At 70.6% G+C, this 114,005-nt stretch carries 100 protein-coding genes and 1 tRNA gene; 54 read left to right on the top strand and 47 right to left on the bottom strand.

The genetic code is table 11. The features are described from left to right. Positions 1–179: 179 nt before the first annotated feature. From CXQ97_RS09500 to CXQ97_RS09510, 3 genes are all read right to left on the bottom strand, one after another. Positions 180–1,664, bottom strand: coding sequence for an FGGY family carbohydrate kinase (locus CXQ97_RS09500; RefSeq protein WP_104180636.1), 1,485 nt, complete (start codon positions 1,662–1,664; stop codon positions 180–182). Between the two features lie 3 nt (positions 1,665–1,667). Further along, positions 1,668–2,858, bottom strand: coding sequence for a xylose isomerase (gene xylA / locus CXQ97_RS09505; RefSeq protein WP_104180637.1), 1,191 nt, complete (start codon positions 2,856–2,858; stop codon positions 1,668–1,670). Positions 2,859–2,976: 118 nt separating this feature from the next. Continuing rightward, on the bottom strand, positions 2,977–4,014 hold the full coding sequence (locus CXQ97_RS09510) for a LacI family DNA-binding transcriptional regulator (protein ID WP_258062455.1): 1,038 nt from the start codon (positions 4,012–4,014) through the stop codon (positions 2,977–2,979). Between the two features lie 178 nt (positions 4,015–4,192). Here CXQ97_RS09510 and CXQ97_RS09515 point away from each other — a divergent pair, with 178 nt between their 5' ends. Continuing rightward, positions 4,193–5,338, top strand: a complete 1,146-nt coding sequence (locus CXQ97_RS09515; protein ID WP_104180639.1) for an endo-1,4-beta-xylanase — start codon at positions 4,193–4,195, stop codon at positions 5,336–5,338. A gap of 138 nt (positions 5,339–5,476) precedes the next feature. Then, on the top strand, positions 5,477–8,515 hold the full coding sequence (locus CXQ97_RS20075; RefSeq protein ID WP_104180640.1) for an endo-1,4-beta-xylanase: 3,039 nt from the start codon (positions 5,477–5,479) through the stop codon (positions 8,513–8,515). A 163-nt stretch (positions 8,516–8,678) separates the two neighbouring features. Here the strand turns inward: CXQ97_RS20075 and purM are convergent, their stop codons facing one another. From purM to CXQ97_RS09565, 9 genes are all read right to left on the bottom strand, one after another. Then, a complete protein-coding gene (purM, locus tag CXQ97_RS09525) occupies positions 8,679–9,803 on the bottom strand; it encodes a phosphoribosylformylglycinamidine cyclo-ligase (protein WP_104180641.1) in 1,125 nt (374 codons plus the stop codon). Then, complete coding sequence (gene purF, locus CXQ97_RS09530; protein WP_104180642.1) at positions 9,800–11,359, bottom strand: amidophosphoribosyltransferase; 1,560 nt, start codon at positions 11,357–11,359, stop codon at positions 9,800–9,802. Before purF ends, purM begins: the two co-directional genes overlap by 4 nt. 69 nt (positions 11,360–11,428) lie before the next feature. Then, positions 11,429–12,565, bottom strand: coding sequence for an EAL domain-containing protein (locus CXQ97_RS09535; protein ID WP_104180643.1), 1,137 nt, complete (start codon positions 12,563–12,565; stop codon positions 11,429–11,431). A 10-nt stretch (positions 12,566–12,575) separates the two neighbouring features. After that, the gene (locus CXQ97_RS09540; protein WP_104180644.1) at positions 12,576–12,749 is read right to left on the bottom strand and encodes a DUF1059 domain-containing protein; all 174 of its coding nucleotides are present in this window, start codon (positions 12,747–12,749) and stop codon (positions 12,576–12,578) included. A gap of 107 nt (positions 12,750–12,856) precedes the next feature. Beyond that, positions 12,857–13,285 carry a hypothetical protein gene (locus tag CXQ97_RS20310; RefSeq protein WP_258062456.1) on the bottom strand — a complete coding sequence of 143 codons (429 nt, stop codon included), beginning with the start codon at positions 13,283–13,285 and terminating at the stop codon, positions 12,857–12,859. A gap of 19 nt (positions 13,286–13,304) precedes the next feature. Beyond that, positions 13,305–14,867: a DUF2079 domain-containing protein gene (locus tag CXQ97_RS09550; RefSeq protein WP_181035032.1), complete on the bottom strand. Its 1,563-nt coding sequence runs from the start codon at positions 14,865–14,867 to the stop codon at positions 13,305–13,307. After that, positions 14,864–15,229: a sterol carrier family protein gene (locus tag CXQ97_RS09555; protein WP_104180646.1), complete on the bottom strand. Its 366-nt coding sequence runs from the start codon at positions 15,227–15,229 to the stop codon at positions 14,864–14,866. Before CXQ97_RS09555 ends, CXQ97_RS09550 begins: the two co-directional genes overlap by 4 nt. A gap of 9 nt (positions 15,230–15,238) precedes the next feature. After that, positions 15,239–16,243, bottom strand: a complete 1,005-nt coding sequence (locus CXQ97_RS09560) for an asparaginase (RefSeq protein WP_104180647.1) — start codon at positions 16,241–16,243, stop codon at positions 15,239–15,241. Positions 16,244–16,387: 144 nt separating this feature from the next. Continuing rightward, positions 16,388–18,064: a molybdopterin-dependent oxidoreductase gene (locus tag CXQ97_RS09565; RefSeq protein ID WP_104180648.1), complete on the bottom strand. Its 1,677-nt coding sequence runs from the start codon at positions 18,062–18,064 to the stop codon at positions 16,388–16,390. Positions 18,065–18,179: 115 nt separating this feature from the next. Between CXQ97_RS09565 and purD the strand changes: the two genes are divergently transcribed. From purD to CXQ97_RS09580, 3 genes are all read left to right on the top strand, one after another. Continuing rightward, positions 18,180–19,472 carry a phosphoribosylamine--glycine ligase gene (purD, locus tag CXQ97_RS09570; protein WP_104180649.1) on the top strand — a complete coding sequence of 431 codons (1,293 nt, stop codon included), beginning with the start codon at positions 18,180–18,182 and terminating at the stop codon, positions 19,470–19,472. Beyond that, positions 19,469–20,368: a phosphoribosylaminoimidazolesuccinocarboxamide synthase gene (locus tag CXQ97_RS09575; protein ID WP_104180650.1), complete on the top strand. Its 900-nt coding sequence runs from the start codon at positions 19,469–19,471 to the stop codon at positions 20,366–20,368. Before purD ends, CXQ97_RS09575 begins: the two co-directional genes overlap by 4 nt. A 430-nt stretch (positions 20,369–20,798) precedes the next feature. Next, positions 20,799–21,794: a hypothetical protein gene (locus tag CXQ97_RS09580; protein WP_258062457.1), complete on the top strand. Its 996-nt coding sequence runs from the start codon at positions 20,799–20,801 to the stop codon at positions 21,792–21,794. Between the two features lie 54 nt (positions 21,795–21,848). Here CXQ97_RS09580 and CXQ97_RS09585 read toward each other — a convergent pair. From CXQ97_RS09585 to CXQ97_RS09605, 5 genes are all read right to left on the bottom strand, one after another. After that, positions 21,849–21,925, bottom strand: a tRNA-Pro gene (locus tag CXQ97_RS09585). A gap of 98 nt (positions 21,926–22,023) precedes the next feature. Beyond that, positions 22,024–23,886, bottom strand: coding sequence for an ABC transporter ATP-binding protein (locus CXQ97_RS09590; protein ID WP_104180651.1), 1,863 nt, complete (start codon positions 23,884–23,886; stop codon positions 22,024–22,026). Next, positions 23,883–25,715: an ABC transporter ATP-binding protein gene (locus tag CXQ97_RS09595; protein WP_104180652.1), complete on the bottom strand. Its 1,833-nt coding sequence runs from the start codon at positions 25,713–25,715 to the stop codon at positions 23,883–23,885. Before CXQ97_RS09595 ends, CXQ97_RS09590 begins: the two co-directional genes overlap by 4 nt. A 107-nt stretch (positions 25,716–25,822) precedes the next feature. Next, positions 25,823–26,710: a metallophosphoesterase gene (locus CXQ97_RS09600; RefSeq protein WP_258062483.1), complete on the bottom strand. Its 888-nt coding sequence runs from the start codon at positions 26,708–26,710 to the stop codon at positions 25,823–25,825. Positions 26,711–26,771: 61 nt separating this feature from the next. Further along, the gene (locus tag CXQ97_RS09605; protein ID WP_104180654.1) at positions 26,772–29,123 is read right to left on the bottom strand and encodes a transglycosylase domain-containing protein; all 2,352 of its coding nucleotides are present in this window, start codon (positions 29,121–29,123) and stop codon (positions 26,772–26,774) included. 35 nt (positions 29,124–29,158) lie between these two features. Between CXQ97_RS09605 and CXQ97_RS19490 the strand changes: the two genes are divergently transcribed. Genes CXQ97_RS19490 through CXQ97_RS09615 form a run of 3 tightly spaced genes read left to right on the top strand, consistent with a single transcriptional unit; the run spans position 29,159 to position 30,723 of the window. Beyond that, on the top strand, positions 29,159–29,314 hold the full coding sequence (locus tag CXQ97_RS19490) for a DUF4177 domain-containing protein (RefSeq protein WP_108724255.1): 156 nt from the start codon (positions 29,159–29,161) through the stop codon (positions 29,312–29,314). A gap of 2 nt (positions 29,315–29,316) precedes the next feature. Beyond that, positions 29,317–29,805, top strand: coding sequence for a RidA family protein (locus tag CXQ97_RS09610; protein WP_104180655.1), 489 nt, complete (start codon positions 29,317–29,319; stop codon positions 29,803–29,805). A 3-nt stretch (positions 29,806–29,808) separates the two neighbouring features. Then, positions 29,809–30,723: an NUDIX hydrolase gene (locus CXQ97_RS09615; protein WP_104180656.1), complete on the top strand. Its 915-nt coding sequence runs from the start codon at positions 29,809–29,811 to the stop codon at positions 30,721–30,723. A gap of 167 nt (positions 30,724–30,890) precedes the next feature. Here CXQ97_RS09615 and CXQ97_RS09620 read toward each other — a convergent pair whose 3' ends face one another. Continuing rightward, positions 30,891–31,568 carry a Crp/Fnr family transcriptional regulator gene (locus CXQ97_RS09620; protein ID WP_104050098.1) on the bottom strand — a complete coding sequence of 226 codons (678 nt, stop codon included), beginning with the start codon at positions 31,566–31,568 and terminating at the stop codon, positions 30,891–30,893. 234 nt (positions 31,569–31,802) lie between these two features. Here CXQ97_RS09620 and CXQ97_RS09625 point away from each other — a divergent pair, with 234 nt between their 5' ends. Continuing rightward, complete coding sequence (locus CXQ97_RS09625; RefSeq protein ID WP_104180657.1) at positions 31,803–33,002, top strand: MarP family serine protease; 1,200 nt, start codon at positions 31,803–31,805, stop codon at positions 33,000–33,002. Positions 33,003–33,009: 7 nt separating this feature from the next. On the opposite strand, the gene CXQ97_RS09630 is transcribed toward CXQ97_RS09625, so the two are convergent. Continuing rightward, positions 33,010–34,014 carry a DUF2332 domain-containing protein gene (locus tag CXQ97_RS09630; RefSeq protein ID WP_104180658.1) on the bottom strand — a complete coding sequence of 335 codons (1,005 nt, stop codon included), beginning with the start codon at positions 34,012–34,014 and terminating at the stop codon, positions 33,010–33,012. Positions 34,015–34,224: 210 nt separating this feature from the next. Here CXQ97_RS09630 and CXQ97_RS09635 point away from each other — a divergent pair, with 210 nt between their 5' ends. From CXQ97_RS09635 to CXQ97_RS09645, 3 genes are all read left to right on the top strand, one after another. Next, a complete protein-coding gene (locus CXQ97_RS09635; protein ID WP_104180659.1) occupies positions 34,225–35,919 on the top strand; it encodes an ABC transporter substrate-binding protein in 1,695 nt (564 codons plus the stop codon). A 96-nt stretch (positions 35,920–36,015) separates the two neighbouring features. Then, on the top strand, positions 36,016–37,020 hold the full coding sequence (locus CXQ97_RS09640) for an ABC transporter permease (RefSeq protein WP_104180660.1): 1,005 nt from the start codon (positions 36,016–36,018) through the stop codon (positions 37,018–37,020). After that, positions 37,017–37,958 carry an ABC transporter permease gene (locus CXQ97_RS09645; RefSeq protein ID WP_104180661.1) on the top strand — a complete coding sequence of 314 codons (942 nt, stop codon included), beginning with the start codon at positions 37,017–37,019 and terminating at the stop codon, positions 37,956–37,958. The genes CXQ97_RS09640 and CXQ97_RS09645 overlap by 4 nt, the downstream gene beginning before the upstream one ends. A gap of 62 nt (positions 37,959–38,020) precedes the next feature. Here CXQ97_RS09645 and CXQ97_RS09650 read toward each other — a convergent pair whose 3' ends face one another. The 5 genes from CXQ97_RS09650 to CXQ97_RS09670 all read right to left on the bottom strand — a co-directional run bounded on the left by CXQ97_RS09650 (position 38,021) and on the right by CXQ97_RS09670 (position 43,567). After that, positions 38,021–38,998, bottom strand: a complete 978-nt coding sequence (locus CXQ97_RS09650) for a DUF5996 family protein (protein ID WP_258062458.1) — start codon at positions 38,996–38,998, stop codon at positions 38,021–38,023. Positions 38,999–39,073: 75 nt separating this feature from the next. Next, positions 39,074–40,987, bottom strand: coding sequence for an ABC transporter ATP-binding protein (locus CXQ97_RS09655; protein WP_104180662.1), 1,914 nt, complete (start codon positions 40,985–40,987; stop codon positions 39,074–39,076). Between the two features lie 55 nt (positions 40,988–41,042). Then, entirely contained in the window at positions 41,043–41,546 is a 504-nt protein-coding gene (gene aroQ, locus CXQ97_RS09660; RefSeq protein ID WP_104180663.1) for a type II 3-dehydroquinate dehydratase, read from the bottom strand. A gap of 7 nt (positions 41,547–41,553) precedes the next feature. Next, the gene (locus CXQ97_RS09665; RefSeq protein ID WP_258062459.1) at positions 41,554–42,885 is read right to left on the bottom strand and encodes an MFS transporter; all 1,332 of its coding nucleotides are present in this window, start codon (positions 42,883–42,885) and stop codon (positions 41,554–41,556) included. Positions 42,886–42,985: 100 nt separating this feature from the next. Then, on the bottom strand, positions 42,986–43,567 hold the full coding sequence (locus CXQ97_RS09670; protein ID WP_104180665.1) for a TetR/AcrR family transcriptional regulator: 582 nt from the start codon (positions 43,565–43,567) through the stop codon (positions 42,986–42,988). 109 nt (positions 43,568–43,676) lie between these two features. Between CXQ97_RS09670 and CXQ97_RS09675 the strand changes: the two genes are divergently transcribed. Next, a complete protein-coding gene (locus CXQ97_RS09675; protein WP_104180666.1) occupies positions 43,677–44,099 on the top strand; it encodes an organic hydroperoxide resistance protein in 423 nt (140 codons plus the stop codon). A gap of 47 nt (positions 44,100–44,146) precedes the next feature. On the opposite strand, the gene acs is transcribed toward CXQ97_RS09675, so the two are convergent. Then, the gene (gene acs / locus CXQ97_RS09680; RefSeq protein WP_104180667.1) at positions 44,147–46,105 is read right to left on the bottom strand and encodes an acetate--CoA ligase; all 1,959 of its coding nucleotides are present in this window, start codon (positions 46,103–46,105) and stop codon (positions 44,147–44,149) included. Between the two features lie 308 nt (positions 46,106–46,413). Between acs and CXQ97_RS09685 the strand changes: the two genes are divergently transcribed. Genes CXQ97_RS09685 through CXQ97_RS09695 form a run of 3 tightly spaced genes read left to right on the top strand, consistent with a single transcriptional unit; the run spans position 46,414 to position 49,374 of the window. Next, entirely contained in the window at positions 46,414–47,835 is a 1,422-nt protein-coding gene (locus CXQ97_RS09685) for a PrgI family protein (protein WP_146069619.1), read from the top strand. A gap of 44 nt (positions 47,836–47,879) precedes the next feature. Continuing rightward, positions 47,880–48,683: an endonuclease III gene (gene nth, locus CXQ97_RS09690; RefSeq protein WP_104180669.1), complete on the top strand. Its 804-nt coding sequence runs from the start codon at positions 47,880–47,882 to the stop codon at positions 48,681–48,683. Continuing rightward, the gene (locus tag CXQ97_RS09695) at positions 48,643–49,374 is read left to right on the top strand and encodes a CoA pyrophosphatase (RefSeq protein WP_258062460.1); all 732 of its coding nucleotides are present in this window, start codon (positions 48,643–48,645) and stop codon (positions 49,372–49,374) included. The genes nth and CXQ97_RS09695 overlap by 41 nt, the downstream gene beginning before the upstream one ends. An 8-nt stretch (positions 49,375–49,382) precedes the next feature. Here the strand turns inward: CXQ97_RS09695 and CXQ97_RS09700 are convergent, their stop codons facing one another. Then, positions 49,383–51,071 (bottom strand): bifunctional 3'-5' exonuclease/DNA polymerase, encoded by a 1,689-nt coding sequence (locus CXQ97_RS09700; protein ID WP_104180857.1) that lies wholly within the window; start codon positions 51,069–51,071, stop codon positions 49,383–49,385. A gap of 104 nt (positions 51,072–51,175) precedes the next feature. Between CXQ97_RS09700 and ssd the strand changes: the two genes are divergently transcribed. The 7 genes from ssd (at position 51,176) to CXQ97_RS09735 (ending at position 56,857) form a co-directional block, all read left to right on the top strand. Further along, positions 51,176–52,234, top strand: a complete 1,059-nt coding sequence (ssd, locus tag CXQ97_RS09705; RefSeq protein ID WP_104180670.1) for a septum site-determining protein Ssd — start codon at positions 51,176–51,178, stop codon at positions 52,232–52,234. 131 nt (positions 52,235–52,365) lie between these two features. After that, a complete protein-coding gene (locus CXQ97_RS09710; RefSeq protein WP_104180858.1) occupies positions 52,366–53,562 on the top strand; it encodes a TadA family conjugal transfer-associated ATPase in 1,197 nt (398 codons plus the stop codon). Next, positions 53,559–54,341 carry a type II secretion system F family protein gene (locus tag CXQ97_RS19835; RefSeq protein WP_181035033.1) on the top strand — a complete coding sequence of 261 codons (783 nt, stop codon included), beginning with the start codon at positions 53,559–53,561 and terminating at the stop codon, positions 54,339–54,341. Before CXQ97_RS09710 ends, CXQ97_RS19835 begins: the two co-directional genes overlap by 4 nt. 8 nt (positions 54,342–54,349) lie before the next feature. Further along, positions 54,350–54,982: a type II secretion system F family protein gene (locus CXQ97_RS19840; protein ID WP_181035034.1), complete on the top strand. Its 633-nt coding sequence runs from the start codon at positions 54,350–54,352 to the stop codon at positions 54,980–54,982. A gap of 379 nt (positions 54,983–55,361) precedes the next feature. Beyond that, entirely contained in the window at positions 55,362–55,928 is a 567-nt protein-coding gene (locus tag CXQ97_RS20315; protein ID WP_258062484.1) for a DUF4244 domain-containing protein, read from the top strand. A gap of 166 nt (positions 55,929–56,094) precedes the next feature. Further along, positions 56,095–56,445 (top strand): TadE family type IV pilus minor pilin, encoded by a 351-nt coding sequence (locus tag CXQ97_RS09730; protein ID WP_258062461.1) that lies wholly within the window; start codon positions 56,095–56,097, stop codon positions 56,443–56,445. After that, the gene (locus CXQ97_RS09735) at positions 56,438–56,857 is read left to right on the top strand and encodes an Rv3654c family TadE-like protein (protein ID WP_258062462.1); all 420 of its coding nucleotides are present in this window, start codon (positions 56,438–56,440) and stop codon (positions 56,855–56,857) included. The genes CXQ97_RS09730 and CXQ97_RS09735 overlap by 8 nt, the downstream gene beginning before the upstream one ends. 6 nt (positions 56,858–56,863) lie before the next feature. Here CXQ97_RS09735 and CXQ97_RS09740 read toward each other — a convergent pair whose 3' ends face one another. Next, on the bottom strand, positions 56,864–59,311 hold the full coding sequence (locus tag CXQ97_RS09740; protein WP_104180674.1) for a DEAD/DEAH box helicase: 2,448 nt from the start codon (positions 59,309–59,311) through the stop codon (positions 56,864–56,866). 48 nt (positions 59,312–59,359) lie between these two features. Further along, a complete protein-coding gene (locus CXQ97_RS09745) occupies positions 59,360–60,010 on the bottom strand; it encodes a GNAT family N-acetyltransferase (protein ID WP_146069620.1) in 651 nt (216 codons plus the stop codon). Between the two features lie 86 nt (positions 60,011–60,096). Between CXQ97_RS09745 and CXQ97_RS09750 the strand changes: the two genes are divergently transcribed. From CXQ97_RS09750 to proC, 6 genes are all read left to right on the top strand, one after another. Continuing rightward, entirely contained in the window at positions 60,097–61,023 is a 927-nt protein-coding gene (locus tag CXQ97_RS09750; RefSeq protein WP_104180676.1) for a rhodanese-related sulfurtransferase, read from the top strand. Positions 61,024–61,130: 107 nt separating this feature from the next. Then, positions 61,131–62,762: a class I SAM-dependent methyltransferase gene (locus CXQ97_RS09755; protein WP_258062485.1), complete on the top strand. Its 1,632-nt coding sequence runs from the start codon at positions 61,131–61,133 to the stop codon at positions 62,760–62,762. A 122-nt stretch (positions 62,763–62,884) separates the two neighbouring features. Continuing rightward, positions 62,885–65,632 carry a type I DNA topoisomerase gene (topA, locus tag CXQ97_RS09760; RefSeq protein WP_104180678.1) on the top strand — a complete coding sequence of 916 codons (2,748 nt, stop codon included), beginning with the start codon at positions 62,885–62,887 and terminating at the stop codon, positions 65,630–65,632. A 61-nt stretch (positions 65,633–65,693) separates the two neighbouring features. Next, positions 65,694–66,707 carry a Ppx/GppA phosphatase family protein gene (locus CXQ97_RS09765; RefSeq protein WP_104180679.1) on the top strand — a complete coding sequence of 338 codons (1,014 nt, stop codon included), beginning with the start codon at positions 65,694–65,696 and terminating at the stop codon, positions 66,705–66,707. Between the two features lies 1 nt (position 66,708). Continuing rightward, positions 66,709–67,509 (top strand): sugar phosphate isomerase/epimerase, encoded by an 801-nt coding sequence (locus CXQ97_RS09770; protein WP_104180680.1) that lies wholly within the window; start codon positions 66,709–66,711, stop codon positions 67,507–67,509. 297 nt (positions 67,510–67,806) lie between these two features. Beyond that, positions 67,807–68,664, top strand: coding sequence for a pyrroline-5-carboxylate reductase (proC, locus tag CXQ97_RS09775; RefSeq protein ID WP_104180681.1), 858 nt, complete (start codon positions 67,807–67,809; stop codon positions 68,662–68,664). Here the strand turns inward: proC and CXQ97_RS09780 are convergent. From CXQ97_RS09780 to CXQ97_RS09790, 3 genes are read right to left on the bottom strand one after another with little or no spacing between them, the layout of a single operon-like run. Continuing rightward, positions 68,630–69,943, bottom strand: coding sequence for a glycosyltransferase 87 family protein (locus tag CXQ97_RS09780; protein WP_104180682.1), 1,314 nt, complete (start codon positions 69,941–69,943; stop codon positions 68,630–68,632). The two genes, proC and CXQ97_RS09780, sit on opposite strands and share 35 nt — an antisense overlap. Before the next feature lies 1 nt (position 69,944). Beyond that, positions 69,945–70,613 carry a TrkA family potassium uptake protein gene (locus tag CXQ97_RS09785; RefSeq protein ID WP_104050125.1) on the bottom strand — a complete coding sequence of 223 codons (669 nt, stop codon included), beginning with the start codon at positions 70,611–70,613 and terminating at the stop codon, positions 69,945–69,947. Further along, complete coding sequence (locus CXQ97_RS09790; RefSeq protein WP_104180683.1) at positions 70,606–72,018, bottom strand: TrkH family potassium uptake protein; 1,413 nt, start codon at positions 72,016–72,018, stop codon at positions 70,606–70,608. Before CXQ97_RS09790 ends, CXQ97_RS09785 begins: the two co-directional genes overlap by 8 nt. A gap of 163 nt (positions 72,019–72,181) precedes the next feature. Between CXQ97_RS09790 and CXQ97_RS09795 the strand changes: the two genes are divergently transcribed. The 4 genes from CXQ97_RS09795 (at position 72,182) to CXQ97_RS09810 (ending at position 74,598) form a co-directional block, all read left to right on the top strand. After that, positions 72,182–73,384 carry an acetoin utilization protein AcuC gene (locus tag CXQ97_RS09795; RefSeq protein ID WP_258062463.1) on the top strand — a complete coding sequence of 401 codons (1,203 nt, stop codon included), beginning with the start codon at positions 72,182–72,184 and terminating at the stop codon, positions 73,382–73,384. Between the two features lie 42 nt (positions 73,385–73,426). Further along, positions 73,427–73,945: a helix-turn-helix transcriptional regulator gene (locus CXQ97_RS09800; protein WP_104180684.1), complete on the top strand. Its 519-nt coding sequence runs from the start codon at positions 73,427–73,429 to the stop codon at positions 73,943–73,945. Between the two features lie 156 nt (positions 73,946–74,101). Further along, positions 74,102–74,314: a helix-turn-helix domain-containing protein gene (locus CXQ97_RS09805; protein WP_104180685.1), complete on the top strand. Its 213-nt coding sequence runs from the start codon at positions 74,102–74,104 to the stop codon at positions 74,312–74,314. Between the two features lie 185 nt (positions 74,315–74,499). Further along, the gene (locus CXQ97_RS09810) at positions 74,500–74,598 is read left to right on the top strand and encodes an AURKAIP1/COX24 domain-containing protein (RefSeq protein ID WP_003792170.1); all 99 of its coding nucleotides are present in this window, start codon (positions 74,500–74,502) and stop codon (positions 74,596–74,598) included. 116 nt (positions 74,599–74,714) lie between these two features. Here the strand turns inward: CXQ97_RS09810 and CXQ97_RS09815 are convergent, their stop codons facing one another. Next, a complete protein-coding gene (locus CXQ97_RS09815; protein ID WP_104180686.1) occupies positions 74,715–75,527 on the bottom strand; it encodes an HAD family phosphatase in 813 nt (270 codons plus the stop codon). 75 nt (positions 75,528–75,602) lie between these two features. On the opposite strand from CXQ97_RS09815, the gene CXQ97_RS09820 reads away from it, so the two are divergent. Then, a complete protein-coding gene (locus CXQ97_RS09820; protein WP_104180862.1) occupies positions 75,603–75,857 on the top strand; it encodes a glutaredoxin family protein in 255 nt (84 codons plus the stop codon). A 156-nt stretch (positions 75,858–76,013) separates the two neighbouring features. Next, on the top strand, positions 76,014–76,700 hold the full coding sequence (locus tag CXQ97_RS09825; RefSeq protein ID WP_258062464.1) for a redox-sensing transcriptional repressor Rex: 687 nt from the start codon (positions 76,014–76,016) through the stop codon (positions 76,698–76,700). Between the two features lie 40 nt (positions 76,701–76,740). Here the strand turns inward: CXQ97_RS09825 and CXQ97_RS09830 are convergent, their stop codons facing one another. Continuing rightward, positions 76,741–77,400 carry a hypothetical protein gene (locus tag CXQ97_RS09830; RefSeq protein WP_104180688.1) on the bottom strand — a complete coding sequence of 220 codons (660 nt, stop codon included), beginning with the start codon at positions 77,398–77,400 and terminating at the stop codon, positions 76,741–76,743. A gap of 193 nt (positions 77,401–77,593) precedes the next feature. Then, entirely contained in the window at positions 77,594–78,151 is a 558-nt protein-coding gene (locus CXQ97_RS09835) for a YceI family protein (RefSeq protein ID WP_104180689.1), read from the bottom strand. A gap of 168 nt (positions 78,152–78,319) precedes the next feature. On the opposite strand from CXQ97_RS09835, the gene CXQ97_RS09840 reads away from it, so the two are divergent. The 5 genes from CXQ97_RS09840 to ccsB all read left to right on the top strand — a co-directional run bounded on the left by CXQ97_RS09840 (position 78,320) and on the right by ccsB (position 83,342). After that, positions 78,320–78,994, top strand: a complete 675-nt coding sequence (locus CXQ97_RS09840) for a histidine phosphatase family protein (RefSeq protein ID WP_104180690.1) — start codon at positions 78,320–78,322, stop codon at positions 78,992–78,994. Positions 78,995–79,084: 90 nt separating this feature from the next. After that, positions 79,085–79,654, top strand: a complete 570-nt coding sequence (locus CXQ97_RS09845) for a TlpA disulfide reductase family protein (protein WP_104180691.1) — start codon at positions 79,085–79,087, stop codon at positions 79,652–79,654. A 36-nt stretch (positions 79,655–79,690) separates the two neighbouring features. Continuing rightward, positions 79,691–80,482 carry a cytochrome c biogenesis CcdA family protein gene (locus CXQ97_RS09850; RefSeq protein ID WP_258062486.1) on the top strand — a complete coding sequence of 264 codons (792 nt, stop codon included), beginning with the start codon at positions 79,691–79,693 and terminating at the stop codon, positions 80,480–80,482. Between the two features lie 101 nt (positions 80,483–80,583). Continuing rightward, a complete protein-coding gene (locus CXQ97_RS09855; protein ID WP_258062465.1) occupies positions 80,584–82,308 on the top strand; it encodes a cytochrome c biogenesis protein ResB in 1,725 nt (574 codons plus the stop codon). Then, positions 82,308–83,342 carry a c-type cytochrome biogenesis protein CcsB gene (ccsB, locus tag CXQ97_RS09860; RefSeq protein WP_104180693.1) on the top strand — a complete coding sequence of 345 codons (1,035 nt, stop codon included), beginning with the start codon at positions 82,308–82,310 and terminating at the stop codon, positions 83,340–83,342. Before CXQ97_RS09855 ends, ccsB begins: the two co-directional genes overlap by 1 nt. A gap of 294 nt (positions 83,343–83,636) precedes the next feature. Here the strand turns inward: ccsB and CXQ97_RS09865 are convergent, their stop codons facing one another. Next, positions 83,637–84,083, bottom strand: coding sequence for a PLD nuclease N-terminal domain-containing protein (locus CXQ97_RS09865; RefSeq protein ID WP_104180694.1), 447 nt, complete (start codon positions 84,081–84,083; stop codon positions 83,637–83,639). A 30-nt stretch (positions 84,084–84,113) separates the two neighbouring features. Here CXQ97_RS09865 and CXQ97_RS09870 point away from each other — a divergent pair, with 30 nt between their 5' ends. Beyond that, the gene (locus tag CXQ97_RS09870; RefSeq protein WP_104180695.1) at positions 84,114–84,419 is read left to right on the top strand and encodes a DUF4229 domain-containing protein; all 306 of its coding nucleotides are present in this window, start codon (positions 84,114–84,116) and stop codon (positions 84,417–84,419) included. Positions 84,420–84,446: 27 nt separating this feature from the next. Here CXQ97_RS09870 and CXQ97_RS09875 read toward each other — a convergent pair whose 3' ends face one another. The 5 genes from CXQ97_RS09875 to CXQ97_RS09895 all read right to left on the bottom strand — a co-directional run bounded on the left by CXQ97_RS09875 (position 84,447) and on the right by CXQ97_RS09895 (position 88,889). Continuing rightward, positions 84,447–85,328, bottom strand: a complete 882-nt coding sequence (locus CXQ97_RS09875; protein WP_104180696.1) for a 1,4-dihydroxy-2-naphthoate polyprenyltransferase — start codon at positions 85,326–85,328, stop codon at positions 84,447–84,449. A 48-nt stretch (positions 85,329–85,376) separates the two neighbouring features. Then, on the bottom strand, positions 85,377–86,507 hold the full coding sequence (locus CXQ97_RS09880) for an AMP-binding protein (RefSeq protein ID WP_104180697.1): 1,131 nt from the start codon (positions 86,505–86,507) through the stop codon (positions 85,377–85,379). Between the two features lie 7 nt (positions 86,508–86,514). Continuing rightward, complete coding sequence (locus CXQ97_RS09885; RefSeq protein ID WP_104180698.1) at positions 86,515–87,468, bottom strand: 1,4-dihydroxy-2-naphthoyl-CoA synthase; 954 nt, start codon at positions 87,466–87,468, stop codon at positions 86,515–86,517. Between the two features lie 110 nt (positions 87,469–87,578). Then, the gene (locus CXQ97_RS09890; protein ID WP_104180699.1) at positions 87,579–88,016 is read right to left on the bottom strand and encodes a VOC family protein; all 438 of its coding nucleotides are present in this window, start codon (positions 88,014–88,016) and stop codon (positions 87,579–87,581) included. Positions 88,017–88,457: 441 nt separating this feature from the next. After that, the gene (locus tag CXQ97_RS09895) at positions 88,458–88,889 is read right to left on the bottom strand and encodes a hotdog fold thioesterase (protein WP_104180700.1); all 432 of its coding nucleotides are present in this window, start codon (positions 88,887–88,889) and stop codon (positions 88,458–88,460) included. Between the two features lie 454 nt (positions 88,890–89,343). On the opposite strand from CXQ97_RS09895, the gene CXQ97_RS09900 reads away from it, so the two are divergent. From CXQ97_RS09900 to CXQ97_RS09920, 5 genes are read left to right on the top strand one after another with little or no spacing between them, the layout of a single operon-like run. After that, positions 89,344–90,636 carry an ABC transporter substrate-binding protein gene (locus CXQ97_RS09900; protein WP_104180701.1) on the top strand — a complete coding sequence of 431 codons (1,293 nt, stop codon included), beginning with the start codon at positions 89,344–89,346 and terminating at the stop codon, positions 90,634–90,636. Between the two features lie 3 nt (positions 90,637–90,639). Continuing rightward, a complete protein-coding gene (locus CXQ97_RS09905; RefSeq protein ID WP_104180702.1) occupies positions 90,640–91,629 on the top strand; it encodes a carbohydrate ABC transporter permease in 990 nt (329 codons plus the stop codon). Then, positions 91,626–92,540, top strand: a complete 915-nt coding sequence (locus CXQ97_RS09910; RefSeq protein ID WP_104180703.1) for a carbohydrate ABC transporter permease — start codon at positions 91,626–91,628, stop codon at positions 92,538–92,540. Before CXQ97_RS09905 ends, CXQ97_RS09910 begins: the two co-directional genes overlap by 4 nt. Further along, entirely contained in the window at positions 92,537–94,003 is a 1,467-nt protein-coding gene (locus CXQ97_RS09915) for a GH1 family beta-glucosidase (RefSeq protein WP_104180704.1), read from the top strand. Before CXQ97_RS09910 ends, CXQ97_RS09915 begins: the two co-directional genes overlap by 4 nt. Continuing rightward, positions 94,003–95,082: a LacI family DNA-binding transcriptional regulator gene (locus CXQ97_RS09920; protein WP_104180705.1), complete on the top strand. Its 1,080-nt coding sequence runs from the start codon at positions 94,003–94,005 to the stop codon at positions 95,080–95,082. Before CXQ97_RS09915 ends, CXQ97_RS09920 begins: the two co-directional genes overlap by 1 nt. Here the strand turns inward: CXQ97_RS09920 and CXQ97_RS09925 are convergent. Beyond that, on the bottom strand, positions 95,013–97,208 hold the full coding sequence (locus tag CXQ97_RS09925) for a S9 family peptidase (RefSeq protein WP_258062466.1): 2,196 nt from the start codon (positions 97,206–97,208) through the stop codon (positions 95,013–95,015). The two genes, CXQ97_RS09920 and CXQ97_RS09925, sit on opposite strands and share 70 nt — an antisense overlap. Positions 97,209–97,480: 272 nt before the next feature. Continuing rightward, the gene (locus tag CXQ97_RS09930) at positions 97,481–97,924 is read right to left on the bottom strand and encodes an Lrp/AsnC family transcriptional regulator (RefSeq protein ID WP_104180707.1); all 444 of its coding nucleotides are present in this window, start codon (positions 97,922–97,924) and stop codon (positions 97,481–97,483) included. 206 nt (positions 97,925–98,130) lie between these two features. On the opposite strand from CXQ97_RS09930, the gene pdhA reads away from it, so the two are divergent. From pdhA to CXQ97_RS09945, 3 genes are read left to right on the top strand one after another with little or no spacing between them, the layout of a single operon-like run. Continuing rightward, positions 98,131–99,333, top strand: a complete 1,203-nt coding sequence (pdhA, locus tag CXQ97_RS09935; protein WP_104180708.1) for a pyruvate dehydrogenase (acetyl-transferring) E1 component subunit alpha — start codon at positions 98,131–98,133, stop codon at positions 99,331–99,333. Beyond that, on the top strand, positions 99,330–100,406 hold the full coding sequence (locus CXQ97_RS09940) for an alpha-ketoacid dehydrogenase subunit beta (RefSeq protein WP_104180709.1): 1,077 nt from the start codon (positions 99,330–99,332) through the stop codon (positions 100,404–100,406). The genes pdhA and CXQ97_RS09940 overlap by 4 nt, the downstream gene beginning before the upstream one ends. Beyond that, positions 100,403–102,040 (top strand): dihydrolipoamide acetyltransferase family protein, encoded by a 1,638-nt coding sequence (locus CXQ97_RS09945; RefSeq protein ID WP_104180710.1) that lies wholly within the window; start codon positions 100,403–100,405, stop codon positions 102,038–102,040. Before CXQ97_RS09940 ends, CXQ97_RS09945 begins: the two co-directional genes overlap by 4 nt. Positions 102,041–102,266: 226 nt before the next feature. On the opposite strand, the gene CXQ97_RS09950 is transcribed toward CXQ97_RS09945, so the two are convergent. From CXQ97_RS09950 to CXQ97_RS09960, 3 genes are read right to left on the bottom strand one after another with little or no spacing between them, the layout of a single operon-like run. Then, a complete protein-coding gene (locus CXQ97_RS09950) occupies positions 102,267–103,151 on the bottom strand; it encodes a DMT family transporter (RefSeq protein WP_258062467.1) in 885 nt (294 codons plus the stop codon). Further along, positions 103,151–103,903, bottom strand: coding sequence for a B3/4 domain-containing protein (locus CXQ97_RS09955; protein ID WP_104180711.1), 753 nt, complete (start codon positions 103,901–103,903; stop codon positions 103,151–103,153). The genes CXQ97_RS09950 and CXQ97_RS09955 overlap by 1 nt, the downstream gene beginning before the upstream one ends. Next, positions 103,896–104,501 carry a helix-turn-helix domain-containing protein gene (locus CXQ97_RS09960; protein WP_104180712.1) on the bottom strand — a complete coding sequence of 202 codons (606 nt, stop codon included), beginning with the start codon at positions 104,499–104,501 and terminating at the stop codon, positions 103,896–103,898. The genes CXQ97_RS09955 and CXQ97_RS09960 overlap by 8 nt, the downstream gene beginning before the upstream one ends. A gap of 219 nt (positions 104,502–104,720) precedes the next feature. Between CXQ97_RS09960 and CXQ97_RS09965 the strand changes: the two genes are divergently transcribed. The 3 genes from CXQ97_RS09965 (at position 104,721) to CXQ97_RS09975 (ending at position 108,971) form a co-directional block, all read left to right on the top strand. Beyond that, positions 104,721–105,155: a hypothetical protein gene (locus CXQ97_RS09965; RefSeq protein WP_104180713.1), complete on the top strand. Its 435-nt coding sequence runs from the start codon at positions 104,721–104,723 to the stop codon at positions 105,153–105,155. A gap of 294 nt (positions 105,156–105,449) precedes the next feature. After that, a complete protein-coding gene (locus tag CXQ97_RS09970) occupies positions 105,450–106,220 on the top strand; it encodes a CHRD domain-containing protein (protein ID WP_104180714.1) in 771 nt (256 codons plus the stop codon). 225 nt (positions 106,221–106,445) lie between these two features. Then, the gene (locus CXQ97_RS09975) at positions 106,446–108,971 is read left to right on the top strand and encodes an excinuclease ABC subunit UvrA (RefSeq protein ID WP_104180715.1); all 2,526 of its coding nucleotides are present in this window, start codon (positions 106,446–106,448) and stop codon (positions 108,969–108,971) included. 201 nt (positions 108,972–109,172) lie between these two features. Here CXQ97_RS09975 and CXQ97_RS09980 read toward each other — a convergent pair whose 3' ends face one another. Beyond that, a complete protein-coding gene (locus CXQ97_RS09980) occupies positions 109,173–110,582 on the bottom strand; it encodes a PLP-dependent aminotransferase family protein (RefSeq protein ID WP_104180716.1) in 1,410 nt (469 codons plus the stop codon). A gap of 61 nt (positions 110,583–110,643) precedes the next feature. Between CXQ97_RS09980 and CXQ97_RS09985 the strand changes: the two genes are divergently transcribed. Together CXQ97_RS09985 and CXQ97_RS09990 are read left to right on the top strand one after the other, a co-directional pair. Then, the gene (locus CXQ97_RS09985) at positions 110,644–111,261 is read left to right on the top strand and encodes a YitT family protein (RefSeq protein WP_104180717.1); all 618 of its coding nucleotides are present in this window, start codon (positions 110,644–110,646) and stop codon (positions 111,259–111,261) included. Between the two features lie 167 nt (positions 111,262–111,428). Continuing rightward, positions 111,429–112,289: an MBL fold metallo-hydrolase gene (locus tag CXQ97_RS09990; RefSeq protein ID WP_104180718.1), complete on the top strand. Its 861-nt coding sequence runs from the start codon at positions 111,429–111,431 to the stop codon at positions 112,287–112,289. A 399-nt stretch (positions 112,290–112,688) separates the two neighbouring features. Here the strand turns inward: CXQ97_RS09990 and CXQ97_RS09995 are convergent, their stop codons facing one another. After that, positions 112,689–113,972: an FAD-binding protein gene (locus CXQ97_RS09995; RefSeq protein WP_104180719.1), complete on the bottom strand. Its 1,284-nt coding sequence runs from the start codon at positions 113,970–113,972 to the stop codon at positions 112,689–112,691. Positions 113,973–114,005 lie beyond the last annotated feature (33 nt).

Consider the following 114,005-nt stretch of genomic DNA (forward strand, 5'->3'; position numbering starts at 1 on the left):
CCATCCTCGGCGGCAAGGCCGGCATGCGCTTCCACCGCAAGGTCGACCAGGTCGGCATCGACCACCAGGCCGGCATCTGACCGACGCGTCCTCCGCGCAGGAGAGGCACCACCCCGGCGGGGTGGTGCCTCTCCTGCGTACGGGGTGCCGGTCGTCCGCGGGCCGTTCGTCGGGCTGCCCTAGAAGCGCAGCGACCCGATCGTCGACCTGTACTGCTCCCGGATGACGGGACGATGGTCGGCGGCCCGATCCTCACGAGCGTCCACGACCCAGCGCGGCCTCGACCCCGTCAGGGCCCAGGTGGCCTGCACGGCCGCGCCCCGCGCCACGTACTCGCCGGGCACGGGGATGCGCACGGGCAGGTCGAACACCTGCGCGGCGACCTCCTGCACTGCGGCATTCTGTGCCGCGCCGCCGATCAGCAGCAGGTGCCGGGGTGCGACTCCCGCGGCGCGCACGGCGTCCAGGGCATCGGCCAGCCCGCAGAGCATGCCCTCGATCGCCGCACGCGCGAGGTTCTCCCGCGTGCCCGAGGCGATGCTGAGGTTGTGGAAGCTCGCCCTCGCGGTCGGCAGGTTGGGCGTGCGCTCGCCCTCGAAGTACGGGACGACGACGACGCCGCCGGAACCCGGCTCCGAGCCGCGGGCCAGCCCCGCGAAGCCCCCGTGATCGACTCCCAGCATGCCTGCCACGGACGAGAGGACGCGGGCGGCGTTCAGGGTCGCCACGAGGGGGAGGAACAGTCCGCTCGCGTCGGCGAAGCCCGCCACCGTCCCCGAGGTGTCGGCCACGGCGTCGGCGGCGACGGCGAAGACCGTGCCGCTGGTACCCAGCGACACGACGACGTCACCCTCCTCCGCCCCGAGCCCCAGCGCCGCCCCGGCGTTGTCCCCGGCGCCCGCGCCGAGGACGATCCGGCGGTCCCCGGAGGGAAGGAAGGAGGCGTGCACGGTCCCGGCGACGGCGTCCGCGGAGAGTACGCGCGGGAGGACCACTGCCTCCGTGTCCGCTCCGGTCCCGCCGCCGCCCCGTGCCTCACGGGCCGGGCGGCCGAGCATCAGCTCGAACAGGTCGAGGTCGTACCCGTCCGCCGCCGGGTTCCAGTACCCGGTGCCGCTCGCATCCGAGCGGTCGGTGACCAGTTCCTCGAGCACCGGGCCGAGCGGTGACCCGCCCTCGGGGCCGAAGCCGCGCAGGCGCCACATCAGCCAGTCGTGCGGGAGTGCCACGGCGGCGATGACCGGGACGACGTCGGGTTCGGCGTCCCGCACCCAGCGCACCTTCGAGCCCGTGAAGGACGCCACGGGGGCGGACCCGGTCCGGGCCACCAGGGCGTCCACGCCGAGCTCGGCGATCAGGTCCTGTGCTGCGCCGGCAGAGCGGGTGTCGTTCCACAGCAGCGCGTCCCGGAGGACCCGGCCGTCCCGGCCCAGGAGCACCATGCCGTGCTGCTGGCCCGCGATCGCGAGGGCGTCGACGTCGTCCCCGAGTCCGTTCCCGGATTCCAGGGCCGCGAGCAGTGCCAGCCACCACGCCTCGGGGTCCACCTCCGTGCCCTCCGGGTGGAGGGCACGGCCGGTGCGCACCTCGGCGCCGTTCCGGGTCTCGACCACGACGACCTTGCAGCTCTGCGTCGACGAGTCGACGCCCGTGACCAGGGCCATGGGTCAGCGGGCCCCGAGCAGGTGCTCGATGAAGAGCTGCTGCAGCTTCACGAAGCCGAATCCCTTGCCGTTGAAGTATGCGTCGGCGTCGAAGTCCTCGTAGGAGGAGCGGTCTGCACGCAGGGCATCGTAGCCCTCGCCCTCGTCGAGCGTGGGCTCGTTGATCTCGGAGACGCGCGACGCGGCCAGGGCCGCCTGCACCTCGGGGTCGGCGCGGAAGGCCGCGGCACGCTCCTTGAGGAGGAGGTAGGTCTGCATGTTGGCGGATGCGGAATCCCAGACGCCGTCCATGTCCTCCGTGCGGCTCGGCTTGTAGTCGAAGTGGCGGGGGCCGTCGTAGGCCGGTCCACCTGTGGGACCGCCGTTCTCCAGGAGGTCGACGAGGGAGAAGGCGTTCTGCAGGTCGCCGTGTCCGAAGACGAGGTCCTGGTCGAACTTGATGCTGCGCTGGCCGTTGAGGTCGATGTGGAACAGCTTGCCCTGGTAGAGGGCCTGCGCGATGCCGTGGGTGAAGTTCAGCCCGGCCATCTGCTCGTGTCCGGTCTCCGGGTTGATGCCGACCAGTTCCGGGCGCTCGAGGGTCTCGATGAAGGCCATCGCGTGGCCCAGCGTGGGCAGCAGGATATCGCCGCGCGGTTCGTTCGGCTTCGGCTCGATCGCGAAGCGGATGTCGTAGCCCTTGTCGGTGACGTAGTCGCCGAGCAGGTTGACGGCTTCGCGATACCGCTCGAGCGCGCCGCGGATGTCCTTGGCGGCGTCGTACTCGCTGCCTTCACGCCCGCCCCACATCACGAACGTCTGCGCGCCGAGCTCGGCGGCGAGGTCGATGTTGTCCAGCACCTTGCGGAGCGCGAAGCGGCGGACGCCGCGGTCGTTGCTCGTGAAGCCGCCGTCCTTGAACACCGGGTGGCTGAACAGGTTGGTGGTGACCATGGGCACCACCAGGCCGGTGGAGTCGAGGGCCCCCTTGAGCCTGTCGATCTGCGCCTGGCGCTCGCCTGCACTGCAGCCGAAGGGGAAGAGATCGTTGTCGTGGAAGGTCAGGCCGTAGGCACCGAGATCGCTGAGGCGGTTGACGGCTTCGACCACGTCGAGGGGCGCGCGGGTCGCGGATCCGAACTGGTCCTGGGCTTCCCAGCCCACCGTCCAGAGTCCGAAGGAGAATTTGTCGTCGCGGGTGGGCTCGATCGTCATTGAGTGCTCCAGGGGTGTGTGTGACTGATATGTTGCCGTTACAAACATATTAGGTTTGCGCGCAGAGTCAAGGGGGCGACAACTGGTTGCGCTCCCGCCGTGAGGCGTGGCAGTCCGCTCAGGCGCCGAGGGCGCGCACACTCGCGCGGGGGATGAGCTTCGTCGAGAGCTCGATGCGCGGACTCTCGACCGGCTCGCCGCGCATCAGCCGCACGAGTGTGCGCGCCGCGAGCATCCCCATCTCGGACAGGGGCTGGCGCACCGTGGTCAGGGGCGGGGAGGCCCAGGACGCCTCGGGCAGGTCGTCGAAGCCGATCACGCTGAGGTCGTCGGGGATGCGGAGGCCCTGCTGGCGTGCCGCCTCGTACACGCCGAGGGCCATCTGGTCGCTCGCCGCGAAGATCGCGCTCGGGCGGTCCTTCCGGGCGAGCAGCTCCACGCCGGCGGCGAAGCCCGAGGCGTAGTCGAAATCGCCGGTGATCACGAGTGCGGGGTCGAACGCGAGACCGGCGGCGTCGAGTCCTGCCCGGTACCCGTCGAGGCGGGCGCGGCTGCACCAGAGGCCCGGTCGTCCGGCGACGAAGCCGATGCGCCGGTGGTTCTGCTGGACGAGATGCTCGGTGGCCGTCACGGCGCCCGTCCAGTTCGTGGCCCCGATGGTGGGCACCTCGAGGTCCGGGACGCCGGCAGGATCGATGACGATCACGGGCAGGTTGAGGCGCTGCAGTTCCGCGTGCAGGAAGGAGTCGAGATCGGTGGTGACGAGGATGGCGCCGTCGCTCGCCCTGTCGGCCAGCGTGTCCAGCCACTTGCGTGTCGAATCGGTGCCGCCGCGGCGGTGGATGGCGGACACGACCACCGACAGGCCCTCGCCGTTGAGCGCCTCCTCGACCCCGCGGATGATCTCGACCGCCCAGGGGCTGTCGAGGTCGTTGAACACGAGGTCCACCAGTCCCGACGGTGCGGGGGCCGCGGCGCCGCGGCGCCGATAGCCGTACTCGCGCAGCAGCGCCTCGACCCGCTCGCGCGTCGCCGGTGCGACGTCCGACCTGCCGTTGAGGACGCGGGACACCGTAGGGACGGACACGCCTGCCGCGGAGGCGATGGCGGAGATCGTCACCGCCGGCCGGGCGTTGTCCTGCGCATTGTCCTGCACGTCGTCCTCCTCGGCGCACCGACGCTGCAGACCTGCACCCCCGGAGCGAAATCGAACACACCCTTGACCTCTCGAGTGCGATGTTCCTAACCTACAGCAACGGTATTTCCGGAAACTTCCGGAAAAACGCCGATCAGAGTATCGGTCACCGCACCTCAGGTACCTCAAAGGAGAGCTCATGCAGGTCCGTTCATCTCTCGCCGCCGCAGTCCTCGCGTCGGCCGTCCTCCTTCCCGCGGCGGTCCCCGTCCACGCGGCCCAGCCCACCCGGGCCCCGGGTATCGAGAAGGCGAGCGACCGGAAGGACACCCTCCGCTGGGTGGCACCGCAAGACCTGGAGATCGGCACCGCCGTCGCCGGCGGCGGCCACCACGAGACACAGCCCTACCCCGACCCGTTCACCTACGACCAGGAGTACCGGGAGCGCCTCGCGGCCGAGTTCAGCTCCGTCTCGCCCGAGAACCAGCTGAAATGGGAGTTCGTCCATCCGGAGCAGGGCACCTACCGGTTCGCGGAGATGGACGCGATCGTGGACTTCGCCCAGGAGAACAAGCAGGTGGTCCGCGGACACACCCTGTTCTGGCACAGCCAGAACCCGGCCTGGCTCGAGGAGGGCGACTTCACGAAGGACGAGCTGCGCGCCATCCTCAAGGACCACATCCAGACCGTCGTGGGCCGCTACGCAGGGAAGATCCAGCAGTGGGACGTCGCCAACGAGATCTTCAACGAGGACGGTACGCTCCGCACCACCGACAACATCTGGATCCGTGAGCTCGGCCCGGACATCATCGCCGACGCGTTCCGCTGGGCCCACGAGGCGGACCCGAAGGCCACGCTGTTCTTCAACGACTACGGGGTCGAGGGCGTCAACGCCAAGAGCAACGCCTACCTCGAACTGATCCCGCGGCTGCAGGCCCAGGGTGTGCCGGTGGACGGCTTCGCCATCCAGGGCCACCTCAGCACCCGCTACGGGTTCCCGGGCGATCTGCAGGCCAACCTGCAGCGCTTCGACGCGCTCGGCCTCGAAACGGCGATCACCGAGATCGACGTCCGCATGGACGTCGCCGTGGGCACGTCACCGACCGACGCCCAGCTGGCCACCCAGGCGAGCTACTACCAGCGGGCCCTCGAAGCCTGCGTCCTCGTGGAGGACTGCAACTCCTTCACCATCTGGGGCTTCACCGACAAGTACTCGTGGGTGCCGGTGTTCTTCACGGGCGAGGGGGAGGCGACGGTCATGTGGGACGACTTCACCCGCAAGCCCGCCTACTACGCGCTGCAGGACACCCTCGAGCAGGCGTCACCGGGGCGCGGCCACCGCTAGTCGGCGGGTACCACGCAGCCATCGGGCCCTGGCAGCACCCACAGCAGCACCCACAGCAGCACCCACCGGCGGCCGCGGAATGTCCGCGGCCGCTGCCCGTCCCCTTCCCGGGACCAGGGCGAGACACCAAGGAGAACCATGAGACGACGTTGTCTGATCGCAGGAGCCACGGCCTTCGGCCTGGTCGCCGGGGCGGGCGCGCTGGCGCTGCCCGCGGCGAACGCCGAGGAGCCCGCAGTGCTCCTCAGCGAGGATTTCGAGGACGGCGCTTTCGGGCCGCTGGTCCAGAACGGCGGAGCCGCGCTGTCGGTCGTCGACGCCGACGGCGACAAGGCCCTGCTGGTCAAGGGCAGGACCAACGACTACGACGGCGTGAAGACGCCGGCCGACCTCCTGCAAGCCGGTGGTACCTACTCCTTCTCCGCGCAGGTAAAGCTCTCAGCCCCCGCCGGCACGACGACGTCCGCACGCTTCGTCGTCGAACCCGCCTACAGCTGGGTCGGCAACACCACGGTGACGGCCGATGCGTGGACCACCGTGAGCGGGACGTTCAACGCTCCTGCCGGCGCCGACCCGGCCACGCTGCGCGCCTACCTCGGGACAGGAGACCTCGGTGCACCCTACGACTACCTCGTGGACGACGTCGTGATCACCGGCACCGCCGGACCGGGTGACGGCGGGACCTGGCAGCCCACGCCGGACCCGGCCTTCATCCCCGGCGGGGCCACGAACCCCACCAGCACGCCCCTCGCCACCGCCCGCGGCACCGGGAACGTCGTCGCCCTCACCTTCGACGACGGTCCCAATCCGGGCGAGACCGCCGCGGTCCTCGACCTCCTGCGGGACAAGGGCATCACGGCGACGTTCTGCGTCATCGGGCAGAACGTCCGGGCGGAGGGAGGTGCGGACCTGCTGCGACGCATCGTCGCCGAAGGGCACACGCTCTGCAACCACGGCACGACCTTCGCGGACATGGGCTCGTGGACGCAGGCGCAGGTCGAGGCCGACCTGAAGGAGAACCTCCGCATCATCCGCGCAGCCGCGGGCGATCCCGCCCTACAGGTGCCCTACTTCCGGGCACCGAACGGCAGCTGGGGCGCCACCGGCGAGGTCGCGGCGGCACTCGGCATGCAGCCGCTCGGCCTCGGGAACGTCATCTCCGACTGGGACGGCAACGATCTCAGCGAGGCCACCCTCACGGACAACCTGCGCAGGGCGTTCACCCCCGGCGCGGTGGTGCTCGCGCACGACGGCGGCGGCGACCGGTCCACCACGGTCAGGGCCGTGACGACGGTCGTGACCGAGAAGCTGGCCGAGGGCTGGGCCTTCACGCTCCCGAGCGGCGGAGCCACCGGCGCGACACCGGGCATCTCGAGCGGCTTCGAATCCGGCACGGACGGCTGGACCGCCCGGGGCGACGGCGTGCAGGTCGGCGCCGGCAGCGACGCCCGGACCGGGACCGGCAGCCTGCTCGTCACGGACCGCACCCAGCCGTGGCACGGGGCGGCCCTCGACGTCACCGCCGGACTGCCCGTCGGTGCGGCGATGGAGGTATCGGTCTGGGCGAAGCTCGCTCCGGGCCAGTCACCCGCCTCCCTCAAGGTCTCCGTGCAGCGCGACAACGGCGGCGCGAGCGCCTACGAGGGCGTGGCCGGTGCAGCGGCGTCCGTCACCGCCGATGGCTGGACACAGCTGAAGGGCACTTACACCCTCGGGGCGGCGGCCGACAAGGTCCAGATCTATGTCGAGGGCCCCGTCGGCGTCGACTTCCTCCTCGACGACTTCACCCTCGCCCCGTTCGGCGAGAAGCCCATCCAGGCCGACGTGCCGGGACTCAAGGACGTCCTCGGGGCGGACGGGATCGAGCACGTCGGTGTCGCAATCGACGCCCGCGAGACCGTCGGCACGGCGGCGGACCTCGTCCGCAAGCACTACAACGCCTTCACCCCCGAGAACGCGGGCAAGCCCGAGAGCGTGCAGCCGGTCGAGGGCCAGTTCTCCTTCGCCCAGCTGGACCAGCTGCTCGACTTCGCCGACGCCAACGGCATCGAGGTGTACGGGCACGTCCTCGCGTGGCACTCGCAGACCCCGGCGTGGTTCTTCAAGGACGGTGCGCGTGACCTGACGAACAGCCCGGCGGACCAGGCGCTGCTGAAGGCCCGTATGGAAGCCCACATCAAGGGCATCGCCGACCATATCGACGCCCGCTACCCCGACGGGAACAGCCCCGTCTGGGCGTGGGACGTCGTCAACGAGGTCATCGCCGACGGCGACACGCCCAATCCGCACGACATGCGGGACAGCCGGTGGTTCCAGGTGCTCGGCGAGGGCTTCGTGGACGAGGCCTTCCGCCTGGCGGACCGCTACTTCCCGGACGCGGTGCTGTTCATCAACGACTACAACACGGAGATGCCGGAGAAGCGGGCCGACTACCTCTCGCTGATCAGCGCGCTCGAGGCACGGAACGTGCCGATCGACGGCGTGGGACACCAGGCCCACGTCGACGTCGCCCGGCCGGTGGAGTGGCTCGAGGACTCCATCATCGCGGTCGAGCGCCTGAACCCCGAACTGCTGCAGGCCATCACGGAACTCGACGTGAACGCCTCCACGGAGAACCGGGGAGCCGATGTCAGCGGCGCCCCGGCCGACCCCTACAGCCCGGCCTTCGAGAACGACGAGGACGCGGCAGCCGAGGTGGGCTACTACTACCGGGACCTGTTCGCGATGCTGCGGGAGCACAACGAGTCCGTCGATTCGGTGACGTTCTGGGGCATCAGCAACGCCCGCACCTGGCTGCGGACGTGGCCCATGGCCCGGCCGTGGGAGCAGCCGTTGCCCTTCGACGACGAACTGCAGGTCACCCCGGCGTACTGGGGGATCGTCGACCCGGCCAGATTGCCCGCCCGGCCGGCCGACGTGCTGGCGCCGAGGATCGCCGACCAGTCGGACGTCCAGGCGGTCTCCAACGGTGCGAGCGGCGCGAAGGTGAAGTACGCCCTGCCGTCGGCCATCGACACCCTCGACGGCGTGGTGCCGCTGACCTGCGACCCGGTACCGGGCTCGCGCTTCGTCATCGGTGCGACGACGGTCACCTGCACCGCCACGGACGAGGCGGGCAACACCCGCACCAGCTCGTTCGACGTCGTCGTCACCCGCAAGCAGCCCGGGAAGCCCTGACCCGTCCCGGCACGACGAAGCCCCTGTCCTCCTCGGAGGGCAGGGGCTTCGTCGTGCGGAGTCGGAGTGCGTGCGTCCCGCCCGGTCGGCCGGGTACCCGGTGGGCATCGCGAACGCCCAGGGGCCGGCGATCCGGGGGACCGGGTGACCGGGTGACACGGGGTCAGGAGGCGTATGCGCCGACCAGCCGCACCGATCCGCCGTCGACGCCCTTGGCGCCCTGCACGTAGTCCGGACCGTCGGTGCTGCCGCCGCTCGCGGACCGCACGCCGCCCATGACCCAGGACGGCACGCCCGCGGCATTCAGCTGTGCGAGGGCGGCATCCGCGCCGGACGCGCCGACGATCGCCACCATGCCCACACCGAGGTTGAGCGTGCGCTCGAGGTCGGGCAGGGGTACGTTGCCGAGCTGCGAGACGAGCGTGAAGATCGGCGGGAGCCCCCAGGTGGAACGGTCCACCGTCGCCTCGAGTCCGCGGGGCAGCACGCGGGCGAGGTTGGCGGCCAGGCCGCCGCCGGTGACATGGCTGAAGCCGTGCACCTGCGCGGCGTCGGTGCGGGCGAGTGCCAGGCAGTCGGCGGCATAGACGCGCGTGGGCTCGAGGAGTTCCTCGCCGAGGGTCCGCCCGAGCTCCGACACCTGCCGGTCGAGCGCCCAGCCCGCCTGGTTGATGACACGGCGCACCAGCGAGTACCCGTTGGAGTGGAGGCCGGAGGACGCCATGGCGATCACGACGTCGCCCTCACGGACGCGTTCCGGGCCGAGCACGCGGTCCGCCTCGACCACGCCCGTCGCGGCTCCCGCGACGTCGTACTCGTGCTCGCCGAGCAGGCCCGGGTGCTCCGCGGTCTCCCCGCCCACCAGGGCCGTGCCCGCCGCCGAGCAGCCGGCCGCGATGCCGCGGACGATGTCCGCGATGCGTTCGGGGACCACCTTCCCGCACGCGATGTAGTCGGTCATGAACAGCGGCTCGGCGCCGACCACCACGATGTCGTCGACCACCATCCCCACGAGGTCGAAGCCGATGGTGTCGTGGATGTCCATGGCCTGCGCGATCGCGACCTTGGTGCCGACACCGTCGGTCGACGTCGCGAGGAGCGGCCTCGTGTAGGTGAGGAGGCGGGACACGTCGAAGAGTCCGGCGAAACCGCCCACCCCGCCGATGACCTGCTCGCCGTGCGTGGCCCGCACGGCGTCCTTCATGAGCTCGACGGCGCGGTCACCCGCCTCGACGTCCACTCCTGCGCTGGCGTACGTGATGGGATTGCGCAGCTGATCCAGGCTCATACCCGCTCTTTCTTGTCCTCGTCGGTCAATACGGCCTCGAACTCGGCGTCGGGCCCGGGATCGCATCCCGTGGCGCCGACCTTGTCGGCGGGGTCCAGCCGCTCGAGCAGGTTCTTGCCCAGACGGTCGTCGTCGGGCAGGGCGATGGGGTAGGTGCCGGTGAAGCAGGCCGTGCACAGGCGTTCGCGCGGCTGCTGCGTGGCGTCGATCATGCCGTCCTCGGAGATGTACGCGAGGCTGTCGGCACCGATCGACGTGCTGATCTCGTCGATCGCCGCGCCGTTGGCGATCAGCTCGGCGCGGGACGCGAAGTCGATGCCGTAGAAGCAGGGCCAGCGCACGGGCGGCGAGGAGATCTTCACGTGGACCTCGGCGGCCCCCGCCTCGCGCAGCATGCGGACGACGGCCCGCTGCGTGTTGCCGCGCACGATCGAGTCGTCGACCACGATGATGCGCTTGCCGCGGATGACGGACTCGAGGGCGTTGAGCTTGAGCCGGATGCCGAGCTGGCGCAGTGTCTGGCTGGGCTGGATGAAGGTGCGGCCCACGTACGCGTTCTTCACGAAGCCGTGGGCGAAGGGGATGCCGGACTCCTCCGCGAAGCCGACGGCGGCGGGGGTGCCCGATTCGGGGACAGGGATCACGATGTCCGCTGCCGCCGAGTTCTCGCGGGCCAACTGCCGGCCCATCTCCACGCGGGCCTCGTACACCGAGCGACCCGCGATCGCGGCGTCGGGCCGGGCCAGGTAGACGTATTCGAAGACGCACCCGGCAGGGGTCGGTGAGGCGAAGCGGCTGCTGCGCACGCCGTCCTCGTCGATGGCGATGAACTCGCCGGGCTCGATCTCGCGGATGTAGCTCGCACCCACGGTGGCGAGGGCCGCCTGCTCTGAGGCGACGACCCAGCCGCGCTCGAGACGGCCGAGGACCAGCGGGCGGACACCGTAGGCATCCCGCGCCGCGTACAGCGTGCCTTCGTCCATGAAGACGAAGCAGAAGGCACCGCGGATGCTCGGTAGCAGCTCAAGGGCCGTCTGCTCGAGCGAGCGGTCGTCGTCGCCGCCGAGGAGCGCGGTGACGAGGGCCGTATCCGTCGTGTTGCCCTGCGCCATCTCGCCGGCGCGGGGCTTGCCGCCGCGGGTGAGGACCATCTGGTAGAGCTCGGCCGAGTTGGTGAGGTTGCCGTTGTGGGCCAGGGCCACGGTGCCGGCGGCGGTGGCGCCGAGGGTGGGCTGCGCGTTGGCCCAGTGCGAGGAGCCGGTGGTGGAGTACCGGCAGTGGCCGACGGCGATGTGGCCGGTCAGCGTGTTGAGCGTGGACTCGTCGAAGACCTGGGACACGAGCCCCATGTCCTTGTAGACGTTGATCCGGTGGCCGTCGCTCGTCGCGATGCCCGCCGATTCCTGGCCCCGGTGCTGCAGCGCGTAGAGGCCGTAGTAGGCGAGTTTTGCCACCTCCTCGCCGGGAGCCCAGACACCGAAGACGCCGCAGGCGTCCTGTGGTCCTTTTTCGCCGGGGAGAAGATCGTGGGAGAGTTGTCCGTCGCCGCGCACCATGCGGCCATTCTCTCATGCTGGGCGGCAGCCACCGGCGCGGATGTGCGGCGCCGGTCCGGCCGCCACCCGTCAGCCCGAAGGTGTAGGAAGCCCGCCGGCCATCCGTCCGATGAGCCGCTCCATGCGGGCGATGCCCACGAAGCGGCCCGCGTTGTCGGTCACGAGCAGCGGCGCGAAGCGGGTGCCCCGCTCCCGGGTGATGGATCGCATGAGGGCCTCGTCGACGGGCGTGTCCACGTTCACGACCATCCCGGGGGTGACGATGCCCAGGCCGGCCCCCTCCTCGGTCAGGATCGCGACGGGTCTCCGTCCGTCGAGCAGCACGACGTCGGTGAGGAACGGGTTCGCCGCGAAGAGGGCGGCGGCGGAGCCGGGGGACACCGCGGTCGCGACGGGTTCGATGACGCCGCGCACCGTGGACGCGGGAGCGGTGCGGGACCGGGACGAGAGGCGCAGTGCGAGGTCGACGTCCAGTGCCTGCCAGGGCGGGGCCGGACGACCGAGGAGGTATCCCTGGACGAGCGGGACGCCCAGCGCCGCCAGGGCGTCGAGCTCCTCCACTCGCTCGACGCCCTCCGCGAGGACCCAGGCATCGACCCGGCCCGCGAACAGCCCGAGCATCTCGATCAGTGCCCGCTTCGCCTCGTCGACGTCGATGTCGCGCACGAGTTCGCGGTCCAGCTTGATCATGGAGGGACGCAGTGCGAGCAGGTGCTGCAGCCCCGCGTACCCGGACCCGGCGTCGTCGACGGCGATGAGCGCCCCGGCGGCGCGCAGGGACTCGACGTGCGGTTCCAGCTCGAGGTACGAGTCGATGGGGGTCTGCTCCGTGAGCTCGACGACGACGCCGCCCAGGTGTCCCTGCTCGGCCCACACGCTGCGCACGGCGGGAGACGGCAGCAGCCGGGGCGATACGTTGACGGTGAGGAAGCAGTTGGCGGGCAGGCTGCCGCGGTGGGCGAACGCGCTCCGCAGCGCGGCCGCCTCGAATGCTGCAGCACTCCCGGACCGGTGCGCCCGGGCGAACCACACCTCGGGGTCCTTCTCCGGATAGCCGGGGAATCGCGTGAGCGCCTCGTAGCCCACCACCGTGCCGCGCACGGTGTCGATGATCGGCTGGTAGGCGGAGGCCAGTCCCTCGCCCGAGCAGGCACGGGCGAGTTCAGCGGCCTCGTGCGCACCCTGGTCCTGGCGCAGCGCCGGCACGGAGGCAGGGTCAGACAGGGACGATGCTGCCGCGGATCGCGCGGACGAGGTCGGGCGGGAGCTCCGTCAGCCCGTGCACGGACAGGGCGTGCGCGCCGACGCCCGCGAGGATCTCGTCGTCCGTGCCGCACACCCAGCGGGCGTCGCACCCCGGGACCACGTCTCCGCATGCAAAAGCCTTCATGAACTCTTCCTCTTCCCGGTACGACGGTGGACCCCCCACCCCTACTGTCGTCGGCGGGGGAGCGGCCGTTAGCAGATCCGCCGGGACGATCCTGCGGCGGGGAGGCGTCAGGCCGCGTCGTCGTCGTACGTGCGCTCCGCGCGGGCGCGTTCGGCTCGCCGGACGCTGCGCCGGTCGACGAGGAGGACCAGCAGGGCCGCGAGGAGCAGCCCGGGCAGGGCGAAGGCCACCGTGAAGAAGCCGAGGATCGATTCGCGGGTGAGCGTGGGGTCGTCCGGTCCGGTGTAGGCGACGACGAGCGCCGCTGTGAACCCGACGAACGCGCCGAGCAGCATGAAGGGGACGAACTTCGGCGCCCTCCGGATGGTCACCTCGCGGTAGGCGGGTCCGGCGGGGGCCTCGCCGCGGACGGTCGCGCCCCGATCCGTGTCCCGGTCCGTGTCCCGGTCCGCGGGCCCAACGACCGGCGCCGGACCGTCGCCGCGCGGATCGGGCTGCTCGGGAGTGCTGTGCGGCAGGGGCTGGTCGGAGGTCATGGTTTAAGGCTACCGGGCGTCAGCCTTCGCGTTCGACGAGCTGGTAGCCGTCCTCGCCGAAGACGAGCGTGTAGTCGGTGCCGGGGTAGCGCTGTTCGGCGTGGGCCTCGGCATCACCCGGTCGGACGCCGCCCCAGCTCCAGTCGTCGGCGTCGACGATCAGGTAGTCCGGGGCCGGATTGGTGTTGCCGAGCCAGTACACGCGCGCCTCGGGGGTGAGGTAGGCCATCAGCACCACCCCGCTCTCCACCGTCGATCCGGCGGGGATGAGGTCCATCATGCGGTGGGCGGCGTCCCAGCGCTCCGACGGCCGGTAGGTCTCCGGTTCGGCGAGGACGGCGAACTTCTGGGCGGGCAGCAGGACGAGGCAGGCCGCGACGGCTGCGGGGACGCCCGCGAGGGCCGCGGTGCGGACCCAGGCGCGGGGGTCCGTCCGGAGGAGATGGACGCCGTCCACGAGCGCGAGGAACAGCACGGGCATGAGGACCGCGCTGTAGTGCCACTCGTGCCCCCAGTACCATTCCTCGCTCGAGGCGAACCGCCACAGGAGGGTGGGCACCAGCACGAGGCCCAGCGGTGACCGGAGGAACAGGAATCCGCCGGCGACCAGGAGGAGCAGCAGCGTCTCGTACTTGGCGGTGCCGGAGACGAGGCCGACGACGGCGTCGGCAGGATCCGCGGCCATCCCGCCGACGTCGATCCGGTCCGAGTAGTCGTACTGGCCGGCAGCGTTGAGGGCGGGCAGGATCACGCGGACGGAGACGACCAGCCACAGCGCACCCCAGGCGGCCAGCCACAGCCCGGCGGGGGTGCGGAGCCGCCACGCGAGGACCAGCCCCAGCGCGACGACCGTCAGCCCCAGGTCCTCCTTCACGAAGACCAGCAGCCCGCCGGACACGACGGCGGGCACCACGCGCCGCAGCAGGACGGCCTCGAGGCTCAGCGCGAGCAGGGGTACCGCGAAGGCGATCTCGTGGAACTGCGCGGCGACCGCCGACTGGAGGCCCCAGGACAGGGCGTAGGCGATCCCGACCGCGATGCCCGCGACCGGCCCGAGGAACCGCGTCCCCGCCCTGGCGACCACGGCCACCGAGAGTCCGAAGAGGAGGTCCTGCACGATCAGGAGGGTGAGCCCCGACGGCGCGAGCGCGTAGGCGGGCGCGAGGAGGACGAGCAGCGGGTGGAAGTGGTCGCCGAGGAGGTTGAAGCCCTCGCCCTTGATGGGCACAATCGGCGCACCGAATCCGGCATAGGCCTTCGCGAGCTGCGTGAAGATCCCGAGGTCCCAGGACGGCGACGCCAGCTGGTTCCACTGGGTGACGGAGAAGAGGATGTAGAGGGCGGCCGCCGCGAGGCCCGTCAGCCAGGCCCCGGGTGGCTGGCGGCGTACCGCCGCCGCGGTGCGGGTGCGGAGCGATTGCGGGCCGCCCTGGGGTCCCGTGTCCCTCGCACCGCGGACCCGTGCCGTCGAACCGTGCTGCCGGCCGTGCAGCAGGTCGTGTCGCTGGTCGCCGCGCGCCTGTCCTGCCGGGGCGGCCGATCCCGTCGCGGGGGCCGGATCCACGGACCTGTCGGTGCTCACGCGGGGCGCCGGAAGAGGGGAAGCCACGCGCTGAGGTCGGCGCGCTGGCCGGACGCCGCGACCTTCCCTGCTGCGAGCGCCCGAGGCCAGTCCGTGCCACCCGTGACGAGATCGAGCCAGGTGGCGGCGTCCGTCTCGACGACGTTCGGGGGGGTGCCGCGGGTGTGGCGCGGGCCCTCGACGCACTGGGTCACCCCGAAGGGCGGCACGCGGACCTCCACGCTGTTGCCGGGCGCGAGCTCGGCGAGCTCCTCGAGGGTGAACCGCACGGCGGTCGCGAGTTCCGTGCGGCGGGCCGAGCCGGCGGCCACCTGCGCCAGTGCCCGGTGGCCGTCCTCGGGGGTGATGCGTCGCCTCGCCACGGTGCTGCCCTAGTCGAGCAGTGCCATGACGGGGGCGGCGAGCCGCATGCTGCCGACCGGGCGTCCGCCGCCGAGGATCGGCCGCACGACCTTCCCGAGGACCTCTCCCACCTTCTCGGCGTCGATCGCGCCGGAGGCCGCGAGGAGGGTCAGCCCCACGAGCGTCGCCGCCCGCGCATTGCCGTCCAGCACCTTCAGGGCCAAGGCAGCCCCGGTGGGCGCGGCCAGGACGAGGACGCCTTCCGCCCCGCTCTTGGCGAGGACCCCGAGGTCCTCCATGACCACGGAGTTCTCCATGCCGTTGCCGTGCACGGCCCAGGGGTAGTCGAGCATCGCGGTGGCGATCGTCGCAGCACGCGCGTCGGCGTGCTTGTCGGAGGGCGCCTTCGCGATCCTGCCGATGCCGCGCGCGAGACCCGTCAGCGAGACGGCGGCCACGGGCGCGCCGCACCCGTCCACGCCCCACGCGGCCACGGTCTCCTCCGTGTACTCCTCGATGACCGAGGCCACCGACTGCTGGAGCGGGTGGGTGGGCTCGAGGTAGGTCGCTGTGTCCCAGCCGTTCTCGGTGCACGCCCACAGGAAGGCGGCGTGCTTGCCCGAGCAGTTGAACGCGATGCGCTGCCTGCCCTTCCCGCTCCGGACGAGGTGGTTGCGCGCCTCCTCGTCCTGCGGCCAGTCCTCGGGGCACTGGAGGTGTTCCTCGGTGACGCCGGCGGCATCGAGCATGGTGCGCACCACGTCCATGTGTTCGGTGCTGCCCACGTGGCTCGCCGTCGCCAGGGCCACCTGGGGGCCGCGCAGCGGCACGCCGGCCTTCATGCTCGCGAGGGCCTGGAACGGTTTGAGCGTGGAACGGGGGAAGATCGGGCTCGTGATGTCCCCGAGCCCGGTCACGACGGAGCCGTCGGCCGCGAGGACGACGGCGGCACCCACGTGGCGGGACTCGATGAAACCGTTGCGTTCGAGGACCGCGAGGTCCACGGCGTCGGCCGTGGTGAAGGTGGAGGGCATGGGTCCAGTATTCCCTACTCGATTCCCTCCCCGTCGTGCCGCCCGGGGTGCACCGGGCGGCAACTGCGCCCACCGGAGGGAACGGGTCATCCGGGGGGCGCAGACCTGGTGGGCGTCACCGCTCCTGGTTCTTGGGGGCCGGTGTCACTTCACGGTGAACTGGACCGTCTGCCAGCCCGAGGCGCCGTCCGGGACGGTCTCGGCGCGCTCCTCGGTCTGGAGGCCGTCGACGCGGTCCGTCGCCCGCGCACGGACGGAATGGAGCCCGGATCCGAGGGTCAGTTCGTGGGACCACTGGCGCCACGTGTCCACGGACGCCTCGGCCGCGAGTGTCACGTCCTCCCAGTCCCCGCCGTCGACGGAGACCTCGACCTTCCCGATGCCCCGCTGCTGCGACCACGCGACGCCACCGATCATGACCTGGCCGGCGTCGACCGACGCGAAGGACTCCGGGACCTCGACGCGTGCCATGGTCTTGATGGGGCCCTTCTCGGACCAGCCGCGGTCCGTCCAGTACGCGGTCCGGTCGGCGAAGCGCGTCACCTCGAGGTCGACCACCCACTTGGTCGCGGAGACGTACCCGAACAGGCCGGGCACCACCATGCGGACCGGGAACCCGTGCTCGACCGGCAGCGGCTCGCCGTTCATGGCGATGGCGAGGATGGCGTCGCGGTCGTCCTGGAGGACGGGCAGCGGCGTGGAGGCGCTGAAGCCGTCGGAGCTCGTGGACAGGACCATGTCCGCGCCGTCGAGGGGCTTCGCCCGGGCGAGGACCTCCCGCAGCGGGTAGCCGAGCCACTTCGCATTGCCGGCGAGGTAGCCACCCACGGGGTTGGACACGCAGGTGAGGGTGATGTGCCGTTCGATCAGGTCGGCGTCGAGGAGGTCCTGGAACGAGAGCTCGAACTCCTCCTCGACCATGCCGTGCACGCGCAGCACCCAGTCCTCGGTGGTGAGCTGCGGGACGCTCAGCGCGGTGTCGATCCGGTAGAAGTCGCCGTTCGGCGTGACGAAGGGCGTCACGCCCGCGACGGGGGACTGCACGCCGGCAGGGAGGGCGGGTGCCGGGCTGGCCGGCGCGGGGAACTGCAGGCTGTCCCGGACCGCGGCGATGTTGGTGCGTGCACCCGCGAGCAGGCGTCCGCCGCCTGCGGCCGCCGCGGCGACGACGGCCGTGACGCCGGCGGCGGCGAAGAATCCGCGGCGCGAGGTGGAGCCCCGTACGGCGGCGGATCCCGCGGCGGAGGAGGTAGCGTGCCCGCGGGGCTCGGTGATCGCGACGGTGGTGCGCTCGCCCGCGGAAGCATCGAGCCGTCCGCCTCGGGCGGCGTCGGGTGGGCTGACGGCAGGGGTGGCCGCGGGTGCGGCGGCGCGGCGCAGCCGCGCGGTGAGCCACCGGAGGGCGAGCAGGCCCGCCGCGGTGCCGACGACGGTCGGGACGGCGTCGGGCAGGGAGGACCCGGCGCGCGTCAGGACACAGGCCAGGATGATGGCGCCCATGAGGAGGACCCCGGCCACACCCAGCACCCACCTGCGGAAAGCCACGATGCCGAGGACTGCCGCCAGGAGCGTGATCGTCACGCCCATCCCGACCAGCAGGGCCAGCTTGTCGTTGGTGCCGAACGTCGCGATCGCGAAGTCCTTCATCCACGGCGGGGTGAAGTCGATGAAGGTGGAGCCCATCGCGACGATCGGCGTGGCGCTCGCGCGGAAGAAGGCGCCGGCGAGTTCGGCGGTCCCGAGCACCACCCCTGCGGCGAGGATTCCGGCCAGGGCGGCCAGGAGGGAGGTGCCGCGGCGGCGCTCGGGGAGGTTGCTCATGGAAAGTATTCGGAGAGGGGTCGAGGGGGTATGGGTACGGGAGGCTCCGTAACAGGCGATCATCGGGGCGCCGGACGCTGGGTGGGCCGTGCCCCCTCCAGTACGCTGTCCTACTGTGAAGGTTCTTGTGCTGGGCCCCGGAGGCCGCGAACATGCCCTCGTCCGGGCCCTGCTGGCCGACCCGTTCGTGCGGGAGGTGCATGCGGCTCCCGGCAATGCCGGGATCGCCGAGGACGTCCCCACCCATGACGTCGACGCCGACGATCCCGCCGTCGTCACCGACCTCGCACGCAGGCTGGGCTCCGACCTCGTGGTCATCGGTCCCGAGGCTCCCCTCGCCGCAGGGGTCGCCGACGCGCTGCTCGACGCCGGCATCCCCGTCTTCGGCCCGACGAGGGCCGCGGCGCAGCTCGAGGCGTCGAAGGCCTTCGCGAAGCAGGTCATGGCCGCCGCCGGTGTCCCGACCGCGATGGCCCGCGTCGCCGCGACGGACGAGGAGGCGAACGAGGCGCTGTGCACCTTCGGCGCTCCCTACGTCGTGAAGGACGACGGGCTCGCCGCAGGAAAAGGCGTGGTGGTGACCGACGACCTCGACGCCGCCCGCGCCCATGCCTCCGCATGCTTCCGGGCCGGCAGCACCGTGATCATCGAGGAGTACCTCGACGGCCCCGAGGTCTCGCTGTTCGTCCTGTCCGACGGACGCACGGTGGTGCCGCTCGCACCCGCACAGGATTTCAAGCGCATCTCCGACGGCGACCAGGGGCCGAACACCGGCGGCATGGGCGCCTACTCGCCGCTCGAGTGGGTACCGGCGACACTCGTCGAGGAGGTCCTCACGCGCGTGGCGCAGCCCGTCATCGACGAGATGGCGCACCGCGGCACCCCCTTCGCGGGGGTCCTCTACGTAGGACTCGCCCTCACCTCGCGCGGCGTGCGCGTCATCGAGTTCAACGCCCGCTTCGGTGATCCCGAGACGCAGGCCGTCCTGGCCCGCCTCACGACGCCGCTCGGCGGGGTGCTGCTGGCGGCCGCGAAGGGCTCCCTCGACCAGATCGATCCGCTCGTGTGGTCGCCGCAGGCGGCGGTCGCCGTCGTGCTCGCGTCCGAGAACTACCCCGACACCCCCGTGACCGGCCGGCGCGTCCGCGGCCTGAAGAAGGCCGCGAGGGTCGACGGCGCCCGGGTGCTGCATGCGGGCACGGCGCTGCGGGACGGCAAGGTGGTCAGCGCGGGCGGGCGGGTCCTCGCCGTCGTCGGGCTCGGGGACTCCCTCGAGGACGCACGGGCCACCGCCTACGAGGGCCTCTCCCTGATCGAACTCGAGGGCGGGCAGTCCCGCACGGACATCGCGCTCCGGGCCTCACGCGCCGAGGTCGCGGTCAGCGGTCCCGCGGGTGCTCCGGCATGAGCGGGTTCGCGCCCACGCACCCCGAGCTGCCGGGCTGGCGGCACGTCTACTCCGGCAAGGTCCGCGACCTGTACGAGCCCGAGGACGGGCGCGAGGACGTCGTGCTCGTCGTCGCGAGTGACCGCATCAGCGCCTACGACCACGTGCTCACCACCGGGATCCCCGACAAGGGGCGCGTGCTGACCCAGCTCAGCCTCTGGTGGTTCGAGCGCCTCTCCGGCATCCCGAACCACGTGCTCGCCTCCGACGCGGCCGGCGGGGTGCCCGCCGCCGTCGAGGGCCGGGCCATGATCTGCCGGAAGCTCATCATGTACCCGATCGAGTGCATCGCCCGCGGCTACCTGACCGGCAGCGGACTGCTCGAATACCGGGCGTCGCGGACGGTCTGCTCGCTGCCGCTCCCCGAGGGGCTCGTGGACGGATCCCGCCTGGAGCCCGCGCTCTTCACGCCGTCGGCCAAGGCCGAGGTGGGCGAGCACGACGAGAACATCACCTACGACGCCGTCGTCGTGACCGTGGGCGACGACGCCGCTGCCCAGCTCCGCGGGCTCACGCTCGACATCTACACGCGCGCCGAGGCCATCGCCCGGGAGCGAGGGATCCTCCTCGCGGACACGAAGGTGGAGTTCGGCCTCGACCCCGCCACGGGGCGGATCACGCTCGGCGACGAGGTCCTCACGCCCGACTCCTCGCGCTTCTGGGACGCCGCGCTCTACGCGCCCGGCCAGGCGCAGCCGTCCTTCGACAAGCAGTTCGTGCGCGACTGGCTGACCTCCGACGCCTCCGGCTGGGACCGCAGCTCCGAACCGCCCGCGCTGCCCGACGACGTCGTCGAGCGGACCCGCGCCCGCTACATCGAGGCGTACGAGCGCCTGACGGGCCGCGCCTTCGCCTGAGTCCCGACGGGTGCCTGGTCACCCGGCCTCGGGGGGCGCACCCGCCGTCGTTCCCGGCTTTCGTGGCCGTACCGCTGCATCTGCGGCGTGTCGCGGCGGGACACGCTCGTCCCGGCACAGGAACCGGGAACGACGACGACGGCGGGCGACCGCCTACAGCGGGCCATGACGACGGGCCATGACGACGGGCCGAGGCACGCCGGGAGACGGGGACGATGCCCGGCTGCGGATCGTTGTGCTTCCGGTCCGGCTCGCAGCCCGGTCGGCGCCCCGGCCTCCAGGGCCGTCACGAGAACCGCCGATCCGGCGCAGCCCGAATCGGCACAGGACTGCAGCGTCATGCGACACAGCTTGCGACACAGCTTTATTCGACACAGCGCCGTGCGGCTCCTCAGGGCCACGACCGGCGCCGAACCCCTCGAGGAGCACAGTGAATAGCACAGTGAACAGCACCCAGCACACCCCGCGCCGCCCGGCGGCCACCCGGCGCACGGCCCGGGCGGCCGCCGCCGTCGCCGCGACCGCCCTCCTCCTGCCGCCGTCAGCCGCCGTGGCCGCACCGCCGACGTCGTCCGTCCAGGCGTCGGTGCCCTCCCACCGGCAGGACACCAGCATCCCGCTCCCCGGGGCGTCCTCCGCCGAGGGCATCGCCAAGGGCAGGGGTTCCACGTTCTACGCGGGCGACCTCGGCCGCGGGGACATCTTCCGCGGCGACCTCCGCGACGGGACGGCCGAACTGTTCATCGACGCGCCCGAGGGCAGGGCCGCCGTGGGCCTCAAGGCCGATGTGCGGGACGACCTGCTGTTCGTCGCGGGCGGAGCCACGGGCCAGGCCTACGTCTACGACACCCGCACGGGCGACGAGGTGACGGAGTTCCAGCTCGCCACGGGCGACGCGTTCATCAACGACGTCACACTCACGCGGGACGGCGCCTACTTCACCGACTCGCGGCGCGCGGAGCTGTACTTCGTCCCGGTGGACGACCGGGAGTTCGGTGAACCGCAGGCGATCGCCCTCTCAGGACCGGCAGCAGAGGTGACTCCCGGCTTCAACCTGAACGGCATCACGTCGGTCGACCGCGGCAGGACCCTGATCGTCGCGCACTCGGCCAACCAGTCCCTTTACACCGTGGATCCGGAGACGGGCGGGAGTGCGGTCATCGAGACGGGTGCGCTGCCGAACGTCGACGGCATCCTGGCCAAGGGGGACACCGTCTACGCGGTCCAGAACCGCAGCAACCAGGTGAGCCGGATCGACCTGTCGAGGGACCTGTCCCGCGGGGAGGTGGAGGACGTCATCACGAGCCCGCTATTCGACGTGCCCACCACGGTGGCACTGTTCGGCAACACCCTGGCGCTCGCCAATGCGAAGTTCGGCGCGGTGGATCCGGGCGGCTACGAGGTGGTGACGGTCTCCGCGCGCTGAGCGGAGCCGGACGAACCAGAGGCCCGCCGGCTGGTGCCGGCGGGCCTCTGGTGCTGGTCGGGGTGACAGGATTTGAACCTGCGACCTCGTCGTCCCGAACGACGCGCGCTACCAAGCTGCGCCACACCCCGATGTCGCTCCCGGGAGGCCGAACCACCCGAACCGCAACTGTCCAAGGATAGCGGAGGATCAGCGGCGAGGAAAACCGGGCCCGACGGCGGCGGACGGCTCAGACCAGCGAGTCCTTCCAGGCCGCGTGGAGCGTCGCGAACCGGCCCGTCCCGCCGATCAGCTCGGCGGGCGTCCCGTCCTCCACGACCCGGCCGTCGTGCACCACGAGGACACGGTCGGCGATCGCCACCGTGGACAACCGGTGCGCGATGATGAGCGCCGTCCGGTTGCCGAGGAGCTTCTGCAGGCCCTCCTGCACGAGCCGTTCGCTCGGGATGTCCAGCGACGACGTCGCCTCGTCCAGGATCAGGACCGCAGGGTCGGCGAGGAACGCCCGGGCGAAGCTGATCAGCTGTCGCTGCCCCGCGGACACACGGCCACCCCGCTTGTTGACGTCCGTGTCGAAGCCCTCCGGGAGCTCGAGGATGAACCGTTCCGCGCCGACGGCCCGCGCCGCCGCGACGATCTCGTCGCGGCCGGCCTCGGGCTTGCCGAGGGCGATGTTGTCCGCCACGGAGCCGCTGAACAGGAACGCCTCCTGCGTCACCATGACGACGGCGCGCCGCAGGTCCTTCGGCGCGAGGTCCCGGAGGTCCACGCCGTCGAGCGTCAGCCGGCCCTCGGACACGTCGTAGAAGCGGGCGATCAGCTTGGCCAGGGTCGACTTGCCGGCGCCCGTCTGCCCGACGAGCGCGACGGTCTGCCCGGCACGGATGGACAGGTCCATGGTGGGCAGCACCACGGGGCCGTCCCCGTAGCGGAAGCTGACGTCGGAGAACTCGATGTCGCCGCGCGGATGCGGCAACGACACCGGGTGCTTCGGCGGCCGGACGGTCGGTACCTCCTCCAGCAGTCCGGAGACCTTCTCGAGCGCCGCCGCGGCGGACTGGAACGAGTTGTAGAACATGGCCATCTGGTCCACCGGCTGGAAGAAGCGCTTGCTGTAGAGGAGCAGTGCGAGGAGCGCGCCGACCTCGAGCGTGCCGCCCAGGACCCTGAACCCGCCGGACATCAGCACGACGGCGACCGTCACGTTGCCGATCAGGACGAGTCCGGGCTGGAAGACGCCGTTGAGGTTGATGGACCGGACGGTGACCGTGCGGTAGTCCTCGGCCAGCTCGTCGTACCGCGCCGCATTGACCTGCTCCCGGCGAAAGGCCTTCACGGCGCGGATGCCGGTCATCGTCTCGATGAAGTGCACGATCAGCTTCGCGGACACCACCCGGGACTCGCGGTACGCGATCTGCGAGTGCTTCTGGTACCAGCGGGCGAGGAGGAACATGGGCACCGCGGCGGCGAGGATGAGGAGGCCGGTCCGCCAGTCCAGGGCGAAGATGGTGACCGCCGTGAAGAACATGAAGATCGCTCCCGAGGCGAGGGAGCTGACCCCCGAGTCGAGCAGTTCGCGGAGCGCCTCGAGGTCCGAGGTCTGCCGGGAGATGATGCGACCCGAGGTGTACTTCTCGTGGAACTCCAGGCTCAGTCGCTGCGTGTGGCGGAAGACCCGCACCCGGAGATCGAGCAGCATGGCCTGGCTGAGCTGGGCCGTCGCGCGGACGTAGCCCGCGGTCAGCACCGAGGCGAGCACCGCCGCCAGGAGGTAGGTGCCACCCGCGGCCCACAGCAGGAGCGGATCACCCGCCCTCAGGGCGGGCAGGGCACGGTCGATGCCGAACGCGATGATGGCGGGGCCGGCGACCCGCGCTGCCTGCGAGATGACGACCAGCAGGACGGTCCAGACGAACTGCCGGCGGTTGGGCCGGATCAGGGAGCCGAGGAGCTTGAAGGACCGCGACCGGACGGACTTGCTCTGGGCCCGGTCGAGGAGGACGTCGTCCTCGTTGAGGACGCCGGCGGACGTGGCGCCCTGCAGGCCCTTCTCCTCGGGTGCCTCCCCGGGCGTGCGAGGGGTGCGGCTCATGCCAGCGCCTCCTCGTCGTCGTGTGCGGGTTGCAGGGGCTGGACCGTGCGCCCCAGCTGCGCGATCTCCTCGTCGTCGAGGCTGGCGATGACGTACCGGTAGTGGTCGTTGCGGGCGAGCAGCTCGGAGTGCGTGCCGACGTCGGTGATGCGCCCGTCCTGCAGGAGCGCCACGCGGTCCGCCAGCGCCACTGTGGAGGGCCGGTGCGCGACGATGAGCGTCGTCGTGGCGCCGAGCACGGCCCGGAGCCCCTGCTCGACGCGTTCCTCGGTGGCGACGTCGAGCGCCGACAGCGGGTCGTCGAGGACCAGGACCGTCGGTTGCGCGGCGATCGCCCGCGCCAGGGCGATGCGCTGGCGCTGGCCGCCGGACAAACTGAGCCCCTCCTCGCCGATGAGCGTGTCCAGTCCCTGGGGCAGACCGTAGGCGAACCGGGCCTGCGCCACCTCGAGGGCCTCGGCGAGGATGCGCTCGGCCTCCGTGCCCGTGGCATCGGAACCCATGAGCACGTTGTCGCGGACGGAGCTGGAGAACAGCGTGGTGTCCTCGAAGGCGACCGCGACGAGCGTGCGCAGTTCACCGAGGGTGAGCTCGCGCAGGTCCACGCCGTCGATGCTGATGCTGCCGCCCGTGACGTCGTAGAGGCGCGGGACCAGCTGGAGGAGGGTGCTCTTGCCGCACCCCGTCACACCGACCAGCGCCATGGTCTCGCCGGCGCGCAGGGTCAGGTCGATCCCGTCGAGGACGTCGCCGGTGTCCCCGTGCGCGTCGGGATAGCGGAAGTGCACCGCGTCGAACACCACGGTACCGATCGGCGCCTCGAGGTGGACCGGCGCAGGGGGGTCGGTGATGGTGTTCTCGGAATCCATGACCTCGTAGTGCCGGTCGATGGCCGTCTTCGCCGTGAACGTCATGGCGAGGAGCGGGCCGATGAACTCCACGGGCCCTGCGACGGCGGCGGCCGTGGCGAAGAAGGCCACGAGCGCGCCGATGGTGACGTCCCCACCCGCCGCCAGCGTCACACCGACCACGAGGGAGGCGCCGAGGGCGAGTTCGGGCAGCAGGGTCACGATCATCGAGAAGTGCGCGAGGGACCTCGCCTTGAAGATCTCCGTCCGGCGGAGTTCCTCGGCCTGCTCCTCGAAGTCCTCCAGGGCCTCCCGGCTCCGCCCGAACGCCTTGAGCACGCGGATCCCGTGGACCGACTCCTCGACCGTGGTCGCGAGGTCCCCGGCCTGGTCCTGGCTCTTCCGTGACACGCGGCTGTAGGAGGTGCGGAAGCGGTAGCCGTAGATCATCAGGGGCACGGCGGCGGCGACGAAGATCAGGGCCAGGATCCAGCTCATCAGGAACATGACGATCACGCCCATCACCACGGTCAGTGACGTCACGACCAGCATGATGAGGCCGAAGGCCATCCAGCGGCGCATCAGGTTGAGATCGCTCATGGCACGCGACAGGAGCTGGCCGCTGCCCCATCGGTCATGGAACTCGACCGTCAGATTCTGCAGGTGGCGGTAGAAGGAGGTGCGCATGTTCGTCTCCACCGCCGTCGCCGGTGTGATGACGAACTGGCGGCGCAGCGCCACGAAGGTGGCCTCGAGGACGCCGAGGAGCAGGACGACGCCCGACGCGATCCAGACCGTGCGGGCCGACCCGCCTTCGGCGAGTGCGTCGTTGATGAGCACCCGCAGCACCTGGGGGATGGCGAGGGCCATGACGCTGGCGCCCAGCGCGCACAGCAGGCCCAGGACGAGTCGCGGGAGGATGGGCCGGACATGCGGGTAGAGCCGTCCGAGCGATTCCCACAGGGTGTTCTGGTTCTTCATGCCATCTCTTCGGTGATCGATGGTTATTGGTGTCCCCCAGCAACCATCCTAGGTCAGGAGGGCTGTAACGCCGGTCACGTTACGGGGACCCGAAGAAGCAGGCGGCGCTAGCGGGGGCTCCGGGGAGTGAGTGTCAGGAGGACGGCCTCCGGCCGGCAGGCGAAACGGACCGGGGCGAACCGCGAGGTCCCGATGCCGGCCGAGACATTGAGCGGTACGGAGCGGCCATCCGAGTCCCACTGCGTCAGTCCACGGGCACGCCACGTGGGCAGGTCGCAGTTGCTGACCAGGGCGCCGTAGCCCGGGATGCACACCTGCCCGCCGTGGGTGTGGCCGGCGAGGATGAGGTCCGCCCCGCCGTCCGTGAAGTAGTCCAGCACGCGCTGGTAGGGGGCGTGCGCGACGGCGATCCGGATGTGCGGGGCGTCCGCGGAGGTGCTGCTGCCAGGGGGGTAGGGCACGTACCGGTCGCGGCCCAGATGCGGGTCGTCGACACCCGTGAAGTCGATGCGCAATCCGCGGAATCCGACGGACTGCGACCTGTTGGTCAGGTCGACCCACCCGGCAGCGCCGAAGGCGCTGAACATGTCGGCCCACGGCAGGTCCTGGGGAGCGGACTCCTTCGGCGCGATCGACGGGCCGGCGAAGTACCGCAGCGGGTTCTTGAACACCGGGGCGTAGTAGTCGTTGGACCCGGGGACGAAGACGCCGGGGACCTTGAGGAGCGGTTCCAGCGCCTCGAGCAGTGGCCCGACGGCCTTCCGGTGGCTCAGGTTGTCGCCCGTGTTGACCACGAGGTCCGGAGCCAGGTCGGCGAGGCGATGGAGCCAGTCCGCCTTCGACTTCTGCCCGGGCACCATGTGGATGTCGGAGAGGTGCAGCACCCGCAGGGGGAAGGATCCCGGCGGGAGGATGGGGAGGGTCTCCTCCCGCACCTCGTACAGCGTGCGCTCGACGGCCGAAGCATAGGCGAGGGTTCCGGCCGCGGCCGTCAGGGTGAGCCCTGCCGCCCAGCCGAGCGGTGTCCCGCTCCGGGGTGTGGAAGTCGATTTCACGCTAGCCGTTGCCTCCGTCGTCGCCACCAGTGCCGTCGTCGCCGGCATCTCCTCCAGTGGTACCACCCGTGGAGGGGCCCGTGCCAGTTTCGCCCGTGCCGGTCGCGCCGGAGTTGACCCCGGTACCGCCGGTGTTGGTGCCGGTGCCGTTGCCCGGGTTGGCCGGGCGCGAGGGGCTGACCGGTGCGGTGCGCTGGCCCCCGTTGATCATGTTCGCCGGCGGCGCCGTGAACGGCGTACCGACGTAGAGGCCCGGGATCTGCTGCATGAAGCGAGCCCAGGAGGGGCCCGCGATGAGCGAGCCGTCGATCTCGGGGTAGACCTGGCCGCCGATCTGCAGTCCGCCGAGCGAGCTGCCCTCGCCCTCGCCCTGCCAGTTGCCGACCCAGCTGGCGGTGACCATGCCGGAGTTGTAGCCCATGAACCAGGTCTGCGAGCGGGCGTCGTTCGTGCCGGTCTTCCCGGCCATGGGGATGTCGCCGTACTCGAGCAGCTGACCGGACCCGGCCTTCATGACCTCCTGCGTGGCCGCGTTGACGCCGCGCGCGACTTCCTTCGAGATCGTCTGCTTGCAGGAGGTGGCGGGGACGGGGTAGCTCGTGCCGTCGACCGCGGTGACCTCGGTCAGGGCGCGGGGCTCGCAGACGGTCCCGTCGTTGGCGAAGCCGCCGAAGGCCTTCGCCATGGACATGGGGGCCGCGGCGACGCCGCCGCCGATGAGGGCGGGCGGGTTGACCGACGGCGGGTTGAGGGCGCCCTCGCGGCTGCCGGCGTCGTGCACGCCCATGTCGAAGGCGATGTCGCGGATGCGGCAGAGGTCGAGCTGCTTCGCGGTCGCCATCGTGATGGTGTTCAGGGACTGTGCCAGCCCGTCGAGGACGGTCGTGTACCGGTAGTTCTGGTCGCCGTAGTTCTGGGGTGTGTAGCCCTCGAGTTCAGGCGTGTTGATGACGTAGTTGCCGCCGTCCATGCAGCTCGCACGCCAGCGGTCGCCCTCGGGGTAGGTCTTCTTGGTGCCGTCGACCACCTGGTTGAGTGCCTTGCCGGCCTCGACCCAGGCCGCGACGGTGAACGGCTTGTAGGTGGATCCGGGCTGGAAGCCGCCGCCACCGCCGAGGCTCTTGGACGGGTCGCCGCCGGCGAATTCGTCGACGTTGAAGTTGAGGACCGTGTTGCCCTGCGCGGCCTCCGGGTTGTACCGGGTGTTCTGTGCCATGGACAGGATGTTGCCGGTCTTCGGTTCGAGGCTCAGCATGGTGTGGCCCACCGCGCCGTCCGTGGTGTCAGGGTTCGCGGTCTCGTTGACGGCGGTCTGCGCAGCCGCCTGGACGCGGGAGTCGAGCGTGGTCTTGATCGTCAGGCCCGAGCGGAAGAGGACCTTCTCGCGGTCCTCGGGAGTCTCGCCGTAGGCGGGGTCGTTGAGGATCAGGTGCGTCACGTAGTCGCAGAAGTAGGGTGCCTGGGCCGCCCCGACGCAGCCGCTCAGCGTCGGCGTGATGTTCAGGCCGAGATCGGTGGCGATAGCCGCGTCGTGCTCTTCCTTCGTGATCTTGCCGCGGGTGAGCATCGCGTCGATGACGATGTTCCGGCGCTGCAGCGCGCCCTCCGGGTTCGACTCGGGGCTGTAGGCGCTCGGGCCGTTGACGAGCCCGGCCAGCAGGGCGCTCTGCTGGATGTTCAGGTCCTTCGCGTCGACGCTGAAGAAGTACTTGGACGCGGCCTGCACACCGAAGGTCGTGCCGCTGAAGGGGACGATGTTGAGGTAGCCCTCGAGGATCTCGTCCTTCGAGAGCTCCTTCTCGACGGCGATGGCGAGCTTCATCTCGCGGAGCTTGTCGCCCACGGTCTTGCCGCCGCCGCTCAGGGTAACGGTCCCGCCGTTCTGCCGCGCCGAGTCGATCAGCACGTTGTTGACGAACTGCTGCGTGATGGTGGAGGCTCCGCGGCTCGTGCCGCTCGACACGTTGCTGGCGATCGCGCCGAGGATTCCCTCGAGGTCCACGCCGCCGTGCTCGTAGTAGCGGTAGTCCTCGATCGCGATGAGGGCGTTCTGCATCGTCGGGGACACCTGGTCGAGCGTCACCGGCTGGCGGTTCTCCTCGTAGAGGGTCGCGATGAGAGACCCGTCCGCGGCCTGGATGGTGGTCGGCTGCGCCAGCGCCTCGCGCTCCAGCTCGGCCGGCAGCTGCTCGAAGAACTGCAGCGAGGCGGAGGCGCCCGTACCGGCGGCGGCGGCCACGGGGACGAGGAGGCCCGCGGCGAGCACACCCGCGAGACCACTGATTCCGAGGAACGCGATGATCTTGCCGAGGGTGGTTGCCGTGTCGAAGAGGGGTGATTTGCGCGCAGCCATTATTCCAGTTTACAAGCACGCGCTAGGCTTTCCCCATGACGAAATGGGAGTACTCGACGATTCCGCTCATCATCCATGCGACGAAGCAGATCCTCGACCAGTGGGGCGAGGACGGGTGGGAGCTCGTCCAGGTGGTCCCCGGGCCTGACGGCAACGGCCTCGTCGCGTACCTGAAGCGGGAGAAGAGCTAGCAGTGCCTGCCGGAAATACCGCGGTTTCCGCCGTCGAGGCTCGCCTCGCGGACCTCGGCATCGCCCTGCCCGAGGTGGTTCCCCCCGTCGCGTCCTACGTCCCCGCCGTCATCAGCGGCAACCACGTGTACACCTCGGGACAGCTGCCGTTCATTGAGGGCAAACTCACAGCTTCGGGCAAGGTCGGTTCCGACGGCGGAGTCGACGCCGCGACCGCGAATTCCCTGGCCGCTACCTGCGCCGTGAACGCCCTGGCGGCGATCAAGAGCCAGCTCGGCGATCTCGACCGCATCACGCGGATCGTGAAGGTCGTCGGCTTCGTCGCGTCCGATCCCTCGTTCACCGGTCAGCCCGGTGTCGTCAACGGCGCCTCCGAACTGCTCGGCGCCGTCCTCGGCGAGGCCGGCGTGCACGCACGCTCCGCCGTCGGCGTGGCAGTCCTCCCCCTCGACTCGCCCGTCGAGGTCGAGGTCATCGCGGAGTTCGTCTAGGCCGTGGACCGGCTCAGCACCCGACTCTTCCCCGTGGCTCCTGACCAGCGCACGGCAGCGCAGAGCTGGATCGAACACGGGGAACGCACCCCTTTGAAGGCCCGCCCTGCGTCGTCGGTCGTCCTGCTGCGTGACAGCGCGATCGGCACCGAGACCTACCTCTCCTACCGGCGCGGCAGTTCCCCCCTCGGCGTCCTCGGGTTCCCCGGCGGGAGCATCGAGGAATCCGACGACGACGACCTGCGCTGGTTCGGTCCGACGCCGGCGATGTGGGCGAAGGCCCTCGGCGTCGAGGACCACCGCGTGGCACGCCGCCATGTGCTGTGCGCCATCCGCGAACTGTTCGAGGAGACCGGGGTGCTGCTCGCCGGACCCGACGCCTCGTCGATGGTGGAGGGTACGCAGGCGAAGGAGTGGATGAAGGCGCGCGAGGCGATCAACGAGGGGGAGTGCCGGTTCGCCGACATCCTCGGCCGTCGCGGCCTCGGCGTCCGGACGGACCTCATCAAGCCGCTCTCGCACTGGGTGACGCCGGACTTCGCGCACCGTCGCTTCGACACCCACTACTTCGCCGCCGCGCAGCCGGTGAACCAGGAACCGAGCATCCTCGCGAGCAAGGGCGTCTGGGGGCAGTGGCGCTGGGCCGCCCAGGAGATCGCCGACCGCGACACCACCAGGCTCGGCGACGAGGTGGGCCAGCCCAACACGGTGGGCTGCACGCTCAGCGAGCTGGCGGTGCCCGCCGTCGAGATCATCCTCGAGAAGATCGGGTCCTCGCGCGGCTGCATCGCCTACCTCTCGCACAAGCGCCCGGTGAAGCTCTACCACCCGCAGCTCGCCGAGCACGACGGCGACCTCATGCTGCAGGTGGAGTGCCCGAAGCTCACCGAGGGCGGGTCGGTCCAGCGGGGGCGCTGACGCCGTCGTGTTTCCTGCCGCCGAGACGGCAGAAATGAATGCCTGAGCGGCACCTGGACGGTGATTTGTGCCCTCGACGCCGGTGCCTGATGTGCGGGCACTCAGGAAGTGTCCCCGAACGCCGGAAGGCACCCGCCCGCCGGGCAGGTGCCTTCCGTCGGATCAGGTCAGCGGCTGCGCTGGCGCAGGCGCTGGATGTCGAGGATGACGACGGCGCGCGCCTCGAGACGCAGCCAGCCGCGCTGGACGAACTCGGCCAGCGCCTTGTTGACGGTCTCCCGCGACGCCCCGACGAGCTGGGCCAGCTCTTCCTGCGTGAGTTCGTGCGCCACGAGGATGCCGTCCGTCGCCGGCCTGCCGAAGCGGTCCGCGAGGTCGAGCAGGGCCTTCGCCACGCGCCCCGGGACGTCGGAGAACACCAGGTCCGCGAGCGATTCGTTGGTGCGGCGGAGGCGCCGGGCGAGTGCCTGCAGGAGCTGGGCCGACACCTCGGGGCGCGTCTCGAGCAGTGTCCGCAGGTCCTCGTTCTTCAGGCCGGCCAGGCGCGTCTCGGACACGGCGGTCGCCGTCGCGGTGCGCGGGCTCGGATCGAACAGTGCCATCTCGCCGAACAGCTCCCCGGGGCCGAGGATCGCGAGGAGGTTCTCACGACCGTCCTGTGCGGTGCGCCCGAGCTTGATCTTGCCGGAGACGATGAAATACAGCTGGTCGCCCTGGTCGCCCTCACGGAAGACCGACGATCCGCGGGGCAGATCCACTTCGATCAGCTCGTCCGTGAGCGCCGCGAAGACGTCGTCTCCCAGTGATGCGAAGAGGGGCGCCCGGCGCAGTACCTCGATATCCATGAACTCTCCTGATGAATTGCGTCGTTCCGCGGCGGTCCCCGCTGTCTTCTGCTGTCCATCTTGCCGTACCGGAGCGGCTGTGACGACTGATACACGCCCCCGTCCCCGGTATTCGGGCGCCCGGGGGTCCGTTCCCGGCGTCCTGCCGAGCTTCTTCCCATGGTGCGCGGCTAGAATCGCTCGCAGTGTCGGGAGGCAAGCGATTCTCCCGCCGTCCAGAGCCAGGAGAACGTAGTGCCGGAATTCAGCCTCGCGGGGTTCACGCTCCTCGACCTCGTGCTGGTGGTGGTCCTCCTCGGCTACCTCGTGACCGGGATCCGTAACGGCTTCCTCGTGACCCTCGGCGGCATCGCCGGCTTCGTCGCCGGCGCGGTCGCGGCGTTCTTCGCGGTCCCGCTCGTCAGCGCGTGGGTGCCGGACAACCCCTGGCGCCTGATCGCGGTGATCGGCACGGTCGTGGTGCTCGTCATCGTCGGCCAGGCCGTCGGCTCCGCGCTCGGCGCCTCCATCCGCCGCTGGTCCGACTTCCCGCCCCTGCGCCTCGTCGACCGGATCCTCGGCGGCGCGGTGAACGTCGTCGTCGCCGCGCTCGTGCTCTCCATGCTCGCGTTCAGCGTCGGGACCCTGGGCGTCCCCTTCCTGTCGCAGCCGCTGGCCGCCTCGCAGGTCATCCGGGGGATCGACACGGCGACTCCAGGTCCGGTGCGCACCTGGATGGCGCAGCTCCGCACCATCGCGGTCGACGACGGCATCCCCACGATCCTCGAGAGCGTCGGGCCCGCGACGCCGGCGGCCGTGCCCGATGCCTCGGTGGACACCCCCGAACTCGCGGCGGCGGCCGCCTCCGTGGTCCGCATCACGGGTACGGCGTTCCGGTGCGGCCAGAACCAGACCGGGTCCGGGTTCGTCGTCGCGCCGGGCCGGGTGATCACGAACGCGCACGTCGTCGCCGGGGTGGACGAGCCCGTGGTCGAGGTGCCCGGTGGCGGTGCCCTGCCGGGTCGGGTGGTGCAGCTCGACACGGCGCGCGACATCGCGGTCATCGCCGTCGACGACCTGCGCGCCGCACCGCTGACGCTCGGCGACGAGCTCGAGCGGGGAGCGACGGCGGCGTTCGCCGGCTACCCGGCGGGCGGCCCGTACCGGATCCAGCCCGCGAGCGTGCAGGGCCTCTCACCCGTGCTCGTCAACAACATCTACGGCGCCGACGCCCGGCCGCTCCAGGTCTACAGCCTCGCCGCCGACGTGCAGCAGGGGAACTCGGGCGGGCCGCTCCTCGACCTGCAGGGCCGGGTGGCGGGCGTCGTCTTCGCGAAGTCGACGGCCGACGCCCCGGTGGGCTATGCGCTGTCCCTCGAGGAGCTGCGCCCCATCGCCGAGAGCGCACCCGACCTGGACGACGCCGTCTCGGCGGGACAGTGCACGCGCGGCTAGGGGAGCCCTAGAGCCATTCGATGGACTGCCCGTGCGGACCGGTGCGTGCGACCGATCGTCCGTTGTGCTGCAGCACGAACCTCCCGTCCTGTTCCCCGGGCGCCTTCTCCATCGCGCCGGGCACCCCGTCGAGCGTGCCGTGGCCCTCGTGCGAGAGCCAGTGCACCGGGCGTCCGCGGTCCGCCGTGAGCCGCATCATGGTGTCGCGGAACCGGCGCCGCCCCTCCGCGTCGAGATACGCGAGCACGGCACTGTGGAACACGACGACGACGGCGTCCGACGGCGCCCGCCGGACGAGCGGTTCGACCTCGTCGTTCAGGTCGCCCCGGACGAGCAGCGGAGGGTCCGCGCGCACGACGCCGAGCGCGGCCCGGAGCCGCTCCGCGCGGAACCCGTGCTCGGGCCACACGAGCGCCTCGAGCCAGCGGACGTCGTCGTCGTCGCGTGCATCGAGGGGATTCAGGTCGATCCCCGCGCGCCAGGTCACGGGAGGCAGGGCCGACGGCAGCGGCACGTCCCCGGCCACTGCGCACGCGAGCGGGGGGACCGGCGAGCCGCCGCCGGGTACCAGGGACGGGCCGGGGGAGTAGGCGTACGCGTACCGGTCCGGATAGAGGCACGCGCCGGCGGACGCGCCGACCTCGATCAGCGCCAGCGGCCGGTCCTCGGCCGCGCTGATCGCCGCGAGGCTCGGCAGGAGGACCGCGCAGCGTCCGGCCTCGTTGGTCTGGGTGGTCCGCGTCTCCATGACGCGGCGGACGTCCGGCCAGTGTTCGACGACGAAGGTCCGGAAGGTGCCGTAGTCGCCGAGGGGCACGCCGGCGAAGCGTACGGCGCCGAGGAACAGGACGGGCTGGCGGCGTGCCGGGGGGAGGGTGTCGAGGAGTGCGAGCACCTCCTCGTCGTCGCTGACCCCGGTGCACCACTCGTCGTACCGGGGGGAGTACCCCCGGGCGTCGACCTCGGCGAAACGCCGGTAGCGCACGGATGTCGCCGTTTCCTTCTCACTCATGGTTCCTCCGGTTTCGCAGGTATCTCGCGGGCGTCACCGGCGTCTGCCCGTCCACCCGCGATGCCAAATCGTAACCACTGAAGCCCCTGAAATGCCGCTCGCGGGCCGGCCGGAAGTTAGGCTCGTCACACGGATCAGCGCGTTCGCCGCCGTGGTCCCCATCACTGCCGGTAGATCCGGTAGGAACCACTCGTCCACCAGGAGCACTACATGTCTAACCGAGGCACATCCGTGCACGGCGCAGGTTTCGCGAGGAAACGCGCGGCGCTCACAGCAGGATTCTCCATCGCAGCACTCCTCCTCACCGGCTGCGTGCAGAGCCAGCGCGAGGAGGAGACCGGGGCCGAGGGCGACGCCGCCGTCGACTCCACCTTCGTCTTCGCCGCCTCCTCCGACCCGAAGTCGCTGGACCCCGCCTTCGCCACTGACGGCGAGTCCTTCCGTGTCAGCCGCCAGATCTTCGAAGGGCTCGTGGGCGTCGAGCCCGGCACCGCCGATCCCGCACCGCTGCTCGCCGAGTCCTGGGAGACCGCCGAGGACGGCCTGTCCACCGTCTTCCAGCTCAAGGAAGGCGTCACCTTCCACGACGGCACGCCGTTCGACGCCGAGGCCGTCTGCTTCAACTTCGACCGCTGGTACAACTGGACCGGCATCCAGCAGGCCGAGTCGACGTCGTACTACTACGGGTCGCTGTTCCGCGGTTTCGCCGACAGCCCCGAGAAGGCCGTCTACGAGTCCTGCGAGGCCAATGGGGACAACGAAGTCACCATCAACCTCGCCAAGCCGTTCGCCGGGTTCATCCCCGCCCTCTCCCTTCCGGCCTTCGGCATGCAGAGCCCGACGGCGCTCGAGGAGTACGCGGCCGACGACATCGGCGGCACCGCGGAAGCCCCGTCGCTGAGCGAATACGCCCTCGGACACCCCGTGGGCACGGGCCCCTTCAAGTTCGACTCGTGGAACGTCGGCCAGCAGCTCGAGCTCTCGATCTACGACGACTACTGGGGCGACAAGGGCCAGATCACCAAGACGATCTTCCGTATCATCGACGACCCGCAGGCACGCCGCCAGGCCCTCGAGGCCGGCGACATCGACGGCTACGACCTCGTCGCTCCCGCCGACACGCAGTCCCTCAAGGACGCCGGCTACAACATCACCGCCCGAGACCCCTTCACGATCCTCTACCTGGGCATGAACCAGGTCGTCCCGGAACTCAAGGACCCCAAGGTCCGCGAGGCCATCGCCCACGCGATCGACAAGGAAGCCCTCGTGGCGCAGACCCTGCCCGAGGGCACGAAGGTCGCCACGCAGTTCATCCCCGAGGTCGTCGACGGGTACAACGAGGACGTCACCACCTACGACTTCGACCCCGAGCGCGCCAAGGAACTGCTCGCCGAGGCGGGCTACCCCGACGGCTTCGAGGTCACGTTCAACTACCCGACGAACGTCTCCCGCCCCTACATGCCGACGCCGGAGCAGGTCTTCACCAACCTGCAGGCCCAGCTCGCGGATGTCGGCATCACCGTCGAGCCCGCTCCCGCCGCCTGGTCCCCCGACTACCTGAACCAGGTCCAGGCGACACCCGACCACGGCCTGCACCTGCTCGGCTGGACCGGCGACTACAACGACACCGACAACTTCATCGGTGTCTTCTTCGGCCAGCAGAAGCAGGAGTTCGGCTTCGACAACCCCGAGCTCTTCGCGGCCCTCGACGAGGCCCGCGGGGTGAGCGACCGCGACCAGCAGACCGAGCTCTACAAGGAGATCAACGAGCAGATCGCCGAGTTCAACCCGGCCATCCCCCTCGCCCACCCCGCTCCGTCGCTGGCCTTCGCGCCGCGCGTCACCTCCTACCCGGCGAGCCCCGTCAACGACGAGGTCTTCACCAACATCGAGCTGAGCGAGTAGCAGTACCACGCAGCGCGGGCCGGCCACTGATCCCGGTGGCCGGCCCGCGCTGTCCTACCCCCGCCCGGCGTCCCGGTTCACCCGGAAGGATCCCCAGTGTTACGCGTCATCGGTAAGCGGCTAGCCCTGCTCATCCCCACCCTGTTCGGACTGTCCATCCTGCTGTTCCTGTGGGTGCGCAACCTCCCCGGCGGCCCGGCCACCGCACTCCTCGGCGAGAAGGCCACCCCGGAGGCCATCGCCCGGATCAACGAGCTGTACGGGTTCGACCGCCCCCTCCTCACCCAGTACCTGACCTACATGGGCAGGCTGCTCCAGGGGGACTTCGGCATCTCGATCAACACCGGACGCCCCGTGCTCGAGGAGTTCGCCACCCGCTTCCCGGCCACCATCGAACTGACGATCATCGCCCTGATCTTCGCCGTCGGCGTGGGGATACCGCTCGGGTACCTCGCGGCGCGGCACAACGGCCGGTTCATCGACCACAGCTCGGTGGTCCTCAGCCTGATCGGCATCACGGTGCCGGTCTTCTTCCTCGCGTTCATCCTCAAGTACCTGTTCGCGATCCAGTGGTCGCTCCTGCCCCCGGACGGCCGGCAGAGCCCCCGGATCGACGCGACGCACTACACGGGGTTCTACGTGCTGGACGGCCTGCTGACGGGCGAGTACGACGCCGCCTGGGACGCCTTCCTGCACCTGATCCTGCCCGGGCTCGCCCTCGGCACCATCCCGCTAGCGATCATCGTCCGCATCACGCGCGCCTCGGTCCTCGAGGTGCAGAACGCGGACTACGTGCGCACCGCCCGCGCCAAGGGGCTCAGGGAGGGCACCATCCGCGGCAGCTTCATCCTGCGGAACGCCATGCTCCCCGTCGTCACGACGATCGGACTGCAGCTCGGCCTGCTCATCTCGGGAGCGGTGCTGACCGAGACGGTCTTCGCCTTCAACGGCATCGGCCGGTTCCTGCGGGACGCGATCTTCGGGCTCGACTATCCCGTGCTCCAGGGCTTCATCATCTTCATCGCCGTGCTCTACGCGCTGATCAACCTGATCGTCGACCTGTCCTACTCCGTCATCGACCCGAGGGTGCGTGTGCAATGAGTACCATCCTGCCCCCCGCTGCCGGCGGCTCCGTGGCCCCCGCCGATCCCGCCATCGACACCGGGCGCGGCACCGGCCTCTGGAAGGACGCCTACCTCCGGCTGCGCAGGAACCCGCAGGCGATCGTCGGCGCCGTCATCATCGGCCTGTTCCTGCTCGTGGCGGTCCTCGCGCCGCTCCTCGCACCGTACGGCGGCGACGAGCTCCCGGGTCGCACGTCGATCACACCCACGGCCATCCCCGGTCCGGGCGCGATCGAGGGATTCCCGCTGGGACTGGACCGCTTCGGCGGGGACGTCCTCAGCAAGCTCATCTGGGGTGCCCGGGCCTCGCTGCTGATCGGCGTGGTCTCGACGGCGCTCGGCCTCGCGGGCGGCATGCTGCTCGGCCTGCTGGCCGGGGGCCTCGGTGGCTGGGTGGACAGCGTGATCATGCGGTTCGTGGACATCCTGCTGTCCGTCCCCAGCCTCCTCCTCGCCGTCAGCATCGCCGCGATGCTGGGCCAGAGCACCTACGCGATCATGATCGCGATCGGCGTCTCGCAGATTTCCATCTTCGCGCGGCTCCTGCGCTCCACGATGCTGTCGCAGCGGGGCGCCGACTACATCCTCGCAGCGCAGACCCTGGGCCTCAGCCGCCGGACGATCACGATGAGCCACCTGCTGCCGAACAGCATGGGGCCCGTGATCGTGCAGGCCACCCTCAGCCTCGCGACCGCCGTCATCGACGCCGCCGCGCTGGCCTACCTCGGCCTCGGCGGCGGGCTGCCGCAGACCGCCGAGTGGGGGCGCATGCTCACCTACGCCCAGGCCGAGCTCGGGGTCGCACCGCAGCTCGCCTTCCTCCCGGGTGCGTGCATCGTCATCACGGCGCTGGGCTTCACCCTGCTGGGGGAGTCGCTGCGTGAGGCGCTCGATCCGAAGACGCGCAGGAAGTAGGCGCGTCCCCTCGCAAGGAGCGGCCACCGGCCTTCGGGCCGGTGGCCGCTCCGTCGTGCACCCTACCGGCGCCTGTGCCCCTCCAGCCGGTCCGGGTCGACGAGCAGGCCGGCGTCCCAGCCTCCCGTGTCCGCGGCCGCCGCGTAGGTGGCCCGCAGGAACGCGAGCAGTGCGCCGTCCGGGTCCTCCGCGGTCCGGACGGCCTCGTACGGGAGCAGGAACTGCCGGAACTCGGCGCTGTAGAACGCCCCGTCGACGCCGATCACGGCGTCGCGATAGCCCTCGGGCTCGGGGTACGCATACGAGTAGAAAGCGCCCTCCTCCCCGCCGCCGGGCCAGAACCCGCAGCTGGAGAGCTCGTGCGAGTATCCCTCCTGCATGACCCAGTCGGCGCAGTTGGGGGCACCGCCCGGGTGGAGGGGTGCGGTCCTGCCGGAGAAGCGCGTGCAGGCGAGGTCCATGGCGCCCCAGAAGAAGTGCACCGGGCTGACCTTGCCGAGGAACTCGGCGCGGAACCGGGTGAGGACCCGCTCGGCCTGGACGAGCTGCCGCCAGAACGCCGTGACGGCGCCGGGGTCGTAGGACGCGTGATGGTGGTCCTCGGCGAACGGGACGGCGGGGTCCACCTCCGTGGGCACGGGGCGGATCGGCGCCTCGATCCCCAGGTCGGCCAGGGCGGCCAGGGTCCGCGCATGGAATTCCGCGACCGACTGCGGCGCGAGGGGCACACTGCGATCCTCCCCGGAGCTGCTCCGCACCAGCAGCCGGTGGTGCACGACGTCGAACTCGACGTCGAACATGCCGGCCCGGTACGGGATGGGGGACGTGCCGAGCCCCCGCGGCGTGACGTACAGCGGCACCTGCCACCAGTGGTTGACCAGCGGCGCGTGCGCCATCCGGATCTTGCCGACGACCTGGAGCCACATGTGCAGGGTGGCCTGCGTGTCCTGCCAGTCCGCGACGCGCAGTTCCGGCCAGCCCCCGGACCACCGGTCCGTCGTCGTGCTGTCCCTGTCGACGTGAATGCCCTGGTCGCTCACGGTGCCTCCCGCTGTCGGTCGTTCAGCCCACAGTAGGTGCTGCCACGCCCGGGGGACAGGGTGCGCCCGGCCGGGCTAGGACGCGAGGTCCTCGTCGATGTTGAGCTCGTTGCCGGGGATGGAGGCGAGCAACCTCCGCGTATACGGGTGCCGGGCGTTCTGGAAGACCTCCTCCGAGCTGGCGGCCTCCACCAGCTCGCCGTCCTTCATGACGCAGACGTAGTCCGAGATGAGGCGTACGACGGCGAGGTCGTGGGAGATGAACAGGTAGCTCAGCCCCAGCTCGGACTGCAGGTCGCCGAGGAGCTTCAGGATCTGGGCCTGCACGAGGACGTCGAGAGCGGAGACCGGCTCGTCGCAGACGATGAGCTCGGGCTGCAGTGCCAGGGCGCGCGCGATCGCGACGCGCTGACGCTGTCCGCCGGAGAGCTCGGCCGGGTAGCGCCGCAGGGCGTTCTGCGGGAGCGAGACCTGGTCCAGGAGCTCGCGCACGCGTGCCGCGCGCTCCTTCTTCGATCCGCGGCGGTAGGCGTTGAGCGGCTCCTCGACGATGCGCTCGATCGTGAACATGGGGTTCAGCGACGAGTAGGGGTCCTGGAAGATCGGCTGCACACGCTGGCGGAAGTCGGACAGCTGGGCCTTGTCGAGCGTGGCGACGTCCATGCCGTCGAACGTCATGGTGCCCGACGTCGGCTCGATCAGCTTGAGTAGCATCCGAGCCGTGGTGGTCTTGCCCGAGCCTGATTCGCCGACGATCGCGACCGTCTGCCCGCGGGGGACGTCCAGGGTGACGTTCTTCGCCGCGTAGAAGTCCTCCTTGCTGCCGCGCCGCTTGTAGACCTTCGTGAGGTCCCGGATCTCGACGATGTTCGGGGGAGCGGCGTGTGCCGACGCCTCGCCGGTCCCGGCGGCTTCGACCGGCCGGTCCGACGACGACGTCGTGGCATGCGCGCCGGCGGTGCGCGGTCCCGTCGGGGAAGCGGCGTCCGGATCGTGTCCGGTCGCTGCCGGTGCGGATCCGGCGGGTGCAGCGCCGTCGTGCCCGGTGGCGTGGCCCTCGTGCGTCGCCTCGTGCTCGGCGAAGACTGCTTCGGCCAGTCTCAGGCGCGACGCCGCATCCGCCGTGAAGGCGCCGGGGCGCAGGCGCACGGCGGCGACGCTCGGCGCCGCCCGGACGAGGGACTGCGTGTAGGGGTGCTGCGGGTCGTTGAGGAGCTGGTCGGCCGGGCCGGTCTCGACCACACGCCCCCGGTGCATCACGACGAGTTGCGAGGCACGCTCCGCGGCGAGTCCGAGGTCGTGCGTGATGAGGAGCACCGACGTGCCGAGCTGCTCCGTCATCGAGTCGATCTGGTCGAGGATCGTGCGCTGCACGGTGACGTCGAGGGCCGACGTGGGCTCGTCGGCGATGAGGAGCCGCGGCTGGCAGGCGAGGCCGATCGCGATGAGCGCCCGCTGCCGCATGCCACCCGAGAACTCGTGCGGGTACTGCTTGGCGCGCTCACCGGCGTCGGGCAGCCCGGCGGCGGTCAGGACCTCGATGACCCGCTGCTTGACGTTCTTCTTGGTGGCCATGCCGTGGACCAGGAGGGTCTCGGCGACCTGCGTGCCGATCTTCGTCACCGGGTTCAGGTTCGACATCGGATCCTGCGGCACGAGCCCGATCGCCCGGCCGCGGATGGAGCGCATCTTCGCCTCGGAGAGCGTCGCGAGGTCCTGGCCCTCGAACAGGATGCTGCCGGAGGTGACGCGGCCGTTGCCCGGCAGCAGGCCGATGCACGCCATCGCCGTGGTCGACTTGCCCGAGCCCGACTCGCCGACGATCGCCAGGGCGCTGCCGCGCTTCAGGCTGAAGCTCGCGTCCTCGACCGCATGGACCTCGCCGTGGGTGGTCCGGAAGCTCACCGCCAGGTTCCGCACCTCGAGCAGGGGCGCTGCGGGGTTCTCGGGCTGGGCGGCCGCGCTTCCGGCGGGAGTGATGTCCGTCATAGCACCATCGTGCCCTATGGGAGGCCCGGCGCCGTCCGTGCGGCAGGGGCCTACGCTAACTTTTCGGGAACGATGCGGGTGTCCGGGCCGTGCCTCCGCCGTCCTCGGCGGCTGCGGCGAGCCGCCCGGCGAGGTGGTCCACGGCCAGGCGGTAGCCGTCGATGCCGGCGCCCACGATCACGGCATCGGCGACGCCGGAGATGTAGGAGGAGTGCCTGAACTCCTCACGCCGGTGCACGTTGCTGATGTGCACCTCGACCACGGGCAGCCCGACGGCGGCCAGGGCGTCCCGGATGGCGATCGAGGTATGGGTGAAGGCGCCGGCGTTGATGACGATCCCGTCCGTCGTCGAGCGCGCCGCGTGGATGGCGTCGATGATCTCGCCCTCGTGGTTGGACTGCATCGCCGTGCTGCTGCAACCGCGCCCGCGCGCGGTGTCCGCCGCGAGGCGCTCGACGTCGTCGAGCGTCGCCGTGCCGTACACCGACGGCTCCCGGGTGCCGAGCAGGTTCAGGTTGGGTCCGTTGATGACGAGGATGCTGGGCGTGCGCGGGGTCATGCCCTAACTATGCCGCGCTCGCGGGTGCAGCGGCGGACCGGGGGTCGGCGAGCCGTGCGCGCAGCCGCACCGCGCCGAACGCGCCCGCCGCCGTCACGACGCTCATGATCGCCAGGACGACGCCGGGATGCCACCAGGCGCCGTCCGTCGCGATGCCGAACTGCTGGGTGATCGAGGGCGCGAAGCCGGCGATGATCGCGGCGATGCTGTAGGCGAAGGACAGCGCGGTGAACGCGGTCTCGGGCTTGAAGATGTCCGCCATGAGTCCGCCGAGGGCGGCCCAGCTGGCGGTGGGCAGGATGCCGCCGAGGATGATCGCAGCGATGTACAGCGGTTCCGTGGCGATGCTGATGACCCAGTAGAGCGGGAAGGCGATGAGAGCCGTCCCGAGCGCGCCGCCCGCGACCACCTTCGCCGAGCCGATGCGCATGGCCAGGTAGCCGAACGCGGGGATGGTGACGAGCTGCAGGACGGAGCCCACGAGGGCCGCATTGAGGACCGTCCCCTGGGACAGGCCGAGGGTGTCGGTCCCGTAGGCCTGGGTGTACGTCACCATCAGGAAGTAGGAGCCGATGCCGAGCACGGCGGAGGCGATGGCCACGACGATCGCTGCCGGCTGCGACCTGAGGACCTCGACGAACGGCGCGCGGGGGAGGGCGTGCTTCCGGCTGGCCTCCTCGAAGACCGGCGTCTCGTCGATCGCGAGCCGCAGGTAGATCGCGACGGCGAGGAACGGGAACGCGAGCAGGAACGGGATGCGCCAGCCCCAGGTGGTCATGACGTCGGGGGCGACGACCGTGAGGACCAGGAAGATGGCGGAGATCAGCATGGTGCCGACGGGGGAGCCGAGCTGCGGGATCGAGGCGTACAGGGCACGCTTGCGCGGGGCGGCGTGCTCCGTGGCGATGAGGATGGAACCGCCCCACTCACCGCCGAGCGAGAGGCCCTGCAGGAGGCGGAGCACGGTGAGGATGATCGGGGCCCAGACGCCGATGGTGTCGTAGTCCGGCAGGAGGCCGACGGTGCCGGTCGCCAGGCCCATGAGCGTGATGGTCCAGATCAGGGTCCGCTTGCGGCCGATGCGGTCGCCGAGGTGGCCGAACAGGATGGCGCCGAGGGGTCGTGCGACGAAGCCCATCGCGAAGACCAGGAACGCCGAGAGGGTTCCGGCCAGAGGATCCTGTTCGGTGAAGAAGACGGTGTTGAACACGAGGGCGGCGGCGGTGCCGAACACGTAGAAGTCGTAGGACTCGAGGGCCGTCCCGACGAAGGAGGCCCCGGCCACGCGACGGGCCATGCGCGGGGTGGAGGCAGGGGTCTGCTGGAGGGTTGTGGACACGCTGAAATCATCCTCCGCCGTCCCGCCCGGAGCCATGTTTCAGGACGAACGTCACATCCGGGGTGCCGGCGTCCCCGGCACGGGCAGGTCGGCGGCGGCGTCAGGAGGGCAGTGGCCCCCGCAGGTGTGCGGTGATGATGGCCCGCCCGGCGGTGACGAGCTGCCCGGTCACGGCGCCCGGGTCGCCCATGTATCCGTGCACCATCGCACCGTCCCGCAGCATGACGAGCTGGTCCGCCACGACGCCGGGCCGGTCCACGCCCAGCTCGTCCAGCAGGTCGGCGACGACACCGTGCAGCCAGGCCCGGTAGCGTCCGACGGCGGCGCGGACCACGTTGCCCTCCGCCGGGTACTCGGCCGCTGCGTTGATGAAGGTGCACCCTCGGAACCCCGGGCGGCAGGCGACGTCCCCGTTGGCGGCGGCCAGCCGGAGCAGCACGGCGCATGCGTCCCGGCCGGTCTCCCGCTCGGCGGCGAGTGCGTGCTGCAGCCGTCCGAGCTGGGCGTCGAGGTACGCCACGACGAGCTCGTCCTTGGACGGGAAGTGCCGGTAGAACGTGACCTTGGTGGTGCCGGCATCGGCGATGACCTTGTCGGCGCTCACCGAGCGGATGCTGTTCTCGTCGAACAGCCGGGTCGCCGAGGCGAGGAGGCGCTCGCGGACGGGCGGTCGGGCGTCCATGGTGCTCCTTGGAGTCGGCGCGTACGGATTACGTGGATGTAGAGTTACTAGTTAGTCTACTAGGATACGGGGTGCGGACCAGGCACCCCCGACGAAAGGTTCTACACGCATGAGTGCTCTCTACACGGCAGTGGCCACGGCGACCGGCGATGGACGCAACGGCAAGGCCTACACGGACGACGGGGAGCTCGTCGTCGACCTCGCGGTGCCGAAGGAGATGGGCGGAGCCGGCGGGGCGACGAACCCCGAGCAGCTCTTCGCCCTCGGCTACTCCGCCTGCTTCCACAGTGCCCTGAAGCTCGTCGCGAGCCGCAGCAGGGCGACGATCAGCGACACGGCGGTCACCGCCGAGGTGAGCATCGCGCCGGTCGACGGCGGTGGGTTCCAGCTCGCCGTCGCCCTCCATGCCGAGATCAGCGGGGTGGACCAGGAGACGGCCGACGCGCTCGTCGAGCAGGCGCACCAGGTGTGCCCGTACTCCAATGCGACCCGCGGCAACATCGAGGTCACGGTCGACGCCACGATCGGCTGACGCCCGCCGACGAGAGGCCCCCGCCAGGGGGCCTCTCGCCTGTCCGGCTACTTCCGCAGGGAGACGGCGATCTGCTGCATGATCGTCGGATCGGAGAGCGTCGTCGCGTCCCCGACCTCCCGTCCCTCCGCGACGTCCTTCAGCAGGCGCCGCATGATCTTCCCGCTGCGGGTCTTCGGCAGCTCGGGGACCACCAGGATGTTCCGCGGCTTCGCGATCGGGCCGATCTCCTTGGCCACGTGGTTGCGGAGCGTGGTGACGATGTCGTCGTCGTCCTTCGCCGAACCGCGGAGGATGACGAACGCGACCACGGCCTCGCCCGTCGTCTCGTCGCTCGCCCCGACGACGGCGGCCTCCGCCACCGACGGATGGCTCACCAGGGCCGATTCGATCTCGGTGGTCGAGAGGCGGTGGCCGGAGATGTTCATGACGTCGTCGACCCGGCCCAGGAGCCAGATGTCGCCGTCGCTGTCCTTCTTGGCGCCGTCCCCGGCGAAGTACATGGCGTCGAAGCGCGACCAGTACGTGTCCTTGAACCGTTGCGGGTCACCCCAGATCCCGCGCAGCATCGACGGCCACGGTTCGCGGATGACGAGGTAGCCGCCGGCCCCGTCGGGGACCGGGACGCCCATCTCGTCGACGACGTCGATGGCGATGCCCGGGACCGCCACCTGCGCCGATCCGGGCTTGGTCGCGGTCACGCCGGGCATCGGGGCGATCATGTGCGCGCCCGTCTCCGTCTGCCACCAGGTGTCCACGATCGGGGCCTTGCCGCCGCCGATGACCTCCCGGTACCACATCCACGCCTCGGGGTTGATGGGCTCCCCGACGGAGCCGAGCACGCGGATGGAGGAGAGATCGAACTTCTTGGGGATGTCGCGCCCCCACTTCATGAAGGTGCGGATGGCCGTCGGCGCCGTGTAGAGGATGGACACCTTGTACTTCTCGACGAGTTCCCACCACCGGCCCTGGTGCGGGGTGTCGGGCGTCCCCTCGTACATGAGCTGCGTGGCACCGTTGACCAGGGGCGCGTACGCGACGTAGCTGTGCCCGGTGACCCAGCCGATGTCCGCCGTGCACCAGAACACGTCCGTCTCCGGCCGCAGGTCGAAGGTGTTCCTGTGCGTGAACGCGGTCTGCGTGAGATAGCCGCCCGTGGTGTGCAGGATGCCCTTCGGCTTCCCGGTCGTCCCCGAGGTGTAGAGGATGAACAGGGGATGCTCGGCATCGTGGGCGACGGCGGTGTGCTCGTCGGAGGCCGTGTCCACGACGTCGTGCCACCAGAGGTCACGGCCCTCGGTCCACTCGACGGGCTCGCTGTTGCGGCGCACCACGACGACGTTCGTGACCGTGTGGCCCTCCCGCTCGAGGGCGCCGTCGACCGCGGGCTTGAGGGCGCTCGGCTTGCCGCGGCGGTACGTGCCGTCGGAGGTGACCACGAGCTTGGCCTCGGCGTCGTCGATACGGCTGCGGAGTGCATCCGCCGAGAAGCCGCCGAAGACCACGGAGTGGACGGCCCCGATGCGGGCGCAGGCGAGCATCGTGATGACGGCCTCGGGGATCATGGGCAGGTACACGGCGACGCGGTCGCCCTTCTGCACGCCCAGGGACTCGAACGCGTTCGCGGCCCGCTTCACCTCGAGGGTGAGCTCCGCATAGGTGATCGTGCGGGTGTCGCCGGGCTCGCCCTCGAAATGGATGGCGACACGGTCGCCGAGGCCGGCCTCGACGTGGCGGTCGAGTGCGTTGTACGCCGCGTTCACCGTCCCGCCGACGAACCACTTGGCGAACGGCGCATCCGACCAGTCGAGGGTCTGCGTGAAGTCCTGGTCCCAGGTGAGGAGCTCACGCGCCTGTCTGGCCCAGAACTCGGTGCCCTGCTCGCGTGCCTCGTCGTAGAGGGACGGCTGGGCGACGGCATTCGCGGCGAACTCCTCGCTCGGCGGGAAGCGGCGCTCCTCGTGCAGCAGGTTCTCGAAGGCGTCGCCCTGGTGATCGGCGCTCATGTTCTACCCCTTTGTGACGTGATCGGTGACGTGGTCGGTGACGGCCCGGATGCGCGGTGCCGATGGTGGCGTCCGGCGCGCCCGGCTGCCCGTCTGCGTGCTTCAAGGGAACACTATCGAGTTCTCCGCGCCTTGTGTGCGCCCCGTCACAGGGCCTAGCCGAGCTGGGGCTGTTGTGCGGTGAGCGGTGCCCGGTTCCCGCCTGTCGCCGGTGGAGAAGGGGAGGACCGGTGGCTAGGGTGGAAGGAGGTATCCACGACCGGCGGCCGACGGCCGCGGGCGATGAGCGCTACGAACGGGAGTCCACCATGACCGAAGCATCCGAGGGGCAGCGCGCCACCGGCGTCGCATCGGCGGGATCACGCCCCGCCTCCACCTCCGACGACGCTGCGTCGGCCGGGGGTACGACGTCGGCCGCCGCCGCCTCGCACGGCGGGACCCCGGGTTCCGGCAAGGCAGTCGCGGGCACATCGGTGACGGGGACCTCGGCGTCGGGTCCGTCCGATTCCGGGACGACCGCTCCGGACGTCGCCGCGGGCCCGAGCAAGGCCGTGGTGGGACCGTTCACCCTGCGGGAGCTGGTCTTCGGGGGAGGCGTGGCGCTCATCTTCATCGGCACGCTGCTGCCCTTCATCGGCGGACGGGTCCTCTACACCAACTTCTGGAGCAGCGCCTCCCTCTTCTTCATCGGCATCGGTATCCTGCTGCCCGTGGTCGCGCTCGCGCTCGTGGCCGCCCGCCGCCTGGGGAGTTCCGGACTGCGTGTCGGCTCGCTCTCGGTCGACCAGTTCGCGTCGGTCACCGCGGTCCTGGCCGCCACCTTCTTCTTCCTCCAGACCGTCACCGCCTACCACGTCGGGCCGCTGGTCGCCCTGATCGGGTCACTGGGCATGCTGGCAGCCACCGTCGCAGGGCCCTTCCTGCCTGTTCTCAAGGACGATTTCGCCGACCGCCCCGAGGTCCCCGCGCTGACGGCGGCGCGTCCCATCACCGCTGCCCGTCCCCGTCCGCCGAAGCCCGCCAAGCCGGCGGCCGAGCTGGAGGCCGGACCCGTCCCCAGCAGCTCCCGCACGGACTCCCCGAGCCCGGCCGGAGTCAATCCCGCCGCTGCGGGCGTCCGGCAGAACGGTGCCGGCCTGTACGGTGCCGGTGGAGCCGGCGCCGTGGGTGCCGGTGCCGCCGCAGCCGGCCAGTCCGGCATGGAGCGGAGCAGCTCGACGCCGTCCTCGACGGGCGCCGCCGCGCGTGACGCCGGCCAGGTGGGCGCCCACGCCGTCGGTTCGTCATATGCCGATGCCGACACCGAGGGCCTGGAGGACCGCTCCGGCCGGCCCGATGAGGCCCGGGTCGGTGAGACGCGGGTCCACGAGGTCGTGACGGACGGGACGCGGACGTTCGCTGCCGCCGACTCCTCCGGCACGTCGTCCAGCACGTCGTCCGGCGGCTCGTCCAGCACCTCGTCCGGCGAGGAGCGGGGCCGGCAGGAACCCATCACGGCCACCCGCTCGGCCGATGAGGAACCGGTCGTCGAGGCATTCTGGTTCGCTGTCGGCTCCCAGCGGCCGGTCTACGACGAGCAGAACGGCCGTGAGGTCTTCAAGCTGCAGCCGGGCGACTGGGAGGTGGGCATCGAGGACCGCGGCAACGAGTTCCTCGTGCAGGACAAGCGCACGGGTGCCGTCGGCATCCTGCGGGACCTGCGCAACATCGAGCGTGCTCCCCGCGACTGAGCCGACCCCCCGAGTCCGAGAAGTACGCCGAGAGGAGATCCCGAGTGGCAGGCAGGAAGCCCAGGGCGCACGAGGAGTCGCCGGTCACGCTCAAGCGCAGGGCCCGGAAGATCGGCAGGATCCTGGGCGAGACCTACCCGTACGCAGTGGCGGAGCTCGACTTCCGCAACGCCTTCGAACTCCTCGTGGCGACCGTGCTCTCCGCGCAGACCACCGATGTGAGGGTCAACCTCACCACTCCGGCATTGTTCGAGCGCTATCCCGACGCCCGGTCCCTGTCGGAAGCCGACGAGATCGAGCTGCAGGAGATCATCCGGGCCACGGGTTTCTACCGCGCGAAGGCCAACAGCCTCCTGGCGCTGTCCCGGCGCATCGTCGACGAGTTCGACGGCGAGGTGCCCACCCGTCTCGAGGACCTCGTCACCCTGCCCGGGGTGGGGCGGAAGACGGCCAACGTGGTCCTCGGGAACGCCTTCGGCGTGCCGGGTATCACCGTGGACACGCACTTCGGGCGCCTGGCCCGCCGCTTCCGGTGGACCACCTCCGAGGATCCGGTGAAGGTGGAGATGGACGTCGGGGTCCTCTTCGAACGCAGGGACTGGACGATGCTCTCCCACCACGTGGTGTTCCACGGACGACGGATCTGCCACGCCAAGAAGCCGGCGTGCGGGGTGTGCCCCGTCGCGGCCCTGTGCCCCTCCTACGGAGAAGGGGAGACGGACCCGATGAAGGCCGCGAAGCTGCTCAAGTACGAACTCGCGCCGGGTCGTGAGGAGCTGCTGGAGCAGATGCGCGCCGGACGATCCCGTGCCGAACTCCGAGATGCCGGGCACGGGCTGGGTGCCTAGTCCCGGCGGCACGGCGTACGACGACCTGGCAGCGTGGGTGAGGTCGAAGGGCGCTCCGGGGTCGGTCCTCGTCCGACCCGGAGGCTGGCAGTTCGCGGCCATGGATCCCGCCAGGAGCCGCCGGGCCGCGGTGCTCATCCTCTTCGGCGTCCGCGACGGCGTCCGGTCGACGGATGCCGGGGATGCCGGTCACGACGACCTGGACATCCTGTTCCTGATGCGCTCGGGCTCCCTGTCCAACCACCCCGGCCAGGTGGCCTTCCCCGGCGGTGCCATCGACCCCGGGGACGCGGATGAGGGTGCGGCCGCCCTCCGCGAGGCGCAGGAGGAGACGGGGCTGGACCCCGGCGGTATCGACATCGTCGGGATGCTGCCGGAGGTCGGGCTTCCCGTCAGCAACTTCCTGGTCACGCCGGTGGTCGGGTGGTGGACCGAGCAGTCACCGGTGTACGCCGTGGACACGGCGGAATCGGAAGCGGTCTTCCGGTGCCCCGTGAACCTGCTCCTCGATCCGGAGCACCGGCGGACGGCAGTGGTACGACGCAAGGGCTTCGTCAGCCGCACGCCCGCCTTCCTCACGCCCGACGCCGTGATCTGGGGATTCACGGCCCTGCTGCTGGACGCGGTGTTCGACGGGCTCGGGTGGACCAGGCCGTGGGACCGGTCGCAGGAGATCCCCGCACCCCTCTGAGGCGCACTTCACTTCGCGTCGGCGTAGGACGCCACCGTGACCGTCGTGATGGAGAACTCGATGGGGATGTCCCCGAAGACCAGGCGGGTCGCCGCACGTGCGGCGTCGTCGAGGATGATCGCTGCCTCCTCCGCCCGATCCGCCGGGACGTGCAGCACCACCTCGTCGTGGAGGAAGAACGCGATGCGGCTGCGCGGTTCCGGGATGGTGCTCGCCGCGAGGCGCCGGCGGATCTCCGCCAGCCAGCACAGGGCCCACTCCGCCGCCGACGACTGCACCACGAAGTTCCGCGTGAAACGGCCGCGGGCCCGTGCGGCGCCGTCCGCCCGGCGCTGTTCCTCGGCCGTCGTCGTCCGCTGCCTCGCCCGCCATTCGTCGGACGCGGGCGGGCAGCCGCGCCCGAGATGGCTCGAGACGCCGTCCCCCGCTTCCCCTGCTCGCGCTGCCGCCTCCACCACGCCGATCGCCTGCGGATAGGCACGGGTGAGCTGCGGCATCAGCCGTCCGGACTCCCCGCTGGTGGCCCCGTACATGGCACCGAGCATGGCGAGTTTCGCCTTCGCCCGGTCGCCGCCGAATCCCTGGTCCGCGATGCCCTGGTAGAGGTCCCTGCCCCGGGCCGCGGCGGCGAGCGACGAATCCTGACCGAGGGCCGCCAGGACCCTCGGCTCGAGTTGCGCGGCGTCGGCGACGATGAAGACGTGGCCCTCGTCCGGGCGCACCGCATCGCGTACCTGGTGGGGGATCTGGAGGGCACCGCCGCCCCGCGACGCCCAGCGCCCGGAGACGACGCCGCCGACGACGTACTCGGGGCGGAACCGGCCGTCGTGCACCCAGGCATCGAGCCAGTTCCAGCCGTTCGCGGTCAGGAGCCGTGACAGCTTCTTGTAGGCGAGGAGCGGCCCGATCGCAGGGTGCTGCTGGCGCTCGAGTTCCCAGGAGCGCGTCGTCTTCACCTCGATCCCGGCCCGGTGCAGTGCACGCAGGACGTCCTGTGGTGAATCCGGGTTGAGCGCCGGGTTTCCCAGCGCCGTCCGCAGCTCGCCGGCCAGCCGTTCGAGCTCCGCGGGGCGGGCGCCCTCCGGGGGCCGGGCGCCCAGGCTCCGTTCCAGCAACTCCTCGTGGATGTCCCGGCGCCAGGGGAGACCCCAGAACTCCATCTCGGCAGCGATCAGGGCTCCCGCCGATTCGGCCGCGACGAGAAGGTTGAGGCGTCCCGGCTCGACAGCGCGTGCGACGGCGTCGAGCTGGGCGGCGAACTGCCCGACGACGTCGTCGACGAACGGACCCGTCACGCCGCGCGGTTCGTCGAACAGCGAGTGCTGGTTGGGAGGAGGCGGAGGTGGCAGCAGGATCCTCGCCGGTTCGGTCCCGTCGTCCGTCTGCGCCGTCGCCCGCAGGGAGTCGATGTAGGGGGAGGAGCGGCACGCGGGTGAATCGGCGAGGAGGGCGCGCGTCAGCGCGAGGTCCCAGCACCGGTCCACGGGAACACCCGCCGACAGCAGGTCGGGGTACCAGCGCCGCGTGCTGTCCCAGACCCAGCGCGGACGTCGGCCCTCGGCGCCGGCGACCGCGGAGGCGAGCCCTTCGCGCTCGACCAGCAGGGGATCACCCGTCCGTGTCCCCCTCGGGTCCAGGGCCTGGAGCGCCATCGTGCCGCCGCTCGTCGACGGCGCGGGTGCCACGGCGATGTACATGTCCATATTGTCGGCGGTGGCGGTGTCATTCCCGCAATCCACGGGTTGTCCACATAACGGTGCACCGGAGGGTCGGCCGGGGAGTGCACGGCGAGGCTTGCTGCATGAGGCAGCAGACCTGGATACCGACCGCCCGAGGGCGGCCAGTGGTCCTCGTGGGTGGCTCGCAGTACGTGCAGGACCAGGTGGCCCGGGCATGCGCCGCCACAGGAGTCTCCCCGGCGTTCGTCGCCGGACTCCCGGAGGGCGTGGCCCTGGATCCGGCGGTGCTGTTGCTCGGGTCCGAGCAGGCCACGGAAGGGTGGGCTGGGCACCAGGAACTCGTCGTGGTGGGCTCGGCCGACGACGATGCACGGGTATGGGCAGCTGCGGCGAACCTGGCGTCGTCCCGGGTGGTCATCCTGCCGCAGGGCGCCGGCTGGCTCGCCGAACACCTCGGCCGCCGCCTGAACCCGGTGGCGGCCGGCTCGGTGGTCGGCTTCCTCGGCACGGCCGGCGGGTGCGGCGTCAGCACCTTCGCCTTCTGGTGTGCACGCGACCTGGCGCGCGGAGGACGACCCACGCTGCTGGTGGACGGGCACCCACTGGGCGGCGGACTCGACCTCGCCCTGGGCCTCGAGGAGCATCCCGGCGTGCGATGGCACGACCTCCAGGAGCTCCGCGGGACACTGAACGCCGAGCAGTTGCGGTCCGCACTGCCGACCGACGGCAACCTCTCGGTGCTGTCGCACTCGGCCGGTCCTCCTTCCGGGAGCGCGGGCATGGGGTCCGGCGCCGCCGTCCTGGACGCGGCGCGCGGCGCGTTCGAGGTGACTCTCGTGGACCTCGACGGCAGGAGTCCCGCCCGTTCCCTGGCCTCCGCCTGCGACCACCTCGTGCTGCTCGTCCCCTCCCGGCCGCGCAGCGTCGCGGCCCTCGAGGGCCTGCTCCCGGTGTACGGTTCCGTGCCCGTGACGGTGGTTCTGCGCGGCCCGGTGCTCGACGGACTCGATCCGTGGCACGTGGCCGAGTTGGCCGGGCGCCCCGGTCCCCTCCCGTATCTCCCCCTCGTCCGCGGCGCCCCGGCGGCGGAAGCCGCCGGGAGGATGCTCGGCTTCGCCCTCCCCCGGAAGGTGCGGAAGCTGGTGGGCTCCGTCTGCGCCGGGCTGGAGCCGGACGGATGAGGGACGATGCGGGCCAGGACGGGCCGACGCGGCGTCAGCTGCGCGCCCTCGGACGAGCTCCGGTGCGTGCCGAGGGAAGCGATCGGGTCGACGCCGGAGCGCCGCCGACCGGCGATCCGGGGGCCGCCTCCATGGTGGACGCCGTCCGCAGGGCTGTCCTGGCCGGGAACGTCCGACCGACCGGCGCTGCGTTCGCGGACGCGGTCGGTTCGAGCGGACGACTGCTCGGTTCGGAAGGAACACTCTCGGCCCTGGACCGGGTGCGCGCCGAGCTCAAGGGACTGGGGCCGCTCGAGCACCTCCTCGCGGAGGAATCCGTCACGGACATCCTCGTCAACGGACCCGATGCCGTGTGGGTCGACGGCGCTGCCGGCCTCCGGCGGGTCGGCCGGCTGTTCAGCACGGACGAGGAGGTGCGCGCCCTGGCCGTCCGGCTCGTGGCAGCGGGAGGGCGTCGACTCGACGACGGGTGCCCTGCCGTCGACGTCCGCCTCGAGGGGCTCCGGATCCATGCCGTCCTCCCGCCCATCTCGACGGCGGGAACGCTGCTGTCCATCCGCATCCGGCGCCGGCGGGTCTTCTCCCTCGCGGAGCTCACCACCGGCGGAACCGCGGCGGGAATGGCGGATGCCCTGACGCTGATGATGCGGAGCCGCCTCAACTTCCTCATCAGCGGTGCGACGGGAACGGGCAAGACCACCCTGCTCTCCACCCTGCTCGGACTGGCCGACCCGCGCGAGCGGATCGTGCTGGTCGAGGACGCTGCCGAGCTCGCCCCTGCCCATCCGCACACCGTGGGACTCCAGTGCCGGTACGCCAATCTCGAGGGCGCCGGGGTGCTCGACCTCACCGACCTGGTCCGGCAGGCCCTGAGGATGAGGCCGGACCGGCTCGTGGTCGGCGAGTGCAGGGGTGCGGAGGTCCGGGAACTGCTGGCCGCCATGAACACCGGGCACGACGGCGGTGGCGCGACGATCCATGCCAATTCGGCCGCAGCCGTCCCGGCGAGGCTGAGCGCGCTCGCAGCGCTTGCCGGATTGTCGGCCGAGGCCCTCGCGCTGCAGGCGGCGAGCGCCCTCGACGTGGTGGTGCATGTCGTCCGGGATGCTCGCGGCCGCCGGGTGGCGAGCCTCGGCCTGCTGGAGCTCGGGCCGGGGACCAGCCTGATCGTCCGACCGGTGCTCGTGGATGCGGGGGCGGGATGTCGTCGGTCCATCGGCTGGGATGATTTCTCCCACCGAGTGGGTTTGGATGCTTCCACCGACCGTGCGGGCCGGGCAGGGTCGGAGCCTCCGTCCGGGCCGCAGCACACGGCCTCCTCGCCATGACCGGGATGATCGTCGCCCTTCTGCTGGCGGCTTCGGGACTGATCCTCATCTCGCCCCGACCGGTCCTCCAGGGACAGGCGCGGAGGACACCCGCCGGTGGTGCAGCCGGTCCTCGGCCTCCGTCCGCTGCGGGCCGTGGCCGCGGCGGGACCCCGGGAGCTGGGCGTCGGCCTCCCGCCGACCTGCACGAGGTGCCGCTGTTCGTCCACCAACTCGCCGGGCTCCTCCGGGCGGGACGCCCGTCGCAGGTCCTGTGGGCCGACATGGAACGCGTCTACGCCGATGCTCCGACCGCGTTCGCGCGTGCGGCGCTCCCGATGATCTCCACCGCGCGCCGGGCTGCAGAGCTGGGCCTGAGCGTCCCCGATGCTCTCCGCCAGGCGGCGGGAGCAGCCCCCGACCCCGGTGTGCGAGGGCAACCGCAGGCTCGACTCACCCGCCTGTGGATCGATCTCTCCGGGTGCCTGATCGTCGCCGAGCGCAGCGGAGCCCCGCTGGCGGGCATCCTCACGCAGTACGCCGCGCAACTCGACGCCGACCTCGACGGTCTGTCAGCTCGGGAGACGGCACTGGCCGGACCGCGTGCCACGGTCGTCCTGCTCGCGTGGCTACCGGTCGTCGGCCTGGTCCTCGGCTTCGCGCTGGGCGTGAATCCGCTGGAGATCCTCCTGGGGTCGTCCCTCGGGCGGATCGCCCTCGCCGCGGGCATCCTGCTCATGATCGTCTCCCGCTTCTGGTCACGGCGCCTCGTGAGCCGCGCGGGAGGGGGCGCGCCGTGATGGTGGGCGTGACCGTAACCCTCCTGCTGGCAGCGGCATCCGCCGTCCTGGCTCTCCCATCGGGTCGTCTCCGACCGCCGTCCGGGGCAACCGGGACGAGGTCGGAGGGGTCCGGTATCCGGGATGCCCCGCTGCTGCTCGATCTGCTCGGTGCGATGGTGGCAGCCGGGGCATCGGTCGAGAACGCCCTGTCGGTCGTCGCCGGTGCAAGCGACCCCGATCTCGGGGAGGCCCTCACCCGGGTCTGTTCGGCCCGGCTCCTCGGAGCCTCATGGGAGTCGGCGTGGGAGTCCGCCCGGGAACCGGTCAGGGATCCAGCAGCGGATTCCGCGTCCACCCGCCGTGAGGGCTCCGCTGCGGCTTTCGCGGCGTCACAGCGGCGCCGCGCCGAACGCCACCGGGTACGGACCCTTGCGGATCTTCGTGGGGGTCTGCGTTTCGCCACGTCCACAGGGGCACCGTCGGCCGCGCTCCTGCATGCCCACGCCGTCCAGCTACGACGACGACACAACCGCGAGATCGCCCGGAAGTCAGCCGCGCTGGGGGTGCAGCTCGTGCTGCCGCTCGGTCTGTGCTCCCTGCCGGCCTTCATCTGCCTCGGCGTGGTGCCCGTCGTCCTGGGTCTCCTGCCGGCTCTCTAGTGCACAGCCCACCGGACCCGGGAAGAGGTCGGCCCGGGCATCGTCTCCTGCAGGGCATCCCACCGTCGGATGCCGTGCCGGTCATCCGTCGCTCAACCGTCGGTCAACCGTCGGTCATCCTCCCGCTCTCGCGCGAAGCCCGGCGCCCCTTTCCGCTGTGGATCACGGGGTTATCCACTTACCCGCATCCGATGTCACCGAGGCCGAGGGCCGCCGCCAGAGTTGATGGTGCGGCGACCGTCGCCCACACCACGCGGGCCACGTTCCGCGTCGATGACAAGGAGATGACATGGCAATGCGATCGCAGGACGGGATGGCCGATTCGGCCTTCCGGGGCCTCGGCAACGGGATGGCCGGGGCCAGGGCGGATGCTGGTGCGATGATCGGCCGCCTCCGGGCGGGCGCCCCAGGCGATGGTCCGGATGAGACCGGCAGCAGTGCTCCCGGGCCCGGAGCGGCCCAGGGGGCATCGCGGAATCGGCCGAACACCGCCTGCCCTCCGCCGCCCCTGTCCGTGCTTCCGGGCACGGGCTTCCCGGCGGAGGCGTTCCCGGCACGGCCCGTCACGGCGGATGGAAGCTCGGGCGGGGCTGGTTCCGGCGCGAGCAGTGGGGGCTCGGGCAGTACCGGATCTGGCGCTTCAGGATCAGCCGGCTCGGGATCGATCAGCTCGGACGAGGCCGGTCCCGGATCCCCGGCGGGGCTGCCGCTCGACGGCGACCGTTCGGCGCGCCGGGCCAAGGAGCGGCGTCGGAGATCGAACGAGCGGGTCATCCGGCGCCGAAGGGATCCGCTGGATCAGGAGGCAGGGATGGCGACTGCTGAATACGCGATCGCCACGCTCGCCGCGGTCGGGTTCGCAGCACTCCTCGTCGCAGTCCTCTCCAGTGGCGAGGTCAAGGGGCTCCTGATGTCCCTGATCACGTCCGCGCTGAATTTCGGCTGATGGGTGGCGGCCAGAGCGGGTCGCTCCGCGACCATCCGGTTTCCACACTCCCGGGACCGGTCCGCCCTTCCGCCGTCGCGGCCCGGACAGGTGGGGGCCCACGAAGGGGGATCGGATGAAGATGAAGGGGGATCGGATGAAGTGGGGTCGGATGAAGGGGGGTGGGATGTCGGGTCGATCGCAGCAGGGCTCGGTCACCGCCGAGGTCGCCGTCGTCCTCCCCGCCCTGGTCGTCCTGCTCGCGGTGCTGATCGGCACGGCCCACATCGGCACTGCCCAACTCCGGCTCGAGGAGGCGGCACGCGCCGGCGCCCGGGAGGTCATGCGGGGGGAGACCAGTGGGTCCGTGGAGCAGACGGTGCAACGCCTCGCGGGACCTGATGCCGTGACACGGGTGGTATCCGTCTCGGGCTGGACCACGGTGGAGGTGCGGGCACGGGTCGAGGGTCCCCTCGTCGAGGTGATGAACATCGAACTGCATGCATCGGCGTCGGGGAAGGAGGAACACGGTGGGTAGGCGGCCAGTACCGAGGAGGCAGCACCACTCGGATCCCGAGGGTGGGGCCGGGACACTCCTCATGGCAGGACTCGCGGTGCTGGCACTCCTGCTGATCGCGTCTGCGGCCCTCCTGCTGCAGGCCGCAGCAACCGCGTCGAGGGCGGCGACGGCAGCCGACCTCGCGGCCTTGGCCGCTGCGGACGCTGCCAGGGGGATCACCCCCGGGGACCCTTGCTCGGCCGCCGGAACGGTCGCTCAGCGGCATGGTGCGGAGGTGCTGGAATGCTCGATCGGCGGGACGGGCCCCGGGACCGCCGTGGTTCGCGTCTCCGTCAGCGGGCGTGGCCTGTTGCCTGACGCGTCCGGCGCGGCCAGGGCGGGTCCACCGCCGGAGGAGGGTGCCGGCACCCGGGCGACGGCCGGGCGGTGACTGCGCTCAGTCTGCCGTCGGCGCCCGGCCGTGCCCGGCGGTGACCGCGGACGAGGGAACGGCCGGGGAATCGGCTGCCGGCTCCGACGTCCCGTCCTCCCGCTGCGGATCCGTGAGGGCCTGACCGGTCACGGCACGGGCCGCCTGGTTGAGGATGAGGGACAGCACCGCGACGGCGCCGCCCTTGCTGAGCGGATTGTTCCTGTTCCCACACTTGGGGGACTGCACGCACGAGGGGCAGCCGGACTCGCACTCGCACGCCTCGATGGCGTCACGCGTCGCCGACAGCCAGGTCCTCGCGGCTTCGAACCCTCGTTCGGCGAAGCCCGCACCCCCGGGGTGCCCGTCGTACACGAAGATGGTCGGCAGCCCCGTGTCGGCATGCAGCGCCGTCGACACGCCACCGATGTCCCACCGGTCGCTCGACGCGACGAGCGGCAGCAGCCCGATCGCGGCGTGCTCGGCGGCGTGGAGCGCTCCGGGAAGCTCCTCCGCGAGGATGCCCTCAGCTTCGAGCAGTCCGGGGCTGATCTCGAACCACACACTCTTCGTGAACAGGTCCCGGGCCTCGAGCTCCAGGGGTTCCTCGCCGAGGATCTCGTTCGAGGCGAACGCCTTGCGCTGGAAAGACACCACCTGGGTGGTCACCTTCACGTCGCCGAAGTTCGCGAGCACGCCGCCCCACAGGGCGCTGACGTCCCGCCCGACCACCTCGATCTGCGTGACGTCCCGCGCCTGCGTGTAGTAGTCCGGGTGGGCCCGGGCCACCACGGCGCAGTGATCCTGCTCGTTGAGTTCCTGGACCACGAACGTCCGGCCCTGATGGACGTACACCGCACCCGGATGTGCCTGGTAGTGGCTCTGTGGCGAGTCCATCGTCCCGAGCAGGGCGCCGGAGTCCGCCTCGACGATGTTGATCGGTCCACCCCCGTCGGCCCGCAGGTTCACCATCGCCGCAGCGCTCTGGGGATGCGTCCAGAACCAGCCGGCGGGACGGCGCCGCAGGAACCCCTGGTCGCACAGGGTGCCGAGCAGCTCCTCGGACGTCGCCCCGAAGAGCTCGAGGTCCGCCTCCGTCAAGGGGAGTTCGGCCGCGGCGGCGCACAGGTGCGGCCCGAGCACGTAGGGATTGGAGGGATCGAAGACGGTGGCCTCGACGGCCAGGTCGAAGACCGCCTCGGGATGGTGCACGAGGTACGTGTCGAGGGGGTCGTCACTGGCGACGAAGGCGGCGATGGCGTCCTGGCCCGAACGCCCTGCCCTGCCGATCTGCTGCATGAGGGACGCGCGGGTCCCCGGCCAGCCTGCGACGAGGACGGCGTCGAGGCCGGAGATGTCGATCCCCAGCTCGAGGGCGGACGTGCTGGCGACCCCCAACAGCTCGCCGCTGCGCAGCGACGACTCGAGGGCCCGCCGCTCCTCGGGCAGGTAACCCGAACGGTAGGCGGCGATGCGGTGCGGCAGGCTCGGATGCACGTCCTCGAGCATCCTGCGGGTCGTCTGCGCGATGCTCTCCGCCCCGCGCCTCGACTTGATGAACGCGATGGTCCGCACCTGGGAGGAGACGAGGTTCGCCAGGAGGTCCGACGTCTCGGCGATGACCGTACGGCGGGTCGGGGCACCGTTCTCGCCCTTCTTCCCCGTGAGCTGCGGCTCCCAGAAGGCGACGGTGGTGGAACCGTGCGGTGAGGAGTCCTGGTCGACGGCCCGCGCGGGCGCGCCGATCAGCCTGCCGAAGGACGCTGCGGGCGCCGCGGAGGTCGCCGACGCCCCGATGAACACCGGATGCGCCCCGTAACTCGCGCAGATCCGCCGCAGCCGCCGCAGGAGATTCGCGACGTGGGACCCGAACACCCCCCGATAACTGTGCGCCTCATCGATGATCACGAACTTGAGCCGCCGGAAGAAGCGCGCCCACCACGTGTGATTGGGGAGGATGCCGAAGTGGAGCATGTCCGGGTTCGCGAGGATCAGGTTGGCGTGGTCGCGGATCCAGCGCCGCGCCCCCGTCTCGGTGTCGCCGTCGTAGGTCTCGGCACGGACGGTGGGCAGCTTCAGCGCATTGATGGCGGACAGCTGGTCCGCTGCCAGCGCCTTCGTGGGCGCGAGGTAGAGGGCCACCGATCCGTTCGGGGCGAGCGTGACCCGGTTCGCCAGTTCGCTGCGGTGGATCTCGTCGAGGACCGGCAACTGGTAGCAGAGGGATTTCCCGGACGCGGTGCCCGTGGCGACGATGGTGTGCGCCCCGTCGTGGGCGGACTCGGCACCCTCCACCTGATGGCGCCAGGGCTGGTGCACGCCGCGTGCAGCGAAGGCGGAGACGACGTCCGGGTGGGCCCAGTCGGGCCAGGGCGCGTGCTCGGCGTCCCGGGCCGGGATCTCGCGGACATGCAGCAGCTGCTCAGGGTCGGGTCCGCCCCCGAGCAGGGGGATCAGGGAGTCGTGCGCTGCCACGCCGCCATTCTCCCATCGGCGTAGGGGCGGGGACGGTGGAAAGGGCCCTTATCCTCTGATGACGAACACATCGATCAGGTGCTGCCACCCGAGGTACTCGTACAGTGCACGCCCGTCGGCGGACGCCATGAGCAGGCCGGTGGTGACGTCGTCCTCGAGGACCCCGGCGGTGAGGGCACGCATGACATAGCTGCCCAGCCCCCGCCGCCGGAAAGCCTCCTCGGTGACGATGCGGTCGTAGACCGCGTGGTCGCCGACCGCGGACACGGACCCGCGAGCCGCAAGGCGCCCATGGGAATGCACCGTGACACGGCGGCAGGCCCCGTCGCGGATGCGCCCAAGGACGAAGTCGTCGCCGGGGGCGCGTGGGTCCTCGACGTCCTGGCCGTTCATGTCGACGCTCATCAGGGACTGCTGCCGGTCGGTCACGCGCATGCGGAGCGGTGCGGCGGCGTCGATCAGCTCCTGCATCCTGCTGGTGACGACCGTCAGCACTCGGAGGGGGTCCTGCCTGGTCTCGGCGGCCACGTCGAGGAACAGCTCGGTGGTGGGCTCGAAGAGGAAGTGTTCCGTCTGGTCCTGCTGGTCCGTCAGGAGCACCGAGGTGGTGCGACCGTCGTCGCGCGGCTCATAGCCCCTGCACGCGGACCACCCTGTGATCCACGTCCCGAGGAGTTGTCTGTCTATCTGTGCGCCCATGTGCTGAACCCTAGTTCTCGGCGCGGACTATGGACATAGAGGGCCGCGAGGGTGACCGATTCGAGACGCAAAGTAGGCTTTAACGCGTGTCGACGAACCGCATCGCCCTCTATTACGCCTTTACGCCACTGCCCGATCCCGAGGCGATCCGGCTGTGGCAGCGCGCACTCTGCGAGAAGTGGGGGCTGCGCGGAAGGATCCTCATCTCCAGGGACGGCATCAACGGCACGGTCGGCGGCGAGGTCGGCGCGGTGAAGCAGTACGTCAGGACGACGCGCGAGTACCCGGCGTTCAGGGGCATGGACATCAAGTGGTCCGACGGTGGCGCCGACGACTTCCCGCGCCTCAGCGTCAAGGTCCGCGACGAGATCGTCTCCTTCGGCGCCCCCGGTGAGTTGAAGGTTGATCAGGGCGGCGTGGTGGGCGGGGGCACCCACCTCCAGCCGGAGGAACTGCACGCGCTCGTCGACGCCAAGCGCGCCGCGGGGGAGGAGGTCGTCTTCTTCGACGGCCGGAACGCCCTCGAGGCCCAGATCGGGCGGTTCAAGGGGGCCGTGGTGCCCGACGTGCGGACCACCCACGACTTCGTCCGCGAACTCGATTCCGGCCGGTACGACGACCTCAAGGACAAGCCCGTCGTCACCTACTGCACGGGCGGGATCCGCTGCGAGGTCCTCTCCAGCCTGATGGTCAACCGCGGCTTCCAGGAGGTCTACCAGCTCGACGGCGGCATCGTCCGTTACGGGGAGAAGTACCGTGACGGCGGGCTCTGGGAGGGGTCGCTGTACGTGTTCGACAAGCGCATGCACCTCGAGTTCAGCGAGGACGCCGTCACTCTCGGGAAGTGCGTCCGGTGCCACACCCCCACGAGCACCTTCGAGAACTGCTCCGATCCCGCCTGCCGCAACCTGACCCTCTACTGCGCCGGGTGCGCCGCCGACCCCATCACGCTCCGCTGCCCGCAGGGGTGCGAGTCGGATGAGGCCGAGGCGACGGCCGCGGGCGCGGCCTGATGGTTGGCGCAGCCATGCACCACCGGGAGTTCGACGACGACGTCGCGTCCGCGCCGTCCAGCCGGGACCTCACCGCACTCGAAGCCCTTGCCGCCGACCTGACGGCCATGGACTATACGGTCGACGGCGTCGGGTCGCTTCTGGGCGGTCCCGCCTACTCCGCGCTCGGCCGGGACCAGCTCGCGCCCGCCCTCCTGGTGGCCCGGCGCCTCCTCCGGCACGACGACGGCCCGGACGACGACCGGAACGGGGGCGTCGGCGACCCGCGTGCCGTCCCCGTGCTGCTGTGGCTCCTCGGAGAGGACGTGGCAGAGGACGACATCCGGGCGGCGTTCCCCGGGCTCGGCGTCGCGGGGCTCGAAGTGCTCCGGCTCATCGAGCCCGCGCCCGGCGACGCGCACCAGGAACCCGGCGACGCGTACCAGGAACCCGACGACGTGCACCAGGAACCCGGCGACGCCGGCGAGATCCTCGCGCCGCGCTCCTGGCGTGCCGCCGTCGAACTGCGCCCCTACGCCTCGGACGTCGGGGGCAACCTCTGGGTGGCCAGCGATCTCGGCTCCGAGCAGCGTCCGGGGCCGCTTCGCCACGACCACGTCCTCGGCATCGGCGGGGCGTCCCTGACCCTGGCGCAGACCGTGATGAGGACTCCGGTGGAGCGTGCCCTGGATCTCGGTACCGGCAGCGGCATCCAGGCCTTCCATCTCCTCCCGCACGCCCGCCATGTCACCCTGACGGACATCTCCGAGCGGGCGCTCGCCTTCGCGCGCTTCAATCTCCTGCTCAACGCGCCGGCCCTCGGCCTCGACCCGCGGCGACCCGGTGAGCGCGTCAGCCTCCGGCAGGGCAGCCTGCTCGAGCCGGTCGAGGGGGAGCGCTTCGACCTCGTGGTGTCCAACCCTCCCTTCGTGATCACCCCGCGTACCGGGGAGCCGGCGGAGTCCTACACCTACCGCGACGGCGGTCTCGCCGGCGACGCCATCGTCGCGACCCTGGTGCGGGAGCTGCCCGGGATCCTCACGCCGGGCGGGGCGGCGCAGCTGCTCGGCAACTGGGAGATCACCGAGGGGACCGAGTGGGAGCGACGGATCCGCGGGTTCGTGCCTCCGGGAGTCGACGCCTGGATCATCCAGCGTGAGCAGCTGACCCCGGTGCAGTACGCGGAGACCTGGTTGCGGGACGCCGCCGAGAACCGAGACCGCGACGCCTACCTGGCGAGCTTCGCGGCCTACCTCGCGGACTTCGCCTCGCGGGAGGTCGAGGGGATCGGGTTCGGTTCGGTGTGGCTGCGTCGCCCTCACGGCCCGCGCGACCTCGTCCGCGTGACGCTCGAGGAGATCACGCACGAGATCGAGCAGCCCGTGGGTCCCCATCTCGCCGCCGCCGTCGGGCGGGGCGACTGGCTCGCCGAGCACACCGAGCAGGCCGCCTCCGGCGTCGGCGTCGCCGACGAGTTCCTCCTCGTGGCCGACGACGTCACCGAGGAACGCCACCAGCGTCCCGGCGCGGAACACCCCGGCGTCATCCTGCTGCGTCAGGGAGCCGGGCTCCGGCGAACCACCCTGCTGAGTACGGAGCTCGCCGGGTTCGTGTCCGCGTGCGACGGCGACCTCACGGCCGGGCAGATCGCGGGCGCCCTGGCGATGCTGCTCGACCGGCCCGATGCGGCCTTCACCTCGGAACTGCTGCTGGACGTCGAGCAGCTCATCCGCGAGGGCTTCCTGATTCCGGCCCCCTGAAACCAGCCGTTACCCTTGTGCAGGTACTCATGACGCATACTGTGAAGTGAGCCCGGCAGCGGGATCCGGACCGGATGCCCGCGTTCACACCCCGGCATCGCACCCGTATTCATAGGAGAGAAGTGCCGACCAAGGCCACGGACAAGAAGCACGGCAAGAAGCTCGTCATCGTTGAGTCCCCCAGCAAGATCAAGAGCATCTCGGGCTATCTCGGTGAGGGTTTCCAGGTCGCCGCGTCCATGGGGCACATCCGCGATCTCCCCCAGCCGTCCGACCTGCCCGCGGAGCTGAAGAAGTCCTCGGTCGGCAAGTTCGCGGTGGACCTCGACAAGGATTTCGAGCCCTACTACGTGGTGTCCCCGGAGAAGCGGAAGACCGTCGCCGAGCTGAAGGCGGCACTCAAGGACGCCGACGAGCTCTACCTCGCGACCGACGCCGACCGCGAGGGCGAAGCCATCGCATGGCACCTGCTGCAGGTCCTGAAGCCCAAGGTCCCCGTCTACCGCCTGACCTTCGGCGAGATCACCAAGGAAGCCGTCACCCGCGCCCTCGGTGAGCTGCGCGACGTCGACATCCCCATGGTCGACGCCCAGGAGACCCGCCGCATCCTGGACCGCCTCTACGGCTACGAGATCTCCCCCGTGCTCTGGCGCAAGGTGGCCCGCGGCCTGTCCGCCGGTCGCGTGCAGTCCGTGGCGACCCGCCTCGTCGTCGAGCGGGAACGCGAGCGCATGGCATTCCGCACCGCGTCGTACTGGGACCTCACCGGGACCTTCGCGCCCGCCGACTCGTCCAAGGGCACTGCCTTCCCGGCGAAGCTCGTGGCCGTCGACGGCAGCCGCGTGGCCTCCGGCAAGGACTTCTCCGACCGTGGCGAACTGAAGACCGCGAACGCCGTCCCCCTCGACGAGGACGCCGCCCGCTCGCTCGCCACGGGCCTGGAGAGCGCCGCCTTCGAGATCCGCTCCGTCGAGACCAAGCCCTACACACGCCGGCCCGCTGCCCCGTTCACCACTTCGACCCTGCAGCAGGAGGCGGCCCGCAAGCTGCGCTTCAGCTCCAAGGTCACCATGCAGGTGGCGCAGCGACTGTACGAGAACGGCTACATCACCTACATGCGTACCGACTCGTCGGCGCTCTCCGACCAGGCGATCAACGCCGCCCGCCGACAGGCGTCGGAGCTGTACGGTCCCGAGTACGTCCCCGAGTCCCGCCGCGTGTACAAGGGGAAGGCCAAGAACGCGCAGGAAGCGCACGAGGCCATCCGCCCCGCGGGCGACTCGTTCCGCACCCCGGCCCAGGTGGCGCAGTCGCTGCGCGGCGACGAGTTCCGCCTGTACGAGCTGATCTGGAAGCGCACCGTGGCCTCGCAGATGGCGGACGCCAAGGGTTCGACGGCGTCCCTGCGCCTCGGCGCGCGGAGCACCGACGGCCGGGACGCCGAGTTCGCCGCGTCCGGCACGGTCATCACCTTCCGCGGCTTCCTGGCAGCGTACGAGGAGGGCCGCGACGCGGGCCGCACCGAGGACGGGGGCGACGACGACGCGCAGGGCACGCGCCTGCCCGACGTCGCCAAGGGCGACCCGCTGGGTGCGACGGCGATCGAGGCCGTCGGCCACGAGACCTCGCCGCCCCCGCGGTACACCGAGGCGTCGCTCGTGAAGGTGCTCGACGAACGCGGTATCGGGCGGCCGTCGACGTACGCCGCGACGATGTCCACCATCATGGACCGCGGCTACGTGAGCACCCGCGGGCAGGCCCTCGTGCCGAGCTGGATCGCCTTCTCGGTGGTGCGCCTGCTCGAGGAGCACTTCAACGACTACGTCGACTACGACTTCACGGCGGAGCTCGAGGAGGACCTCGACCGCATCTCGCGCGGCGAGGCCGGACGCGTGGAGTGGCTCAACCGCTTCTACTACGGCGACCGCAAGGACACCGGGCTGCACACGATCGTCTCCGAGCTCGGCGAGATCGACGCCCGCCGGATCAACTCCGTCGAGATCGCGGAGGGCATCACGCTGCGCGTCGGCAAGTTCGGCCCGTATCTCGAGAAGCCCCTGCCGGCCGACGCGCCGGAGGGCACCGAGCCGCAGCGTGCCAACGTCCCCGACGACCTCGCACCCGACGAGCTGACGGTCGAGAAGGCCCTCGAACTCATGGAGGCGCCCACATCGCAGGAGCGCGTGCTCGGCACCGATCCCGGGACGGGGCGCAGCATCGTGGCCCGTGACGGCCGCTACGGGCCGTACGTGATCGAGCTGATCCCGGAGGTCACCGCGGAGGACCTCGCGAACCAGCCCGTCGAGTACTACAAGAACGGCAAGCCCAAGCCGCCCAAGAAGCCGGCGAAGGTCAAGCCGCGCACGGGATCCCTCTTCGAGTCCATGTCGGTGGACACCGTCACGCTCGAGGACGCCCTGAAGCTTATGAACCTCCCACGCGTCCTCGGGACAGACGAGGACGGCAAGGAGATCACGGTGCAGAACGGCCGCTTCGGCCCGTACCTGAAGAAGGGCAGCGACTCCCGCTCCATCGGCTCGGAGGAGGAGATCTTCACGATCACCCTCGAGCAGGCGCTGGAGATGTACAAGCAGCCCAAGCAACGTGGCGGCCGGGCGGTCACCCCGCCGCTCGCCGAGTTCGGCGAGGACCCCGTGAGCGAGAAGCCCATCGTGGTGAAGGACGGTCGTTTCGGCCCCTACATCACGGACGGCACCACGAACATCACGGTGCCCGGGAGCATGGCGATCGAGGAACTGACGCGTGAGCAGGCGATCGACATGCTCGCCGAGAAGCGCGCCAAGGGGCCGGCGCCCAAGAAGACCACCCGGCGGGCGCCCGCCAAGCGTAAGGTCGCGGCGGGCAAGTAGCCCGCGACACGGCACGCGAAGACTCACTACAAGCGGGGGAAGAGCTGGAAGCGCAGGGACAATGCGGCTAGGTGTGCTGGACATAGGGTCGAACACGGTCCATCTGCTACTCGTGGATGCCCACCCGGGAGGGCGCCCGGTACCTTTCGCGTCCCACAAGAAGCCCCTCCAGCTGGTGGCGTACCTCGACGAGGACGGCCGCATCTCGCGGAGGGGACAGGACGAACTCGTCGGGTTCGTCCGCGAGGCGCGCGCCTTCGCCGCGGGGCACGACGCCGAGGACTTCCTCGCCTTCTGCACCTCGGCGATCCGCGAGGCCGGCAACGGCGGCGAGGTCCTGGCCCGCGTGCGGGCGGAGACCGGCGTCGACCTCCAGGAACTCTCGGGCGACCAGGAGGCGGCCGTGACGTTCCAGGCCGTCCGTCGCTGGTACGGATGGGGTGCCGAGTCGATCCTCAATCTGGACATCGGCGGCGGCTCCTTCGAGCTGGCGATGGGCACCGACGAGCTCCCGGAAGTGGCGCTGTCCGTGCCGCTCGGCGCCGGCAGGCTCACCCGTGACTGGCTGCAGGGCGACCCGCCGTCGGCCAAGAGCGTGAAGGAACTGCGCCGGTACATCCGGGCGACGCTCCGCGAGGCGGTGCCGCGGTTCGCGCACCTCGGTGAGCCGCACCTGGTGGCGGGCACCTCGAAGACGTTCCGGTCGCTCGCCCGCATCGCAGGCGCCGCGCCGTCCGCTGCCGGACCGTTCGTCCGGCGCGAGCTGCGGCTCGAGGACCTCACCCTGTGGACCAAACGCCTGGCTGCCATGAGCGCCGCGGACCGCACGAACCTCGACGGCGTCTCCGACCTGCGGGCACCTCAGGTGCTCGCAGGCGCGCTCGTGGCCGAGTGCGCCCTCGAACTGTTCAATGTGCCGTCGATGGACATCTGCCCGTGGGCTCTCCGCGAGGGACTGCTGCTGCGACGGTTCGACGCCAAGATGTTCGAGGCCGACGAGCCGCTGCCGGGAGCCGGGGTGGGCCATGCCCAGCTCGACTCGATGCGCCGCACGTCCCTGCCGAGGGGGGCCTGACATGGCGGAACCCACGGGCGGCCTGCCTGCCATCCCGGTGGCACTGTCCAGTGCCTCCGTCTATCCGCTCGCCGTCCACGACGCCTTCGCGCTCGCCCAGGACCTCGGCTACGACGGCGTGGAGGTGATGGTCACCAACAACTCGGTGAGCCAGGACCCGGACCAGCTCGGCGTCCTCAGCGAGCGGTACGGGATGCCGATCTTCGCCATCCACGCGCCGACGCTGCTCCTGACCCAGCAGGTGTGGGGCAAGGCCTGGACGAAGATCGAGCTGTCCGCAGCGATGGCCGCCGAGGTCGGCGCCCGGACGGTGGTCACCCACCCGCCCTTCCGCTGGCAGACCGGATACGCCGAGGAGTTCCCCGAGGGGATCGCCCGGGTGGCGGCCGAGTACGGCGTGGAGATCGCCGTCGAGAACATGTACCCGTGGAAGGTCCGGGGCCGCGAGGCGAAGGCCTACCTGCCGCACTGGAATCCGATCCCGGAGCCCTACGAGCGGATCACCTGGGACTTCTCGCACGCGGCCATCGCCGGCATGGACTCGTACGAGGAGATCCGGGCCCTCGGCGGCCGGCTGGCGCATGTCCACCTGACCGACGGGACGCCCAACGGCCGAGACGAGCACCTCCTGCCGGGCCAGGGCATGCAGCGGTGCGCCGAAGCGCTCGGCCACCTCGCCGCGTCGGAGTGGGACGGCGTCGTCGCCGTGGAGGTGAGCACCCGTCGGGCGCGCGGTGCCGGGGAACGCGAGGAGTGGTTGGCGGAGACGCTGCGCTTCGCGCGCGAACACCTCGGCCACTGACGCTCCGCCCACGGCCCCGGAGGAGGGGCGGTCGGAATGGGTGCAGCGACGGGCTGCGTGGATCGGCTGGCGTGTGGACGGGGCTCCGTGACAGGGAATCCGCCCCTTAAGAGGAATCGGCGCCGGTAGGACCAGATGTCGGGGGAATCATCTGCTGCCACCGGCGCCGGACCGGATCAGGAATTCCGGTCTCACTCGCACCCTTATGAGGTAGGAATGACGATAGGCCCCCACCTTGTGCCGCAGCACCGAGAACGCTGGGAGAAGGCTGGACGGCACGCGTGGCAGGATGGGGCCATGACACTCCGAGCCGCGCACCGCATCGCCTTCCTGGGGTGCGGATCCATGAACGAGTCCATCCTGGCGGGGCTGCTGGCCGCGGGGCTCGACCCCGCCCTGGTCACCGCCACCGTGCGCCGGTCCGCCCGGGCGGCCGAGCTGGCGGAGCGGCACGGCGTGAGGGCGCTCGCCACCTCCGACGACGACGCCGCGAACGTCACGGCCGCGCAGGACGCCGACGTCGTCGTCCTGGGCGTGAAGCCCGTGGGCATCGTCCCGCTGGCCCGCGAGATCGGGCCCGTCCTGAAACCGTCCGCCGTCGTGCTGAGCGTTGCCGCCGCGGTGTCGATCGCCATGATCGAGGCCGCCCTCCCCGAGGGGCAGCCCGTCATCCGGTCCATGCCGAACACGCCCTCCCGGCTCGGTCGGGGCGTGCTGTCCATCTCGGCCGGGTCCGCCGCCGGTCCGGAACTCATGGCGCAGGCACGCGACCTCCTGCGGCCCGCCGGCACCGTCGTGGAGATCCCCGAGGACCAGGTGGATGCGCTCTCGGCCGTCAGCGGATCGGGCCCCGCGTACGCGTTCTACCTGGCCGAGGCGATGGCCGCCGCCGGCGTGGAGTTCGGCCTCGACGCCGATCTGTCGGCGCTGATCGCCCGGGAGACGGTCGCGGGAGCGGGCCTCATGCTCGCCGAGGAGGGCGCCGACGCCACAGCCCTCCGCCGGGCGGTCACGAGCCCCAACGGCACCACGCAGGCGGCCATCGAGGCGTTCGAGGCGTCGAATCTGGCGGGGATCGTCGCCGACGGAGCCCGCGCCGCGATCGCCCGTGCCGGCGCGATCACGCGCGAACTGGCGGATCCACCGTCGTCCTGACGGGCCGTGAGGCCCACACGGCCAGGAGGGCGACCGGAAGGACGACGCCGAGGCCCGTGAAGAGCCGCAGCGGCAGGGGTCCCTCGCCCGACACCGTACCGGTGAGGGTCAGGGTCACGGTGATCGACGAGAACAGCATCACGGGGACGAGGGCGCCGAGCAGCACGCGGCCGAGCGTCCGCGGGGTGCGCGAGCAGCGCCGGGCGAAGACGAGGCCGACCGGGAGGACGAGCGCGATCCACACCCAGTGGTGGAACCACGAGATGGGGGAGATCGCGAGCATGACCACCGCGTTGGCGGTGATGGCGCGGAGGGTGTCGCCGTCACGGTCGGCCTGCCGGATCGCCGCAAAGCCGACGGCGATGACGGCCAGGGACGCCAGGACCCAGGCGGGCCGCTGCAGGTACCCGGCCAGCCCGGACTGCGCGACGATCGAGTTGAGCGACACGTTGTAGAGATCCGCCGTCGCCCCCACGCGCGAGGCGTCGAACAGCGCGTCCAGCCAGTACGCGGCCGACTCCCGGGGCGCCAGGAGCCACCCCACCGCCACCGTCCCGCCGAAGGACGTGGCCATCCATGCCAGCGACCGCCAGTCGCGCCGGGCGAGGAACACCAGGCCGAAGGCCAGCGGCGTCAGTTTGATACCGGCCGCGACCCCGACGAGCACGCCCGAGGGCAGGCGGGTGGATCGCAGCAGGTCGGCGAGGACCAGCACCATCAGGAGCGCGTTGACCTGGCCGAAGCCGAGTCCCTCGCGCCACGGGCCGCTGATCCCGATGAGCAGCATCGCCGCCAGGACGGCGGCGTACGTCCGCCCGGCGGTGCGGGGGCGGGCGGGTGCCGAGGCCTGCAGGTAGCGCACGACGACGACGGCGACGCCGGCAAGACAGACGCAGGAGAGTGCCGTGACGACCCCCAGGGCCACTGCCTCCGGGAGCAGCGCGAGCGGCACGAGGAGGATCGCGGCGAACGGCGGATACGTGAACGGCAGTCCGCGCGTATCGGTCTGCACGAGCGCGTCGTCGTACAGCTCCTTGTCGCCGGCCCGACCGAGCAGCGCGAGCGCACCCTGCCTGTACACGGAGAGGTCCAGCCCGTGGATCTGCGCCGCGAGGACGACGACGGCGAGGACCATGGCCCCGGCCAGGGCGGCCGCCGCCAGGCCGAGGAGCCGAGGACGCCCGTTCTCCCGCGGAGGTGCATCGCCCGTGGACGCACGACGCCGCGACCCGCCCGAGCTGCTCGCCCGCGCCGACGCACGAGGAGCGGCTCCGGGCACGCTAGGGCCGGCCGGCAAAGCGCTCGAGCAGGTCCACGTGCCCGGACACGATCAGCATGTCGCGGCCGGACACCTTCGTGTCGGGGCGCGCGTAGGTGAAGTCCTCGCCCGGCGACTTCACGCCCACCACGGTGACGCCGTACTTCGAACGCACCGAGGACTCGGCGAGGGTGAACCCCTGTGTCTCCTTCGGCGGGTACATCTTCACGATCGCGAAGCCGTCGTCGAACTCGATAAAGTCCAGCATCCTGCCGCCCACGAGGTGCGCCGCCCGCTGGCCGGCGTCGGCCTCCGGGTAGATGACGTGGTTGGCGCCGATGCGCTTGAGGATCTTGCCGTGCGAGGGCGTGATGGCCTTGACCCACAGGTGGTCGATGCCGAGGTCCACGAGATTCGCCGTGATCAGGACGCTGGACTCGATCGAGGTACCCACCCCGACGACGGCGGCCGAGAACTCCTGGGCGCCGAGCTGGCGGAGCGAGTCGATGTTCGTCGCATCGGCCTCCACCACGTGCGTCAGGATGCTGGCGAACTTCTGCACGAGCTGCGGATCCCGCTCGATGGCGAGGACCTCGCGGCCCTGCCGGACGAGCTGCTCGGCGGTGGCCGCACCGAACCGGCCGAGGCCGATCACGAGGACGGGTGCATTATGGGCGGGTCTTTCAGCCAATGATCGGCCTCTCGTCTGGGTAGCGGTACAGCGTGCTGCGTTGCCTCAGCGCGAGGGCCGAGGCGAGCGTGATGGTGCCCATGCGCCCTGCGAACATGAGCGCGGACAGGACGTACTTACCCGCCGGCGGCAGTTCCGCACTCAGGTTGGTACTGAGTCCCACGGTCGCGAAGGCGGAGATCACCTCGAAGACCACCTTGTCGAGGCTCTCGTCGGAGATCGCGAGGATGAGGCCACTGCCCACCAGGACGAGCGTGGCACCCATGAAGATCACCGAGATGGCCACGCGCATCACCCCGTGCGGGATGGTGCGGCCCCACGCGCGGACGTCCGAGTCGCCCCGGGCCTCGGCGACGATCGCGAGGAACATGACGGCGATCGTGGTGACCTTGATGCCGCCGGCCGTGGACGCCGATCCGCCTCCCGCGAACATCAGGGCGTCCGTCAGGAGCATGGTCGTGGTGTTCATGTCGTTCTGGTCCACGAGGTTGAAGCCGCCGGAGCGCGTCATGACCGAGGCGAAGAGGGCGTGGATGCTCTTGTCGACCACGTTCAGGTTCGCGATCGTCCGGTCGTTCTCCCACTCGAGGAATCCCCAGGCGAAGGTCCCGGCCACCAGGAGGATCAGGGAGACGAAGACCGTGAGCTTGGCGTGCAGCGTCCACTTCCTGAAATGGTGGCGGACCTGGACGAGGACCATGACCACGGGGAATCCGAGGCTGCCGAGGAAGACGCCGACCATGAGCGGCGTCAGGATCCAGAGGTCCGTCTCGTACGGCACCAGGCCGTCGCTGTGGGGGGTGAAGCCCGCATTGTTGAAGGCGGAGATCGAGTAGAAGACGCCGTGCCAGAGCGCCTGCCACCAGGGCTCCCCGAGGATCATGAACCGGGGGATGAGGACGACGGCGAGCACGATCTCGATGACGACGGACGTGGTGATGACGATCCGCAGCAGCGTGCCGATCTCACCGAGGCGGCTCGCGTTGTTCAGCGCCTCCTGGGCCAGGAGCTTGCCGCGCACGCCGAGGCGCTTGCTCACGATCAGGGCGAGGAGGGAGGCGAGCGTCAGGGTGCCCAGCCCGCCGATGAAGATGCCGAGCAGGATCACCAGCTGGCCGAAGAAGGACCAGTGCGTCGCGGTGGACACGACCGTGAGGCCCGTGACGCAGACGGCGGACACCGCGGTGAAGAAGGCGTCGTGCAGGGGCGTGACCTGTCCGTTGCTGGCCGACACGGGCAGGCTCAGCAGCACCGTGAACACGAGGATGACGGCGGTGAAGATGAAGAGGGCGAGCCGTGCGGGTGAGCTGTTCGCGAAGGAGTCGACGAAGTCGCGGATCGAGGCCAGCAGCCTGAAGTACCCGTTCTGATCGTCCTTCAGCCACCGTGGCTGTTGACTTACCATTGACGCCCGCTTGCCCCGTTTACTGGTCCTCCCGCCGAAGCGGCACCGTCTTCACCCGTACCGGTCCCCGCTGGTACCGATCGGTCCTGATTGTCCCTTGCAGTAGTAAAGCATCCCACCGGGTGCGTCGTCGGAATATCGCCCATCGCGTAGCCTTGCAGGAATGTCTACGCATTCCAGGTCAGCGGTGCCCCTCCAGGTCGTCTGGGGCGAATCCATGCTGGCCTACGACTTCGGCGGGCAGCACCCCATGAACCCGGAGCGGCTGCACCTCACTGCACGGCTCGTGCGGGAATGCGGGCTGCTCAACCTCGACGGTGTGGCGGTCGCCGACCCTTTCGTCGCCTCCGACGACGACCTCGCGACCGTCCACAGCGCGGACTACATCAGGGCCGTGCGGCAGGTCAGCAGCAACCCGGGCACCTCCGACGCCGCCCGAGGGCTCGGCACCGAGGACAACCCGGCGTTCGAGGGCATGCACGAGGCCAGCGCGCGGCTCGCGGGTGGCTCGCTGGGCGCGGCCGAGGCCATCCTCGACGGCACAGCCGTGCGGGCCGTCAACTTCGGGGGCGGGATGCACCACGCCGCCCGGTCACGGGCCAGCGGCTTCTGCATCTACAACGACACCGCCGCCTCCATCCAGCGGCTGCTGGACCGCGGCGCGCGGAGGGTCCTCTACATCGACGTCGACGCCCACCACGGCGACGGCACCCAGAGCATCTTCTGGAACGACAGTCGCGTCATGACCGTCTCGCTGCACGAGACGGGCATGAGCCTCTTCCCCGGTACGGGCTTCGCCAACGAGACCGGGGGGCCGCAGGCCGAAGGCTCGGCGGTGAATGTCGCCCTGCCGACGACCGCCGGGGATGCCGCGATCCTGCGGGCCTTCCACGCCGTCGTCCCGCAGCTCGCAGTAGCTTTCGCGCCCGACGTCATCGTGAGCCAGCACGGGTGCGACTCCCACCGGGAGGATCCCCTCACGAACCTGCGGGTCAGCGTCGACGCCCAGCACGCCATGATGGTCGCCGTCCGGGACCTGGCGGACCGCCTGTGCGGGGGCCGGTGGATCGCCACCGGAGGAGGAGGGTACGCCCTCGCCAGCGTCGTGCCCCGGTCCTGGGCCCTGCTCGTCGCCGTGGCGGCGGGAGCGGCCACCGGCCCGAGGACCCCGGTGCCCGACGCGTGGCGCCAGTACGTCCTCGAGCGGCACGGCGTGGAGGCTCCGCGCCTCATGGGCGACGGCGCCGACACGTGGTGGCGCTCCTGGGAGGTCGGTTACGATCCGAACGACGAGCTGGACCGCACGGTGATGGCCACGCGGAAGGCCCTGTTCCCCCTGCACGGACTCGATCCCTGGTTCGACTAACCGCAGGATGCCGTCGGGCGCATATATCGCTAGGGTGGGCGGATGGGAATCGATGATGTATTCGCCGTCATCGCCGAAGGCACGCGCAGGCAGATCCTGAGGCACCTGCGCGACGGCGACAAGGCCGTGGGCGAGCTCGTGATCGAGCTGCAGGTGAGCCAGCCGACGGTCTCCAAGCACCTGAAGGTCCTGCGGGAAGCAGGGCTCGTCACGATGCGGGCCCAGGGCCAGAAGCGCTACTACTCCCTGGACACCGCGCCGCTCGGACACGTGCGTGAGTGGCTGGCCGGGTTCGAGGCGGCGGGAGCGCAGGCCCCTGCGTCGACCGACCCCGGCGCGGCCCTGCAGGGGCGGCCCGATCCGGCGCCCGAGACCGTGTCGGATGCCATCGCCGCAGCGGAGCCGGCGGAGGCAGGGGTACTCGCCGCCGCGGTCCTCGCGGGACCGGCACCGGCGGAGGTGGACATCCCGAGGCCCCAGATCGGCAGGACGATGGGACGTGCGGCCGAGCGTGCTGCCGACCTGCTCTCGCAACTGCGCCGCCGTCGCGATCCGTCCTAGCCGCCCTTTCACTTCTGTCACATCTGCCACTACAGTTGGCCCTTAGACGGACAATCCTTTTGCTACAAGGCGACACGCCGTACAGTCGCCCCGGGGTATGCTTCTCGATGCCGGTCGGACGAAGCGCGGGCCTCCATGCAAAGGAAAAGTGGTGAGATGGCAGACGGGAACACCTTCTCGGATGTGCAGTTCCTGACGGTCGCCGAGGTGGCGGATCTCCTGCGCGTCTCGAAGATGACCGTGTACAGGCTCGTCCATGCAGGAGACCTTCCGGCGGTGCAGTTCGGCCGCTCCTACCGCGTCCCCGAATCCGCAGTGGGGGAGTTCCTCCGCAACTCCCAGGTCGACGGACAGTCCGAGAGCGCCTGAGCCGTCAGGCCTGTTCTCCAAACGGATGTACCCTGTTAAGGAGCGTTTGGGGCGGGTTTTCACCCGCCCGACTTTTTGCATCACCAGGGCAACTGCCAGCAGGCACACGCCATCCGCCACCAGTGCAGGCCCGCCGGTTCCCGGCCGCGGTCGGTGCTGGCACCACGACAGTCTGTGAGGACTCTATGGGTTCAGTAATCAAGAAGCGCCGCAAGCGTATGGCCAAGAAGAAGCACCGCAAGCTGCTTCGCAAGACCCGTCACCAGCGCCGCAACAAGAAGTAGCCAGGCGCCCGGCCTCGAGCCGGGGCCTGCCGACCGGCCCGGATCCCCGCCCTCGTGGCAGGGGAGCCGGGCCGCCGTCGTTCCCGGGTGGATCCTCCCCGGACGGGGGAGTGGGGTCAGCGGCTCCGAAAGCGCGAGAACCCGCGCCACAGTCCGTACACGGACCCGGCGAGGGTGGCCGCACGGAGCCCGAACGTCGCGGCGCGGCGCCCGCTGCGGAAGTCGTACACCGGCCAGTTGTTGGCGCGGGCATGGCGGCGCAGGCGGTTGTCGGGGTTGATCGCGACGGGGTGTCCGACGACGGTCAGCAGGGGGATGTCGTTGTAGGAGTCGCTGTAGCCCCAGCAGCGTGAGAGGTCGAGGTTCTCGCGTTCCGCGAGGACCAGGATCGCGGCGGCCTTGGCCGGCCCGTGCAGGAACTCGCCGACCAGTTTGCCGGTGTAGAGTCCCTCGGCCACCTCCCCGACCGTCCCGAGGGCGCCCGTCAGGCCCAGCCGGCTCGAGATGACGCCCGCCACCTCCACGGGTGTCCCCGTCACCAGCCAGACCTGTCGGCCCGACGTGAGGTGCTGTTCGGCCAGGGCCCGGGCGCCCGGCCAGATCTTGGACGCGATCATCTCGTCGTAGACCTCCTCGCCGAGCGCCAGGATGTCCTCGTGGGCGATCCCGATGGCGAAGGCCAGGGCTGCGTCACGGACCGAGTTCACATCGGTCATGGTCTCGCCGCGCATGATGAAACGGAGCTGCTTCCAGGCCAGTCCCGCCGCGAACCGCAGGGTGAACGCCTTCCGCTGGTACATCTTCCGGGCCACGTGGAAGAGGCTCGCGCCCCGCATCAGCGTGTTGTCGACGTCGAAGAACGCCGCCTCGCCCCTGTGCGGTGCCGGAGGCTCTGGGAGGGGCCGCGTGCCCCGGGGTGCGTCCGGCATGTTCCGAGTGTAGTTCTCTCCCGGCCCTTCCCCGCGGCGCGGCAGTACGGTGGGGGGATGGAACTGCCTGCCGAGATGCCGGGGCCCGGCGTCGTCCTCCTCACCCGCCCCGAGTGCCATCTGTGCGAGGACGCGCGGGACGTGGTGGCGCGCGTGACCGCGGACGTCGGCGTCGGCTGGCGGGAGCTCTCCGTGGCCCAGGCGCCCGCGCTCGGCGCGCGCTTCGCCGAGGAACTGCCCGTCCTGTTCATCGACGGCGTGCAGCGCGATTTCTGGACGATCGACGAAGGCCGGCTGCGCCGGTTGCTGTCCCGTCCGTCCGGCCTGTGAGCCCGTCCAGGGCGCAGCCCCCGGCTTGGTGACCCCGCACCGTCGGCATACAGTGGGGGTACTTCCGCCCCCCGACGACGAGGGACCGGACGGTCCGCCCGCTCACCGCGGACGGTGGCGCTAGCAACGGAGCCGATGACAGTGACAACGCCGGACATGCCTGGTCTCCATCCCGTCGGGGATGGGGCACGCCGCATCCCGCCCGCGTCCGTGGCCCGCCTCACCATCTACCTGCGGGCCCTCAACGCACTGCTCGCGGAAGGGGTCGACCGCGTGTCCTCCGAGGAGCTCGCGGACGCGGCAGGGGTCAACTCGCCCATGCTCCGCAAGGACCTCTCGTACCTCGGTTCCTACGGCACGCGGGGGGTCGGCTACGACGTACAGGTCCTCAACCGGCAGATCTCCATCGCCCTCGGGCTCACTCTCGACTGGCGTGTGGCCATCATCGGTGCGGGAAACCTCGGCCGCGCGCTGGCGGGCTACTCCGGGTTCGTTTCACGGGGTTTCGAGATCGTCGCGCTCTTCGACGCCGACCAGCTCGTCGTCGGGTCGGAGGTCGGGTACCTCCGGGTGAGCGCCATCGACGACCTCGAGGCGGTGCTGGAGCGCACGCGCACCAACATGGCGGTCCTCTCCGTGCCAGGAGCGGTCGCTCAGGAGCTGTGCGACCGGCTCGTTGCCGCGGGCATCGCGAGCATCCTCAGTTTCGCGCCCGTGGTGCTGCAGGTTCCGCCGCACGTGCAGCTGCGCAAGGTGGACATGGCCACGGAGTTGCAGATCCTCGCCTACCACGCACAAAGGGCGCAGGAGCCGGACCTCGGTCCGATCTCCCACGCCCAGTGATCGGCGACCAGTTCGCTCGCCGCGATCGACGGCTGCCTGGTCAGTACCCGAGCTTCTGCGGCGCGAAGTAGGGCCGTGCGGGCTTCAGCCAGGTCATCACGACGCCGGCGACGCCGAGGAGCATCACGATCACGCTGAGGGCCGTCGCAAGCCCTGACGTGGGCGGCACCGCCTGACCGCCGGCCTCTGCAGCCTGGCTCACTAGCGGCATGAGCAGGAGGGTGGCGGACACCGCCAGCACGTCGAGGGCGGCCAGGACGGTCGCCGTGATGCGCGCCCAGTTCCGGCCCCTCCGGATGAAGACGGCCAGGACCACGTAGATGGCGGTGAAGACGACCGCGAACACCAGGCCGAAGGCTACCCCGACGCCCGCACCCGCGACGTCGGGCATCTCCGTCGTCAGCGACGAGATGATGGAGGACACGAGGTAGAGGATGCCGGCGGCCAGGATGAGGTAGTAGGCCCTCATGACCTCCTTCGGGGCGGGGCCCTTGTCCGCCTGCTGGGGTACCGCGCCGCCGCCGGGGTAGGCGTAGCCCGAGGGCTGCGCCGCCTGGTAGCCGTACGGGCCCCGCTGTCCGGACGGCCCTTGGGTGCCGTCCGGGCCGACGGGGTTCTGGCCGCTCCCGGTCGTGGCGGGCGGGTTCCAGCCTTGTTCTCTGCCCTGCCCTGTGCCTGGGGTGTCCTGTGGTGTGCTCATTCGGCGTCCTCCGTTGCGCTCGTGTCCGGTCATCCATCCGCTGGTGCCCCCATGGACGTCCCTGGCGTGGATGTGGTTCCTGCAAGCGTAGTTCGTCGGTTCCCGGACGGAACAGGGCCGGACGCCGAAGGCCGGCGCCGTCGGGGAGGCGGCGCCGGCCTTCGGCGTGGGGGCGGCTCGGGGCCGCGCCGGATCAGGCGGTGACGACGGCGGGAGCCACGAAGGCGGCCTCGATGGTGATGGTCACCTTGTCGCCGACCAGGACGCCGCCGGCCTCGAGGGCCGCGTTCCAGGTCAGGCCGAAGTCCTTGCGGGAGATGCTGGTCGAGGCGGAGACACCTGCGCGGGTGGCGCCGAACGGGTCCACGGCCACGCCGTTGAACTCGGCGTCGAGGACCACGGACTTGGTGATGCCGCGGATGGTGAGGTCGCCGTTGATGCGGTAGGTCTCACCCGAGCCCTCGTGGGAGGTGGAGACGAAGGTCATCTCGGGGTATTCCTCGACGTCGAAGAAGTCGGCACCCTTGACGTGACCGTCGCGGTTGTCGTCGCCCGAGGTGAAGGACGCCGTCCTGATGGTCGCGGAGATGCTGGAGTCCTCGAGGGAGGAACCCACGGTGAGGGAGGCATCGACATCCTTGAAGGAGCCGCGCACCTTGCTGATGCCGGCGTGGCGGACACTGAAACCGACCTCGCTGTGCGCGGGGTCGAAGGACCAGGTACCTGCGGTGAGATTGGAGGGAACAGTCATGGTGAACTCCTGAGGTGGACCGGAAGATGCTTACGCCCTAGATAAGCATGCGTATGCATGATTTATTCCACAAATCAGTAAAATGTTCAACCATTGACCATCCGCCGCCCCGGGGGCGCGGACTCCACCGATTCGCCCTCGCGTGCGGGCATGCGGGAAACTGGAGGAATGCAGCGATCAACCGTCCACCTGGTGCGCCACGGTGAGGTCCACAATCCCGAGGGCGTCCTGTACGGCCGGCTCCCCGAATTCCACCTCTCCGAGCTGGGCCGGCGCATGGCCGAACAGGTGGCAGGCCACTTCGAGGAGCAGCGCCGCGCGGGGGCCAACATCGTGCACCTCGTGGCATCGCCCCTGGTCCGGGCGCAGGAGACGGCGCAGCCGGTCGCGGAGGCGCTCGATCTCGCCATCACCACGGATGCCCGCATCATCGAGGCGGAGAACCGTTTCGAGGGAATGTCGCGGATCAAGAGCAGGCTCCGCCAGCCGCGGTACTGGCCGCTGCTCGTCAACCCGTTCCGGCCCTCCTGGGGAGAGCCGTACGCGCGGCAGGCCGAGCGCGTGATGGCGGGTGTCCAGGATGCGCGACGCCGGGCGGTCGAGCTCGCCGGGGACGACCCGGACCGACCCGCCGAGGTGATCCTCGTCAGCCACCAGCTCCCCATCTGGGTCACGCGGCTCGCCGCCGAGCACCGCCGCCTGTGGCACGACCCGCGGCAGCGCGAATGCACCCTCACCTCGATCACGTCGCTCGACTTCGTCGGCGACACCGTCCAGCGGGTGCGCTACACGGAGCCGTGCGCCGACCTGCTGCCGGGTGCGGCGAATGTCCCCGGCGCGTAATAGAATTACTACACGTCGTAGAAATCAACGGAAGAAGCCGTGACTCCAACCGCACGCTCCACGAAGCGCCGCCCCCTCGTCGGGCTGGGGATGGCCCTGGCCCTCACCGTGCCGGTTTCCCTCGTGCTGACGTCGTGCGCTGCGGAGGACCCGCTCGCCCAGCAGGCCGCCGCGGGTGACGGCAAGAACTACATCGCGGGTGACGGCTCCGTCACCGAGTACGCGGCCGCGGACCGGGGAGAGCCCGTCGGGCTGTCCGGCGAGCTCTTCGACGGCACCGCCGTGTCCAGCGCGGACTGGGACGGGCAGGTCACCGTCCTCAACTTCTGGTACGCCTCCTGCGCCCCCTGCCGGGAGGAGGCGCCGAGCCTCGTCTCGCTGCACGACGAGTTCCAGCCGCAGGGTGCCGCCTTCTACGGCGTGAACATCCGCGACGAACGCGCGACCGCCGAGGCCTTCGAACGCAGCTTCGACATCCCCTACCCGAGCTTCGACGACAAGGACGGCGGTGTGCTGCTCGACATGACGCAGTACGTACCGCCGCAGGCGGTGCCGACGACGATCGTCCTCGACCGCGAGGGGCGCGTATCGGCCCGGATCCTCGGACTCGCCGACCGCAGCACCCTCGAGGCACTGATCGATGATGCCCTCGCCGAATAGCGCGTCCGCCGCGCCGCGCCGATGAACCTCCCGACGATGCCGGTGGGCTCGGCCGTGTCCGTGCCGTTCGCCGCGGGGAACGGCTTCGCCGACACCGTCCTCAACGGTTCCATGCTCCTCGCCCTGCCGGTGGCCCTGCTGGCCGGCCTCGTCTCCTTCGCGTCGCCCTGCGTCCTGCCGCTCGTCCCCGGCTACCTCGGGTACGTCACCGGGCTGACCGGAGTGGATCTCGAGAAGCAGAAGAGGGGGCGCATGGTCGCCGGGATCGGCCTGTTCGTCCTCGGCTTCTCCGTGGTCTTCATGGCCTACGGGACGCTGTTCGGTCAGCTCGGCGCCTTCCTGCGCGTCTCCCAGGGCTGGCTCATCCAGGTGTTCGGCGTCGTCGTGATCCTTCTCGGCATCGTGTTCATGGGTGGCCTCTCCTGGTTCCAGCGCGAGAGCCGGGTCCACGCCAGGGTGCCGGCAGGCCTGCTGGGAGCCCCCCTCCTCGGGGTGACCTTCGGACTGGGCTGGGCGCCCTGCATCGGGCCCACGCTCGGTGCCGTCCAGCTGCTCGCGATCTCCGGTGACGACGCCACGGCCCTCAAGGGTGCCGTGCTCACCTTCGTCTACTGCCTGGGCCTCGGGTTGCCGTTCCTGCTCATCGCGCTCGGCGTGCGCCGCGGCATGGGAGCTCTCGCCTTCTTCCGGCGGCACCGGCTGCTGCTGCAGCGGTCGGGCGGCGGGCTGCTGGTGCTCGTCGGCGTGCTCATGGTGAGCGGCGTCTGGAACCTCCTCATCACGCAGCTCCAGGACCTGCTGATCGGCAACGTGGTCCTGCCGATCTGACCGGGCGGTCCGACCGGACACCACGACGAGCACCACCACGACGAGCACCACCACGGACACCACGACGAGCACCACGAGCACCGACACGACGGAAGGCCACAGTGAAGCAGGACGTTTCGAAGGACACGAGGGACGGGACGGGCACCACGGGTGCCAGGTCCGATGTCGTCCTGCCCTCGCTCGGGCTCCTCGGCACCCTGCGATGGGCCTGGACGCAACTGACGAGCATGCGGACGGCGCTGTTCCTCCTGCTGCTGCTCGCCGTCGCGGCCGTGCCCGGCTCGCTGTTCCCGCAGCGCCCGGCGAATCCCGCCGTCGTGACGCAGTACCTCCAGGACAACCCGGACACCGGGCCCGTCCTCGACTGGTTCCAGCTCTTCGACGTCTACTCGTCGGTCTGGTTCTCCGCGATCTACCTGCTGCTCTTCGTCTCGCTCATCGGCTGCGTGATCCCGCGCGCGATCGCGCACTTCAGGGCTGTCCGCTCGAAGCCTCCGCGCACGCCGAAGCGGCTCTCCCGCCTGCCCGTCTACGGCACGCTCGAAGTGCCCGCCGGGCGGGCCCGCGACGCGGGGCTCACTCCTACCGCCGCCGTCGAGCAGGCCGCCGTGCTCCTCAGGAAACGCGGCTACCGCGTGGAGGTGCGCGACGCCGGGACCGAGCGGCCCTCCGTGGGTGCGGAGCGTGGCCTGGCCAAGGAACTCGGCAACCTCGTCTTCCACACGTCGCTGATCGGCGTCCTGGTCTCGGTCGCCGTCGGCGGGCTCTTCGGCTACAACGGGCAGAAGGTCATCGTCGAGGGCGACAGCTTCGTCAACACGCTGATCGGTTACGACAGCTTCAGCCCCGGATCCAACTTCTCCGACGACCGGCTCTCGCCCTACTCCCTCCGCCTCGACACCTTCGACGTCCGCTTCGACCGGGACCAGATGAGCCACTACGGGCAGCCGCTCGACTTCACCGCGAAGGTCACCACGCAGGACGGCCCGGGCGAGGACGAGGAGCAGCAGGTCCTCAAGGTCAACGCGCCGCTCACCATCGGCGGGACGAACGTGTACCTCGTCGGGAACGGCTACGCGCCCGTCGTGACCGTGCGCGACGGCGAGGGCAACATCGCCTCCGAGGGACCGGTCGTCTCGGTCCCGTCCGACGCCCTCTACACGTCCCTGGTCGTCCTCAAGGCACCCGACGCCAAGCCGGACCAGCTCGGGTTCGTGGGGTTCTTCCTCCCCACGGCCTTCGTGGACGAGGAGGGCGTCTCCTTCTCGCGCGACCCGGACCCCTTCAACCCCCAGCTCAACCTGAACTCCTATTACGGCGACCTGGGTCTCGACGACGGCACCCCGGAGAACGTCTACGTCCTCGACACGGAGAACCTGACAGAGCTCAACAGCCGGAACAACGACGACGGCGGGATCGTGCTCGGCGTCGGCGAGACGTACGACCTGCCCGAGGGCAAGGGGTCGGTCACCTTCGACGGGCTCAAGCGCTACGTCGCGCTCGACATCCACCACGATCCGGGCGAGGTGGGAGCCCTCGTGTTCTCCACCCTCGCGCTGCTCGGCCTGACGGCGTCCCTGTTCATCGGGAGGCGCAGGCTGTGGGTGAGGACGGGTGAACACCCGGACGGGCGCATCATGCTCGAGTACGGGCTGCTGGCACGCGGCGAGGACCACCGGCTCACGGCGGAGGCCAAGGCGGTCGAGAAACTGCTGGCGGACCGCTGGTTGGTCCCGTCCGGTACCGCGGGGGAACATAGGGAGCAGGACGCCGCGCAGTCGGCAGCCGGCTCCGGGCACGCGCACCACAACGCAAAGGACAACTGATGCCACTACCAGTCAACGCCGAGCTCGGGCAGGTCAGTGAGCTCTTCATGCTGCTCGCCTCCATCGCCTACGTGGTGGCCCTGATCTTCTTCGTGCTCGACCTCGTGAAGTCGAGCTCGACCATCGGGGCGCTCGAATCGCGCCTCGCCGACGAGAAGTCAGCTCCCGCCCGCACCTTCGCAGGGGTGGGTGCGCGTGAGTCGGGCCCGACGACGGCCGCCGTTCCCACAGGCCCTGCGACGGCCGACGACTCCATGGACTACGGCTCCGGCCCCCGGCGTGGACTGGCCCGCGTCGCGGTCTCGCTGACCGTCCTGGCGGCGCTGATCCACGGTGCGGCCGTCATCACGCGGGGCGTCGCGGCCCACCGGGTGCCGTGGGGCAACATGTACGAGTTCTGCACCACGGGCGCCTTCCTCGTCGCCCTCATCTTCCTCGTCACGCTCACGCGCAAGGATCTCCGCTTCGTCGGCTCGTTCGTGCTGGGACTCGTCGTCATCATGATCTGTGCCGCCACCGTCGGCTTCCCGACGCCCGTCGCCCGACTGATCCCGGCCCTGCAGAGCTACTGGCTGATCGTGCACGTCTCGATCGCCGTCGCGTCCTCGGCGCTCTTCACGATCACGTTCTCCATGTCCGTGCTGCAGCTCCTGCAGACCTCGCGGGAGGCCAAGCTCCTCGCGGGCAAGGCCGACAATGCCAGGTTCCTGCGCCTGGTGCCGTCCGCCCTGAGCCTCGAGAACCTGTCCTACCGCCTCAACGCCGTGGCGTTCGTCGGCTGGACCTTCACCCTCATGGCCGGCGCCATCTGGGCCGAGCAGGCCTGGGGCCGCTACTGGGGCTGGGACACCAAGGAGGTCTGGACCTTCGTGATCTGGACGTGCTACGCCGGCTACCTGCACGCCCGCGCGACACGGGGCTGGACCGGGACGCGCGCCGCCTGGCTGTCGATCGTCGGATACCTCTGCATCGTGTTCAACTTCACGATCGTCAACATCTACTTCTCGGGACTGCACAGCTACTCGGGGGTCTAGCTGGGGGAGTCACCTGTACGAAAGCCCCGCGGCACGCGCCGCGGGGCTTTCCGGTTGTAGGGGGACCCCTCGCGGGGCGCATCGTGGGGCATCCCATGCGGAGCGAGTGGTCCGGAGCGGGTCGTCCGGCGGGTCGGAACAGGGCGCTGCACGCCCGCCCGAGCGCGGTGGCTCTTCGGGCGTGAGGGGCGACGTCAGCTCGGGCGGGCAGGGGCGACGACGCCCGCGGGCTGCATCAGCCGGTGGGCAGCAGTGTCGCAGAGGGCCGGTCCCGATGGTGCGGCGCGGCTCCCGTCAGGGGTGATGCGCTCCCGCAGGGCCGGACCCGGCGTCGTCGTTGCCTTCGCCGTCGTGCTTGTCCTCCGGGGCGGGGGAGTCCTTCCCGACCTCGCGGGCCTTCGCCTCGCGTTCCTTCTGCTCCTGCTCGCGCCGGCGCCTCTCCTCCTCGCGGGCGCGCTGCCACCGCTGTGCCTCGAGGTTCTGAAGGAACGCCGGGTCGTCGTCCGGTGCCGTGGGCTGGCGCGGTGAGGGGCGTCGCGGCCCGGACGGTCCCTGCTTGCGGGGACGGCCGAACAGGAACCACATCCCGGCGCCGATGAGCGGCAGCACGAGGATGGTCAGGAACCACGCGGTCTTCGAGATGCTCCGCACTTCGTGTTTTCGGCTCATGACGCAATCGATCAACGCGTAGATGACGACGGCGACCGCCAGGATCGCGGCGAAGAGCAGGAGGCGGGGCATGCGCCAATTGTAGGCGAGTAAACTCGGAGCGTGGCCTTCCTCAAATTCACCGCCCTGCGCCTGCTGCTGATCGTCGTGTTCTACGTGGCGTGCGTGCTGCTGGGCCTCGGATTGTTCCTGTCCGCGGTGGTCGCCGCGATCCTCGCCTGGTGCGTCACCTACCTGTTCGCGCGGAACCTCCGTGACGCCGCCGCGGCGACGCTGCAGCGCCGCCTCACGCCCGGCGCCCCGCCGGTGCGGACGGCGGTGGAGCTCGACGACGCCGCCGCCGAGGACGCCCTGGACCCCAACACCCCGGTGAACGCGGATCGCAGGCCCCGCGGTACCGCGGCCTGACAGGAGTCCCCGCGGCCTCCCGCTCGCCTACGTGAGGACGCTCACCACGATGCCGGTGGCGAACAGGATGCTGAACCCCAGATTGATCAGGCCCGTCTGCTTGAGCACGGGGATCAGGCTCTCGCGCTTGCTGCCCTTGAGCATCAGCCGGCTCGGCATCAGGCAGGCCGGGACGAGCAGCAGGACGAGCAGCACCCAGGGGTAGTCGGGGGTCAGGGACAGCGGCAGCAGGATGGCCGCCGCGAGCATCATGACGTAGCTGATCCGGGCCGGGGTGTCCCCGAGGCGCACCGCGAGCGTCCTCTTGCCCACCGCGCTGTCCGTGGGGATGTCGCGGACGTTGTTGGCCATGAGCAGTGCCATGGCGATGAGACCCGTGCTGATGGCACCGATCCAGGCGGCCGCACCGAGCCGGTCCGCCTGCGTGAAGGTGGTACCCAGCGTCGCGACGAGGCCGAAGAACACGAAGACGAACAGGTCGCCCAGCCCGAGGTAGCCGTAGGGATTCTTGCCCCCGGTGTACCCCCACGCAGCGGCGATGCAGCCCACGCCCACGAGCAGCAGCAACCATGCCTGTGACAGGACGATCAGCGCGAGGCCCGCGAGCACGGCCAGGCCGAAGCAGATGAACGCCGCCGCCTTCACCTGACCGGGCCGGGCCACACCGGAGCCTGTGAGGCGCAAAGGACCCACCCGCTCGTCGTCCGTCCCACGGATGCCGTCCGAATAGTCGTTGGCATAGTTGACACCCACCTGCAGCAGGACCGACACGAGCACCGCGAGCACCGCGTTGACCGGCTTGAACGAGCCCAGCCCGAAGGCGGCGGCGCTCCCGATGATCACGGGGGCGAAGGCCATGGGCAGGGTACGGGGGCGGGCTCCTTCGAGCCACTGTGCGGCAGTCGCCACGGAGAAATCCTTGTCGTCGGGCGGATCGGGTGTCGGTGTCCTGGGCGCCTAGGCGTGTTCGAGGAGGGTGGAGATGGTGCGGCGGTCGGGCTTGCCGCCGGGCAGCAGCGGGAAGGCGTCCAGGGTGACGATGGCCTTCGGGACGGCGTGTGCTCCCAGTTCGACATGGACAGCCTGCCGAATGACGTCGGCATCGACGTCGCCGACGACCGCCGCAGCCACCGCGGTGCCCCATTCCTCGCTGGAGATGCCGAGCACCATCGCCTGTTCCACTCCCGCCAGCGCCTCGATGACGTCAGAGACCTTCGTCGCCGACACCTTCAGGCCGCCGGTGATGATGACGTCGTCGATCCGCCCGTGCACGGTGACCGACCCGCCGAGTGACACCTCCCCGGCATCGTCGGTGACGAACCAGCGCTCACCCGCGTTGAAGACGAACTTCTCCTCGGTGAGGTCGGGCGCGCCGAAGTAGCCGTCCGCCAGGACCGGACCGCCGATGCGCAGGCGTCCCCCCACCGAGCGGAGCTCGACGCCCTCGAGCGGCGTGCCGTCGTAGACGCATCCGCCGCACGTCTCGCTCATGCCGTAGGTCTCGACGATCTTCAGGTCATGGCTCCGGGCGAGGGAACGCAACGATGCACCGGCGGGAGCCCCGCCGAGGAGGATCCCGTCGAAGCGTCGAAGCACCCGGAGAGTCTCCGGCGACGGGTCGGCGAGCAGCCGATGGAGCTGCGTGGGGACCAGGGAGGTGAAGCGGACCCGGTCCGTCAGTTCCGCCGCGGCGCTGGTGAAGGCCGCAGGGGTGAAACCCGCGGAGGTGTCCATGACCCACGGCTGCGTGCCGGCGAAGAGGGACCGCACGAGCACCTGGAGGCCGGCCACGTAGTGCACGGGAAGCGTCAGGAGCCACTGGCCCTCGGCCTTAAGCGCGAGGGCCGTGCCCATGGCGGACGCGGCGAGGGCGTCGACGCTGAGCATCGTCTGCTTCGGCAGCCCGGTGGACCCGGAGGTGCTGATCACGGCGGCGATCTCGTCGTTCGGCAGGACGCCGTCGAAGGTCTGGTCCGGCCTCGCGTGGGGGGCGACGGCGGGGCCCTCGCCCGCGAGGGCGGCGGCGAGGGGCTTCAGCAGGCCGAGGGGGTCGAAGCCCTCGGGGGTGTGCACGGGGAGGATTTCCACGCCGCTCCTAGAAGTAGTAGGGGAACGGGGACCAGTCGGGGGCCCGCTTCTCGAGGAATGCTTCCTTGCCCTCGACGGCCTCGTCCGTCATGTAGGCCATGCGGGTCGCCTCGCCCGCGAAGACCTGCTGGCCCGCGAGCCCGTCGTCGGGGAGGTTGAAGGCGAACTTGAGCATCCGGATGGCCTGCGGGCTCTGGCGCGCGATGTCGGCGGCGTACGCGAGCGCCGTCTCCTCCAGGTCCGCGTGGTCCACGGCCTCGTTGACCGCGCCCATCTCGACCATGTCCTGCGCGGAGTACTCGCGGGCCAGGAAGAAGATCTCCCGGGCCTTCTTCTGCCCGATCTGCCGCGCGAGCAGCGCCGAGCCGTAGCCGGCGTCGAAGCTGCCCACGGTGGCATCGGTCTGCTTGAACCTGCCGTGCTGCGCCGAGGCGATGGTCAGGTCCGCGACGACGTGCAGGCTGTGACCGCCCCCGGCCGCCCAGCCGTTGACGACGGCGATGACCACCTTCGGCATGGTGCGGATGAGCCGCTGGACCTCCAGGATGTGGAGGCGGCCGGCACGGGCCGGGTCGATGCTCTCCGTCGTCTCGCCCTCGGCGTACCGGTAGCCGTCGCGGCCGCGGATACGCTGGTCGCCGCCCGAACAGAAGGAATGGCCGCCGTCCCGGGGGCTCGGGCCGTTGCCGGTGAGCAGGACGGTGGCGACGTCCGGCGACATGCGGGCGTGGTCGAGTGCCCGGTAGAGCTCGTCGACGGTGCCCGGACGGAACGCATTGCGCACCTCCGGACGGTCGAAGGCGATGCGTACGGTGGGGAGATCGCGCACGGCGGTGCCGTCGGCGTCACGCTCCACCGCCCGGTGGTAGGTGAGGTCCGTGAAGTCCCCGAACCCCTGGACGACCCGCCAGCGGGTCGGGTCGAAGATGTCGGATACCTTGGCGGGGAGCTCTGAAGTCACCCGTCCACTCTAGCCGCGCGGCAGGGGGCGGCAGCCCCGCCGGGTCCCGGCGCGAGGGTCTGGGTCAGGCGGTTCCGGGTCCGATCGTTGCCGTATCCGGGGGGCCCGGTTCAAGCGATGCAGAACTCGTTGCCTTCCGGGTCGAGCATGACGTACCAGGTGTGGGGGCCCTGTGAATGACGCTCCACGTAGCGGGCGCCGCGGGCCTCGAGCCGCGCCCGCTGGGCGTCCCGGTCCGTTCCGCCGAGGTTGATGTCCACATGCATGCGGTTCTTCACCGTCTTCGGCTCCGGTACCGGCTGGAAGAGCATGCGCTCACGCCCCGGTCGGCCCACGTCCTCGGCGCGGCAGATTGCCGTCCCGTCCTTCCAGACACGCCTGCCGTCGTGTTCGATCACGTCCGATGCGCGGGCATGGCCCTCCGCGATCATCCTGTCGAGGAACGCACCGTCGGTGGGTTCGACCACCCAGTCGAGGGTCTCCGCCCACCAGTCGGCCTGGGCGTGCGGATCCTTGCAGTCGAGCGAGATCTGGATGGAGAAGGGCATGGCGACAGAGTAGGGCCGGTGAGCGGGTTTCGGAAGGTGCGGAGGTTCGGTGCCGTCCGCGGTCCTGGCCGCACCGGAGCCGGGTGGGGTCCACGGCGCTGCGCACCGCGGAGTAGTACCCGGACCTGTGACCCTCGGCCGTGGGATGCAGGTCGTCGACCGCACCGGCAGGGGTGGCGTCCGTGACCAGTTCCACCGGTGGGCTGCCGTCGGGGGGAGGCCGGGGAGGCTGGGGAGACCGGGGAGGCCGAGGCGTGCGCAGCTGACCGTGGAGGGCCGAGGCGCCGGGCCCCGACGCCCAGGAGTCGCCGAGGGCCAGGTAGGACAGGGGTTCCCCGGGCCGTGCCGGGGCCCGACCTGCGGCACTACCGAGCAGTGCGCTCGCGGCGTGGTCGACGACGGCGAGGCGGACCACCCGGGACCCTGCGACGGTCGGGATCCTCATCCGTCCGCGCCGTGGGCCGGGATGGGTCTGTCCAGGAGCAGGTTGGTGATGCGGAGGGTGCAGAGGCGCTGCCCCGCCTCGTCGGTGAGCAGCACCTCATGGGTCGTGAGGGTGCGTCCCAGATGGATGGGTGTCGCCGTGATGGTCACGGTCCCGGCCCGGGCGCCCTTGTGGTGCGTCGCGGAGACGTCCACGCCGACCGCCGTCTTCCCGAGCGTCGAGGCGTGGATCACGGCCGCCCACGAGCCGACCGCCTCGCCGACGGCCAGGGAGGCACCACCGTGCAGGAGGCCGAAGGATTGACGGTTGCCCGCCACCGGCATGGTCGCGACGACGCGCTCGACCGACTGCTCCACGATGGCGACGCCCATCTTCTCGTCGAGTTCGCCGAGAACGATGGTCCAGGGGGAGGAGGCTTCGTGCGTCATCGGAAAGGTACTCCTGGTTCTGGAAGGGCGGTCGTCGCCACTCTAGCGGGGCGCACAGCCCGGTCCCGCTCGGACTCCGGGTAACGATCCGATCACGCAGGGCCGAGCGAGTCCCCCCTGACCTGCGGCGATGTTCCTCCTATCAGGGATTTCGACCCAGTGGAAGCGCTCCCACTTGACAGTGTCGTGGGTCACAGTAAGGATGGTGCGACAGCGTGAGAGCGCTCCCACCGGATCTGATCTCCCGGTCGGATCCGGTCTCACGCTATGGCTGGCCACTCGCTCCGGCGGAGGGCGCCGGGCGCTCCCGGATCCCGTCGCCGACACTCCACCCCTGGGACGAACCCGTCGACGGGCCCCGGCCCGCGCCCTGCCCGGACGCCGCCCCCAGGATGTTCCATCCAGAACCCGCTGCACCCGGCGGTGGGATCCAACCCTGACAAAGGAGTCATCCGTGCACAGCAGAGCACGCACCACCACACTCTCCGCCGCGGCAGCATGCCTCGCCCTGGCCCTCACCGCCTGTGGATCCGGCGGTCCGGAGAACGCCGGCGTCGACGGCGAGACCGGAACCGAGGACGTCACGCTCTCGGTCGGTACGTTCAACGAATTCGGTTACGAAGAGCTGTTCACGGAATACGAGGAGCTCAACCCCAACGTCACCATCGAGCACAAGAAGGCCGCCACCTCGAACGAGGCCCGCGACAACCTCACCACGAGGCTCGCCGCCGGTTCAGGTCTGTCGGACATCGAAGGCATCGAGATGGACTGGCTGCCCGAGCTGCTCGAGTACTCCGACCAGTTCGCGGACCTCAGCGACCCCGCCGTCGAGGGCCGCTGGCTCGACTGGAAGACCGCTGCCGCCACCACCGAGGACGGGCAGCTCATCGGCTACGGAACGGATGCCGGCCCTCAGGCGGTGTGCTACCGCGCGGACCTGTTCGAGAAGGCCGGACTCCCGAGCGACCGCGAGTCGGTCGCGACGATGCTCGACGGATCGTGGCAGGACTACTTCGAGGCCGGCAAGGAGTTCGTCGTCGCGAGCGACGGCGTGGCATGGTTCGACTCCGCCGGAGCCACCTACCAGGGCATGATCAATCAGGTCGAGAACGCCTACGAGGACAGTGACGGCACGGTCATCGCGACCGAGAACGCCGACGTCAAGGACATCTACGAGCAGGTCCTGCAGGCGTCCGTCGAGGACGGGCTCTCCGCGCACCTCACGCAGTGGGAGGACGACTGGGTGGCCAGCTTCCAGTCCGATGCGTTCGCGACCAAGCTCTGCCCCGGGTGGATGCTCGGCGTCATCGAGGGCAACGCCGAGGGTGTCGAGGGCTGGGACATCGCCGATGTCTTCCCCGGCGGCGGCGGCAACTGGGGTGGTTCCTACCTGACCATCCCCACCCAGGGCGCCCACCAGGCGGAGGCCAAGAAGCTCGCCGAGTGGCTGACGGCCCCGGAGCAGCAGATCAAGGCGTTCGAGTCCAAGGGCACCTTCCCGAGCCAGGTCGACGCGCTGAAGAGCGAGACGCTCCTGGGCCAGTCCAACGCGTTCTTCAATGACGCCCCGACCGGCGAGATCCTCGCCAACCGCGCCACCGCGATCGACGTCCGGCCGTTCAAGGGGCCCAAGTACTTCCCCATCAACGACGCCATGCAGCAGGCCCTGACCCGCGTCGACGTCGACAAGACCGACGACCCCGCCTCCTCCTGGGAGAAGTTCGTCACCGCTGTAGGCGCTCTGTAGCCCATGGCCGTCACGGACCGGGTCCAATCCCCACTCCCCGACACGAAGCAGCGCGCCTTCCGCGACAAGAGCGTGAAGCGGCTGGCCTTCTCCCAGAAGGTATCGAAGTGGGACGTCAAGCTGTCCCCGTATCTCTACATCTCGCCGTTCTTCCTGCTCTTCGCGGTCACGGGCCTGTTCCCCCTGCTCTACACGGCATGGGTCTCGCTCCACAGCTGGAACCTCATCGGGGGTCAGGGCGAGTTCACTGCGCTGGAGAACTACGAGTTCGTCCTCGCGCAGCCGTTCTTCTGGAACGCGGTAGGCAATACGTTCAGCATCTTCCTCCTCTCGTCCATCCCGCAGGTCGTCCTCGCCATCGCCATCGCGGCGGTGCTCGATGCGAACCTCCGGGCCAGGACGTTCTGGAGGATGGGCGTCCTCGTCCCCTTCGTGGTGGCCCCCGTGGCCGTCGGGTTGATCTTCAACAACCTCTTCGCTGACCAGGCAGGCCTGTTCAACGAGCTGTTGACGGGGCTGGGACTGGACCCGGTCCGCTGGCACTCCGACCCGCTCGCGAGCCATACCGCGATCGCCACCATGGTGAACTTCCGCTGGACGGGGTACAACGCCCTGATCTTCCTGGCCGCCATGCAGGCCGTCCCCCGGGACGTCTACGAGGCGGCGACCATCGACGGAGCCGGCCGGCTCCGCCAGTTCTTCTCGGTGACCGTCCCGATGCTCCGCCCCACCATCATCTTCGTGGTGATCACCGCGACGATCGGCGGCCTCCAGATCTTCGACGAGGCACGCGTGTTCGACCAGGCGGGACTCGGCGGCGCCGACCGCCAGTGGCAGACGCTCACCATGTACATCTGGGAGCTCGGCTGGGGGCAGCGCAACTTCGGCCGGGCCTCGGCCGTCGCCTGGCTGCTGTTCCTGATCATCGTGATCATCGCCCTTGCCAACTTCCTCATCACCCGCCGCATCGCCACCCAGGGAGGCCGACGATGAGCTCCATCCCCATGATCGAGCAGACCGCGGGCAGGGGGGCGGCGCGCGCGGCCCAGCGGGGCCTCGGCTCCCGGCGCCGCGGTGCGGCCGGCGGCACCATGCGCCGGCCGGGGTTCCTGACCTACGGGTTCCTCACGGCGGTCCTCCTCGGTTCGGTGTTCCCGCTCTGGTGGTCCTTCCTGGTGGGGAGCCATGACAGCTCCGTCATCAGCAAGGGCGTACCCCTCGTACCGGGTGGGAACTTCCTGGCCAACGCCGCCGGCGTCCTGGACACCATCCCGTTCTGGAAGGCGCTGGGCAACAGCCTCATCGTCTCCACCGTCACGGCACTGTCCGTCGTCCTGTTCTCGACCCTCGCCGGGTTCGCCTTCGCCAAGCTCCGCTTTCGGGGCAGCAAGGGCCTCCTGGTGTTCGTCATCGCCACCATGGCCGTCCCCACCCAGCTGGGTGTCGTGCCGCTGTTCATCGTCATGTCGAAGCTGGGCTGGACCGGCTCGCTGTGGGCCGTGATCGTGCCCGGCGTCGTCACGGCCTTCGGGGTGTTCTGGATGACGCAGTACCTGCGCGACGCGCTGCCGGACGAACTCATCGAGGCCGTCCGCATCGACGGTGCCTCGATGATCCAGGCGTTCTGGCACGTCGGCCTTCCTGCCGCACGGCCTGCCGCGGCGATGCTCGCGCTCTTCACCTTCGTCGCGACGTGGACCAACTTCTTCTGGCCGTTCATCGTGCTGGACCCGTCCAACCCCACCCTCCCGGTGGCGCTGCAGCTCCTCCAGGCCGCGCACTTCGTCGACTATTCGATCGTGCTCGCCGGGGCCGTGCTCTCCACCATCCCCCTGCTGCTACTCTTCGCGGTGGCGGGACGCCAACTCGTATCAGGAATCATGCAAGGAGCAGTCAAAGGATGAGCAGTACCGAGATCACCTTTCCCGAGGGTTTCCTCTGGGGCGCGGCCACAGCGGCGTACCAGATCGAGGGCGGGGCGCAGGAGGGCGGCAGGGGGCCGTCCATCTGGGACACGTTCTCCCGGGTCCCGGGAGCGGTGGCGGACGGCCACACCGGCGACGTCGCATGCGACCACTACCACCGCTCGGCGGAGGACGTGGCGCTCATGAAGAGCCTCAACCTGCAGGCCTACCGCTTCTCGACGTCGTGGTCCCGCTGCATGGCGGACGGGATCACACCGAACACCGAGGGGATCCGCTTCTACTCGAGGCTCGTGGACCAGCTCCTCGAGGCCGGCATCAAGCCGTGGCTCACCCTGTACCACTGGGACCTGCCGCAGGCCCTCGAGGACGCCGGCGGCTGGACCAACCGCGACACCGCCTACCGGTTCGCCGAGTACGCCGCGGTGATGCACGAGGCCCTCGGTGACCGCGTCCGGATCTGGACCACCCTCAACGAGCCCTGGTGTGCGGCGTTCCTCGGCTACGCAGCCGGCGTGCACGCACCCGGACGGCAGGAGCCGACGGCTGCCCTCGCCGCAGCACACCACCTCCTGCTCGGGCACGGGCTCGCGACGCGGGAGCTGCGCCGCCGGGACGCGGACGCGACCCTCGGGATCACGCTCAACCTCACCGTCCCGGATCCCCTGGACCCGACCAGCGAGCAGGACCGCGACGCCGCCCGCCGCATCGACGGGCAGTTCAACCGCATCTTCCTCGACCCGGTGCTGCGGGGGGCGTACCCGGAGGACGTCCTCCGCGACGTCGAACACCTCGGGCTGTCCGGGTACATCCGCGAGGGCGACCTCGACATCATCGGGACACCGATCGACGTGCTGGGCGTGAACTACTACCACGGCGAGGCCGTCACGAAGACGCCGTCGGGGGATGCGGCGCCGCAGGAGGGCCACGCACCGCTCGATCGCCCCGTCTCCTCGCCCTACGTCGCCGCGCATGGCGTCCGCTCCGTGCCGCGCGGTCTGCCCGTGACCGCCATGGACTGGGAGGTGCAGCCCGACGGGCTCCGCCGCCTGCTCAACCGGCTGCAGGACGAGTACACCGGACCCGCCGGTATCCCGATCTACATCACGGAGAACGGCGCCGCCTACGACGACATCCCGGACGCCTCCGGCTTCGTGGACGACCAGGACCGGCTCAGCTTCTTCGACGTCCACGTACGGGCCATGAAGGACGCGATCGACGACGGCGTGGACCTCCGCGGCTACCTCGCCTGGTCGCTCATGGACAACTTCGAGTGGGCCTGGGGTTACCACCAGCGCTTCGGCCTGGTGCACGTGGACTACGAGACCCAGGAGCGCACCCCGAAGGCGAGTGCCCTCTGGTACGCGCGACTGGCCGCCTCCAACACCGTGCCGGCCGCGTCGTCGGCCGACGCCCTGAGGGCGGGTGTCGTATTGTCGGGGTGATGAAGACGTCCCCACCCCGGCCGCTGCGTCAGGCACCGGTCCGCTCGAGCCCCACCCTCGAGGATCTCGCCGTCGCCGCCGGGGTGTCGCGCTCCACCGCCTCCCGTGCCATCAATGGAGGTGACCGCGTCAGCCCGGAGGCCCAGGCGGCGGTCGACCGTGCTGTCGTCGCCCTCGGATACATCCCGAACCGGGCGGCGCGCAGCCTGGTGACCCGTCGGACGTCCTCGATCGCCCTGGTCATCCCGGAGCCGGACGTGCGCGTCATGATGGATCCCTTCTTCGCCGTCGTCATCACCGGCATCACGGAGGCCCTCCGGGAGACCGACGTGCAGCTGGTGCTGCTGATGTCGCGGACCGACGACGACTCGTCCCGCACCCTGCGCTACCTGCGCGGCGGGCACGTGGACGGGGCGATCGTGGTCTCGCACCACAAAGCCGACTCCTGGGCGAGGTCGCTCGCCGAGACCGGCCTCCCCACCATCTTCATCGGACGCCCGTGGGACACGACCTTCGACGTGACGTACGTGGACACCGACAACGTCGGGGGAGGGCGCCTGGCCGCGCAGCACCTCGCCGGCATCGGCCGGCGCCGCCTCGCGACGGTCGCCGGCCCCGCTGACATGACCGCCGCCGTCGACCGCCTGCGCGGCTGGAAGGCGGGCCTCGCCGAGGCCGGGCTACCCGAGGGCCCGGTGGTCCACGCCGACTTCACCACCGACGGGGCAGCCGCCGCGGCGCGCAGGCTGCTCGCCGAGGACCCGGACATCGACGGCATCTTCGCCGCGTCGGACCTCATGGCACTGGGCGTGCTGGAGGCGCTCCACGCCGCCGGCAGGACGGTGCCCGGCGACGTCGCGCTCATGGGCTACGACAACCACGCCGTCGCCGAGACGGCGGCGACGCCGCTCACCACGATCACGCAGCCCATGGTCGAGATGGCCGTGAAGGCGGGGACGATGCTCCTCGAGGAGATCGAGGCTCCGGGCTCGCACCCGGAGCCCGTCATCTACTCAACCGAGCTGGTGGAGCGCGCGAGCACCTCCGTGGCACCCACGGCGTCCGCGGCGAACGCGTAGTCCCAGGCGACGTCGCGCCAGCGGGAGTAGCGTCCGCTCGCACCACCGTGGCCGCCGTCCATCTCGGTCTTGAGGATGATGGGCTCGGTCCCCGTGGCCGTCTCGCGCAACCGGGCGACCCACTTCGCGGGTTCCACGTACAGCACACGCGTGTCGTTGTAGCTCGTGACGGCGGCGATCCTCGGGTAGGCGACGGGCCGGACGTTCTCGTAGGGGGTGTACTCCTTCATGTAGCGGTACACCGCGGGATCGGTGATCGGGTTGCCCCACTCCTCCCACTCGAGCGCCGAGAGCGGCAGGTCCGGGTCGAGGATCGTGGTCAGGGCGTCCACGAAGGGCACCTGTGCCACGATCGCCCGGTACTTCTCCGGTGCCAGGTTCGCGACGGCGCCCATGAGCAGGCCGCCGGCGGAGCCGCCCATCGCGGCGATCCGCGCCGGGTCCACCCAGCCCGAATCGCCGAGGTACGTCGTGGCGTCGACGAAGTCCGTGAAGGTGTTCTTCTTCGCGAGCTTCTTGCCCTGCTCGTACCAGCTGCGGCCCATCTCGCCGCCGCCGCGAATGTGCGCGGTGACGAAGACGATGCCGCGGTCCAGGAGGGAGAGCCGCGCGATCGAGAACCCCGGGTCCATGCTGACCTCGTAGCTGCCGTAGGCGTAGATGACGGCAGGGTTGGTGCCGTCCTGCGCGAGATCCGCCCTGCGGACCACGGACAGCGGTATCAGCGTCCCGTCGGCGGCCGGAGCCCACTGGCGCTCGGCGACGTACGCGGAAGGGTCGTACCCGCCACGCACCTCGGTCTCCTTGCGCAGCTCGAGCGTTCCGTCCTCGAGCACGTAGTCGTAGACCCGCGGCGGCGTGAGGTACGAGGCGTAGGACAGTCGGATGATGGGGGAGTCGAACTCGGCGTTGGCGAGATTGCTCGTGAAGAGCTCCTCGTCGAAGTCGGGTTCGGCGGGCAGCCCCTGATCGGGCGTGCCCAGGCCGGCCAGGGGGAGGACCTGGACGCGTTCGATCGTGTCCTTGCGGACGGAGAGCACCAGGTGCGAGTGCGTCACGGAGAGGCCGTTGATGCGGACGGCGTCGTCGTGCGGGACGACCGTCGTCCATTCCTGCTCCGCGAGGGGCCGGGAGAACTGGTCCGCCGCCACGAGGCTCACCATGGAGTTCTTCGCGTCGCGGTCGTGGGTCAGGAGGTAGTGCGGTGCACCGTCGACGGGAACGGGCTCGGCGTCGTACAGGATGCGTTCGTCCCGGGAGATCAGCAGGGTCAGCCCGGCCTCGGGGTGCCCGAGGTCGAGGACGCGGTACTCGCTGTACTCGGAGCAGCCGATGCTGATGAGGAGCTGCGTGCGGTCGGCCGAGACCTCGAAGCCCGTCCACATGGCGACGTCGTCCTCCTGGTAGACCAGGACGTCGTCGGCCACCGGCGTGCCGAGGGTGTGCGACCGCACCTGGTAGGGGCGCCACGAGTCGTCGACGACGGTGTAGTAGACGCGGCTCCCGTTCGGGGAGAAGGACAGCCCGTAGAAGACGTCGGGGATCTCGTCGGGGAGGAGCTCGCCCGTCGCGAGGTCCTTGATACGCAGCGTGAAGCGCTCGTCGCCGGCGTTGTCCTCGCAGTACGCCAGCAGCGTCCCGTCCTCCGTGACGGACAGGCCGCCGAGGGAGAAGAACGGCTTCCCCTCGGCGAGTTCGTTGCCGTCGAGCATGACCTGCTCGCCCGGCACGGGCTGCCCGGGGACCACTTCGGGCGGCGTCCAGTCACGCCCGAGATCGCCCGTGTCCTCCGCGGCCACGCGGCACTGGATGCCGTACTGCTTGCCCTCCTCGGTCCGCGAGTAGTACCACCAGCCCTTCTTGCGGGCGGGAACCGAGAGGTCGGTCTCCTGGGTGCGGTCCTTGATCTCGGTGAAGATCGCCTCGCGCAGCGGTTCCTGGTGCCGGGTCACGGCCTCCGTGTACTCGTTCTCGCGTTCGAGGTACCCGATCAGCTCGGGGTCCTCCTTCTCGCGCATCCACTCGTAGGAATCGACGAAGGTGTCGCCGTGGTGGGTGCGCTCGGAGGGCACCTTCTTGGCCGGGGGCGGGACAGGGACTTGGAGCGCGGTGGCGTCGACGGTCATGGCTCCCATCTTGCCACTGCCGCTCCCGGCGCCTGCGGCGGTCGCGTGAGGGCGATCGTGCAACCGCGTCCCGGTTGACCGTGCCGGATGGGCATGCAATTCTGGAGCGGGCCTTTACAGAACGAACGTTCGGTAATTCGCCTGACGAGCAATGCGCGGGACCTGAGACGACGAGGGAGACGATCATGGCCGAGGCTTTCCTGGTGGGCGGTGTCCGCACACCGGTGGGCCGGTACGGGCTGCGGTCGTGTCCCGGCGGGCACCGTCCGTCCTCAGCGTGTGTCGAGGTCCTCGAAGACGAGGAAGGTCTGGGTGTCCAGCACCCCGGGCATCGATTGCAGCTGGTCGAAGATCACGCGTCGCAGCCCGACGTTGTCCTCCGCCCGTACCAGGAGGATCACGTCGAAGTCGCCGCCGACGAGCGCGATGTGGTGTACCTCCGGGACGTTCCGGAGCTTCTCGCGGAGCTCCCGCCAGGAGTGCTGCCGCACCTTCAGGGTCACGTAGGCGGACGATCGGAGGCCGGCCTTCGCCGGGTCGATGATCGCCGTGAACCGCGTCAGGACACCGTCCTCGGTGAGCCGCGCGATGCGCGAGTACGCATGGGCGCGGGAGATGTGCACCCGCTCGGCCACGGAGGTGACCGACTGCCGGCCGTCCCTCGTCAGCTCCGCGAGGATCTTCCGGTCGACGTCGTCGAGGGTTCCGTCCGCCACGTGTCCACGCTCCTTCGCGTAATCCAGCTCACACTGTCGATTCGTCCAAAGAATACCGTTGATCGATCGACATGATCCAGAATTCCACAAGTTCGTGGATACAAAAGAAGCCTGTTGACCATACTGGACCTACACAGCATCCAGCGTTGGAGCTACCGCTCCCGGTTGGAAGAGGCGCCGCTCCCGCGGCCCGTGATGGAGGCGGAATGAGTACGGCAACGAATGAGGGTCGCGGAAGCCTGATCGGTGGAGTGCCGGGTGGAACGCCGTCGGCGGCGCATGCCCTGCTCCCTTCGGCGGAGCCCGTGCAACTGGTGGACCCGGACGGGCGTTCCCACTCCGATCAGCGCTACCCCCTCCCGGACGGCGGGCGGCTGCTCGGCGCCTACGGCCGCCTCATCACGGGACGTCGTATCAACGACCAGGCCAACGCGCTCGTCCGGCAGGGCCGCCTGGCGGTCTACCCGTCCTCGCACGGGCAGGAGGCATGCCAGGTCGCCGCCGCCGTGGTCCTCGGTGAGGAGGACTGGCTGTTCCCCACCTACCGCGACACCGTCGCCGTCATCACGCGCGGTGTCGACCCCCTCGAGGTGCTGACCCTGCTGCGGGGCGACTGGCACGCAGGCTACGACCCGTACGAGCACCGCGTCGCGACGCAGGCCACGCCGCTCGCCACGCAACTGCTGCACGCCGTGGGCGTCGCCCACGCGGCGAAGCTGCGCGGCGAGTCCACGGTGGTCCTGGCGATGTGCGGTGACGGTGCGACGAGCGAGGGCGACTTCCACGAGGCCCTGAACTTCGCCGCCGTGTTCCACGTCCCCGTGGTCTTCTTCATCCAGAACAACGAGTTCGCGATCTCCGTGCCCCTGAAGAACCAGACCGTGGCTCCCTCGCTCGCACACAAGGCCATCGGATACGGCATGCCGGGCGAGCGCGTGGACGGCAACGACCTCGCTGCCCTCCTCGCCGTGCTCGGCGCGGCCGTGGACAGGGCGCGCGACGGCGGCGGGCCCTCGCTCGTCGAGGCACACACCTACCGCATGCAGGCGCACACCAACGCCGACGACGCCACCCGCTACCGCTCCACCGACGACGTCGAGCGCTGGGTGCCCAAGGATCCGATCGTACGGATGCGTGCCTACCTGCGCACGCTGGATCTCCTGACGGAGGAGGGCGAGCAGTCGCTCGCCGACGAAGCGGACGCGGTCGCCGCGACGATCCGCAAGGGACTCAACACGGAGGTCCAGGTGAACCCGGCAGAGCTCTTCGAGTACGTGTACACGGAAAAGACGTCGCAGCTGCGCGAGCAGGCGGCGCTGCTGCGCGAGGAACTGGCGCGGGACGCGGACGCGGACGCCGCGGCCGCGTCCGGGGCCGCGGGCGATTCGACGGAGGGGGATCAGCGATGACGCAGACCACGGAAGCACCGGCGCCGGGCATCACCGGACGGCCGGACGCCGGCGCCCTCGCGCCCCGGGCGACGACGTTCGCGAAGGCGCTCAACGCAGCCCTCGCCGACGCGATGGAGGTCGACGCCTCCGTCCTGATGTTCGGCGAGGACGTCGGACCCCTGGGCGGGGTCTTCCGCATCACCGACGGCCTGACCGCCCGCTTCGGCGAGGAGCGCTGCTTCGACACGCCGCTCGCCGAGGCCGGCATCATGGGCATGGCCGTGGGCATGGCGATGAACGGCATGAAGCCCGTCGTCGAGATGCAGTTCGACGCGTTCGCGTACCCGGCCTTCGAGCAGGTGGTCAGTCACGTCGCGAAGATGCCGAACCGCACGAAGGGCAAGGTGCGCCTGCCGATCGTCATCCGCATCCCCTATGCGGGCGGGATCGGCGGCGTCGAGCACCACTGCGACTCGTCCGAGGCCTACTACGCCCATACGCCGGGCCTCACGGTGCTAGCACCTGCCACCGTCCGCGACGCCTACTTCATGCTGCGGGAGGCCATCGCGTCCCCCGACCCGGTGGTGTTCCTCGAGCCGAAGAAGCTGTACTGGTCCAAGGAGGAGGTGGACCTCGCCGAGCTCCGCCGGACGTTCGACGACGGCCAGGCGCCGCGCCGGATCGGGCGCGCCGTCGTTGCACGCCCGGGCACCGACGCGACCCTCATCAGCTACGGGCCGTCCGTCCCGACAGCGCTCGCCGCAGCCGCAGCGGCGGCGGAGGAAGGACGTTCGATCGAGGTCATCGACCTCCGCTCCATCGTCCCGTTCGACGACGAGACCGTCTGCGCGAGCGTCCGCCGGACGGGTCGTGCCGTCGTCGTCGCGGAAGCGCCCGGCTTCGCGTCCGTGGCGTCCGAGATCGTCGCCCGCGTGCAGGAACGCTGCTTCCACTCGCTCGCCGCGCCCGTGCTCCGCGTGACCGGGTTCGACATCCCGTACCCGTCACCCAAGCTCGAGCACTTCTACCTGCCGAGCGTCGATCGCATCCTCGACGCCGTCGACAGCCTCCAGTGGGAGGACGGAGCGTGAGCGCGCCGACCCTCGGCTCGGGCCTCCTCGTCTTCGCCCTGCCCGATCTCGGCGAGGGCCTGACCGAGGCGGAGCTCGTCTCCTGGCTCGTCGCCGAGGGCGATTCCGTCGCCGTCGACCAGCCCGTCGCCGAGGTGGAGACCGCCAAGTCCGTCGTCGAGGTTCCATCGCCCTTCGCCGGCACCGTCGCCGTGCTGCACGGCCGTCCCGGCGACGTGCTCGACGTCGGGGCGCCGTTCCTGTCCGTCCGGCCGGACGGGGAAGCCGCACCGGCAGCAGCTGCGGGCGGCGCGTCGATCCCCGATACCCCGGTTGCGCCGCACGGGGATCCGGTCCCCGCGGTCGCTGCTGCGGCATCGGCGCTGCGCGAGGATGCCGGAGTGCCGACCGCGGCGACGCAGGGGGAGGGCTCGCCTGTCGCGAGCGAGGGCTCCGGCAACGTCCTGATCGGCTACGGCACGCCCGGCGGGCTCACGGGTGGACGACGGCGCCCGCGCCGGACAGCCGCGACACGCCTCGCGGAGACGGTGCCCGGCGGCGCGGTCGGAGCGCCCGTCGTTCCGGGTTCTACATTGGCATCCGCTCCGACGCCGACCCCCACTGCGGCTCCCGCTCCTCCTTCCAGCGGTGCCGCGCCGGGTGCTGCGGCCACGGGCCCGACCGGTGCTGCCGCACCCCTGTGTGTCTCGCCGCTCGTGCGCAAACTGGCCCGTGATCACGGTCTGCGTCTCGGGGACCTCCGTGGATCCGGTGAGAAGGGGCTGATCCTCCGCCGTGACGTCGACGAGGCGATCGCCGCCCGGGCCACCGCAGATGGTGCCGACGCCGCTGCCGACACCGCCACGGCGGACAGTGCCGCCGCCCGGTCGGTCCTCCAGCCTGAGGGAACGCTCGGGGACGCTCCGGACCGGGATCCGCGCTCGGGACTCGCGGTCCTCGATCGCACGCCCCTGCGCGGCGTCCGTCGTACGATCGCCGAGGCCATGTCCCGCAGTCGGCGGGAGATCCCCGAGGCCACCGTCTGGGTGGACGTCGACGTGACGGCCCTCGTCGAACTGCGGGAGGGCATGAAGCGGAAGACGCCGGACGCCGTCCCGGGGATCCTGTCCTTCGTGGCCCGTTTCGTCGTCGCCGGCCTGGCTCGGTATCCCGAGCTCAACAGCAGGATCGCGACGCGCGAGGACGGCAGCCAGGAACTCGTGCGCGTCGAGGGCGTCAATCTCGGCATCGCCGCGCAGACGGAGCGCGGCCTCGTCGTGCCGAGTATCCGACGCGCGGACACGATGTCGGCACGTCGGCTCGACGCCGAGATCCGTCGGTTGGCGGCTCTTGCCCGCGAGGGCAAGGCGACGCCGTCCGACCTGTCCTCGGGCACGTTCACCCTGAACAACTACGGGGTGTTCGGCGTGGACGGCAGCGCGGCGATCATCAACTACCCCGAGTCGGCGATCCTCGGCATGGGGCGGATCATCGACCGCCCCTGGGTGGTCGACGGACAGCTTGCGGTGCGTAAGGTCACCGAGCTGACGCTCGCGTTCGACCACCGCGTCTGCGACGGCGGTACCGCCGGTGGGTTCCTGCGGTTCGTCGCCGACGCGATGGAGAACCCGGGGACCGTGCTCGCCGACCTCTAGCCGACCGGGGACTCCTCGGGCGGCCGGACGGTCCCCGCCGGTGGCGAGACGCGTCGGGGCGTGGTGCCTCGGCGCGGTCTGCATCCAGGGGCTCCCGGGGAATGCGGGCGTGCCGTCGTCCGCGGGGCGCCGCCGGAGGAGAGTCGCTATCCACCGGCAGTCGCCCTCCGGCGGATGCGCCGCCGAGAGCCGGTGCGCAGCCTGGAGTCGGCAGTCCCGGCAGCGCCTATCCGGACTCGGAGGTGCCGGCGAGGGACTCTACCCGCGACCGGCGGCCGCCCTGCCTCTGGGCTGCTGCGCCGGCGAGGACCACGAGGAGGATCCCGAGGATCTGGAGGGCGGACGGTTGCTGGTGGAGGACGACCAGCCCGAGCAGGAGCCCCAGCGCGGGCTCCAGTGCCATGAGGGTCCCGAAGGCGGCAGCAGTCATCCGCCGAAGCGCCAGCATCTCGAGTGCGAAGGGCAGGACGGGCAACAGGAGGGCCAGGCCCGCGGCAGCGACGAGGACGGGGACGGTCACGTGACCGACCGCCTGCGGGATCCCGACGACGGCGGCGGTCAGGGCGGCGACGGGGATCGTCAGGGACAGCGCGGAGATCCCGGTGAACCGGTCGCCGATGCGCTGCGTGAGCAGGATGTAGACCGCCCATCCCACCGCGGCGAGGCCCGCGTACACGACGCCCGGCAGGTTCACCTCGCCGTGCCACGGTTCGGTGAGCAGGACGACGCCGCACAGCGCGAGGCCCGGCCAGACGAGAGCTCGCGGGGAATGGCTGCGGAGTGCGGCGACGGTGAGCGGACCGAGGAATTCGATGGCGACGGCCGTGCCGAGCGGGATGTACTGGAGCGCCGAGAGGAAGCCGATCGTCACGAGCCCCGTGGTGACGCCGAGCCCCAGCAGCACCGGCACATCGGTCCTCCGCACCCGCGAGAGCGGCGGTCGGGCGATGATCAGGAAGATGACCGCGCCCATCGTCAGTCTCAGCCAGGCGGTACCGGCAGCACCGACCTCCCCGATGAGGTCCACCGAGAGCGCCGAGCCCAGTTGCACGGAGAACATCGCCGTCACGGCGAGCGCCCATGGCGGCACGGCACGCCCTGCCGACGACATCACGCCATGCCTCCGCTGCGTGGCGACGGATCGCGGTCGCTCCCGAGGAGGCGGCGGGCGACGGCGACGTCGGGTCCCAGGCGCAGCAGGTGACGTGTGAGGTCGTCGGCAGCTGCCGAGAGGCCGTCGTCGGACAGGGGCGCGAGGGCGTCGAGGATGAAGAGTGCGGTCGTCGTGGCATCGGTCAGCTGGGTACGGCGGCCCTGCCGCCAGTTCCAGCGCCGGCATGTCACCCCCGCGTCGTCGGACCAGACGACCTCCCCTGGCTCGGGGTGTTCGAGGACGGCCTCCCCGTTGCTCGAGGTATCGAACGGTTCCCGCCCTGTGGCGCGGACGAGGGCGGGGGCCCCGCGGTACTGCGTGAGGTCCTCGCCGCCGAGCGGTACCTGATGCAGCACCGACACGGCGTTGTAGATGTCGGTCAGGCGGTTCACGCGGGGCAGCCCGGTGGGCGCGCGTCGCAGGAGCGCCTCCAGGCTGTTGCGTGTGCGGTTCGGCTTGGCGCCGAAGGCCTGATAGGCGTCGCGCCATGCCGCGACGGACGGGACGTCGGTCACCGGTCGGTCCGCGAGCAGCGCCCCGGCCGAGGCTTCGGCCGCCAGTAGCAGCGCCTCACTCCCCGGATCGCTCGGGCCGGGTACGAGCCCGTCGACGGCGATCAGCAGCGCACGGTAGTCGGGGCGCAGGGCGAAGACGCCCTCGTCCACCCGGGCCGTGGCGAGGACGGCAGCCAAGCGAGCTGTGTCACGCATGGGACACCTCCTTCTGGGGACCGGACCCCACTCCGGGCTCGAAGACCGCGAGCGTGAACCGGGCTGATTCAGCACCGCGGTTCGCGTAGGAATGCGCTACATCCCCGGAGAAGGTCATCGCGTCCCCTTCGGCCAGCGAGGTGGCGTCACCGGCGACGACCACGGTGACCGTACCGAGCTGCACGTGGAGGAGTTCCTTCGTGCCGGCCGCATGGGCCTCGCTCGTGTGCTGCTCCCCGGGCTCCAGGGTCCAGTCCCACAGCTCCACGACGTCCGGCGACTGCGTGCCGGCGACGAGGATCCCCCGGCCCCCGAGTCCTCCCCTCCACAGCGCAGCGCCGTCGCCCTGGCGCGTGACCGACACCGACCGGGACTGCGGGGGCTCGACCAGCGCAGGGAGGCCGACGCCGAGGGCATCGCTGATCCTCAGCAGTGTCCCCACGCTCGGGTTCGCGGCCCCCTGCTCCACGTTGACGATCATGCGTCGGCTCACGCCGGCCGCGTCCGCGAGCTGGTCCAGCGTCCATCGCCGACCCTGCCGCTCGGATTTCACCCGTTCCCCGATCACGGAGGCGAGCAAGGATGTGTTGTCTTCCATAAGTGCATCATACTGCACTTGAAGTGCATCATTGCTATTACCTGTGCAGTTACCGGGTGTGCCCTGTGCGCAGGCAGGGAGTCGGGTTGCGGTCGGGCAACGGTGGTTCCCCCTGTACGGCGGGCCTGCCTACGGTCGAGGAGGAAATGTCAGTGCGACCGGAGGATCACGATGCAGACGAAGCCGACAAGGACCACCAGCCGACCAGGACACCGGAGGATGGCGACGGCGAGGGCCGGCGGCCTCGTCGCCACGGCGATGCTGGTCCTGACCGGCTGTGCCACGGGAGGCGAGGACAACTGGAACTCGACGGCGGTCGGGGACGACAAGAGCGTGGGCGAGGTCGATCTGCGGAGCGTCCTGCTCGTCACCCGGGACGAGGGGGAACCTGCCCGGCTCCTGGGCACCCTCGAGAACAACGGCGACGGGGCCGTCGACATCACCATCAGCGACTCCGACGAGGAGACGACGCTGACCATACCCGCGCAGGGCAGTGTCCCCCTGGACTCCGTCGACACGGTGCTGCAGACGGCCGGGGACGCGCCGGGTGCGCGTACCACCCTGACCGCCACCACCGACGCGGGCGACGTCGACCTCCTCGTGCCCGTCGTCGACGGGACCCTCGACCCGTACCAGCCCTACCTGCCCGGCTGACCCCTCGCCTGTCCGTCAGGCAACCGGTGGAGAGGGGGACATCGGGTGTCCTGCGGGACCTGTCCGGGGTGCTCCGAGCGGGAACTCGGGAATTGTAAAGACACCGGTCCGGAACGGCAACCGCTGTCAGGACCAGCGGCGGCAGGTGGAGGATGGGGAACGAGGAAGCTCCGCCGCGGGATCTTGATCAGGATCTGCTTGCTGGGACGTGCACGTTCGCGACGAAGCGCTCGAGTAACTCCTCACGCGGGTTCGAGCCCGGGCCCGTCCTAACCAGTGAAGGATATAGATCTCATGAACAAGATGCGCCTCCTCGCAGTACCAGCCCTCGCCATCAGCGCCGTCGCTCTGGCGGGGTCCCCGGCGATGGCCGCCGATGGCAGCTACTCGTCGACCCTCGGCCAGCTCAACGGCACGACGGGCACCGGCACCGTGACCCTCGACGTCGTCGGGGACCAGGCCACGATCAACCTGCAGGTATCCGGCCTCGCCCAGACGTTCCAGGGGGCACCCTACCCCCATGTCCAGCACATCCACGGCGGAGCGGCCGGCGTCTGCCCGACCCCCGCCGCCGACGCCAACGCCGACGGCATCATCAGCGTCACCGAGAGCGCCCCCAGTTACGGTGGCATCCTCGCGACGGTCACGACGTCGGGTCCGACGAGTCCTGCTGAGGCCCTGAACCTCCAGCTCGGCGGGCAGGGTGGTGACTACGCCATCCAGCGCACCTTCACCGTCGACGCGGCCACGCTGGCGGAACTCGAAGCCGGCAGGGCGGTCTTCAATGTGCACGGGCTTGATCCCGCCACCACCCCGTCGACGCCGGAAGCGTTCAGTGCTCCCAGCGATCTGGATCCGGCGCTCCCTCTCGGCGCGACCTCGCCGGCACTCTGCGGCACCCTCGTCATGTCCCAGATGGGCGCGACGCCGTCCGGTGGAGCCGACACGGGTGCCACTGTGGAGGCCTCGAGCCCGTTCGGCATGATCGCCCTCGGCGGGGGCCTCGTGCTCGCGGCAGCGGCCGGTGGGACCTACGCGGTACGTCGGAGCCACGCGAAGGCATGACCGCATCCGTTCCGGGGCCGGAGGTGTGCGGGATCCGGTAGCACGGGGACCGGTGACCGGCAGCAGGGATCGGCAGCAGGGACCGGCAGCCTGAACCGGACGGCGACCGCCGTGGGCATCCTCGGGTGCGTGCGGCGGTCGTCGTCCTGTCCCGGGGTGGGCCGCCCGCCGCTCGTGTCCCGGTCACGCCCCGGCGACCGTAGGGTGGGGTTGGTGATCGAAGAGATGAAGAACGCCCCCCATGACACGAGCGCCCGTGACGGTTTCGTCCGGGTACGCGGTGCCAGTGAGAACAACCTGCGCGGCGTCGACGTCGACTGCCCTCGTGACGCCGTCGTCGCCTTCACGGGTGTGTCCGGTTCCGGAAAGTCCTCGCTGGCGTTCGGCACCATCTATGCGGAGGCCCAGCGCCGGTACCTCGAATCCGTGGCACCCTACGCGCGCAGGCTCATCCAGCAGGGCCACACACCCCACGTCGGATCCATCACGGGCCTTCCACCCGCGGTCGCTCTGCAGCAGCGCCGCGGCACGCCGAGCGTACGCTCGACCGTCGGCACCCTGACCACGCTCTCGAACTCGCTGCGCATGCTGTACTCGCGTGCCGGGACATACCCGGCGGAAGCTGCAGGGAGGCTCGAGTCCGACGCCTTCTCACCCAACACCGCCGCCGGCGCATGCCCCCGCTGCCACGGACTCGGTGTGGCCCGCGACGTCACGGAGCAGACACTCGTCCCGGACCCGACCTTGACGATCCGCGAAGGCGCGATCGCCGCCTGGCCCGGTGCCTGGCAGGGCAAGAACCTCCGCGATGTCGTGAGCGAGCTGGGTCACGACATCGACGTCCCGTGGCGTGAGCTCCCGGAGGAGGCGCGGATGTGGCTCCTGTTCACCGAGGAGCAGCCCGTCGTCCAGGTCACGCCGCAGCGGGACCGCGTGGCCAAGCCCTACAAGGGCCGCTTCTGGAGCGCGAAGAGCTACGTGATGCACACACTCAACGACTCGCAGAGCCAGCAGATGCGCGACCGCGTGCTGCCGTTCATGGAATCCGGACCCTGCGGATCGTGCGGGGGTAGCGGACTGCGTCCCGAAGCACTCGCCGTGACGTTCGGCGGGCTCTCCATCGCGGAGACGAACGCGCTGCCGCTCGAGGACCTGGCTGCCCACCTGGGACCTGCGGCAGCGCTCGAGCACCCCACTGCGGCGCACCGGTCCTCCAGCTCGGGCGAGGGGACCGAGGTCTCCGTCACCATCAGCAAGGACCTCGTCCAGCGGCTCGACGTCCTCGTGGACCTGGGCCTCGGCTACCTCAGCCTCAGCCGAGCGACGCCCACCCTCTCGCCGGGGGAGATGCAGCGCCTACGGATCGCCACGCAGCTCCGCTCCGGCCTGTTCGGCGTGGTCTACGTACTCGACGAACCGTCCGCAGGGCTGCATCCAGCCGATGTCGAGCCGCTTCTGGCCGTCCTCGAGGCACTCAAGGACGCCGGGAACTCCGTCTTCGTGGTGGAGCACAACATGGACGTCGTCCGGCGGTCCGACTGGATCGTCGACGTCGGTCCTGCCGCGGGTGAGGGTGGCGGAACCATCGTCTACAGCGGTCCCGCCGCAGGGCTCTCCGACGTCCACGGGTCGGCGACCGCTCCCTTCCTCGCCCGGGCTGCGCCGACAGGAGCCGAGCAGGCCGACCCGCGGGAGCCGGCCGGATGGCTGCGGCTCGAGGGGATCCACCGCCACAATCTGCAGGGGCTCGACGCCGACTTCCCGGTGGGGGTCCTGACCGCCGTGACCGGCGTCTCCGGCTCGGGCAAATCGACGCTGGTGGGCAAGGTGCTCGCCGAGGCGGTGGGCGGGCACGTGCGGGACGAGACACCGGCTGACGGCGAGGCGGGCGACGACGGCGATGCGTCTGCCACCGTCGTCGGGCGCCTCCGCGGACTCGAGGACATCGACCGCCTGGTCAGCGTCGACCAGAAGCCCATCGGGCGGACGCCGCGTTCCAACCTCGCCACCTACACCGGGCTCTTCGACGCGGTGCGGAAGGCCTTCGCGGCGACGCCCGCGGCGAAGGCGAAGGGTTTCGGAGCGGGCCGCTTCTCCTTCAACGTGCAGGGCGGTCGGTGCGAGACCTGCCAGGGGGAGGGCTTCGTGTCGGTGGAACTCCTGTTCCTTCCCGGGAGCTACGGCCCCTGCCCGGCGTGCCACGGTGCGCGTTACAACGAGGAGACGCTGACGGTCACGCTGAGGGGGCGCACCGTCGCGGACGTCCTCCGGATGACTGTCGACGACGCTGCGCTGTTCCTCGCGGACCTCCCGGGAGTCGCCCGTTCCCTTGCGACCCTCCGCGAGGTAGGGCTGGGATACCTGCGGCTGGGCCAGCCGGCCACCGAGTTGTCGGGAGGCGAGGCGCAGCGCATCAAACTCGCGACAGAACTGCAGCGGGCCCGGCGCGGGCACACCCTCTACCTGCTCGACGAGCCGACCACCGGTCTGCACCCCGCGGACGTCGTCCTGCTCCTCGCCCAGTTGCGGAAGCTCGTGGAGGCCGGCAACACGGTGATCGTCGTCGAGCACACCATGGCGGTCGTCGCTGCGGCCGACTGGGTGATCGATCTCGGGCCCGGCGGCGGTTCGGCGGGCGGGAGCATCGTCGCGACCGGCACCCCGCAGGACGTCGCAGCACTCGACGCCGGCACGAGCGTCACGTCCCGCTACCTCGCAGCCCACCTCGAGGGCGGCCGCCCGGCGGCGTGACCATGTCCGGCGGGCCCCGCCGGTCATTCGGGCGGTTCCGGGCAGCCGTGCGGGGCCGGCGGGGGTCGGACCAGCAGTTTCTTCCGGTGGCGCCGGACCAGCGGGGTCGCACGAGATCGGCCGGGCCGGCGGGTCGGCGGGTCGGGGTCGCACGGGACGAGTCGGGCCGGCGGTTCCGTGCAGCAAAGCTACGCCACCGCGCTACACCAGCGCGGGCGCGAAGTCGCTGCGGCCGGGTGCCCGTTGGTCGAGGGACCGCCAGGCGGATGCGAGGATCTTGACAGCGAGGCGCGTGTCCTCGAGCGGATAGCTGAACGGGACCCGCAGGAAGCGCTCGAAGACCCCGTCCATCCCGAAGCGCGGGCCGGCGCCCAGCAGCAGGCCGCGGTCGCGGGCCGCGAGGGCCAGCTGGGAGCTGACCGGCGCGCCGAGATCGACCCAGGTGCAGAGGCCACCCGCGACATGCGGGACCTCCCACTCCGGCAGTGCCTCCCGGAGGAGGTCCTCGAGCCGGCCTCGCCCCGCCGCCAGCTGCCTCGCGCGGAACCGCAGCAGCTCGTCGTAGCTGCCGAGCAGCTCGAGCGCGATGAGCTGTTCGAGGATGGGCGTCCCGAGGTCCTGGGCGTACCGGGACTGGACGAGTCGGTGGATCAGGCCCTCGTCCGCCCGGATCCAGCCGATCCGCAGCCCGCCCCACACCGTCTTGCCCATCGAACCGATCAGGACCGCGGGTCCGAAGGCGGCCAGGGGCGGACGGGCCTCGCCGTCGATCCTCAGTTCGGCCATCGTCTCGTCCGCCACGACGACGGTGCCCTGCCGCCCGGCCGCAGCCATGAGCCGCTCGCGCTGGCCCGCGGGCATGACCGCGCCGGTCGGGTTGTGGAAATCCGGCATGACGTAGGCCAGTGCAGGGCGTCCGCGCCGGAAGGCCTGCTCGAGGCCGTCGTCGTCCCAACCCTGCGCGGCGTCGACGGACACGGGCAGCAGGCGGCGACCGGCCGAGCGGAGGGCCTCGTAGGCGTGGGGGTAGCTCGGTGCCTCCACGAGTGCCGTGCCACCGGGGGCCAGGAGCAACCGCGCCAGGAGCGAGATCGCGTGCTGGGCGCCGAGGGTGACCATGATCTGACCGGACGTCGTGGGCACACCGCGCGCCGAGTACCTGTCGGCGAGGGCCTGCCGCAGGCGGGGGAGGCCGAGCGGATCGTAGCCGTTGCCGTTCAGGTAGGCCGGGAGCTCACGGACCGCATTCGCAGCAGCCTCACCCACCTGGGGTGCTGCGGGCAGGGCGGCCTTGCTGAGGTCGAGGACGACGCCGTCCCCGTCGTCGAGGATCGGCATCCCCCGTCCCGGCATGGCGACGACGCTGCCCGAGCCCCGTGTGCTCTCCAGGTATCCCGCCGACCGCAGGCGCGCATACGCTGCGGCGACCATGGTCCTGCTGACGCCGAGCTGCGTGGCGAGCTCACGTTCGGCGGGGAGGCGGGTACCCAGCGGGATCCGACCATCCAGCGTGAGCAGCCTGATGCGGTCGGCCAGGGCTCCGTAGGCGGGCCCGGACGTGCGCCAGGAGCCGAGCTCCAGGGCGAGTCGACGGGCAGGAAGAACCATCATGAAGCCACGATGACACAATTGGCATCTTGAAGTAAGTCCAATCAGCCGATCTACTGGGGGAATGACCCTCCTCGGTGCCCGGCGCGGCCTCCAGCTCCTGATCGGCCTCTTCCTCTACGGGTTCTCGCTCGCGATGATGATCCGCGCGACGCTCGGTGTGTCGCCGTGGGACGTCCTCAGTCAGGGCGGTTCGCTGCAGACCGGCATCCCGTTCGGATTCATGACCAACATCATCGGACTGATCGTCCTGCTGCTCTGGATACCGCTCAGGCAGCGGCCGGGCGTCGGCACCGTGCTCAACGTCCTCCTGGTGGGGCCGAGTGCGGAGGTGGGACTGGCGATCCTGAACGAGCCGGCGCCGCTGTGGGCGCGGATCCTGCTGTTCACGGGAGGGCTCGTGCTGCTCGCGGTCGCGAGCGGGCTCTACATCGGTGCCCGCCTCGGCCCGGGGCCGCGCGACGGTCTCATGACCGGCATCCATGCCCGGTTCGGTCTGCCGATCTGGCTCGTACGGACCGGGATCGAAGGGACCGTCCTGCTGCTCGGCTGGCTGCTGGGCGGAACGGTCGGCCTCGGTACGGTGGCCTTCGCACTCCTCATCGGCCCCCTGATCAACCTCGCACTGCCGATTTTCCGCGTGCCCGAGCGTCCCCGCCCGACACCGGTCGTCGTCGCCTGACCGGAGGGCCGGTCCGGGCAGGACGGCGAGGAACACGGGGCGTCAGTCCGGCAGGGGAACCCGGGGCGGGACGACCGCCACGACGCCCGCGGCCATGCGCCGGGAGCGGTCCGTATCCGGTCCGGGCCGACCTAGACTGGAACCCCTGCCGCCAGCGAGAGGAACCCATGACCACCGACGTCCCCAGCGCCGAGACCCGCAGCCCCTGGAGCGAGCTCGGGCCGGGCATCTACGTGCTGCGGACCGGGTCCCGGATGAACGTCGGACTCGTCGTCGGCACGGAGAAAGCCCTCGTCGTGGATACCGGACCCGGTCCGGTGAGCGCAGCCGCGGTGTACTCCCACGTACGCGACGTCACCGGGCTCCCGCTGATCGTCGTCAATACGCACGCCCACGCCGACCACTTCTTCGGGAACAGCTACTTCGCCGCACAGCGTGTCGAGGAGTTCTGGGCGACGTCGCGGTGCAGCGCTGTCCAGGCCGAGAACGGCGAGGAACAGCGGTCCCTGGTCGCCGCCGTCGAGCCCGCCATGGCAGCGGGCGACGGCGCACACGCGGACGTCCTCCCGGCCAACAGGCTGGTGGAGGGCAAGCCTGTCGACCTGGACCTCGGCGGTATGTCGGTGACCCTGTTCCACCTCGGGCAGGGCCACACCGACCATGACCTCCTCGTCGGTGCAGGCAACGTCCTCTTCACCGGGGACCTCGTGGAGGAGGGGGCTGACCCTGTCTTCGAGGACTCGTTCCCTACCGACTGGGTGCGGACGCTCGGCAAGATGGCGGCACTCGAGGACCTCTACGACGTCTTCGTGCCCGGCCACGGCGAGCCGGTCGGGGTCGAGGAGGTCATCACGCAGATGAACAAGATGCGCAGCGCCGTCAGGGTCACCCGGACGGCGATGGACGAGGCCTCGATGGACGTGACGAAAGCCATCCCGATCCTGCCGTACGGCCCGGAGCAGTCGCGGGCACTGCTGATCCGCCTGCGCACGCTCGCGCACTGGAAGTGGCTGAACCGCAAGCACTAGCACCCGTGCCCGGCGCCTGCCGTGTGGTCTCGGTCCCCTTCCACCGACGTCACGAACCGCCTCGCCGAGGACATGGGAGCGCCCTTCCGCTTCGAGCCGGAGGAATTGCGGCAGGCGACGCCCGCAAGACCGTCCGGGGTATGTCCGGTGAGCTGACCGGACCGGACGGCGGGTGGTCGGGCACGTCACGACGGCTGGGCGGAGCTGCCGGCTCTCCTCGCGCTCGACCCGGCCGCCTCTGCAGGCGCCGGCAGCTGGACGGGGCTGCGGCCGGCGGCACCGGGTCGGTCCGGGCGGTCGCACGACGGCCGCCGGGCGGTCGTTCCATGCACCGTTCGCGGCCATCGTCGTCCCCGGACGGGGCGGTGGCGCCCGGTCACGCGCCCGGCTCCGTCCGGATCAGGCCTGTTCGACGGAGTCCCCGAGGACGACCCGGTCCAGGAAGGCGTTGCGGAACTTGCCCTCGGGATCCATGCGCCCGGCGAGGGACCGGAAATCCTCGAAGCGGGGGTAGAGCGGCGCAAGCTGTGAGGCGTCCGCTGCGAACAGCTTGCCCCAGTGCGGACGAGCGGCGAACGGTGCCAGCGCGGCCTCGAGCTCGGGCAGGAGGATCTCGACCTCGGCCTGCAGGGGCTTCCACGTGAAGTGGAGTCCGATACCGTCACGACGGTAGTTGTTGCTGAGCCACAACTCGTCGGCCGCCATCGACCGCACCTCGGACACCAGGAGCAGGGGCGAGATGCGGGGAGCGAGGTCCCGCATGGCGTTGATCGCCGCGACGGCGTGCTCCCGGCCCACGAGGTACTCGGTCTGCAGTTCCTCGCCGTTGCTGGGGGTGAAGGCGAGACGGAAGTGCGCAAGACGGTCCGACCACGGTCCCGGCACGCCGAGCTGCTGGGTGCAGTGATCCGCAGCCACCCCCGGGACCGGATGGTAGGGGCGGTCCGCCGGCGTCCCCCCGTAGAACGCACCTGGCGCAGGGGCGCCGCTGTCGGTACGGCTCTTGAGCCAGGCCTGGACGATGGTGTCGCCCGACCAGTCGGTGAACAGGCTGACGCTGTAGGCGGAGGAGGTCGCGGCGTCGTAGTCCGCCAGCACCGCGTCCCACGGCACGTCCGTGAAGACATCCTGGCGCACGTCGAAGGACGGCTCGATGCGCAGGGTCACACGATGCACGACGCCGAGTGCGCCGAGGCCCACCACCATGCCGTCGAAGTCGTCGTCGCCCTTCCTCACCGCGAGCACATCACCCGACGCGGTGACGATCTCCAGCCCGACGACGGCGGTGGCGAGGTTCCCGTTCGTGTTCCCCGAGCCATGGGTGGCCGTCGCGATGGCGCCGCCGACCGAGATGTGGGGGAGGGACGCCAGGTTGTGCAGGGCGAAGCCGCTGCGCTGCAGGTGCGACGCGAGGACGCCGTACCGGACACCCGCACTCACGGTGACGGTGAGCGCGGCCTCGTCGATGTCGACGCCGGGATCGAGGACGTCGAGCGAGATGAGCGTCTCCGGGCTGTCGGCGATGTCGTTAAAGGAATGCCGCGAACCGAGCGCGCCGGCTCGCGTGGCCCCGGCCACGGCGCGCTGGAGGTCGGCGAGCGACGTCGGGTGCTCGATGGTCCGCGCGCGGTACTCGTAGTTGCCCGCCCAATTGAGCCGGTCCCGTACCTGTTCCTCGATCATGGTGGTCCTTGTCTGGCCGGAGTCGCGACCGAA

The organism is Arthrobacter sp. B0490, assembly GCF_002929355.1.
GTDB lineage: Bacteria > Actinomycetota > Actinomycetes > Actinomycetales > Micrococcaceae > Arthrobacter_D.

Bases quoted from the DNA above. Each gene is read 5' to 3' on its own strand.
- CXQ97_RS09500 (WP_104180636.1), bottom strand. From the start codon at position 1,664: ATGGCCCTGGTCACGGGCGTCGACTCGTCGACGCAGAGCTGCAAGGTC.
- xylA (WP_104180637.1), bottom strand. From the start codon at position 2,858: ATGACGATCGAGCCCACCCGCGACGACAAATTCTCCTTCGGACTCTGG.
- CXQ97_RS09515 (WP_104180639.1), top strand. From the start codon at position 4,193: ATGCAGGTCCGTTCATCTCTCGCCGCCGCAGTCCTCGCGTCGGCCGTC.
- CXQ97_RS20075 (WP_104180640.1), top strand. From the start codon at position 5,477: ATGAGACGACGTTGTCTGATCGCAGGAGCCACGGCCTTCGGCCTGGTC.
- purM (WP_104180641.1), bottom strand. From the start codon at position 9,803: ATGAGCCTGGATCAGCTGCGCAATCCCATCACGTACGCCAGCGCAGGA.
- purF (WP_104180642.1), bottom strand. From the start codon at position 11,359: ATGGTGCGCGGCGACGGACAACTCTCCCACGATCTTCTCCCCGGCGAA.
- CXQ97_RS09540 (WP_104180644.1), bottom strand. From the start codon at position 12,749: ATGAAGGCTTTTGCATGCGGAGACGTGGTCCCGGGGTGCGACGCCCGC.
- CXQ97_RS20310 (WP_258062456.1), bottom strand. From the start codon at position 13,285: ATGACCTCCGACCAGCCCCTGCCGCACAGCACTCCCGAGCAGCCCGAT.
- CXQ97_RS09560 (WP_104180647.1), bottom strand. From the start codon at position 16,243: ATGCCCTCCACCTTCACCACGGCCGACGCCGTGGACCTCGCGGTCCTC.
- CXQ97_RS09565 (WP_104180648.1), bottom strand. From the start codon at position 18,064: ATGAGCAACCTCCCCGAGCGCCGCCGCGGCACCTCCCTCCTGGCCGCC.
- CXQ97_RS09575 (WP_104180650.1), top strand. From the start codon at position 19,469: ATGAGCGGGTTCGCGCCCACGCACCCCGAGCTGCCGGGCTGGCGGCAC.
- CXQ97_RS09590 (WP_104180651.1), bottom strand. From the start codon at position 23,886: ATGAGCCGCACCCCTCGCACGCCCGGGGAGGCACCCGAGGAGAAGGGC.
- CXQ97_RS09595 (WP_104180652.1), bottom strand. From the start codon at position 25,715: ATGAAGAACCAGAACACCCTGTGGGAATCGCTCGGACGGCTCTACCCG.
- CXQ97_RS09605 (WP_104180654.1), bottom strand. From the start codon at position 29,123: ATGGCTGCGCGCAAATCACCCCTCTTCGACACGGCAACCACCCTCGGC.
- CXQ97_RS19490 (WP_108724255.1), top strand. From the start codon at position 29,159: ATGACGAAATGGGAGTACTCGACGATTCCGCTCATCATCCATGCGACG.
- CXQ97_RS09620 (WP_104050098.1), bottom strand. From the start codon at position 31,568: ATGGATATCGAGGTACTGCGCCGGGCGCCCCTCTTCGCATCACTGGGA.
- CXQ97_RS09630 (WP_104180658.1), bottom strand. From the start codon at position 34,014: ATGAGTGAGAAGGAAACGGCGACATCCGTGCGCTACCGGCGTTTCGCC.
- CXQ97_RS09635 (WP_104180659.1), top strand. From the start codon at position 34,225: ATGTCTAACCGAGGCACATCCGTGCACGGCGCAGGTTTCGCGAGGAAA.
- CXQ97_RS09645 (WP_104180661.1), top strand. From the start codon at position 37,017: ATGAGTACCATCCTGCCCCCCGCTGCCGGCGGCTCCGTGGCCCCCGCC.
- CXQ97_RS09655 (WP_104180662.1), bottom strand. From the start codon at position 40,987: ATGACGGACATCACTCCCGCCGGAAGCGCGGCCGCCCAGCCCGAGAAC.
- aroQ (WP_104180663.1), bottom strand. From the start codon at position 41,546: ATGACCCCGCGCACGCCCAGCATCCTCGTCATCAACGGACCCAACCTG.
- CXQ97_RS09670 (WP_104180665.1), bottom strand. From the start codon at position 43,567: ATGGACGCCCGACCGCCCGTCCGCGAGCGCCTCCTCGCCTCGGCGACC.
- CXQ97_RS09675 (WP_104180666.1), top strand. From the start codon at position 43,677: ATGAGTGCTCTCTACACGGCAGTGGCCACGGCGACCGGCGATGGACGC.
- acs (WP_104180667.1), bottom strand. From the start codon at position 46,105: ATGAGCGCCGATCACCAGGGCGACGCCTTCGAGAACCTGCTGCACGAG.
- CXQ97_RS09685 (WP_146069619.1), top strand. From the start codon at position 46,414: ATGACCGAAGCATCCGAGGGGCAGCGCGCCACCGGCGTCGCATCGGCG.
- CXQ97_RS09700 (WP_104180857.1), bottom strand. From the start codon at position 51,071: ATGTACATCGCCGTGGCACCCGCGCCGTCGACGAGCGGCGGCACGATG.
- ssd (WP_104180670.1), top strand. From the start codon at position 51,176: ATGAGGCAGCAGACCTGGATACCGACCGCCCGAGGGCGGCCAGTGGTC.
- CXQ97_RS09710 (WP_104180858.1), top strand. From the start codon at position 52,366: ATGGTGGACGCCGTCCGCAGGGCTGTCCTGGCCGGGAACGTCCGACCG.
- CXQ97_RS19835 (WP_181035033.1), top strand. From the start codon at position 53,559: ATGACCGGGATGATCGTCGCCCTTCTGCTGGCGGCTTCGGGACTGATC.
- CXQ97_RS20315 (WP_258062484.1), top strand. From the start codon at position 55,362: ATGATCGGCCGCCTCCGGGCGGGCGCCCCAGGCGATGGTCCGGATGAG.
- CXQ97_RS09730 (WP_258062461.1), top strand. From the start codon at position 56,095: ATGTCGGGTCGATCGCAGCAGGGCTCGGTCACCGCCGAGGTCGCCGTC.
- CXQ97_RS09745 (WP_146069620.1), bottom strand. From the start codon at position 60,010: ATGGGCGCACAGATAGACAGACAACTCCTCGGGACGTGGATCACAGGG.
- CXQ97_RS09755 (WP_258062485.1), top strand. From the start codon at position 61,131: ATGGACTATACGGTCGACGGCGTCGGGTCGCTTCTGGGCGGTCCCGCC.
- CXQ97_RS09765 (WP_104180679.1), top strand. From the start codon at position 65,694: ATGCGGCTAGGTGTGCTGGACATAGGGTCGAACACGGTCCATCTGCTA.
- CXQ97_RS09770 (WP_104180680.1), top strand. From the start codon at position 66,709: ATGGCGGAACCCACGGGCGGCCTGCCTGCCATCCCGGTGGCACTGTCC.
- proC (WP_104180681.1), top strand. From the start codon at position 67,807: ATGACACTCCGAGCCGCGCACCGCATCGCCTTCCTGGGGTGCGGATCC.
- CXQ97_RS09790 (WP_104180683.1), bottom strand. From the start codon at position 72,018: ATGGTAAGTCAACAGCCACGGTGGCTGAAGGACGATCAGAACGGGTAC.
- CXQ97_RS09795 (WP_258062463.1), top strand. From the start codon at position 72,182: ATGTCTACGCATTCCAGGTCAGCGGTGCCCCTCCAGGTCGTCTGGGGC.
- CXQ97_RS09800 (WP_104180684.1), top strand. From the start codon at position 73,427: ATGGGAATCGATGATGTATTCGCCGTCATCGCCGAAGGCACGCGCAGG.
- CXQ97_RS09805 (WP_104180685.1), top strand. From the start codon at position 74,102: ATGGCAGACGGGAACACCTTCTCGGATGTGCAGTTCCTGACGGTCGCC.
- CXQ97_RS09810 (WP_003792170.1), top strand. From the start codon at position 74,500: ATGGGTTCAGTAATCAAGAAGCGCCGCAAGCGTATGGCCAAGAAGAAG.
- CXQ97_RS09815 (WP_104180686.1), bottom strand. From the start codon at position 75,527: ATGCCGGACGCACCCCGGGGCACGCGGCCCCTCCCAGAGCCTCCGGCA.
- CXQ97_RS09820 (WP_104180862.1), top strand. From the start codon at position 75,603: ATGCCGGGGCCCGGCGTCGTCCTCCTCACCCGCCCCGAGTGCCATCTG.
- CXQ97_RS09825 (WP_258062464.1), top strand. From the start codon at position 76,014: ATGCCTGGTCTCCATCCCGTCGGGGATGGGGCACGCCGCATCCCGCCC.
- CXQ97_RS09830 (WP_104180688.1), bottom strand. From the start codon at position 77,400: ATGAGCACACCACAGGACACCCCAGGCACAGGGCAGGGCAGAGAACAA.
- CXQ97_RS09835 (WP_104180689.1), bottom strand. From the start codon at position 78,151: ATGACTGTTCCCTCCAATCTCACCGCAGGTACCTGGTCCTTCGACCCC.
- CXQ97_RS09840 (WP_104180690.1), top strand. From the start codon at position 78,320: ATGCAGCGATCAACCGTCCACCTGGTGCGCCACGGTGAGGTCCACAAT.
- CXQ97_RS09845 (WP_104180691.1), top strand. From the start codon at position 79,085: ATGGCCCTGGCCCTCACCGTGCCGGTTTCCCTCGTGCTGACGTCGTGC.
- CXQ97_RS09850 (WP_258062486.1), top strand. From the start codon at position 79,691: ATGCCGGTGGGCTCGGCCGTGTCCGTGCCGTTCGCCGCGGGGAACGGC.
- ccsB (WP_104180693.1), top strand. From the start codon at position 82,308: ATGCCACTACCAGTCAACGCCGAGCTCGGGCAGGTCAGTGAGCTCTTC.
- CXQ97_RS09865 (WP_104180694.1), bottom strand. From the start codon at position 84,083: ATGCCCCGCCTCCTGCTCTTCGCCGCGATCCTGGCGGTCGCCGTCGTC.
- CXQ97_RS09890 (WP_104180699.1), bottom strand. From the start codon at position 88,016: ATGCCCTTCTCCATCCAGATCTCGCTCGACTGCAAGGATCCGCACGCC.
- CXQ97_RS09895 (WP_104180700.1), bottom strand. From the start codon at position 88,889: ATGACGCACGAAGCCTCCTCCCCCTGGACCATCGTTCTCGGCGAACTC.
- CXQ97_RS09905 (WP_104180702.1), top strand. From the start codon at position 90,640: ATGGCCGTCACGGACCGGGTCCAATCCCCACTCCCCGACACGAAGCAG.
- CXQ97_RS09910 (WP_104180703.1), top strand. From the start codon at position 91,626: ATGAGCTCCATCCCCATGATCGAGCAGACCGCGGGCAGGGGGGCGGCG.
- CXQ97_RS09915 (WP_104180704.1), top strand. From the start codon at position 92,537: ATGAGCAGTACCGAGATCACCTTTCCCGAGGGTTTCCTCTGGGGCGCG.
- CXQ97_RS09920 (WP_104180705.1), top strand. From the start codon at position 94,003: ATGAAGACGTCCCCACCCCGGCCGCTGCGTCAGGCACCGGTCCGCTCG.
- CXQ97_RS09925 (WP_258062466.1), bottom strand. From the start codon at position 97,208: ATGACCGTCGACGCCACCGCGCTCCAAGTCCCTGTCCCGCCCCCGGCC.
- pdhA (WP_104180708.1), top strand. From the start codon at position 98,131: ATGAGTACGGCAACGAATGAGGGTCGCGGAAGCCTGATCGGTGGAGTG.
- CXQ97_RS09940 (WP_104180709.1), top strand. From the start codon at position 99,330: ATGACGCAGACCACGGAAGCACCGGCGCCGGGCATCACCGGACGGCCG.
- CXQ97_RS09950 (WP_258062467.1), bottom strand. From the start codon at position 103,151: ATGTCGTCGGCAGGGCGTGCCGTGCCGCCATGGGCGCTCGCCGTGACG.
- CXQ97_RS09955 (WP_104180711.1), bottom strand. From the start codon at position 103,903: ATGCGTGACACAGCTCGCTTGGCTGCCGTCCTCGCCACGGCCCGGGTG.
- CXQ97_RS09960 (WP_104180712.1), bottom strand. From the start codon at position 104,501: ATGGAAGACAACACATCCTTGCTCGCCTCCGTGATCGGGGAACGGGTG.
- CXQ97_RS09965 (WP_104180713.1), top strand. From the start codon at position 104,721: ATGGCGACGGCGAGGGCCGGCGGCCTCGTCGCCACGGCGATGCTGGTC.
- CXQ97_RS09970 (WP_104180714.1), top strand. From the start codon at position 105,450: ATGAACAAGATGCGCCTCCTCGCAGTACCAGCCCTCGCCATCAGCGCC.
- CXQ97_RS09975 (WP_104180715.1), top strand. From the start codon at position 106,446: ATGAAGAACGCCCCCCATGACACGAGCGCCCGTGACGGTTTCGTCCGG.
- CXQ97_RS09980 (WP_104180716.1), bottom strand. From the start codon at position 110,582: ATGATGGTTCTTCCTGCCCGTCGACTCGCCCTGGAGCTCGGCTCCTGG.
- CXQ97_RS09985 (WP_104180717.1), top strand. From the start codon at position 110,644: ATGACCCTCCTCGGTGCCCGGCGCGGCCTCCAGCTCCTGATCGGCCTC.
- CXQ97_RS09990 (WP_104180718.1), top strand. From the start codon at position 111,429: ATGACCACCGACGTCCCCAGCGCCGAGACCCGCAGCCCCTGGAGCGAG.
- CXQ97_RS09995 (WP_104180719.1), bottom strand. From the start codon at position 113,972: ATGATCGAGGAACAGGTACGGGACCGGCTCAATTGGGCGGGCAACTAC.